This is a genomic window from Azospirillum palustre (genome assembly GCF_002573965.1).
GTDB classification, from domain to species: Bacteria; Pseudomonadota; Alphaproteobacteria; order Azospirillales; family Azospirillaceae; genus Azospirillum; species Azospirillum palustre.
In genome coordinates this window covers 540,424-635,976 of sequence record NZ_PDKW01000041.1, presented here as the reverse complement: position 1 = coordinate 635,976, position 95,553 = coordinate 540,424, and the positions used below count along the sequence as shown (strand labels likewise).

Annotated in this window: 99 protein-coding genes, 1 tRNA gene, 1 riboswitch and 1 other annotated feature (1 of these 102 only partly in view); of the genes, 31 read left to right on the top strand and 69 right to left on the bottom strand. The window is 66.9% G+C overall.

The genetic code is table 11. The features are described 5' to 3' along the window. Positions 1–16: 16 nt before the first annotated feature. Positions 17–194 (bottom strand) — a sequence feature (23S ribosomal RNA rRNA prediction is too short). A 347-nt stretch (positions 195–541) separates the two neighbouring features. Further along, a complete protein-coding gene (locus CRT60_RS16600) occupies positions 542–1,786 on the top strand; it encodes an exonuclease SbcCD subunit D C-terminal domain-containing protein (RefSeq protein ID WP_098737627.1) in 1,245 nt (414 codons plus the stop codon). After that, the gene (locus CRT60_RS16595; protein WP_098737626.1) at positions 1,786–5,571 is read left to right on the top strand and encodes an AAA family ATPase; all 3,786 of its coding nucleotides are present in this window, start codon (positions 1,786–1,788) and stop codon (positions 5,569–5,571) included. Before CRT60_RS16600 ends, CRT60_RS16595 begins: the two co-directional genes overlap by 1 nt. An 18-nt stretch (positions 5,572–5,589) precedes the next feature. Here CRT60_RS16595 and CRT60_RS16590 read toward each other — a convergent pair whose 3' ends face one another. From CRT60_RS16590 to CRT60_RS16530, 13 genes are all read right to left on the bottom strand, one after another. Then, complete coding sequence (locus tag CRT60_RS16590; RefSeq protein ID WP_098737625.1) at positions 5,590–6,432, bottom strand: AAA family ATPase; 843 nt, start codon at positions 6,430–6,432, stop codon at positions 5,590–5,592. 27 nt (positions 6,433–6,459) lie between these two features. Beyond that, entirely contained in the window at positions 6,460–6,792 is a 333-nt protein-coding gene (locus CRT60_RS16585; RefSeq protein WP_098737624.1) for a DHCW motif cupin fold protein, read from the bottom strand. Positions 6,793–6,866: 74 nt separating this feature from the next. After that, on the bottom strand, positions 6,867–9,536 hold the full coding sequence (gene alaS / locus CRT60_RS16580; RefSeq protein WP_098737623.1) for an alanine--tRNA ligase: 2,670 nt from the start codon (positions 9,534–9,536) through the stop codon (positions 6,867–6,869). Between the two features lie 170 nt (positions 9,537–9,706). Next, on the bottom strand, positions 9,707–10,495 hold the full coding sequence (tatC, locus tag CRT60_RS16575) for a twin-arginine translocase subunit TatC (RefSeq protein ID WP_098737622.1): 789 nt from the start codon (positions 10,493–10,495) through the stop codon (positions 9,707–9,709). A gap of 15 nt (positions 10,496–10,510) precedes the next feature. Then, the gene (gene tatB, locus CRT60_RS37540) at positions 10,511–11,059 is read right to left on the bottom strand and encodes a Sec-independent protein translocase protein TatB (RefSeq protein WP_098737621.1); all 549 of its coding nucleotides are present in this window, start codon (positions 11,057–11,059) and stop codon (positions 10,511–10,513) included. A gap of 73 nt (positions 11,060–11,132) precedes the next feature. Beyond that, the gene (locus CRT60_RS16565) at positions 11,133–11,369 is read right to left on the bottom strand and encodes a twin-arginine translocase TatA/TatE family subunit (RefSeq protein ID WP_098737620.1); all 237 of its coding nucleotides are present in this window, start codon (positions 11,367–11,369) and stop codon (positions 11,133–11,135) included. A 161-nt stretch (positions 11,370–11,530) separates the two neighbouring features. Next, positions 11,531–12,148, bottom strand: a complete 618-nt coding sequence (gene scpB / locus CRT60_RS16560; protein WP_098737619.1) for an SMC-Scp complex subunit ScpB — start codon at positions 12,146–12,148, stop codon at positions 11,531–11,533. Continuing rightward, positions 12,141–12,983, bottom strand: coding sequence for a segregation and condensation protein A (locus tag CRT60_RS16555; protein WP_098737618.1), 843 nt, complete (start codon positions 12,981–12,983; stop codon positions 12,141–12,143). Before CRT60_RS16555 ends, scpB begins: the two co-directional genes overlap by 8 nt. Before the next feature lie 11 nt (positions 12,984–12,994). Beyond that, positions 12,995–13,672, bottom strand: coding sequence for a site-2 protease family protein (locus tag CRT60_RS16550; RefSeq protein WP_098737617.1), 678 nt, complete (start codon positions 13,670–13,672; stop codon positions 12,995–12,997). Between the two features lie 16 nt (positions 13,673–13,688). Then, positions 13,689–14,819, bottom strand: coding sequence for a beta-N-acetylhexosaminidase (nagZ, locus tag CRT60_RS16545; RefSeq protein WP_098737616.1), 1,131 nt, complete (start codon positions 14,817–14,819; stop codon positions 13,689–13,691). Next, positions 14,791–15,870 carry an SPOR domain-containing protein gene (locus CRT60_RS16540; protein ID WP_098737615.1) on the bottom strand — a complete coding sequence of 360 codons (1,080 nt, stop codon included), beginning with the start codon at positions 15,868–15,870 and terminating at the stop codon, positions 14,791–14,793. Before CRT60_RS16540 ends, nagZ begins: the two co-directional genes overlap by 29 nt. Next, on the bottom strand, positions 15,867–17,627 hold the full coding sequence (argS, locus tag CRT60_RS16535) for an arginine--tRNA ligase (protein WP_098737614.1): 1,761 nt from the start codon (positions 17,625–17,627) through the stop codon (positions 15,867–15,869). The genes CRT60_RS16540 and argS overlap by 4 nt, the downstream gene beginning before the upstream one ends. Positions 17,628–17,670: 43 nt before the next feature. After that, complete coding sequence (locus CRT60_RS16530; RefSeq protein WP_098737613.1) at positions 17,671–18,870, bottom strand: deoxyguanosinetriphosphate triphosphohydrolase; 1,200 nt, start codon at positions 18,868–18,870, stop codon at positions 17,671–17,673. A gap of 192 nt (positions 18,871–19,062) precedes the next feature. On the opposite strand from CRT60_RS16530, the gene erpA reads away from it, so the two are divergent. The 4 genes from erpA to CRT60_RS16510 all read left to right on the top strand — a co-directional run bounded on the left by erpA (position 19,063) and on the right by CRT60_RS16510 (position 21,120). Further along, positions 19,063–19,419, top strand: a complete 357-nt coding sequence (gene erpA, locus CRT60_RS16525) for an iron-sulfur cluster insertion protein ErpA (RefSeq protein ID WP_098737612.1) — start codon at positions 19,063–19,065, stop codon at positions 19,417–19,419. 49 nt (positions 19,420–19,468) lie between these two features. Continuing rightward, complete coding sequence (gene xth / locus CRT60_RS16520) at positions 19,469–20,242, top strand: exodeoxyribonuclease III (RefSeq protein ID WP_098737611.1); 774 nt, start codon at positions 19,469–19,471, stop codon at positions 20,240–20,242. 130 nt (positions 20,243–20,372) lie between these two features. Next, positions 20,373–20,945: a hypothetical protein gene (locus tag CRT60_RS16515; protein WP_098737610.1), complete on the top strand. Its 573-nt coding sequence runs from the start codon at positions 20,373–20,375 to the stop codon at positions 20,943–20,945. An 85-nt stretch (positions 20,946–21,030) separates the two neighbouring features. Continuing rightward, positions 21,031–21,120: transfer RNA gene (locus tag CRT60_RS16510), tRNA-Ser, on the top strand. A gap of 193 nt (positions 21,121–21,313) precedes the next feature. Here the strand turns inward: CRT60_RS16510 and CRT60_RS16505 are convergent. From CRT60_RS16505 to CRT60_RS16470, 9 genes are all read right to left on the bottom strand, one after another. Next, a complete protein-coding gene (locus CRT60_RS16505) occupies positions 21,314–22,480 on the bottom strand; it encodes a phage major capsid protein (protein ID WP_161958068.1) in 1,167 nt (388 codons plus the stop codon). 76 nt (positions 22,481–22,556) lie between these two features. Then, positions 22,557–22,850 carry a hypothetical protein gene (locus CRT60_RS16500; RefSeq protein WP_098737608.1) on the bottom strand — a complete coding sequence of 98 codons (294 nt, stop codon included), beginning with the start codon at positions 22,848–22,850 and terminating at the stop codon, positions 22,557–22,559. Positions 22,851–22,852: 2 nt separating this feature from the next. After that, entirely contained in the window at positions 22,853–23,479 is a 627-nt protein-coding gene (locus CRT60_RS16495; RefSeq protein ID WP_098737607.1) for a hypothetical protein, read from the bottom strand. A gap of 359 nt (positions 23,480–23,838) precedes the next feature. Then, positions 23,839–24,135 (bottom strand): hypothetical protein, encoded by a 297-nt coding sequence (locus CRT60_RS36475; RefSeq protein WP_143273291.1) that lies wholly within the window; start codon positions 24,133–24,135, stop codon positions 23,839–23,841. Beyond that, entirely contained in the window at positions 24,128–26,584 is a 2,457-nt protein-coding gene (locus tag CRT60_RS16490) for a DUF927 domain-containing protein (protein WP_098737606.1), read from the bottom strand. Before CRT60_RS16490 ends, CRT60_RS36475 begins: the two co-directional genes overlap by 8 nt. Next, complete coding sequence (locus tag CRT60_RS16485; protein ID WP_098737605.1) at positions 26,581–26,877, bottom strand: hypothetical protein; 297 nt, start codon at positions 26,875–26,877, stop codon at positions 26,581–26,583. Before CRT60_RS16485 ends, CRT60_RS16490 begins: the two co-directional genes overlap by 4 nt. A 2-nt stretch (positions 26,878–26,879) precedes the next feature. Beyond that, entirely contained in the window at positions 26,880–27,173 is a 294-nt protein-coding gene (locus tag CRT60_RS16480) for a hypothetical protein (protein WP_098737604.1), read from the bottom strand. 3 nt (positions 27,174–27,176) lie between these two features. Next, entirely contained in the window at positions 27,177–27,401 is a 225-nt protein-coding gene (locus tag CRT60_RS16475) for a hypothetical protein (RefSeq protein WP_098737603.1), read from the bottom strand. 20 nt (positions 27,402–27,421) lie between these two features. After that, a complete protein-coding gene (locus CRT60_RS16470; RefSeq protein WP_161958067.1) occupies positions 27,422–27,607 on the bottom strand; it encodes a helix-turn-helix domain-containing protein in 186 nt (61 codons plus the stop codon). Between the two features lie 121 nt (positions 27,608–27,728). On the opposite strand from CRT60_RS16470, the gene CRT60_RS35720 reads away from it, so the two are divergent. Next, on the top strand, positions 27,729–28,292 hold the full coding sequence (locus CRT60_RS35720) for a hypothetical protein (RefSeq protein ID WP_161958066.1): 564 nt from the start codon (positions 27,729–27,731) through the stop codon (positions 28,290–28,292). Between the two features lie 27 nt (positions 28,293–28,319). On the opposite strand, the gene CRT60_RS16465 is transcribed toward CRT60_RS35720, so the two are convergent. Then, positions 28,320–29,096: a hypothetical protein gene (locus CRT60_RS16465; protein WP_098737601.1), complete on the bottom strand. Its 777-nt coding sequence runs from the start codon at positions 29,094–29,096 to the stop codon at positions 28,320–28,322. 168 nt (positions 29,097–29,264) lie between these two features. On the opposite strand from CRT60_RS16465, the gene CRT60_RS16460 reads away from it, so the two are divergent. Then, complete coding sequence (locus CRT60_RS16460; protein WP_098737600.1) at positions 29,265–29,501, top strand: transcriptional regulator; 237 nt, start codon at positions 29,265–29,267, stop codon at positions 29,499–29,501. Between the two features lie 8 nt (positions 29,502–29,509). After that, the gene (locus CRT60_RS35715; protein ID WP_143273287.1) at positions 29,510–29,827 is read left to right on the top strand and encodes a hypothetical protein; all 318 of its coding nucleotides are present in this window, start codon (positions 29,510–29,512) and stop codon (positions 29,825–29,827) included. Positions 29,828–29,991: 164 nt separating this feature from the next. On the opposite strand, the gene CRT60_RS16455 is transcribed toward CRT60_RS35715, so the two are convergent. Then, entirely contained in the window at positions 29,992–31,239 is a 1,248-nt protein-coding gene (locus tag CRT60_RS16455; RefSeq protein ID WP_098737599.1) for a tyrosine-type recombinase/integrase, read from the bottom strand. Positions 31,240–31,649: 410 nt separating this feature from the next. Here CRT60_RS16455 and CRT60_RS16450 point away from each other — a divergent pair, with 410 nt between their 5' ends. Then, positions 31,650–32,837: a tyrosine-type recombinase/integrase gene (locus tag CRT60_RS16450; protein ID WP_098737598.1), complete on the top strand. Its 1,188-nt coding sequence runs from the start codon at positions 31,650–31,652 to the stop codon at positions 32,835–32,837. A gap of 57 nt (positions 32,838–32,894) precedes the next feature. On the opposite strand, the gene CRT60_RS16445 is transcribed toward CRT60_RS16450, so the two are convergent. Next, positions 32,895–33,176: a hypothetical protein gene (locus CRT60_RS16445; protein WP_098737597.1), complete on the bottom strand. Its 282-nt coding sequence runs from the start codon at positions 33,174–33,176 to the stop codon at positions 32,895–32,897. Then, the gene (locus CRT60_RS35710; protein WP_143273285.1) at positions 33,173–33,493 is read right to left on the bottom strand and encodes a hypothetical protein; all 321 of its coding nucleotides are present in this window, start codon (positions 33,491–33,493) and stop codon (positions 33,173–33,175) included. Before CRT60_RS35710 ends, CRT60_RS16445 begins: the two co-directional genes overlap by 4 nt. 167 nt (positions 33,494–33,660) lie before the next feature. On the opposite strand from CRT60_RS35710, the gene CRT60_RS16440 reads away from it, so the two are divergent. Continuing rightward, positions 33,661–33,903 carry a helix-turn-helix domain-containing protein gene (locus tag CRT60_RS16440; protein WP_098737596.1) on the top strand — a complete coding sequence of 81 codons (243 nt, stop codon included), beginning with the start codon at positions 33,661–33,663 and terminating at the stop codon, positions 33,901–33,903. Positions 33,904–34,647: 744 nt separating this feature from the next. Next, positions 34,648–34,932: a hypothetical protein gene (locus CRT60_RS35705; RefSeq protein WP_143273283.1), complete on the top strand. Its 285-nt coding sequence runs from the start codon at positions 34,648–34,650 to the stop codon at positions 34,930–34,932. Positions 34,933–35,154: 222 nt separating this feature from the next. Here CRT60_RS35705 and CRT60_RS16435 read toward each other — a convergent pair whose 3' ends face one another. From CRT60_RS16435 to CRT60_RS16340, 20 genes are all read right to left on the bottom strand, one after another. Then, positions 35,155–35,403, bottom strand: a complete 249-nt coding sequence (locus CRT60_RS16435; RefSeq protein WP_098737595.1) for a hypothetical protein — start codon at positions 35,401–35,403, stop codon at positions 35,155–35,157. Continuing rightward, entirely contained in the window at positions 35,393–35,839 is a 447-nt protein-coding gene (locus tag CRT60_RS16430) for a hypothetical protein (protein WP_098737594.1), read from the bottom strand. The genes CRT60_RS16435 and CRT60_RS16430 overlap by 11 nt, the downstream gene beginning before the upstream one ends. A gap of 2 nt (positions 35,840–35,841) precedes the next feature. Further along, the gene (locus tag CRT60_RS16425; protein WP_098737593.1) at positions 35,842–36,387 is read right to left on the bottom strand and encodes a head-tail joining protein; all 546 of its coding nucleotides are present in this window, start codon (positions 36,385–36,387) and stop codon (positions 35,842–35,844) included. Then, the gene (locus CRT60_RS16420) at positions 36,384–36,758 is read right to left on the bottom strand and encodes a hypothetical protein (RefSeq protein WP_098737592.1); all 375 of its coding nucleotides are present in this window, start codon (positions 36,756–36,758) and stop codon (positions 36,384–36,386) included. Before CRT60_RS16420 ends, CRT60_RS16425 begins: the two co-directional genes overlap by 4 nt. Continuing rightward, complete coding sequence (locus CRT60_RS16415) at positions 36,755–37,423, bottom strand: hypothetical protein (protein WP_098737591.1); 669 nt, start codon at positions 37,421–37,423, stop codon at positions 36,755–36,757. Before CRT60_RS16415 ends, CRT60_RS16420 begins: the two co-directional genes overlap by 4 nt. Next, positions 37,420–39,789: a phage tail length tape measure family protein gene (locus CRT60_RS16410; RefSeq protein WP_098737590.1), complete on the bottom strand. Its 2,370-nt coding sequence runs from the start codon at positions 39,787–39,789 to the stop codon at positions 37,420–37,422. Before CRT60_RS16410 ends, CRT60_RS16415 begins: the two co-directional genes overlap by 4 nt. Positions 39,790–39,792: 3 nt before the next feature. Further along, entirely contained in the window at positions 39,793–40,374 is a 582-nt protein-coding gene (locus CRT60_RS16405; RefSeq protein ID WP_098737589.1) for a hypothetical protein, read from the bottom strand. A 157-nt stretch (positions 40,375–40,531) separates the two neighbouring features. Further along, positions 40,532–40,876 carry a DUF2190 family protein gene (locus CRT60_RS16400; RefSeq protein WP_098737588.1) on the bottom strand — a complete coding sequence of 115 codons (345 nt, stop codon included), beginning with the start codon at positions 40,874–40,876 and terminating at the stop codon, positions 40,532–40,534. A gap of 1 nt (position 40,877) precedes the next feature. Continuing rightward, on the bottom strand, positions 40,878–41,093 hold the full coding sequence (locus CRT60_RS16395; protein WP_098737587.1) for a phage head-tail joining protein: 216 nt from the start codon (positions 41,091–41,093) through the stop codon (positions 40,878–40,880). A 2-nt stretch (positions 41,094–41,095) separates the two neighbouring features. Then, complete coding sequence (locus tag CRT60_RS16390; RefSeq protein WP_098737586.1) at positions 41,096–42,985, bottom strand: prohead protease/major capsid protein fusion protein; 1,890 nt, start codon at positions 42,983–42,985, stop codon at positions 41,096–41,098. Continuing rightward, a complete protein-coding gene (locus CRT60_RS16385) occupies positions 42,978–44,417 on the bottom strand; it encodes a phage portal protein (RefSeq protein WP_098737585.1) in 1,440 nt (479 codons plus the stop codon). Before CRT60_RS16385 ends, CRT60_RS16390 begins: the two co-directional genes overlap by 8 nt. 131 nt (positions 44,418–44,548) lie before the next feature. Next, positions 44,549–46,432, bottom strand: a complete 1,884-nt coding sequence (locus tag CRT60_RS16380; RefSeq protein WP_244592535.1) for a phage terminase large subunit family protein — start codon at positions 46,430–46,432, stop codon at positions 44,549–44,551. Continuing rightward, positions 46,422–46,907 (bottom strand): hypothetical protein, encoded by a 486-nt coding sequence (locus CRT60_RS16375; RefSeq protein WP_098737584.1) that lies wholly within the window; start codon positions 46,905–46,907, stop codon positions 46,422–46,424. Before CRT60_RS16375 ends, CRT60_RS16380 begins: the two co-directional genes overlap by 11 nt. A gap of 254 nt (positions 46,908–47,161) precedes the next feature. After that, on the bottom strand, positions 47,162–47,494 hold the full coding sequence (locus CRT60_RS16370; RefSeq protein ID WP_161958065.1) for a hypothetical protein: 333 nt from the start codon (positions 47,492–47,494) through the stop codon (positions 47,162–47,164). Between the two features lie 21 nt (positions 47,495–47,515). Beyond that, positions 47,516–47,725 carry a hypothetical protein gene (locus CRT60_RS16365; protein WP_098737582.1) on the bottom strand — a complete coding sequence of 70 codons (210 nt, stop codon included), beginning with the start codon at positions 47,723–47,725 and terminating at the stop codon, positions 47,516–47,518. Continuing rightward, complete coding sequence (locus tag CRT60_RS16360; protein ID WP_098737581.1) at positions 47,722–47,928, bottom strand: hypothetical protein; 207 nt, start codon at positions 47,926–47,928, stop codon at positions 47,722–47,724. Before CRT60_RS16360 ends, CRT60_RS16365 begins: the two co-directional genes overlap by 4 nt. Continuing rightward, the gene (locus CRT60_RS16355) at positions 47,925–48,608 is read right to left on the bottom strand and encodes a helix-turn-helix domain-containing protein (RefSeq protein ID WP_098737580.1); all 684 of its coding nucleotides are present in this window, start codon (positions 48,606–48,608) and stop codon (positions 47,925–47,927) included. The genes CRT60_RS16360 and CRT60_RS16355 overlap by 4 nt, the downstream gene beginning before the upstream one ends. A gap of 2 nt (positions 48,609–48,610) precedes the next feature. Next, the gene (locus CRT60_RS16350; protein WP_098737579.1) at positions 48,611–48,808 is read right to left on the bottom strand and encodes a helix-turn-helix domain-containing protein; all 198 of its coding nucleotides are present in this window, start codon (positions 48,806–48,808) and stop codon (positions 48,611–48,613) included. A gap of 562 nt (positions 48,809–49,370) precedes the next feature. Then, positions 49,371–49,991: a YajG family lipoprotein gene (locus CRT60_RS16345; protein WP_244592534.1), complete on the bottom strand. Its 621-nt coding sequence runs from the start codon at positions 49,989–49,991 to the stop codon at positions 49,371–49,373. 23 nt (positions 49,992–50,014) lie between these two features. After that, on the bottom strand, positions 50,015–50,539 hold the full coding sequence (locus CRT60_RS16340; RefSeq protein WP_244592533.1) for an outer membrane lipoprotein: 525 nt from the start codon (positions 50,537–50,539) through the stop codon (positions 50,015–50,017). A gap of 282 nt (positions 50,540–50,821) precedes the next feature. Here CRT60_RS16340 and pepN point away from each other — a divergent pair, with 282 nt between their 5' ends. After that, entirely contained in the window at positions 50,822–53,479 is a 2,658-nt protein-coding gene (gene pepN, locus CRT60_RS16335; RefSeq protein WP_098737578.1) for an aminopeptidase N, read from the top strand. Positions 53,480–53,601: 122 nt separating this feature from the next. Here the strand turns inward: pepN and CRT60_RS16330 are convergent, their stop codons facing one another. From CRT60_RS16330 to CRT60_RS16320, 3 genes are all read right to left on the bottom strand, one after another. Beyond that, positions 53,602–53,982, bottom strand: coding sequence for a c-type cytochrome (locus CRT60_RS16330; protein ID WP_098737577.1), 381 nt, complete (start codon positions 53,980–53,982; stop codon positions 53,602–53,604). A gap of 129 nt (positions 53,983–54,111) precedes the next feature. Continuing rightward, positions 54,112–54,789 (bottom strand): SRPBCC family protein, encoded by a 678-nt coding sequence (locus CRT60_RS16325; protein ID WP_098737576.1) that lies wholly within the window; start codon positions 54,787–54,789, stop codon positions 54,112–54,114. A 162-nt stretch (positions 54,790–54,951) separates the two neighbouring features. Continuing rightward, positions 54,952–55,407 carry a hypothetical protein gene (locus tag CRT60_RS16320; RefSeq protein WP_098737575.1) on the bottom strand — a complete coding sequence of 152 codons (456 nt, stop codon included), beginning with the start codon at positions 55,405–55,407 and terminating at the stop codon, positions 54,952–54,954. A 218-nt stretch (positions 55,408–55,625) separates the two neighbouring features. Here CRT60_RS16320 and folK point away from each other — a divergent pair, with 218 nt between their 5' ends. From folK to CRT60_RS36470, 3 genes are all read left to right on the top strand, one after another. Continuing rightward, entirely contained in the window at positions 55,626–56,159 is a 534-nt protein-coding gene (folK, locus tag CRT60_RS16315) for a 2-amino-4-hydroxy-6-hydroxymethyldihydropteridine diphosphokinase (protein WP_098737574.1), read from the top strand. A gap of 98 nt (positions 56,160–56,257) precedes the next feature. Continuing rightward, positions 56,258–56,665, top strand: a complete 408-nt coding sequence (locus tag CRT60_RS16310) for a hypothetical protein (RefSeq protein WP_425290408.1) — start codon at positions 56,258–56,260, stop codon at positions 56,663–56,665. 293 nt (positions 56,666–56,958) lie between these two features. Beyond that, a complete protein-coding gene (locus tag CRT60_RS36470; RefSeq protein ID WP_167421726.1) occupies positions 56,959–57,117 on the top strand; it encodes a hypothetical protein in 159 nt (52 codons plus the stop codon). A gap of 189 nt (positions 57,118–57,306) precedes the next feature. Here the strand turns inward: CRT60_RS36470 and CRT60_RS16305 are convergent, their stop codons facing one another. From CRT60_RS16305 to CRT60_RS16290, 4 genes are all read right to left on the bottom strand, one after another. Next, positions 57,307–57,687, bottom strand: coding sequence for a response regulator (locus CRT60_RS16305; RefSeq protein ID WP_098737572.1), 381 nt, complete (start codon positions 57,685–57,687; stop codon positions 57,307–57,309). A gap of 14 nt (positions 57,688–57,701) precedes the next feature. After that, the gene (locus CRT60_RS16300; RefSeq protein ID WP_098737571.1) at positions 57,702–60,842 is read right to left on the bottom strand and encodes an efflux RND transporter permease subunit; all 3,141 of its coding nucleotides are present in this window, start codon (positions 60,840–60,842) and stop codon (positions 57,702–57,704) included. A 4-nt stretch (positions 60,843–60,846) separates the two neighbouring features. After that, positions 60,847–62,013 carry an efflux RND transporter periplasmic adaptor subunit gene (locus tag CRT60_RS16295; RefSeq protein ID WP_098737570.1) on the bottom strand — a complete coding sequence of 389 codons (1,167 nt, stop codon included), beginning with the start codon at positions 62,011–62,013 and terminating at the stop codon, positions 60,847–60,849. A gap of 154 nt (positions 62,014–62,167) precedes the next feature. Then, positions 62,168–62,470 (bottom strand): hypothetical protein, encoded by a 303-nt coding sequence (locus CRT60_RS16290; protein WP_098737569.1) that lies wholly within the window; start codon positions 62,468–62,470, stop codon positions 62,168–62,170. 396 nt (positions 62,471–62,866) lie between these two features. Between CRT60_RS16290 and CRT60_RS35700 the strand changes: the two genes are divergently transcribed. Further along, complete coding sequence (locus tag CRT60_RS35700) at positions 62,867–63,424, top strand: hypothetical protein (protein WP_143273281.1); 558 nt, start codon at positions 62,867–62,869, stop codon at positions 63,422–63,424. 137 nt (positions 63,425–63,561) lie between these two features. Here the strand turns inward: CRT60_RS35700 and CRT60_RS16285 are convergent, their stop codons facing one another. Continuing rightward, entirely contained in the window at positions 63,562–64,419 is an 858-nt protein-coding gene (locus CRT60_RS16285; RefSeq protein WP_098737568.1) for a glycosyltransferase family 2 protein, read from the bottom strand. Positions 64,420–64,816: 397 nt separating this feature from the next. Between CRT60_RS16285 and CRT60_RS16280 the strand changes: the two genes are divergently transcribed. After that, complete coding sequence (locus CRT60_RS16280; RefSeq protein ID WP_098737567.1) at positions 64,817–65,443, top strand: ATP-dependent Clp protease proteolytic subunit; 627 nt, start codon at positions 64,817–64,819, stop codon at positions 65,441–65,443. A 138-nt stretch (positions 65,444–65,581) separates the two neighbouring features. Continuing rightward, a complete protein-coding gene (locus CRT60_RS16275; RefSeq protein WP_098737566.1) occupies positions 65,582–66,019 on the top strand; it encodes a PRC-barrel domain-containing protein in 438 nt (145 codons plus the stop codon). 90 nt (positions 66,020–66,109) lie between these two features. Here CRT60_RS16275 and CRT60_RS16270 read toward each other — a convergent pair whose 3' ends face one another. After that, positions 66,110–66,406, bottom strand: a complete 297-nt coding sequence (locus CRT60_RS16270) for a hypothetical protein (protein ID WP_098737565.1) — start codon at positions 66,404–66,406, stop codon at positions 66,110–66,112. A gap of 65 nt (positions 66,407–66,471) precedes the next feature. Next, on the bottom strand, positions 66,472–67,659 hold the full coding sequence (locus tag CRT60_RS16265; protein WP_098737564.1) for an OpgC family protein: 1,188 nt from the start codon (positions 67,657–67,659) through the stop codon (positions 66,472–66,474). A 579-nt stretch (positions 67,660–68,238) separates the two neighbouring features. Here CRT60_RS16265 and CRT60_RS16260 point away from each other — a divergent pair. After that, positions 68,239–68,874 (top strand): peptidoglycan-binding domain-containing protein, encoded by a 636-nt coding sequence (locus CRT60_RS16260; RefSeq protein WP_098737563.1) that lies wholly within the window; start codon positions 68,239–68,241, stop codon positions 68,872–68,874. A 114-nt stretch (positions 68,875–68,988) separates the two neighbouring features. Here CRT60_RS16260 and CRT60_RS16255 read toward each other — a convergent pair whose 3' ends face one another. The 8 genes from CRT60_RS16255 to CRT60_RS16220 form a co-directional block, all read right to left on the bottom strand. Beyond that, on the bottom strand, positions 68,989–70,830 hold the full coding sequence (locus CRT60_RS16255) for a chloride channel protein (RefSeq protein ID WP_098737562.1): 1,842 nt from the start codon (positions 70,828–70,830) through the stop codon (positions 68,989–68,991). A 61-nt stretch (positions 70,831–70,891) separates the two neighbouring features. After that, the gene (locus CRT60_RS36605) at positions 70,892–72,289 is read right to left on the bottom strand and encodes a hypothetical protein (protein WP_193548436.1); all 1,398 of its coding nucleotides are present in this window, start codon (positions 72,287–72,289) and stop codon (positions 70,892–70,894) included. Positions 72,290–72,415: 126 nt separating this feature from the next. Beyond that, the gene (locus CRT60_RS16245; RefSeq protein WP_098737560.1) at positions 72,416–73,117 is read right to left on the bottom strand and encodes an ABC transporter ATP-binding protein; all 702 of its coding nucleotides are present in this window, start codon (positions 73,115–73,117) and stop codon (positions 72,416–72,418) included. After that, the gene (locus tag CRT60_RS16240) at positions 73,114–74,838 is read right to left on the bottom strand and encodes a branched-chain amino acid ABC transporter ATP-binding protein/permease (RefSeq protein ID WP_098737559.1); all 1,725 of its coding nucleotides are present in this window, start codon (positions 74,836–74,838) and stop codon (positions 73,114–73,116) included. The genes CRT60_RS16245 and CRT60_RS16240 overlap by 4 nt, the downstream gene beginning before the upstream one ends. Beyond that, positions 74,831–75,703 carry a branched-chain amino acid ABC transporter permease gene (locus CRT60_RS16235; RefSeq protein ID WP_098737558.1) on the bottom strand — a complete coding sequence of 291 codons (873 nt, stop codon included), beginning with the start codon at positions 75,701–75,703 and terminating at the stop codon, positions 74,831–74,833. The genes CRT60_RS16240 and CRT60_RS16235 overlap by 8 nt, the downstream gene beginning before the upstream one ends. Positions 75,704–75,707: 4 nt before the next feature. Continuing rightward, positions 75,708–76,859: an ABC transporter substrate-binding protein gene (locus CRT60_RS16230; RefSeq protein WP_098737557.1), complete on the bottom strand. Its 1,152-nt coding sequence runs from the start codon at positions 76,857–76,859 to the stop codon at positions 75,708–75,710. A gap of 82 nt (positions 76,860–76,941) precedes the next feature. Then, positions 76,942–77,056, bottom strand: a riboswitch (TPP riboswitch). A gap of 33 nt (positions 77,057–77,089) precedes the next feature. Then, a complete protein-coding gene (locus tag CRT60_RS16225) occupies positions 77,090–78,004 on the bottom strand; it encodes a DMT family transporter (RefSeq protein ID WP_098737556.1) in 915 nt (304 codons plus the stop codon). A 133-nt stretch (positions 78,005–78,137) separates the two neighbouring features. Further along, entirely contained in the window at positions 78,138–78,470 is a 333-nt protein-coding gene (locus CRT60_RS16220) for a (2Fe-2S) ferredoxin domain-containing protein (protein WP_098737555.1), read from the bottom strand. Between the two features lie 180 nt (positions 78,471–78,650). Between CRT60_RS16220 and CRT60_RS16215 the strand changes: the two genes are divergently transcribed. Genes CRT60_RS16215 through deoA form a run of 6 tightly spaced genes read left to right on the top strand, consistent with a single transcriptional unit; the run spans position 78,651 to position 84,206 of the window. Further along, positions 78,651–79,808, top strand: a complete 1,158-nt coding sequence (locus CRT60_RS16215; protein WP_161958064.1) for an ABC transporter permease — start codon at positions 78,651–78,653, stop codon at positions 79,806–79,808. Between the two features lie 3 nt (positions 79,809–79,811). Continuing rightward, positions 79,812–80,786, top strand: a complete 975-nt coding sequence (locus CRT60_RS16210; protein WP_098737554.1) for an ABC transporter permease — start codon at positions 79,812–79,814, stop codon at positions 80,784–80,786. Positions 80,787–80,790: 4 nt separating this feature from the next. Beyond that, positions 80,791–81,210, top strand: coding sequence for a cytidine deaminase (gene cdd / locus CRT60_RS16205; RefSeq protein WP_098737553.1), 420 nt, complete (start codon positions 80,791–80,793; stop codon positions 81,208–81,210). Between the two features lie 15 nt (positions 81,211–81,225). Further along, a complete protein-coding gene (locus tag CRT60_RS16200; protein WP_098737552.1) occupies positions 81,226–82,059 on the top strand; it encodes a purine-nucleoside phosphorylase in 834 nt (277 codons plus the stop codon). Next, positions 82,056–82,883 carry a deoxyribose-phosphate aldolase gene (gene deoC, locus CRT60_RS16195; RefSeq protein ID WP_098737551.1) on the top strand — a complete coding sequence of 276 codons (828 nt, stop codon included), beginning with the start codon at positions 82,056–82,058 and terminating at the stop codon, positions 82,881–82,883. The genes CRT60_RS16200 and deoC overlap by 4 nt, the downstream gene beginning before the upstream one ends. A gap of 3 nt (positions 82,884–82,886) precedes the next feature. After that, positions 82,887–84,206, top strand: coding sequence for a thymidine phosphorylase (deoA, locus tag CRT60_RS16190; protein WP_098737550.1), 1,320 nt, complete (start codon positions 82,887–82,889; stop codon positions 84,204–84,206). 173 nt (positions 84,207–84,379) lie between these two features. Here the strand turns inward: deoA and CRT60_RS16185 are convergent, their stop codons facing one another. Beyond that, a complete protein-coding gene (locus tag CRT60_RS16185; RefSeq protein ID WP_244592531.1) occupies positions 84,380–85,573 on the bottom strand; it encodes a nicotinate phosphoribosyltransferase in 1,194 nt (397 codons plus the stop codon). 432 nt (positions 85,574–86,005) lie between these two features. Here CRT60_RS16185 and CRT60_RS16180 point away from each other — a divergent pair, with 432 nt between their 5' ends. From CRT60_RS16180 to CRT60_RS16165, 4 genes are all read left to right on the top strand, one after another. Further along, complete coding sequence (locus CRT60_RS16180) at positions 86,006–86,500, top strand: flagellar basal body-associated FliL family protein (RefSeq protein ID WP_244592530.1); 495 nt, start codon at positions 86,006–86,008, stop codon at positions 86,498–86,500. Between the two features lie 131 nt (positions 86,501–86,631). Then, a complete protein-coding gene (gene gor / locus CRT60_RS16175) occupies positions 86,632–87,999 on the top strand; it encodes a glutathione-disulfide reductase (RefSeq protein WP_098737894.1) in 1,368 nt (455 codons plus the stop codon). A 172-nt stretch (positions 88,000–88,171) separates the two neighbouring features. Next, entirely contained in the window at positions 88,172–88,654 is a 483-nt protein-coding gene (locus CRT60_RS16170) for a hypothetical protein (protein WP_098737548.1), read from the top strand. 294 nt (positions 88,655–88,948) lie between these two features. Next, complete coding sequence (locus CRT60_RS16165) at positions 88,949–89,845, top strand: manganese catalase family protein (RefSeq protein WP_098737547.1); 897 nt, start codon at positions 88,949–88,951, stop codon at positions 89,843–89,845. A gap of 49 nt (positions 89,846–89,894) precedes the next feature. Here CRT60_RS16165 and CRT60_RS16160 read toward each other — a convergent pair whose 3' ends face one another. Further along, on the bottom strand, positions 89,895–91,259 hold the full coding sequence (locus CRT60_RS16160; RefSeq protein ID WP_098737546.1) for an AmpG family muropeptide MFS transporter: 1,365 nt from the start codon (positions 91,257–91,259) through the stop codon (positions 89,895–89,897). Positions 91,260–91,579: 320 nt separating this feature from the next. Between CRT60_RS16160 and CRT60_RS16155 the strand changes: the two genes are divergently transcribed. Beyond that, positions 91,580–92,971, top strand: coding sequence for a class II 3-deoxy-7-phosphoheptulonate synthase (locus tag CRT60_RS16155; protein ID WP_098737545.1), 1,392 nt, complete (start codon positions 91,580–91,582; stop codon positions 92,969–92,971). 76 nt (positions 92,972–93,047) lie between these two features. On the opposite strand, the gene CRT60_RS16150 is transcribed toward CRT60_RS16155, so the two are convergent. The 3 genes in view from CRT60_RS16150 to CRT60_RS16140 are tightly spaced (at most 32 nt apart) and all read right to left on the bottom strand, a layout consistent with a single transcriptional unit that may run on beyond the window. Continuing rightward, entirely contained in the window at positions 93,048–94,109 is a 1,062-nt protein-coding gene (locus tag CRT60_RS16150) for an ABC transporter substrate-binding protein (RefSeq protein WP_098737544.1), read from the bottom strand. A gap of 32 nt (positions 94,110–94,141) precedes the next feature. After that, complete coding sequence (locus CRT60_RS16145) at positions 94,142–95,260, bottom strand: NAD(P)/FAD-dependent oxidoreductase (RefSeq protein WP_098737543.1); 1,119 nt, start codon at positions 95,258–95,260, stop codon at positions 94,142–94,144. Continuing rightward, positions 95,260–95,553: the end of an FAD/NAD(P)-dependent oxidoreductase gene (locus tag CRT60_RS16140; RefSeq protein WP_098737893.1), read on the bottom strand. Its footprint extends 1,095 nt past the window's final position; only the last 294 of its 1,389 coding nucleotides appear in the window; its start codon lies off the right edge, out of view; its stop codon occupies positions 95,260–95,262. The genes CRT60_RS16145 and CRT60_RS16140 overlap by 1 nt, the downstream gene beginning before the upstream one ends.

Here is a 95,553-nt window from a genome sequence, read left to right as displayed (position 1 = left end):
CACTACTAGCGGAGTCTCGGTTGATGTCCTTTCCTCCGGCTACTTAGATGTTTCAGTTCGCCGGGTTCGCTTCCCATACCTATTTATTCAGCATGGGATACCGCTTGCGCGGTGGGTTTCCCCATTCGGAAATTCACGGATCAAAGCCTGCTCGCACGGCTACCAACTGCCGCCGCCTGCGCATCCCTTCTCACAACACGGTATTAACTTGTCAATGAACCCGCAACGCTGAGACGCGTCGCACCGGCCGCTCTTCCGCATCCTCTTCTTGAGAGGATCGGATTGGAGTGACCGGAGAATTTCGGTCGAAGCCGGAAGATCGAAACCGCTAAGTCGCTGTTTTCTCTTCCGTTTCTGCCGCCGCCGCCGCGCCTCAATCAGCGCCCCGCCGTCGGTGGAGCGGTTTATAGGCGCCCTCCCCCAAACCGCGCAAGCGCTTTTTTCATCGCTCCGTCATTTTTTCGTCAGCGTCATTTTTCGCAGGCGCGGCCGGTGGCGCGGTCCTTAGAGTGGCTCATCGTTTCGTTGCGAGCGCAGGACCATGCGGAGCTTCCGTCTTCTCCACACCGCCGACTGGCATCTGGGCCAGACTCTGCACGGGATTCCCCGCGATACTGAGCATGCCTGCTTCCTCGATTGGCTGATCGACCGCATCGGCGAGCATCGGGTGGATGCGCTGGTGATCGCCGGCGATGTGTTCGACGGGCAGAATCCGCCGATCCCGGCCCTTGCGCTCTTCTACAGGTTCGTCGCGCGGGCGAAGGCGTTGCACCCGCGGCTCGACATCGTGGTGGTCGCCGGCAACCATGACAGCGCCAGCCGTCTGGAGGCCCCCTCGCCGCTGATGACCGAAATGGGGGTGCGGGTGATCGGCGCCCTGCCCGCTTCCGCCGCCGGGATGTTCGACCCCTCGCCGCTGATCGTGCCGCTGCACGACGCCGATGGCGCCGTTGCGGCCCGCTGTGTCGCCATGCCCTATCTGCGGCCGTCCGACCTGCCGGCGGTCGAGGAGGCCGAGGACATCGATCCGCTGATCGAAGGGGTGCGGCGGCTCTATAGCCTGGCCTGGACCGGTGGGCGGGAGCATTGCGGCCGGGGCGAGGCGCTGATCCTGACCGGACACTGCTATATGCGGGGCGGCGCCCTGTCCGAGTTGAGCGAGCGGAAGATCCTGGGCGGCAACCTGCATGCCCTGCCGGTCGACATCTTCCCGGACGATGCCGCTTATGTGGCGCTCGGCCACCTGCACCGGGCGCAGGCGGTCGGCGGGCGCGAGGCGGTGCGCTACAGCGGGTCGCCGATCCCGCTGGCGCTGGACGAGCAGCCCTATCCTCATCAGGTGGTGCTGACCGAGTTCGCGGGCGGGCAGCTGGTCGGGCATGAGGCGTTGCGGGTGCCGCGCCATGTCGCGATCCACCGGGTCAGCGAAGCCAGTCCGGAGGCGGCGCTCGACAGGTTGAAGCGGCTGGAGTTGGACAGCGGCCTGCCGCGCGATGCCTGGCCCTTCCTGGAGGTGACGGTCACGCTGCCGGAACCGCGCCCAGCATTGCGCGACGAGGTTGAGGCCGTGCTGGCCGGCCGGCCGGTGCGGCTGTTGAAGCTGGGGGTGCGGCTGACCGGCAGCGGCCAGACCCTGGCCGACAGCGCGCCGCTGGTCGATCTGGCCTCGCTGGAGCCGGAGGAGGTCTTCCGCCGTCTTTATCGCCGCAGCCACGACGGCGATCCAGAACCGGACCTGATGGCGGCCTTCCATGAGCTGCTGACCGGCGTGCAGGAGACGATGTGATGCGAATTCTCGCGGTTCGCGGCGCCAACCTGACCAGCCTGGACGGCCCCTTCGCCATCGATTTCGACCGGGAGCCATTGCGGCGGGCCGGGCTGTTCGCCATCACCGGACCGACCGGCGCCGGCAAGAGCACCATCCTGGACGCCCTGTGCCTCGCTTTGTTCGACAGCATGCCGCGGCTGCCCGAGGGGCGCGGCGAGATGCTGGGGCCGGAGGGCGATCCCAACAGCATCCGCACCACCGACGTGCGGACGATCCTGCGGCGGGGCGCCGGTTTCGGCTGGGCCGAGGTGGATTTCATCGGCATCGACGGCGACGCCTATCGCGCCCGTTGGGAGGTGCGGCGGGCCCGGCAAAAGGCTCAGGGCGCTTTGCAGCAGCAGAGCATGTCGCTGAGCAGCCTGGACGGCGAACGCCGCTTCGGTGACGGCAAGAAGAGCGTGCTTGAGGAGATCGAGCGGCGGCTCGGCCTTACATTCGAACAGTTCCGGCGGGCGGTCCTGCTGGCCCAGGGCGATTTCGCCACCTTCCTGAAGGCACCGCCGCGCGAGCGCTCCGCCCTGCTGGAATTGCTGACGGGGACGGAGATTTACTCGCGCCTGTCGATTGCGGCACATGAGCGGTCGACTGCGGAGAAGCAGGCGCTCGACAGGCTGATGGCGCAGGGCGGCGGCATCGGGGTGCTGAGCGACGACGACCGGACTGCCCTGCAAGCCGAGGCCGGCGACGCGGCGGAGGCGGTGCGGAGCGGCGAACAGGCGTTGGCGCTCGCCCAGGCGGCGCTGGCCTGGCATGAGCGCGACAGCCAGCTCGCGGCGGCGGAGAGCAAGGCGGTCGAAGCCGCCGAAACGGCCGAGAATGCCTGGAGCGGCGCGGAGGAGCGGCGCAATGCGGCTCTCGCCCTGCGCGGGTTGCAGCCGCTGCGGTCGGTGTTGGTGGACGCCGACCGCGCGGGCGACGAAGCGGCGGAGGCCGCGGCGGCGGTCGAGCGGGCGGAGACCGCCCTGGTCGCGGCACGGTTGGCGGTGGATGAGGCGACCGGCCGCCATGGCGAGGCCAGGCGGCGCTTCGAGGCGGCATGTGCCGGGCAGGCCAAGGCCGAGCCCGATCTCGACCGCGCGGCCGACCTGGATGGACGGATCGCAACCCTGACCGGCGAGCAGGCGACCGCCGACGCGGCGGCGAAGGCCGCGGTCCAGCGCAGCATCGCGCTGCGGAAGGCGATGCAGGACATCGACGCCACGCTGTCCTCGGCCCGCAGCGATGCCGCGAGGCTGGAGGTCTGGCTGCGCGAGCAGGCCAGCTTCTCGGGGGTGGCCGGACAGTGGGAGCGCTGGGACCGGCTGCTGGCGCGCCTCATCGCCGATGGACGGAGCGGAAGGGCTTCCGCGCAGGAGCGCCAACGGCTGGAGCGTGAGCTTGCGGCGACCGAAGCCGCGGCACGCACCGTGGAAGGCCGGCTGGCCGAGGCGCGGGAGCGCTGCCGCTCGGCCGAACAGGCGCTGGACAGCTTGCGCGGCATGGCGGTGCCGTCATTGGAGGAGGCGCGGCAAACGCGGTCGGAGGCCGGACGACGGCGCGACGGGCTGCTGGCGCTGCTGGCCACCGGAGAGGCGCGGCAGCGGCTGGAGGCCGAGCGTACCGCCGCGGACGGGGAGCGGCTGCGGCTGCTGGGCGAGGCGGACCGCGACGGAACGGCGGCGCGGGAGCTTGCCGAAGGCCGGGCCGCTCAGCAGGCCGCGGTCGACGAGGCGGATCGCACCCTGCAACGGCTGTTGCTGGCCCAGAGCGAGGATGTCGAAAGCCTGCGCGGCCGGCTGGCCGAAGGCGAGCCTTGCCCGGTCTGCGGATCGGCGGCTCATCCCTGGGCGGGCGCCGATGCGACGCCGCTCGGCCGGGTGACGCGGGATCAGGAAACGCACCTCGCCGGATTGCGCGAAGCCCTGGCCGCGACGGTGGCCCGGCATGCGGCACTGGAAGCGGCGGAGCTGGCGGCGCGCAAGGGGGCCGAGGCGCTGACCGCGCGGCTGGCGGCGATGGCGCGGGAGGCCGACGGGCTTGATGCGCGCTGGGCCGCGCAGGCGGCGGCCATCGATTGGGATAGCGGGGGCGGAACGCTCACCGACATCCATACCGACATCCTCATGGCCATCCGCGGGCAAGTGGATGCGGTGGACCGCCGGATGGCCGCCATCGCGCAGGATGAGGAGCGGGCGCTCGACCATCGCCGGCGGCTGGATGCGGCGCAGCTGGAGCATCGGCGGCTGGAAACCGCGGCGGCTGGCTTGGCAAGCGAGTGCGAGGCGACCCGGCAGCGGCTGGCCGACGGACGGCAGGCCCTGGCTTTGGCAGCTGCGGCGCTGGAACGGGCGGAGGCCGACCGGTACTCCGCGCTGGCCGAGCTGTCCGACGGCCTGGCGGGAGAGGACGGGTGGCAGGCTCTGCTGGAGCGGGACCCGGAGGGCTACCGGGCCACTTTGGCAAGGCGGGTGACCGAGTACCGGGAGAAGAGCGACGGGCTGGCCCGTGCCGCCCGCGAGGTCGAGCGCGCCAGCGGCGAGCGGGCGGTGCAGAGCGCCGAACGTGAGGCCGCGCAGCGGGCGGAGGACGAGGCGCGCAATCGGGCGGCCGATCTCGCCGGACGGCTGGCGGAGGCCCGGACGGCGCGCGCCGCGGTGCTGGGTGGACGGCCGGTGTCGGAGGTGCGGGCGGCCCTGGCTGCGCAGAAGCACGAAGCCGAAGCCCTGGTCGAGAGGGCCACCTTCGCCCGGCAGGACACCATCGCCCGACTGTCGGCCGCGGAGCAGGAGCGGGAAACCCGCGGCGAGGCGGCGAGACGCTGCACCGACAAGGCCGTGACCGCCGGTGAGCGGCTGGAGCGGGAGATCGCCGGGCGCGGGGTCGGGCTGGAAGAGGTCCGCCGGCTGCTGGTCGCGCCCGAAAGCGAGCTGGAAGCGGAAGAGCTGGCGCTGGCGGTGCTGGAACGGGCGCGCGGCGATGCCGCTCTGGTGGTCGCCGAACGGCGGCGCCAGCGCGGCGACCATCATGCCGCGGGTCGCCCGGCGCAGAGCGTCGAGGACGCAGGGGCGGCGGCGGAGAACATCCGCGCGGTGCTGGAGCGCGACCGCGACCGGCTCGGTTCGGCGCGCGGACGGCTCGAGGCGGACGATGCCAACCGGCGGCGGCTGGCCGGGCTGATGGCGGACATCGAGGCGCAGCAGGCCCGTTGCGCGCTGTGGGGCAAGATGGCGCAGCTGATCGGGTCGTCGACCGGGCAGAAGATGCGCAACTTCGCCCAAAGCCTGAGCCTGGACCTGCTGCTGACCCATGCCAACCGGCATCTGGAGGATCTCGCCCGCCGCTATCGGCTGGAGCGGGTGGCCGGGGCAGATCTGGAGATCCAGGTGGTCGACCGCGAAATGGGCGACGAGCGGCGCGGCGTGCACAGCCTGTCGGGCGGCGAGCTGTTCCTGGTCTCGCTGGCCCTGGCGCTCGGGCTGTCGGCGATGGCGGCGGGCACCTCCGGCGGGATCGGCACGCTGTTCATCGACGAGGGGTTCGGCACGCTCGATCCCGACAGCCTGGACGTGGCGCTGTCCTGCCTGGAAGCATTGCAGGCCGGCGGGCGTCAGGTCGGCGTCATCAGCCACGTGCCGGCGATGGTCGAGCGCATCGGCACGCAGATCCGCGTGTTGCCGCTGGGCGGCGGGCGCAGCCGGGTGACGGTGCAGTCGGTGGCGGGGGCTGCGCTCGGGCTGGCGATTGAAGAGGTGGAAGGCGTTTGAAGGGCAAGCGACAGCCCCTCACCGCCCCCGCTTGGCCAGGAACGCCAGCCGCTCCAGCGTATGGACGTCCTGCTCGTTCTTCAGCAGCGCGCCGCACAGCGGTGGGATCAGCGTGCGGGCGTCCTTGGCGCGCAGGGTCTCCGGATCGACATCCTCGACCATCAGCAGCTTGATCCAGTCCAGCAGCTCCGAGGTGGAGGGCTTCTTCTTCAGGCCCGGAACCTCGCGCAGATCGTAGAACAGGTTCAGCGCCTCGCGCAGCAGGGCCGATTTCAGGCCGGGATAATGAACCTCAACGATGCGCTCCATCGTCTCGCGCTCGGGAAAGCGGATGTAGTGGAAGAAGCAGCGGCGCAGGAAGGCGTCCGGCAGCTCCTTCTCGTTGTTGGAGGTGACGATGACGATGGGGCGTTTGGCCGCCTTGATCGTCTGGCGGGTTTCATAGACGTGGAACTCCATGCGGTCGAGTTCCAGCAGCAGGTCGTTTGGAAACTCGATGTCGGCCTTGTCGATCTCGTCGATCAGCAGGACCGGAGAGTCCGGCGCGTCGAAGGCTTCCCACAGCTTGCCGCGGACGATGTAGTTGGCGATGTCATGGACTTTCGCCTCGCCCAGCTGGCTGTCGCGCAACCGGCTGACCGCGTCGTACTCATAGAGGCCCTGCTGCGCCTTGGTGGTCGATTTGACGTGCCAGGACAGCAGCGGCTTGTTCAGCGCCCGGGCGATCTCCACGGCCAGCACCGTCTTGCCGGTGCCCGGCTCGCCCTTCACCAGAAGCGGCCGCTCCAGCGTTATGGCGGCGTTGACCGCCACCATCAGATCGTCGGTGGCAACGTAGCGGTCGGTACCGGTGAAGCGCATGGACAGGCTCCCTCAAGCGAAGACGTTTCAGTCGACAATGAACAGGGTGGCGCCGATTTCGGTCGAGGAGCGGTGCGGATGGTCGCCGAAATCGGACACCTGATAGCTCATGCCCGCGGTCAGGACGAAGCGGCGGCCATCCTTCAGCTCGGTGATCAGCTCGCCGCTGACCACGAACAGCACATGGCCGCGGTCGCACCAATGGTCGGCCAGATAGCCCGGCGTGTAGTCGACCAACCGCACCCGCAACTCCCCGGCGTGGAAGCTGCGCCAACGGGCAAGCCCGGTCTCGCCCGGATGTTCGGTGACGGGAACGGCGGACCAGTCGGTCACGGTGAAGGGAAGAGTCGGGAGTTCCATCGCCGGACCTTATGAAGACGGCACCAACAGAAAAACGGCCCCCGGAGCGATCCGGGGGCCGGTGTTCATCGCGATCAGGAGGCCTTCCTGGCCGCAATCGCCTTTTCGATGGCCTCGATTGCCGCAGGGGCCAGCGAGGCGTCGGGGCCGCCGGCCTGCGCCATGTCGGGCCGTCCGCCGCCGCCCTTGCCGCCCAGCGCCTCGGCGCCGACACGGACCAGATCGACGGCGCTGAAGGTCGCGGTCAAATCGTCGGTCACGCCGATGACGATGGAAGCCTTGCCCTCGTTCGACGCGATCAGCACGACGACGCCCGAGCCGACCTGCTTCTTCAGCTCGTCGGCCATCGGCTTGAGGTCCTTGGCCGGCAGGCCTTCGACCACGCGGGCGGCCAGCTTGACGCCGGCGACATCCTTGGCCTCGTTGCCGCCGTCGGCCTTCGCACCGCCACCCATGGCGACCTGACGGCGCAGGTCGGCCAGTTCGCGCTCCATCTTGCGGCGTTCCTCGACCAGGACCGCCACGCGGGCCGGAACCTCGTCGGGCTTGACCTTGAGGACGCTCGCCGCCTCGGTCAGCAGATGGTCGCGCTCGGACAGCCACGCCTTGGCGCCGGTACCGGTCAGCGCCTCGATGCGGCGGACGCCGGCGGCGACGGCACCTTCGGAGACGATCTTGAACACGCCGATGTCGCCGGTGCGGCGGACATGGGTGCCGCCGCACAGTTCGATGGAGTAATCGCGGTCCTGCTCGCCATGCGGGCCGCCCATCGAGACGACGCGGACCTCATCGCCGTACTTCTCGCCGAACAGCGCCATGGCGCCCTGGGCGCGAGCCTCGTCCGGCGACATCAGGCGGGTGATGACCTCGCTGTTGGCGAGCACGCGGCGGTTCACCTCGTCCTCGATGGCGGCGATGTCGGCACCGCTCAGGCCGGTCGGCTGGCTGATGTCGAAACGCAGACGCTCGGGCGCCACCAGCGAGCCCTTCTGGGTGACATGGTCGCCCAGGCGATGGCGCAGCGCCTCGTGCAGCAGGTGGGTGGCGGAGTGGTTGGCGCGGATGGCGGAGCGGCGCTCGGTGTCCACCCGCAGTTCGACCACGTCGCCGACCTTGAGCGTGCCCTTGGTGACCGTGCCGACATGGGCCCAGACGGCGCCCAGCTTCTTCAGCGTGTCGGACACCGCGACCTCGGCCCCGCCGGCGGAGAAGATCACGCCGGCATCGCCGACCTGACCGCCCGATTCACCGTAGAAGGGCGTCTGGTTGACGACGACCAGCACCTGATCGCCGATGCCGGCGGCCTCGACGCGGGCGTCGCCCTTGACAAGGGCAGTCACCTTGCCTTCGGCAACTTCGGTGTCGTAGCCGAAGAACTCGGTGGCGCCCAGCTCGTCCTTGATCTCGTACCACAGCTTCTCGGTGCCGACCTCGCCCGAGCCGGCCCAGGATTCGCGGGCCTTGCGGCGCTGCTCGTCCATCGCCGCCTTGAAGCCGGCCTCGTCGACGCCACGGCCCTGGCCGCGCAGAACGTCCTGCGTCAGGTCGAGCGGGAAGCCGTAGGTGTCGTACAGCTTGAAGGCGACGTCGCCGGCCAGCGGCTGGCCTTCGCCCAGATGGCCGACCTCATCCTCCAGCAGGCGCAGGCCGCGCTCCAGCGTCTGCTTGAAGCGGGTTTCCTCCAGCTTCAGCGTCTCGACGATCAGGGCGCGGGCGCGGTTCAGCTCCGGATAGGCGTCGCCCATCTGCTGGATCAGCGCCGGGACCAGACGGTGCATCAGCGGCTCGCGCGCGCCGATCATGTGGGCGTGGCGCATGGCGCGGCGCATGATGCGGCGCAGCACATAGCCGCGGCCCTCGTTCGACGGCAGCACGCCGTCAGCGATCAGGAAGGAGGTCGAACGCAGATGGTCGGCGATGACGCGGTGCGACACGGCATGCGCGCCGTCCGGCGAGGTCTTGGTCGCCTCGGCCGACGCCATGATCAGCGCCCGCATCAGGTCGATGTCGTAATTGTCGTGCTTGCCCTGCAGCACGGCAGCCAGACGCTCCAGCCCCATGCCGGTGTCGATGGACGGCTTGGGCAGCGCCACCAGATTGTCCGGACCCAGCTGTTCATACTGCATGAACACGAGGTTCCAGATCTCGATGAAACGGTCGCCGTCCTGGTCCGGGCTGCCCGGCGGGCCGCCGGCAATCGACGGGCCGTGGTCGAAGAAGATCTCCGAGCACGGGCCGCAGGGGCCGGTGTCGCCCATGCGCCAGAAATTGTCGTCGGTCGGGATGCGGATGATGCGGTCGTCCGACAGGCCGGCGACCTTGCGCCAGATGCCCGCCGCGTCCTCGTCGGAGGTGTGGACCGTCACCAGCAGCTTGTCGGCCGGCAGCCCGTATTCCTTGGTGATCAGGTTCCAGGCGAACGCGATGGCGTCGTCCTTGAAATAATCGCCGAAGGAGAAGTTCCCCAGCATCTCGAAGAAGGTGTGGTGCCGCGCGGTATAGCCGACATTGTCGAGGTCGTTGTGCTTGCCGCCGGCGCGCACGCATTTCTGCGAGGTGGCCGCGCGCTTGTAGGGCCGCGTCTCGGCACCGGTGAAGACGTTCTTGAACTGGACCATGCCGGCGTTGGTGAACATCAGCGTCGGGTCGTTGCGCGGCACGAGCGGCGACGACTCGACCTTCTGATGGCCCTGCTTGGCGAAGAAATCCAGGAACGTGCGACGGATGTCGTTGGCGGTCTGCATACGGTCAAGGCTCCGGGTGCGCGGCTGAGGCCTTTTGGTGGCCGAACCGTGCTTTTAGCGCGAGAATGGCGGCATGTCCACGACGGACGGATTATTACCCTAGGTCAAGGCAGGCAAATTGCCAGTGGCGAATTGCCCCTGGCAAGATGCTGCGGGCGCGTTGCCGCCGATCACTCGGCTTCCGCGGCGGCCCGTGCCTTTTCGATCCGGCGCCCGATGACGATCGCGATCTCGTAGAGCGCGATCAGCGGCAGCGCCAGACTGACCTGGCTGATCACGTCGGGCGGGGTCAGCACCGCGGCGGCGATGAAGGCGCCGACGATGGCGTAGCGCCGCTTCGACGCCAGGGCGTCGGTGCTGACGATGCCGACGCGGACCAGCAGGGTCAGCAGCACCGGCAGTTGGAAGGCGATGCCGAAGGCGAAGATCAGCGACATCACCAGATGCAGGTATTCGCCGACGCGCGCCTCGAACTCGATGGGCAGGGCGTTGCTGCCGTCCGGGTGGAACTCGAAGCCCAGGAAGAAGCGCCAGGCCATCGGGAAGATGAAGTAATAGACGATGCCGGCCCCGGTCAGGAACATCACCGGGGTGGCGATCAGGAAGGGCAGGAACGCCTTGCGCTCGTGCTTGTAGAGGCCGGGCGCCACGAACATCCAGATTTGGCTGGCGATCACCGGGAAGGAGATGAAGCAGCCGGCCCAGAAGGCCACCTTCACATAGGTGAAGAAGGCTTCGGTCAGGCCGGTGTAGATCATCCGGCGCCCCTGCCCCGCCAGGATGTCGGCCAGCGGCTGGACCAGGAAATTGTAGATCTTGTCCGAAACCGCATAGCACAGCAGGAAGGCGATCAGGATTGCGCCGATTGCCCACATCAGCCGGTTCCGCAGCTCGATCAGATGATCGATCAGCGGCATCTTGCTGTCTTCGAGTTCGTCCTGCTGCGTATCGCCGGTCATGGGCCGTCTTTGTCTTCAGGTCTGCTTGTCGGTCGGCTGGGCGGCGGCCACGACGTCCGGCCGCGGGGCCGGAGCGGGCTGCGGCACCGGGGCCGGCGGAGCGGGGTCGGTGGCGATGGGCGAGATCGGAGCGGTCGTGATCGGCGACGGCGCGCCGGCCGGTCCCACGCTGTCCATCACCGCCGGAGCAGCCGGGGCCGGCGGCTGCGGGGTCGGCGCCTGGGGCAGGTCCGGTTCGGGCGTGCTGCCGGCATGGCCGTTCAGGCCCACATCGAATTCCTTGGCGTCGAAGGCCTTGCCCACCTCCCCTTTCGGGTCGATGGTGTCCTCCATCATCTTCTTGATGTTCAGGTCGCGGGTCTTCAGCGCTTCCTTGCGAAGCTCGTCCAACTCGGTTTCCCGCATCATGTCGTCGATGTGGGTCTGGAATTCGCGGGCGACGACCCGCGTCTTGCGCACCCATTTGCCGAGCGTGAAGATCGCCTTGGGCAGATCCTTGGGTCCAATGACCACAAGGGCGATGACGGCGATCACCATCAGTTCGGACCAAGCGATGTCGAACATGTTCTTCCGGCTTCACGAATGCGGTGGGCAGGGTGGCGTGCGGCGCCCGGAGGGGCGGCCGCGCGCCTGCCGGTCAGCGGACCGCCTCGTCCTTCTTGGCCGCGGCTTCGGCCGTGTTGGCCGGCTGGTTCGGAATGGTCTTGGCGTTGGCGCCGGGAGCGGCATCGTCGCTGTCGTCCTGCAGCCCCGCCTTGAAGGACTTCACGCCCTTGGCAAGATCGCCCATCACCTTCGGCAGCTTACCGGCGCCGAACAGCAGAAGAACGATCAGAAGAACGATGATCCAGTGCCAGATGCTGAAAGAACCCATGGCGCGCCTATCACGTTTGAACGGCCTTTGCGGCGGGCCGGCACTATGGCAGAAAGGCCGGGGTGCCGCAACGTTCGCCCCACCATCCTTAACCGGTTGTCATTGAGGTTTCACGGGAATTCGCGCGAGCGCCGGAGAAAAACCGAGCTGCCGCCTGCGGCTTATGTCTCGTCACCCGTGCCGAGCGCGCTGTCGTCGGCCGTCGCCCCCAGCCCCAGCAGCACCGGGCGGCTGTCCAGGAGGCCGGCGGCGCGCAGGTCGTCGACGCTGGGCAGGTCGCGCAAGGTCTCCAGCCCGAAATGGTCGAGGAAATGGTCGGTGGTGATCCAGGTCAGCGGCCGGCCCGGCGTCTCCCGCCGCTTGCCCGGCCGGATCCAGCCATGCTCCATCAGCAGGTCCAGCGTGCCCTTGCTGGTCGCGACACCGCGGATGGATTCGATCTCGCCGCGGGTCACCGGCTGGTGGTAGGCGATGATCGCCAGCGTCTCGATGGCGGCGCGGGAGAGCTTGCGCGACACCTCCTCCTCGCGCCGCAGCTCCGGCGCCAGATCGACCGCGGTGCGGAAGGCCCAGCCGCCACCGGTGCGCACCAGGGTGACGCCGCGGGGGGCGTAATGGGCGCGCAGCTCCTCCAGCAGCAGGCCGACCTCCGGCCCGATGCGGCCGGCCAGCGTCTCCTCGTCCAGCGGCTCGCTTGAGGCGAACAGCAGGGCCTCCAGCAGGCGCAGCTTGCCGATGCGGGCCTCCGCCTCGTGGGCGTCGGTGACTTCCTTAATCATGCGATTGCGCTTCTTCCGAAATGTCGCCGTCCTGGGAACCGGCCGGCCGGCCGCGGACATAAAGCGGGGCGAAGGCACTCTCCTGGCGCAGTTCGACCCGGCCGGCCTTGGCCAGTTCCAGCGTCGCGGCGAAATGCGCGGCGAGCGCCGAGCGGGTCAGCAGACCGCCGCCGCCCTCGCCGCCCTCCCCGCCCGGCAGGAAGCTTGCCAGCGTCGCCCAGTCCGGCATGCGGCCCAGCAGCGAGGACAGGCGCCGCACCGCCTCCTCCATCGAATAGAGCCGGACCGGGGCGATGTGCAGGACGCCGGATTCCTTGCGGGCGCGCTGCTGGCCGTAGGCGCGCAGCAGGTCGAACAGCGTGACCTCGTAGACCGACTTGCGGCGCAGGTCCAAATCCTCCGGCGCGCCGCGCGGGTGGAGGTCAATGCCCAGCCGCGGGCGGGCGAACAGCGTTCCGGCGACGCCCTTCATCGCTTCCAGCCGCTGGAGCTGGAAGGCGAGTGCGGCGGCCATGTCCTCGCCGGACGGCTCCTCCCCCTCCGGCTCGGGCAGCAGCAGGCGCGATTTCAGGTAGGCCAGCCATGCCGCCATCACCAGATAGTCGGCGGCCAGTTCCAGCCGCAATTTCCGCGCTTCCGCCACGAAGCGGAGATACTGGTCGGCCAGTTCCAGGATGGAGATGCGCGTCAGGTCGACCTTCTGGTCGCGCCCCAGCGCGAGCAGCATGTCGAGCGGCCCCTCGAAGCCGTCCAGAACCAGCAACAGCTGTTCGGACGCCGACTCCTCCGCAACCGCAGGGGAGCCGGCTTCGCGCTCGGCCAGCAGATCGGCCATTCGATACCCTATCAGTCGTTGCCGGTCAGGACGCGGATGAAGTCGATCACCGCATCGACGGGCGGACCCAGCACCCAATGCATGACGCTGAGGTCCATGCCGATCTGGCGCCCCAGCATCGGCAGCAGGAAGAAGGCCGCCATCAGGATCAGCAGCCCGAAGCGCTCCAGCTTCGCCAGCGGCACCGCCAGGACATCGGGCAGGATGCCGACCGCGACGCGACCGCCATCCAGCGGCGGCAGCGGGATCAGGTTGAACACCATCAGGATGACGTTGACCAGGACCGAGACCTCGGCGGCGGAGCGGATCCACAGCTCGATATAGCTGTTCTCGGGATTGACCAGCCGCCAGATCACCGCCGAGGCCACCGCCAGCAGGAAGTTGGTCCCCGGACCGGCCAGCGCCACCCACACCATGTCGCGGCGCGGGTGATCCAGCCGGGCGAAATTGACCGGCACCGGCTTGGCCCAGCCGAAGACGAAACCAGTGGTGAAATACATCAGCGCCGGCAGCAGCACCGTGCCGAACGGGTCGATGTGGCGGATTGGGTTGAAGGTGACGCGCCCAAGCCGATAGGCGGTGTCGTCGCCCAGCCGCCAGGCGACGAAGCCGTGCGCCGCCTCATGCAGGGTGATGGCGAGGATGGCCGGCAGGGCCACGGCCGTCACCTGGAAGATCCATTCCTCCATCGTCCGCTCCCGTCCGTCAGGTCTCAGCCGTGCCGAGAAGCTCGGCCAGCCGGTTCGTCAATGCCGCGATGTCCGCCGGTTCCGGCGCGTGGCGCATCGCTTCCGCCCGCGCCCAGCGCTCCGCCGCCACCCCGCTCAACAACGGAACGGCGCCGAGGATCGACCGCATCTCGGCCAGATCGCCGTTGCAGTGGAGCACGACATCCATGCCGGCCGCCAGCACCGCTTCGGCCCGCGTCCTTGGGTCGCCCCGCAGCGCGTTCATCGACAAATCGTCGCTGAACAGCAGGCCGCCGAAACCGATGGACGGCCCGCGCACCACCTCGCGCACCACAATCGCCGAGGTGCTGGCGGGGGCGGTCGGGTCGATGGCCTTCAGCACCACATGGGCGACCATCGCCAGCGGCAGGTCGGCCAGGGCGCGGAAGGGGGCGAAATCGGTGGCCTCCAGCGCGGCGCGGCCGGCCTCGACCACCGGCAGCTCGGCATGGCTGTCGGTGAAGGCACGGCCATGGCCGGGAATGTGCTTGATCACCGGCAGCACCCCGCCGGCCAGCAGCCCGTCGGCGGTGGCGCGGGCGAGGTCGATCACCAATGCCGGGTCGCGCGAGAAGGCGCGGTCGCCGATGATGTCGTGCGCGCCCTCGACCGGAACGTCGCAGACCGGCGCGCAATCCACCGTGATGCCGACCTCCGTCAGCATGTGGGCGAGCAGCCGGCCGTTGATCCAAGCGGCCTCCTGGGCGGCCTCACGTCCGGCGGCGGCATCGCGTTCGCCCAGCGCGCCGATCACGCCCATCGGCGGATGGGCCGGCCAGTGCGGCGGTCGCATGCGCGCGACCCGGCCGCCTTCCTGGTCGATCAGGACAGGGGCGTCGGCCCGGCCGACGCTGGCGCGCAGATCGTCGACCAGCCGGCGCATCTGGTCGCGGCTGTCGCAGTTGCGGCGGAACAGGATGAAGCCGAGCGGATCGGCGTCACGGAAGAAGGCGGCCTCGTCGGCCGTCACCGCCAGCCCGGCGCAGCCGAAGACGACCGCGCGCGGGTGGGAGGCCTGGGTGGAACTCACAGACTCAAGTCCAACGGAATCGGGGCCGGAAGCATCAGGGCCAGAACAATTAGGGACGGACAACCACACACCCCACATTTTGCGCACGCAGCTGGGCGCAGGCCGACTTGGCCCGCGTCTCGTCGGCGCCGGCACCCTGCACCCGATAGAAGATGCCCTTCTCGCCCAGGTCGACCTTGGCGACCTGCATCGACAGCCCGCCGAGCGCGTCGGGGTGGCGGCCGGCGAGACGGCGCCATTCGGCCGCAGCCTCGCCCTCGCTGCGCACCGACGCCAGCTGGACACGCCAGCCGCCGCTGCCGCCGGCCGCCGGGGCGGGAGCGGACACCACTGCGGGCTTGGCCGGCTGGGGAGCGGCCTTGGCCGGAGCGGCCGGGGCCGGCATCGAGGCCGCTTCCAGCTTGGCGATCAACTGCCCCATCGACGGGGCGGCGTTCTGCTGCGCCGGCGGAGCGGGAGGCTTGGCGACCGAAGCGACCTGCTGCTGCGGAGCCGGCTTGACGGGAGCGGCCGGGGGCTGCTGCGGCTTGGCGGCGACGCTGGGCGGAGTCTGCATGGCGGTAGCCTGCGCCGCCGGGGCCGCCGGGGCCGGAGCGACCGCCGTCGAGGTGGCGGCGGGCAGGCCCGGCACCGGTTCCGGCGCTGCCAGCGGAGCCGCCGCCGCAACCGCCGCGGCGACGCTGTCGCGCGGGACGGTGGCGGTGGCGCCCGGCGGCAGCTGGGCCACCGACGCCACGGAGGGCAGCGGCACCACGGCCGGCATCTGCGGCGTCACCACCGGGCGCGGCAGCGGCACCTCCGGCGGCGGCAGCAGCCGTTCCACCTGATTGCCGCGGCCGCCGTCATGGTCGCGCAGCCGCTCATAGGCCAGGATGTCCTGGTGCGGCACCTCCATCCCGCCCGGCTGGTCGGGACGGGCCTTGGACGGGCCGGCTTCCGCGGTCAGCAGCGGCGGCCCGTCGCCGGACAGCCGCGACGGGCCGCGCAGCCCGATCACCGCCGCACCGGCGAACGTCACGACGCCGACCACGGCGAAGCCGAGCGCCAGCAGCCCGCGTTTGTTCGCGGACTGTCGGGGCGGCATCCCATAGGGATTGGCCGCGTAGTTGACGTCGCCGTCGTACCTCATGAACGCAATTCCTCCACCGGTTCCACACCCATCACCGACAGGCCAGAGGCGATGACCGTCGCCACCGCGGCGATCAGCGCCAGACGGGCCGTCGTCAGCTCCGCATCGCCTTCGATCAGGAAGCGCAGCGAGGCATCGTCCCGGCCCCGGTTCCACAGCGCGTGGAAGTCGCTGGCGAGGTCGTACAGGAAGAAGGCGATGCGGTGCGGCTCATGCGCCTCGGCCGCCGCCTCGACCACGCGCGGCCAGGTGGCCATCCGCTTGGCCAGCGCCATCTCCTCTTCGCTGTCCAGCCGGGCGAGGTTCGCCGCGGCGGCGAGCGAGGCCGGCGTCTGGTCCAGCTGCGGCAGGGCGGTCGCGGCATGGCGCAGCACCGAGCGGCAGCGGGCGTGGGCGTACTGCACGTAGAAGACCGGATTGTCCTTCGACTGCTCCGTCACCTTGGCGAAGTCGAAGTCCAGCGTCTGGTCGTTGCGGCGGGTCAGCATGATGAAGCGGACCACGTCCCGGCCGACCTGATCGATGACGTCGCGCAGCGTCACGAAGGTGCCGGCGCGCTTGGACATCTTCACCGGTTGGCCGTTCTGCATCAGATGCACCAGCTGGCACAGCTTCACGTCCAGTTCGGCCTCGCCGCCGGAAATCGCCCGCGTCGCCGCCTGCATGCGCTTGACGTAGCCGCCATGGTCGGCACCGAGCACGTCGATCAGCGACGCCGCACCGCGCCGGTACTTGTCGTAGTGATAGGCGATGTCGTTGGCGAAATAGGTGAAGGAGCCGTCGGACTTCTTCAGCGGCCGGTCGACGTCGTCGCCGAAATCGCTGGACTTGAACAGGGTCTGCGGGCGCGGCTCCCAATCGTCGGGCTTCTTGCCCTTCGGCGGCTCCAGCACGCCGGTGTAGATCAGGCCGCGCTCCTCCAGCGCCGCCAGCGCCGTCTGGACGGCCCCCGCCGTCACCAGCGCGCGCTCGCTGCTGTAGACATCCATCGTGACGCCGAGAGCGCCCAGATCCTCGCGGATCCAGCCCATGATCATGCCGATGGCGAAGTCGCGGCAGGCCGGCAGCCATTCGGACTCGTCGGTGCCGACCCAGCGGTTGCCGTCGCGCGTCGCCAGGGCCTGGCCGACCTCCTTCAGGTACTCGCCGGGATAGAGGCCGGCCGGGATCTCGCCCACCTGCTCGCCCAGCGCCTCGCGGTAGCGGATAAAGGTGGAGCGGCCCAGCACGTCGACCTGCGCGCCGGCATCGTTGATGTAGTATTCGCGGGTGACGGCATAGCCGGCCTTCTGCAGCAGTGCTGCCAGCGCGTCGCCGAACACGGCGCCTCGGCCATGGGCGGCATGCAGCGGGCCGGTCGGGTTGGCCGACACATACTCCACATTGACCGGAGTCCCGGCCCCCAGCTCGCTGTCGCCATAGGCGGTGCCGGCGGTCAGCACGTCGCGGATGCGGTCGCGCCAGACGTCCGGCGTCAGGCGCAGATTGACGAAGCCCGGACCGGCGATCTCGACCGACGCCACGTCGGCGCGGCCCTTCAGTTTGGCGACCAGCAGCTCCGCCAGCGCGCGCGGCGCCATCTTCGCCGGCTTCGCCAGGATCATCGCGGCGTTGGTGGACAGGTCGCCATGCGAGGCCTCGCGCGGCGGCTCGACCGTCAGACGGCTGCTGTCCAGCCCAGCGGGGATGGCACCCTCGGCGGCCAGCTCTTCCAGCAGCTTGCGAATATCGGTCTCGAAGGCCTTGAAAATATTCATCGTCTCAGGTCGTCTTTTCAGGAGGTCGCAGGAGCCTCGCGGCTCAGGTCTTCACATGCAGGTCGAAGAGCCGGTCATGTTCGGCCAGCGCGTAGCGGTCGGTCATGCCGGCGATATAGTCGGCCACATGGCGGGCGCGCACCGCAAGATCGGCGTCACCCCCATTCTTGGCGATATCGCGCTGCCATTCGGTCGGCAGGGTGTTGGGTTCGTCCATGAACAGCTGGAACAGGGCACGCACCACGCGCTTGCACTTGCTCATCTCGCGGTTCACGCGATAGTGCCGGTACATGCGCTGGCGCAGGAAGGCGCGCAAGGGCCGCTGCGCCTCCAGCATCCCATCGGAGAAGCTGACCATCGCCAGCGGCAGGGCGCGCAGCTCGGCCGCGCTGCCCGGCCTGTGCTCCGCCAGCCGCCGCCGCGTTTCCGTCACCAGATCGACGACCATGGCGTTGATCATCCGCCGGATCGTCTCGTGGATCAGGCGCGAGCGCTCCAGCCCCGGATAGAGGTCGCAGACCTCGCGCACCAGCGGGCCGACCAGCGGCAGCTCCGCCACCTCGTCCACCGTGAACAGGCCGGCGCGCAGCCCGTCGTCGATGTCGTGGTTGTTGTAGGCGATGTCGTCGGCCAGCGCCGCCACCTGCGCCTCTGCCCCCGGATTGGTCTGCAGCTCCAGATCCCAGTCGCCCTGGAAGGCGGCGATGGTGGTCGGCAGGCGATGGCCGGGCAGCAGCGGCAGCAGCGGGCCGTTGTGCTTGACCACACCCTCCAGCGCTTCCCAGGTCAGGTTCAGCCCGTCGAACTCGGCGTAGCGCCGCTCCAGCCGCGTCAGGATGCGCAGGGTCTGGTCGTTGTGGGCGAAGCCGCCGAACGGCTCCATGCAGGCGTTCAGCGCCTCTTCCCCGGCATGGCCGAACGGCGTGTGGCCAAGGTCGTGGGCCAGCGCCACCGCCTCCGCCAGATCCTCGTTCAGGCCCAGCGTGCGGCTGATCGAGCGGGCGATCTGCGCCACCTCCAGGCTGTGGGTCAGCCGGGTGCGATAATAGTCGCCCTCGTGATAGACGAAGACCTGCGTCTTGTGCTTCAGCCGGCGGAAGGCCCCGGAATGCACGATGCGGTCGCGGTCGCGCTGGAAGCACGAGCGCGTCGGGCTTTCCGGCTCCGCCACCAGCCGCCCGCGCGTGTCCGCCGGGTTGCAGCCATAGGGAGCCAGCCGATCATGGGAACAGTCCGCCGTCATGGGGCGGACACTACCGGCGGGGAAACGCAGGTGCAACGGCGAAGGCGTGCTATGCCCAGGCGTTGGGCCAGCCGGCGGCGGAGCGTGCCAGATGCGCAACGCTTTCCCGCAACGGTGCCCATACTTTGACGAAGCCGTCGATCCCCCTTACATTTGTGCCCAACTCCCGCACCGCACCAGAGGGGCCACCCCATGCCCGACACCGCACTCCCCACCGAACCCCGCATCCTCGGCGTCAGCGAAAGTGCCGCCAGGCGCGTCGCCTTCCTGATCGAGCAGGAGGGCAATCCCAACCTGATGCTGCGCCTGACCGTGTCCGGCGGCGGCTGCTCCGGCTTCCAGTACGGCTTCACCTTCGACGAGACCGCGACCGACGAGGATCATGTCTTCGAGAAGGACGGCACGAAGGTGGTCACCGACGACGCCTCGCTCGACCTGCTGGCCGGCGCGACGCTGGATTATGTCGAGGACCTGATGGGCGCCGCCTTCCAGATCAAGAACCCCAACGCCACCGCATCCTGCGGCTGCGGCAATTCCTTCGCGGTCTGAGGCCGCGGTCTGAGACCGGAAGACCAAGAAAAGAAGGCAGGCCTTTTTCGTGAAGATCGCCACCTGGAACGTCAACTCGGCGAAGGCCCGCCTTCCGCTGATCACCGACTGGCTGCGCACGGCGTCCCCGGACGTCGTGCTCTTCCAGGAAATCAAATGCGAGACCGCCGCCTTCCCCGCCGCGGCCTTCGAGGACCTCGGCTACCACGTCAATGCCGTCGGGCAGAAGGCCTACAACGGCGTCGCCCTGCTGTCGAAGGCGCCGGCGGAAGACGTGCTGACCCGCCTGCCCGGCGAACCGGAGGACGAGCAGGCCCGCTATGTCGAGGCCACGGTGTCTGGCGTGCGCATCGCCTCGCTCTACCTGCCCAACGGCAACCCGGTGCCGGGCGAGAAGTTCGCCTACAAGCTGCGCTGGATGGACCGGCTGTACGACCACGCCAGCAAGCTGCTGGCGCAGGAAATCCCGGTGGTGCTGGGCGGCGACTACAACATCATCCCGGAGCCGCGCGACGTCTACTCGCCGCAGGCCTTCGCCGGCGACGCGCTGTTCCGCCCGGAATCGAAGGCCAGGTTCCGCGCCCTGCTGAATCTCGGCCTGACCGAGGCCTACCGCGCGCTGCATGACGACGACCGCGCCTATACCTTCTGGGATTATCAGGCCGGCAGCTGGCCGCGCGACAACGGCCTGCGCATCGACCATTTCCTGCTGTCGCCGCAGGCCACCGACCGTCTGGCCGACTGCACCATCGACCGCGGCCCGCGCGGGCTGGAGAAGGCGTCCGACCACACTCCCGTCATCCTGGAGCTGCGCGACGCCTGACCGGCATAGGGTCACCGGGTGTGGAAACTCCGTGATAAAAGCATTTTGTTAAAAGTTTCGCTTCTACGATGACAGCGCCGCCCGACCGATGACCGGGCGGTGACGGTCAACGGCGGAGCGTAGGGCGGGCATGGCGTGGGGGCGCGACATCGGTCGGGAGCGGGTGAAGTCTCTGCTGGCGGCATTGGAGCGTCAGGCGACCGAAGCCTCCCAGCTTGCCGACCGGGCCCAGCGCGACATGGGCGACGACCGCTTCGCCTCCTTCCTCGACTTCCGCCGCAAGGTGGAGGAGATCCGCGCCCTGTTCACCCTGACCGAGGAGCATCTCCAGGGCGTGGACGAGTCGCGCCTGACCGACCTGCGCGCCGAGTTCGAGCGGATGGACCTTCTGCTGACCCGCATGCTGGCCCGCACGATGCGCAATTACTTCTCCAGCATGCGCGAGGACCAGGTCCTGCCCATCGGCGCCCGCGAGCTGTTCGAGCCCGAACTGCGCAGCATCGACCAGACCCGCGCCCGCCTGCTGAGCCCCCGCTACGCCGACCGCGTGGCGCCGGAGATTCTCGACGATCTGGACGCCACGGCCGAGCTGATCCGCAAGACGATAGCCCGCGCCCCCAGCCTGCCCGACTTCTCCGACAGCCCCAGCCCGCCGAAACCGACCCGCCGTCTGCGCACGCTGGGCCGCCCGATCCGCAAGTGAGGGGCAGCCACTGAGGGGCAATTCGCAGCAGCTTGCGCGCGACACTTGACCCACCGCGACGCATTCGCTACTCCCGTGGGCCGAGGGAAGAGTGGCCGAGTGGTTTAAGGCAACGGTCTTGAAAACCGTCGTGGGTTCACGCCCACCGTGGGTTCGAATCCCACCTCTTCCGCCACGAATTCAGCCCAAGCAATTGATTTGCTTGGGCTTTTTCATTTCCGGAAAATGCGTCCCCCACAGTTTGCCCCACATTTTTCGGTGGATTGACGCCGCTGTCAGCGGACGTTCGCGGACGGGACGGACCAACAAAAAAGCCCCCGGTGAAGACCAGGGGCTTCTGTGTCTGCCGTGCGGTCGCAGCCGGCGGATCAGGTCGCGGAGAACCTCAGCAGCTTGAGCGCTTCACCGTTCTGCAGCCCTCCACCGACGCGGCGATAAGCGTACATCAGGACGTGCGGCTTCGCGGTGAAGGGGTCGCGGAGGTAACGCACCCCGGCCTTCTCTACCACGATGTAGGCTTGCTGGAAGTCGCCAAAGGCGATGGAGAAGCTGTCCGGGGCAATGTCCGGCATCTCCTCGTCCAGCTCGACCGGGAAGCCCAGCAGCATGGCCGGCATGCCCTGGGTGGCATCGGTCCACACATACCGGCCCTCGGTGTCCTTCAGCTTCCGCACCACCCCGGCGGTCTTCTGGTTCATCAGCCAACGGGCGTTGCGCCGGTAGGGCGCCCGCAGCTTGAAGGTCAGGTCCACCAGCGGATCGACAGGGTTCACGGTTGTCGACGCGGCCGGGAAGGCGCCGGCGGCGCCGGTCGGCACATACTGGACGGTGAACCAGTCGCGGGCACCGTCGTCGATGATGGAGGTCTGATAGGTCAGGATGCCCCGCGGCTTCTTGATGCCATCGCCGTTGACGAAGGCCGCCCCTTCGGCACGCGCGAACTTGTCGGCATGCTTGTTGTCCAGCCAGGCGCCGACGTCGAAGCGCGCATCGTCCATCAGGCGCTGCGTCACCTTCTGCAGCGCATAGATCTCGTGGACCGGGACGTCCAGACCCTTGAGCTTCGGATCGTCCGTTGCCGGCCGCTCTTCGCTCTCGCCAACCCACGTCGCCCCAACGTCGCTCGGGTCGATTGGCTCCTGGAAGGAATCGCCCGTCGTGATCGTCTCCCGGCGCGCCAGCCGGCCGAGCGGCGACACGTCGAAGATCTTCTGGGTGATACGGTCGGACAGAACCGGCGCCACCAGATACCCGCCTTCAGGATCGGAGCCGACGCGCAGGGTGGCCTTCACGCGGGTATCGCTGCCGGTGCGGACCATCTCGGCAAGACCGGCGTGGACTTCGGCGACGTGCGCTGCGCTCGGCCCGTCCAGGCCGGGGCCGAACCCGTTGAGTTTCAGGGCGGCGTTGGCGCCCGCCACTGAGTCCAGATCGGAGCGCAGTTCATCCATCTCGCGCTTGTGCTTGGCCTTCATTTCCGCCACAGCCGCAGTGACCTGCGCCACGAGGTCGTTTGGAGACAGGTCGTTGCTCATCGCGAACGGGACCAAGGCGGGACGGTGGAGCCGCGTCGCACCGGGGATCGAAGAAGGGTGGTGCATGGTGTTCCTCTCAGGTGGGGGATTCGGTATGCCCGGCAAGCAGGCGATAGGCGTTCATGGCCGCATTGAGGAGGCTGGCGTGGAGGTCGGGATCCTCGATCTGGACACGACGGCGGTGCGGCTGCACGCCATCGAACCACGCGGGGGAAAGGAGCCATTGACCGGCGGCGTCCTCCACCAAGGCGCATCCGTGAAAGCAGATGCCGCGGGCGGCCATGGTGAGCACGGCGTGGACTACCGGCGCGCCAGCGCCACGTCCGACTTGCCGTTGTGTGAGGCGGATGGATCGGATCGCGACGGACATGTTCAGCCCTCCAGATCCGAGTTGGCAGCTTCTGCTGCTCGCCTGGATGCGCGGAAGCGCGAGACGGGATCGGTCTCCCCATTCACCCAACCACCGCGCCGGCTGTTGCCGCCGGCTAGTTCGAAAGCGATCTGACTCAGCACCCCAGCGCCGTAGCGAAACTCCTCCCGCGCACCCCATGTCTGAAATCCGGCCTCGCGGGCAGTCTCATTGGTGGCGTAGCCGTAGGAGTACTCACCTTGCTTGGTTTCGATAATGGCCAGCGGCCACGAACGGCAAATCCGGACGGAGAGAACCTCCGGCCCTGCGGCGGAGGGATTTAGAATTTCAAGCAGAGCTTCTCCGAACGTATCGGCGACGGCGTCAATATCTGCGGCCGCATCGCACTCCGCCACCGGCATGGCCGCATAGCCAATCACGGCGTTCGGCGCGTCTCCCGGCTTCTCGGCGACGGCCAGAGCAATGAGCATGTTCGCCACATGCTGAGGAGTGATTTCCGGAGCGGCCAAGCCCCGGCCGCCCAGCGGGAGGAGGCCGGCAGCCCGAAGCGCGCGGCCGAAATGATCGAGCTGGGTGTGGGTGCGAGGGACGAGCACCGACAGCTTGCGCTCGAGATCCTTTCCGTTCATTGGCTTTGTCCAGTTCAATGGCAAATTTCGCCATTGACCGTGGGCGCAACACCCGTGCGTGTCAATGGCGAATTTTGCCATTGCGATGCGTAGTGCGCATCAGTGCGCATCAGTGCGCAGTGCGCACTTGCTGGAGGGTTAGCAGAGGTTAGCAAATGAACTGCAAACAACCCGTTGGAAAACCGCGCGAAACCGCCGTTTTACAGCCTGCAAATCCCGGCATTTGTTAGCAGCCGGAGTGCGCAACGCAGGGACAAAGTGCGCACCTCAAATTCATTCGGAGGGGAAAAAACTCTGAATGGGGGAAGGCGCGGTCCCCCGGTCGGCCGCCTCCCAGACTTTCGACCGCCCCCCTCGGGTCAGCCGGCGGCAGCCTGCCCAGACACTTCGAGCCTTGCCCGGCGCTCGGCTTCGGAGCGCGACAGCCCGCCATCGAATTCGAGGATGGCGGCCCGTTCCTCGAAGGCGTCGAGCAGGTCTTGAGACCGTTCAGCGTGTCGGAGTGCCCAGTTTTCAGAGGTTACCGGGGTTACTGGGGTTACCGTGTTGATTTCATAAGGGAGATTTCGGTAACCCCGCTCGAAATGCTCGGGGTTACCGGGGTTACTGGCCGGGGTTACTGGCACCGCAGCCCACCGTGCGAACAGGTCACGCATCGTCGTCACCACCCGCCAGGGCGGCAGGCGTGAAGTGGTAGAGCTTCAACGGCCCGACGTTCGGCACCTTGACCGGTTTGGACGATTTCCCGTTGCCGGCCGGCGCCAGCATCCCCGCCTTGACCAACTCGGCCGCCAGTTCCTTGGAGTTGAAGCCCTTGGCCATCTCCTTGAAGCCTTCAGCCATGGCGTAAAATTCCCATTGGCCCAGCGCGTCTTTGCGGCGGAATCCCACGCGATTGATGGTGCGGGACTCCACTGGCTGACCGGTGGCGTCGGTCTCCCAGGCCGGTTCAAAGCGGCTCATGCCGTGGGCTTCGAGGAAGCCGCGAACCTGCGCAATTCCTGCGGTCACTTCGGCCGGGCCCTTGCCGCCCCGCGCGTTGATCCAGGCGGTGAAGCATGCCGCAGCGGCGCGGCTGGCCTCACCGTCCGGCCAAGGCAGCACGCCCATGGTGGCGGCCAACTCACCCGCGGCGGCGATCAGGGCGAAGCGGCCGGCGGCCCGCTGGACCTGACCATCGGCACCGGCTGGCAGATGCTCGGCCTTCCATCGGTCGCCACCGGCCCGGACGGCGGTGGACAACTCGTCGAGGTCGCTGGCGGTGATCCGCTCGAGGAAGGCATGGGCGGCGTGCCCGCGGTGCGTCTCGGTGGCCAGCCGCAGCCGGCGGGAAAAGGCGTCGCCGTCGATGGATCCATGCAAGGCCTCGAACGCCCCCAGCCCAGCGCCGGCATCGGCCGGAATGTCGAGGATGCGGATTTCCTGCCCGGCCCGCGTCCTGCGGCCAGCTTCCGCCACCTTCTCCGCCAAGCCGATCTCGCCGGTGGACACGAACACCATCCGCCACGTCATGACCGGCCGGGCGCTGGTGTCCTTCGCCATGCGGGCTTTGCCGGCGCCGTTGGAGAGCATGTATCCCATGGCATCGGCTGCCCGGCCGTCCGCCTGTCCCAGCTCATCCAGGCACAGCAGCGCATCGTTCGCCGCGCGGGCCAGCGCCTCGGCAGCGTTGTCGGTGGCCCGCCAATTGTAGACCGGGCAGCCCCAGGCGGACGCGGCGACATTGAGCATGCTCGACTTGCCGATGGACGACGCACCGCGGAAGTGCAGCCCGCCGGACTCGGCATTCAGCAGGTAGAGCAGCGGGCCGGCAAAGGCGGCAGACAAGGCGAAGGCAAGCCGGCTGTTTCCGATGGCCAGCGCCGCAACCTCGTCCTGCCAGCCTTCCAGGGTACCGCGCGGCTTGGTGTCTGCCGCTGCTGTGACACCCTGCAGAATTACAGGGTCGCTCTGGGTGTCCCCATAGGTCCGGGTCGCCGACACATAGACCCGGCCATGCCAGCCGGTGCGATCGACACAGGTTGCATAGGTTTCTGCCCGCACATTGGCGAGGTAGACCATGAGCATGTCGCGCGCCTTCCGGCCCGGCGCGACGAACAGTCCCCCATCGAGGAAGACACGGCGGAACTCGGTCCCGTCGCCGGCCAGGATGGACCGGGGCATTGCCCATTCGTGGCGCCTCCCGTCCGGATCCTTCCACGCCAGCAGCACGCCCCAGCTTCCGCCGGTGGAGTCGCGCGTCTCGGCCACCACCTCGAACGGCCCGGACAGTAGCGTATCGCCCGTGTCGGGGTCGCGGTGATACAGGCCATAGTCGCGCATGACGAAGGCGAGCATTTCCGGCGGCATTCCGCGGCGCTGGCCGGCGGGGGCCTTGGGCGGTGGCTCCCACGGCCCGGCAGCCTCGATCATGGCGCGCAACGTCTCCACCGTGACACCAGCCGGCGGTTCGTCGGCAAGGTCCCATCCGGGCGGCCAGTCTGCGGGCACCTTCACTACCCGGACGCTGGCGGCTCCTGCCTTCGTCGCCAGCTCGGCGACGGCTTGGGCGAAAGAGGCGCCCGGTTCGTCATGGTCAGGCCAGATCACCACCTCACGCCCCTTCACCGGGGACCAGTCGGTTTTATGCGGGGACTTGGCGCCGTGCATCGGCGTGGTGGTAATGCGCTCGGGGAGCAGCTCGGCGGCGGCATCGGCAGCCTTCTCGCCCTCGGTGACGATCACCAGGGCGTCGGGGCGGGCGATCAGCTCGGGCAGCTTGTAGAGCGGTCGCGGATCGGGAATTCCCTTCGAGCGCCAACCGCGCTTGCCGTTGCCCAGGTCGCAGAAGGTCAGCGGCAACACGTCCTTGGCCGCAGTGCCGTCGCTGGCGGTGAAGTCGAAGCGCGCCGCATAGCCCAGCAGTCGGCCGGCGGCATCACGGTATGGCCATGTCCGGGACGGTTCACCATACTTGGGATGCTTGAACCGTAGCTGTGGGGCGTTGTCTGGCACCGGCAGGATCGGCACCTTGTCGGCGCCCTTCGCCAAGCCGGTCGCTCGGCTGGCCTTCACCTCGTCGGGCGTCAACGGCGTGAACATGCTGGTATTGTCATCTGGCATCATCTCATTCCCAGCATGTCGGCAAGATTTCGGGCGGCCTCGGCTTGGGTGGAGCCGGTCAGGAAGGCAGCCAGGGACACGACGTCGCCGCCGCGGTCGCCGGTGGCGAAGTCGCTCCACTTGCCCGTGGTCAGGTTCACCTTGAAGGAGCCGGGCTTATCGTCCGCACGGCGCGGGTTGAGCGCTACCCACTCCACACCGGCCCGGCAGCCGTCCGGGAGCCAGCGCGCCACCAGCACCGGCAACACGGCCAGCGCGGCGGCGTTGATCCTCTCGAAGTCGAGACGGGCGCGCATGGTCAGCCACCCCACGGATCATGCGGCTTGGTGACCGGTGCCCAGCTGTAGCGAAGAAAGCCGTGCAGCCGGTCGGCTTGGTCGCCCTCCGGCAGGAAGCCGACCAGCCTCATCACCGGCCGGCCGTCGCTTCCCGCCTCGGTCAACAATGCCCAGGCGGCCAACCGCTGGCGGATCGGGCGTCCACCGGCTACGCGCAGGGTGTCGACATACTCAGCGAACCAGCCGATAGCGGGGATGATCTGCGCCCCGGTAATCTGCGCCCCGGTAGGTAGGGAGGCGGAAGCGTTGGGCATGGCTCAGCCTCCCGTGTTGCTGGCCACCCGCGCCAGGAATTCGGCAGGTGAATCGGTGATGATTCTGCGGCGCCCGACGGTGACGAAGCGGATGAGACCGTCCCCCATCAGCTCGTATGCCTTGGACCGGCCAATGCCGGCGCCATAGCAGAACTCGGGCACCGAATAGCCCGCCTTCTCAATGCGGGGCGGCTCCGGGGCTGGTTGCTTGTGATCCACCTTGGCCATGGTGTGTCCCTCCCGGTCGATCAGGCCGACTCGATTCGTCCATCAGCCAGGGCGGCCAAGCGGTCCACCTCATCGGCCGGGATCAGCCACGCGCGACCGACCTTGGTCCCCCTCAGCTTGCTGTCTCGGACCAGATTGCGGACGGTAGGGCGCGGCAACCCGGTTTCGGTCGAGAACTCGGCAATGGTCATGAACCGCTTGGCCATAAGAGCCTCCATGGAAAAATAGCGTTCGTTACGTCTATATGCGTAACAACGCCCGAAGGGGCTTGCAACGAATAAAGCGCGAACGATACGATACCAACCGTAATGAACGAGGTGGGTCGTAATGGACGCTTTAAGCTGGAGGCGCCCGATCCTGGGGGCGGTGGTGGACCGTGATGGCAACGTGCAGGTGATCGACAATATCCAGGCCAGCTACACCCCGCAGGACATACCGGCGGTATGGCGTCGAGTTGCCGACACTCCGCTGGACGTTGCGGCCCTTGCCACACGTTGGGGGCCGACCGAGCAATGGGGCGAAGATCAAAGCTTCTGGCAGGCGCTGCATATAGAGCTTTCGGAGGTTGCTGCCCTATGGTCCCAAAAAGATCAGGCTGGCCGGGAAGTGTTGACGAATGGTCTTGAGGCCGATCCGATCAAACGCAGGGTGCATGACCATCTTTCCAAGATGCGGAACAACGGTTATTTCGAAGTCGGTCAAGCTGGTCTGCTTCTGAATGTTCGTGCCACCCGTCTTGCAGCAGAGCTGATGTACAGTGCGGCGCAATCGCTGGCGGAAGGAACGAAGTACAAGCGTTGCAGCGAGTGCGGCCAATACTTCGAAGCCAATCGGGCCGATGCGGTCTTCTGTTCCCCCGCTTGCCGGATGGCAGCCCATCGGAAGGGATGACAATCCGGCGCGCGAGAAGGCTGCAACTCACTGCCCCGCGAGGGGCTTCATGAAATCGCGCAGAAGCGCCACGGCGGTTTCCTGCGCCTCCACATGATCGCCATGGCCCATGCCGGCAACGTCATGCGCCAGCAGCTCCAGCACGGCCATCGCATCGGCCGGCGTCTTGGGCGGTGTGGTGAACACGGCGCGTCGTATGTCGCACGCTTCCACTACCAGATGATCCGGCAGGTTGTCGGGGCCAGCCATGGTGGCGGCCGCATGCTCATCGAACAGGCTGAGCACCATGGCGCTGGCGGCGGTGAAGGTTTGGTCCAGCGATGGGATGATGGACGAGGCACCCGGCGCGCTGGTCGGTCTCGCCGCCATGCGGGCGATGCGTTCCGCCGGCCCGTCGATGGAGTCGATCATGTTCCACAGCATATTGGCGTGGGGATCTTCGTTTAGCACCATCTGCAGGTTCGGCGTCATGTCCTCTTCGAAGATGATGACGTCCCAGGCGTCGTCTATGTCGATGTGCTTGGTCAGCAGGTAGCGGAGCTGGCGGACAAGCCCCCTCATAGACTTCGGCCGAAGCTCCTCGAGGCGAAGCCCGATGTTGAAGGCGATTTCCTCGTACAGCCTTTCCTCGCCATCCGGGGCGCACTGGTAGGCCGTCACGGCGTTGACATAGGTGTCCCAGGCGAACAGCAACTCGGCGTCGGGATCGGAACCCGGCCCGGTGCCGCGCTTGGGAAGGTGATTGATGCAACCGGGCAAGGCATAGGCGTTCGCGCCCGCGGGCGCGTTGATCGGGGTCGTCATTGCGGTATTGCTCCAGTTAAGAGTGGCTGGCCGACGGCGGGCAAGGTTCGGGCGTGGCGAGAAATGCTCGCGTTGGGTAACCCTTGCATTGCGTCGGAAACGATTAAGTGATAGCTTTCCTATCACTGCCGTATGTCGGTGTCAACAAACAGATGACATGATCGAAATATGATCACCGGAGCACAGATCAGGGGCGCGCGCGGTATGCTGGGCATCAGCGCCGACGAGTTGGCGACTTCAGCCAAGCTGGGGGTTGCCACAGTGCGGCGTGCTGAGAAGCACAACGATGCACCCCCCATCACGGCAGCGAACCTTGCCGCGATCCAGACAGCCCTGGAAGCGGCCGGCGTCGAGTTCATCCCTGAAAATGGCGGTGGAGCTGGTGTGCGTTTAAGAAAGGAATGAAAATGCGGATGACAAAAAAGACTCTCCTAATACTCTTTCTGAACTCTGTTGTTGATGGAGGAAAATATCAACATATAACCACTGAGGAAATGAAGGACGCCATTATTAATTCTGGAGTTAAATATCTACTAAAGAGCAAGATTGGTGATGACATAGATCTGAGTATATATAGCGATGATGATTGGAGCGAATTCCACAAAGAATGGTTGCCGATCGTCGAGGTTGTTAGTGAAAGTAGAAAATTCGGCGTGCGGAATAGTGGGCTTTGCCTGTTGATTGCCTATGTTAACGAAACAATACAGCAGCATTTTTCACAACAGGGATAAGAGCGAAGCCCGCCCGGTTCGTACCGTGGCGGGCTTCGTCGTTCCGGAGCGCCGGTAACCCCCGACTGGTAACCCCGGTAACCCCGCTCGAAATGCTCGGGGTTACCGAAATCAATCCTTTGAAATCAATGCAGTAACCCCGGTAACCCCGGTAACCCTGGAAATCAGGCATCACCTGCACGTTTCCGCTTCTTCGCGGTCGACAACGGCACCACGTTGGCCTTGGCTCCCTGGCAGAAGTCGGCCCACAGTGTCATCAGCACGCGCCGCTTCTCCAGCAGGTCGCCGCGCCGATAGGCGGCCTCCACCTTGTTCTTGATGGTGTGGGCCAGCGCCATTTCCGCCACGTCGCTGGGGGTGTTCGTCGTCTCGGCCGTCCAGTCGCGAAAGGCGGAGCGGAAGCCATGGGCGGTGGCCTCCACCTTCATCCGGCGCAGCACCATGGTCAGGGTCATGTCCGACATGGGCTTGCCGGGCTTGCTGCCTTCGAACACCAGGGCGTCGAGGTCGTCGGGCTTGCGAGCCAGCTTGCGGGCTTCCTCCAGCAGCTCCAGGGCGCGCGGCGCCAGCGGCACCACATGCGGCTTGCCGGCCTTCATTCGCTCGGCCGGGATCGTCCATAGCTTGGCCGCAGTGTCGATCTCCCGCCATACGGCGCCGCGCATCTCCCCCGACCGCACCGCGGTCAGGATCAGGAACTCCATCGCCAGCTTGACCACAGGGCCGGTCTGGTCGGTCACCCGCAGCTTGGTCAGGAAGGCCGGCACGTCGTCATAGGGCAGAGCGGCGAAATGCTCGGCTGTGTCCTTCTGCTTCGGCAGCCCCTTGACCACGGACCGCACCGGGTTCTCGCCGTCCCGGAAGTTCTTGGTTGCAGCCCAGTCCAGCACCGTCCCGATCCGCTGGCGCACCCGGCGGGCCGTCTCGGGCTTCTCCAACCAGATCGGCAAGAGCACGTCCCGTACCTCGGGCATGCCGATCCTGTCCACTGTCATGGTGCCGATGACCGGGAAGGCATAGGTTTCCAGAGTGGTGAACCACTGATCAGCGTGCTTTCCGTTCTTCCACGCGTCCTTGTGCTCGGTGTGGCAGGTGCGAGCGGCGGTCTCGAAGGTCGGCACGACGCGCATAGCCTTCTGACGCTCGGCCAGGGGATCGCCGCCGGCCCGGGCCACCTTGCGCATGGCTGTCGCGGTATCCCGCGCCTCGGCCAGCGACACCAGGGACGTGGCCCCCAAGCCGATGTCCCGCCGTCTCCCCTGCACCATGATCCGGAGAAGCCAGCGCCGGGCGCCCGACTCGTCCACCTCCAGATACAGCCCGTTGCCGTCCGCATGCCGGCCGGGCTTGGCGTTGCGCACTGCAACCGCGGTCAGGGCCTTTTCGGGATGCCTCCCGGTTCGCTTGGTCATTTCGAATCCCTGCCAATCCTACCCCACACCTCACCCCACATTCTGTTTCGGGTGCAGGCGGATGGCAATGGACAAGCGTGGACGCTGGCGGAAAATATCTCCGGTCAAATCAATGGCTTACCGAATATTAGCGGACGCTGGCGGACACCAGCAAACGCCTTGTTCTGAAGACACCTCTTCCGCCACCTTGGCACCCGCGCCGCTTCGCCGCGCTTCGAAAATACCAACGAAATCAACGCTCCCGACTAAATGGGAAATCCGCTGCGGCTCGCCGTTGACCGCCGGAATCCGCGTTCCGATGATGGGTCCGTTAGTGGGTAGCGGTCCCGCCCATCATGCCGACAGGCTTTGGACACCCGCACCCATCATCCGGCACCCATCAACGGGGCCTGCTGATTCGGAGCGTAGGAATGCCACGAAAGGCCGCTGGGCTCACAGCTCGGAAGGTTGAGACTATCAAGACGCCTGGGCTGTTCGCCGACGGGAACGGCCTGTACCTGCAGGTGACCGCATCGGGCGCCCGGTCCTGGATCTACCGCTTTGCCATGAGTGGCCGGCGCCGCGACATGGGGCTCGGCAGCGCCATCGTGGTCAGCTTGGCTCAGGCCCGAGATAAGGCGATTGAGGCCAAGAAGCTGGTGGCGGCCGGCGTCGATCCATTGGAGGCCCGCAAGGCGCAAGCGGCCGCTCAGGTGCAGGAAACCGCGAAGGCCGCGACCTTCAAGGAATGCGCGGTCGACTACATCGCCTCCATGAAGGCTGGCTGGAAGAACGCCAAGCACGGCGCTCAATGGATTGCGACACTGGAGACCTATGCCTTCCCGACGCTGGGTGCCTTGCCTGTTGCGGCCATCGACACGCCCCTCGTCCTGCAGGTGCTGCAACCGATCTGGACCACGAAGACCGAGACGGCGAGCCGGCTCCGGGGGAGAATCGAATCAGTGCTCGATTTCGCGAAGGTGACCGGTCTGCGCAGCGGCGAGAACCCTGCCCGCTGGAAAGGGCACCTGGATCTGATCCTTCCCGCGAAGGCGGCGGTGGCCAAGGTCGAGCACCATGCGAGCGTGCCCTATTCGGACATGCCGGCCCTTTGGCCACGCCTCCAGGTCCAGGACGGCGCCAGCGCGCGGGCGCTGGAGTTCACGATCCTCACCGCGGCGCGGACGGGCGAGGCGCTGGGCGCCAAATGGTCGGAGATCGACCTTGGCGCCCGCACCTGGACCATTCCAGGGGAGCGAATGAAGGCGGGCGTCACCCACCGCGTTCCGCTGACGGATCCCGCACTGGCGCTGCTGAAGAAGATGGCGGCGATCCAGCGAGGGGAGTTCGTTTTCGAGGGGATGACGACCGGGAAGCCGTTGTCCAACATGTCGATGGCGATGGTTCTGCGCCGCATGAAGGTGGACGCGACGCCGCACGGGTTCCGCTCTACCTTTCGCACTTGGGCAGCTGAATGCACGTCGACGCCGCATGAAGTGGCCGAAGCGGCACTCGCGCACACCCAGGGCGACAAGGTGGTCGCCGCCTACCAGCGTGGCGATCTGTTCGAGAAGCGGCGGGCGTTGATGGAAGGGTGGGCCGCTTTTCTCTCCGGATGATGTGCCGGTTCTGAAGCGGTCAGGTGGGAGGGCGCGGCGGCCCTCCCGTGGCAAAGGTCAGGCGGGCCGGCTTCCTCTTCGCTCGATATACGCCTCTACCTCACTTCGATAATTCAGCTTGTCGGCAGCGGTGAGCATCATGGCAGGATCGCTGGTCACCATCCCCCGCATCAACTGCCGGATGGCGATGCGCACGGGTGGAGGCGCCGCTTGGAGGTCTGCAGCGAACTCGGCCATGTCGGCATCGATCATTCTCGACGTAATCGGTGCCGTGGTGGGCAAGGCGGCAACAGCTACACCCGCCGCAGTGCCGACCAGCATAGATCGACGGTCGATCATGCCGCACCTCCGCGATTGTATCTTTCAGGGTGTGCATGGATGGTAGCTTGCACCGGCTCCCGCAGTCCGAGTGAGTCAGCTTCATCCAGCATCCTGTCCACGTCTTTGTTCACCATTGCCCAGGCCAGCCGAGCGAAAGACGCCTGATCCTCTGAAGGAAGCTCGCCGAACATCTTCATGATTTCATCGCGCATGGGATGTAGAGGAAGCGATATATTGATCTCGCTTAAATTCAGCGGGCGCCGTGTTGGCGTCGACACGCCACCAGAAGCATGATGCGCAGCAGACAATATCGGGGTATGCTCGGAAACAGCCATTTCCGGGTTCTCCAGCTCGCGTTGTGGTCCGGCCGGGCGGGTGGGCCAACACCTGCCCGGCCTTTGCGCGCTCGTGGATAGTGACGAGCGTGATCCTTTTGGTATAATGCCATCGATTGCCCAATGCAATCGAGTTGGATAACAAATTATACGAAAGGTATCACGTCATGCTGACGGCGCCGCAGGTCCGGGCCGCTCGCGCGCTCCTAGGATGGAGCCAAACTGAACTTTCCACGGCGAGCGGCATATCGGTACCCACCATAAAACGGATGGAGGGGGCCATCGGTCCTGGTCGAAGCGCAGCCGACAATGTGCAGGCGATCCGTGCCGCTTTGGAAGCAGCAGGGGTCATTTTCATCGATGACGACGATGAAGGGCCGGGTGTGCGGCTGAAGAAGGTATCTCTCTGAAGCAATCCGACGACAGGGTGCTGCCTGCCTTTCGCCCGGCCAATTTCAGTCGGCGACTCTATTTTGGAACTTCCCTACGCCGCAGAGCGTCAGGAAAGGTCGCCCCTTTGGCAGCACAAGATCGGCGAATGAGCGGCGTCCGGACGATCCGTCGGGAAAGTTCGGGGGCAGGGCGCCGTAGGGAAGTTCCAATCCGCTTTCAGGCCGTTGCTTTTCTGGACGGCTTTAAACAAGCTGGGCTTGGTGGCGGCGTACTGTAAGAGATGCCGGGTAGCCTTCGGGTCCGTGGGGCGTGTCTCTCTCCCCGGCCGCCATCACCCGAACTTTCCTGCTGGAATACGCTGACGGTTTCTTGACTATGGCTTGACCTGTGCCGCTCCTCGCGCTTTCCTCGATGGCGCGCTGGCGCAAATTGCTGCGATGCCGGATAACCTTCGGGTCCGCTGGGGTGCTTCGCTCCCAGGCCAGTGCGTTTTCTCACCCGAACTTTCCCGACGCTCGGTTGACATCGTCTTCCTGCCGGCGTGATCCTGAAGCCGGATCGGAGCACAACCTGGTTGCCGAGTCACCTTCGGGTCTGTGAGGTGAAGACCAGTCCCTCCCGATCTGGCGATCTCCGCGTTCCAGTTAATGGGGGTTGATCTACCATGGGCACATATCTCCTATTCAGACTTGCTGATTTGATATAACGTCTTTAGCGTGCGGCACGTGCTGCAATTATTTTCTTTTCGGCCGGAGAAGATTATGGATAAGAGACTGGAATATCTTAATGCGTGGAGGCGCTATAAGGCTGCCATCTCGGCGCTTGAAGATATTAAAACGAAACTCAAGGGAGCTTCTGAGTATGTCGAACGGATCAGGCCGAATGTTTCTATAAGTTCTGGAGATACAGTATTTCGGCAGTGGCCTGATGAAAGTAAGCTCTCCAAAACCGTTAAGGATTATTACGACTCTGTGGCGGACTTGGTGCAGATTTGGAGTGAGTTGCCGCACGATTTGCAAGATGGACTCCAGAGTCCGCCACGGTAATGGGTGGTTTTACTGAGATTGCGCCCAGGTAACTAGGCAGCTGTTCGGGCCTATCCGCTCGAGATCAACGATTGTAGGCGAACTGCGGTCCATCTGCGGGCCGATTGGCCGGTTAAGAATCGTTACAGCGTAAGAGCTTGGCCCAAACCTCATCCTCCCGGGTAGGGGGCGCCAGCTGCCCCCGTAGGGGGCACGTCGTTCCCCCCGGAACGTGCTGCCCCCCTACCGTGCCTCCAGCTTGGCGCCGGCATCCGCGGCAGCCCGGCGCCAAGTTGCGGCGCGGTGGAAGCGCAATTCAGCGTGCTGATCGAGGAACCGGACAACGTAAACGGGGATGCGGCGCCTTCCGGAGAGCCAGAGGCTGACCGCCGCTGGCGAGCGTCCGACCATCCGGGCCAGATCGGCCGGCCGCAGATTCAACTCGGCGAGCCGGGCGCGGAGACCCGCCGGGGTGATGGGGTCAGCCTTCATTCGGGGTGCTCCACGAATCGATGTGTCCCTCCACCTTGGCCCGGGCGTTGAGATAGCCCGCCGTCCCGCGTGCCGGCCATGGGCCGCTGACAGATGCCGTGGCCAGCGTCAGGAATGGACCACCCGTCCCGGCCAGCCGCGACAGGCGGGCCAGCAACTCGCCAGCGGACTCGGCAAGCTCGACCGGCCGTGCCGGACCTTCAGCAACCGGAGCGAAGGCGTCGATCCGGATCGTGAGCGGTTGGCGCTGGTAGACGCGCCCGCTATCGCCCCACCCCTTCGCTTCCGACGTTCCGCCTTCCACCTTCACCATGACGAAGGGGCGCGGCGGGTTCGGTTCGGGGAAGGGGTCCCCGGAGAACACGAGGTCTGTTTCGGTCCAGCCCTGCCGGATCCGGTCGACAATCTGGCCCATGGCCCATGCATAGCCCGCCATGATCAGATCCCCGCCAGAATGCGCCAGACCGCGCCGGCGCCATCGAGTTGCGCGCTCTTCACGGTGAGGGTCCGCCCTCCGATCAGGATCGTCGCGCCGGGCCTGGGCTCGTCAGGCAGGGTCTGTGCCAGCACGTTCACGAAGACATCAGCGGAGCCGATCAGCGTACCGGTCAGCCGCGCAACCTCGACCGCCTCAATCCAGGCCAGGATCGGCGTATCGGTGGAGCGCGCCAGCGGTACCACCGCGCCGGCGGCGATAGGTGCGGTTAGCGGGGGCGCGAAGGTGACGGTAATCGTGCTGTCGACCACAGGCGCTGGCACGGTGACGGCCTTGATGGTCGGCCCGCCCACGGTGAAGGTGTCCCCCGCCATGACGCCGTCCATCCCGGAAGGAGGGGTGATCCGCAGCGAGGTGGCGCCGGCCGCTGCGGGTGCCGCGGCCTTTCCCTGGAACGTCGCCACGACGCGGTAGGTGGCGGGCGCGGCTAGCGGGCGCATGGTGGCGGCGATCCGTCCGGACAAGTCGGTGAGAAGCGGCGATGTCATGGCGTCGGCTCCAGGATGTCCGCCAATTCTCCGGCCACGAAGTCGTCGGCTGTTTCGGCGAATGCGAAGCTGTTCTTTTCCCAGTCGTCACGCTTTCGCAGCTTTGACCGCAGGCCGGCGATGCGGTTATCAGCCAATGTGCGAAGCCGTCGGCGGGCGTTGCGGGGCGCTCTCGATTCGGCGGAGGTGACGCGCTCCAGTGCCGCTTTGTGTGCCGCCAGCAGGGCGTCCGTCTTGGCTCTGATTTCGGCCCGTTCCGCCCGCGTGCTGTCCCGGCACCAGAAGCGCTCCTCCAATGGCCGCAATTCGGTCTCAAATCGCTCGATTTCGGCCGCATAGGCGTCCAGCATGGCGTCGATGGGCGTTGTCATGCCGCCACCTTCTGCGTTGAAATATCCGCGGCGAAAGCTTCGTTCGGATCGCCAAAGAGTTCCCGATGCCGCTCGTAATCCGGATAGAAACTGCCGATGCGTTGGGCGATGGTGGTGCTGGTGACCGACGTCAACGTCATGACGCCACCGATGCAGAAATTCCACCCGGCTGTCTGACTCAGCTTCCACTGCGCCAGGGTCAGACGTTGCGCCAGATCATCGGTGTAGCCTGTCGGGACACGCGCCATGATGCCCGTCCCAAGATCAGGGCTGAGGTGCCAACCTGCTTCAAGCTCGTTCACCGTAACCTGACGCGTTTCAGGAGCCACAACACCTTGGACCGCAAACAGCCTCTGGCGAGCGGCTGAGTACCCCGCGATGGTGATTTCGTGCCCATCTTCGTTAATGACGCCGCTGGCCTCATATTCGGCCAGGATCAGATGAAGGTTGCCAACATAATCGTCAAATCTGGCGATGTCAGAAAACAGTTCACGGTGCATTCGCGCGATCTTGACCTGCCCACGACAGGCAATGGCGGCGATGCTGTCGCCAATGACATCGCATTTTGTTTTGCACAATGCCACCGGCCTTTCGCCATTGTAGACCAGGGTGTCGGACAGTATGTTGATTGCCTGTTCGGACACGTGAACATTGACGACGGTCATTCCAACACCTCCAGAACGGTGGTCATTGCCTCATCAGATTTGAGGAACTCGGCAGGAAACTCTTGGACAGGGGTCACCGCGTCTGCGTGCTCCTTGGCCTGCGACGCGATGTTGTAGGCACTGGCAAGATCGTGGAGCCGTTGCGCCAGCTCGAAGTTGCCTTGCGCTTCGGCGGCCTGTGCGGCGGCAATTGCAGGCGCGGTAGCGCGGTAGACGTCGACTTGGCGTTGGGCTTCCTGCTGAGCTGCGCCGCTGATGCCGACCGCGTGGGCGACACGCAATTGCAATTCGGCCATTCGGGCAAGGTCGGTCGCCTGCTTCGCCAAATCAGCGGCTGCTGCTCCGGCAGCGGCCCGAACGTTGGCTTCGGTCAGTTCCTTGATGTTCACGGCCGCGTTGCTGGCGGCGGCTGCTATAGCGTCGTTGGCGGCCTTCTGGCGGATCGCAGCGGCTTCCGAGATGCCGTATGCTTTCGCGAGGTCGAGGTTTCCTTGGGCGGACAGCGCCAGATTGCGGAGTTCATCACCGTAGGAAGCCGCCATCTGCAGCATCACCTCGCGACGCCGCAGGATGCGGATCCTCTCGGCCTCCACTCCTTCAAGGTGGTGCTCTCGAATCTCGTCCTCGGCTCGCATCTGGGCTGCGGCGAATGCGCGTTCGACGGCATTCCCCTTCAGGGCTTCCGACAGACGGTCGACCGCATGGGACTGGGCATCTACATATTCTCTGGCCTTCTGCTGCTGCGCGATCCAGGCCGTCGTATCGCCTGAGATGTCATTTGCGGAACGGTGCGCCGGCACATTTGCGGGCGTATCGGTAGGTGCGGTTGGTGCCGTTGCTGCTTTTGCACCGGCCGTCCGCTTATTGATTTCGTCTAACCGCTTTTCCAATGCGGCGATGTCATTGCGTGCTCGTTCGATCTCCAGCGTCACGGTTGCCGGGTCGCCGGACTTATCAGCCATTATGCTGTCCAGGCGAGATTGCGCCTCCGTGATCCGGCGCTGAAGCGCCGTGGCATCCTCCTCACTGAACAGTCTGTCGGCGATGTATGAGCCGATGATCGTCCCGCCGGGCGACGCCACGTATGCACCCACCTTCGCAATCTTCCCGAACCCCTCCAGGGTCGGGTTCTGGAGGAAATCGGCCATCGCCTTGAAGCCATCAGACAGCGCGACCGTGACGCCGATCGTGATGGTCGAACCGGCCGCGGCGTCAACCAGTCGGTCGAACTGGACGCCCAACTCGTGCATTGCGGTCGCCGCAGGCGACATACTGTCCTTGCGAAGCCCGTCGAAGCGGCGGTGCAGGGCCTCGAGCGTGACTGCAAGGGCTTCCGCTTGCCGGCCGTGTTCGGACATTGCCCGGATCGCGGCCACCTCTGTTGGCGTGAGGAAGCCGATGGCCTCCTGCAACTTCATGATGGCTGGATAGCCCTCCGTCGCGATCTTCGCCAGATCCTTGACCGTTCCATCGACCGACTGGCCCAGGCCCGCCGCCATGTCGCTGCCCAGCTTGGCGAACTCACGCGCGAGCGCTGCCGTGATCCCGCGCGTCGAGGCCAGCACACCGGCCGTCGCAGATGCCTCGTCCTTGCCGGCTCCGCCAGCATAGAGATCCTTCGCGATCCCGCGCAGTTGTTCGGCGCTGGTCTGTGCCTCGGTGCCGAATGCCTTGGTTGTGACGCTCAGGCTACGGAGCTGCCCTTCTATGGACGCGGCCCGGATGCCAATGAGCGCGATACCACCAACCAGTGCGGCGGCACCGGTCACCGCGAGTCCCATGGGTGAGGTGATCAGCGCCAGGGCACGGCCGACACCACCAACGGCGCCGGTCGCCTGGGGGCCCTGCTGCATGAGCACCAGGAACGGAGATTGACCACCGGTCAACTGCACCGCCGCGTCCTGGAGCTGATAGCTCAGGTTGGTCACCTCGTGCGCTGCGAGCTTGGTGGATTTTGCAGCGTTCTCGTTTGCAGCAACGAGCTTGGGCGCGGATTCGGCGGCCCCAACATACCGCTCCTTGAGCTTCGCGACGGCTGCGGCGTGCTGTTCGGCGGTGATGCGGCCGGCTGCCAGGGCGGCGTCGGCTTGCCCGCTGACCCGGGTGAACCTTTCCATGGCCGCGGTAGTTCCGGGAATGGAGCGCTCCAAGCTTTTCCACTCACGATCGGTTTCCCGCAGTCGGGTCGTGGTCGTCGAGGCGCTGGCGGCGACCGCCTGTTGCTGGCGATCCAGCGCCTCGAACTGCTTGGCCGCAATCTCGGTTGCAGAACCGGCCCCCTGTATCAGGGTGTTGTACTTCTCGACCGCCGAAAGCCCGCTCATTCGGACTTCGAGTTCGGCCAGAGTGACTTTTGACCCGGCCATGATTTACCTCCTCTCGATTGTAAGAGCTGGAGTTCTGCCGGACTGGCCGTCGATTGTGACCCACGTCAAAGAAATGTCGGCGATCTGCCCGAACTCGCGCTTCAGAGTCTTGGCCGCCGCGGTGTAGACACCTTCGGCTGGAACCTGCGGCTGCTTCGACCACGGGACATGTTTGCCCATGCCGCGCTCGATGATCCTTGCGTACTTCATGGTGTTGGCGACGACGACGCGGCGGACAGTGCTCAGAGATTCGAGATCCGTTACCAGAGCACCGTCGACGAATACTTCATGATGATTGATGTAGTTTCCAGTATCAAGTGGGCTTGTGCTTTCCAAAACCTCGATCGCACGTTTGGCGATGCGGGTCGTATAATAGAATTCGAATAGCACACCGCCGTTCATCTTCACGTTTTCCAGAGGGGCGCCGCGCGCGCCGTCGACGTACTGGACCACTCCATCCGGCGGAGATTCCTCTTTCGCCGCGGCAAGCTGGCGCTGCGTTTCCGCGACGAACAGCTCCCGGACGGTGTCTTCGGCGCCCTGGATCAGCACGTCGACGTTTCGACTGGAATAGTTCAACTTCATGGGATTTCCCCGTGGATGGCCGCCTTGCAACCTTGAACCCCTACCCCTCCCACATGCCGGCGGGCAGGTTGCTTTCCGGTTCAGGACGGGCGGCGCGCCCTGCCTCATGCGCCGGCATGATCGCGTTGGGTCGGCGTGTCGGCGCCAGCCGAATTCGTTACGCGGCGGGTGCGGTCGGCACCTCCGCCAGCTTCACCCGCACCGTCGGTGCGCCGGCACCGGCGGGGGCCACCGCCACGCCGATCGGGTAGAGGCCGCTGCCCGGCGCATCGCACCGGTGATTCGTGTCGTCCCAAGAGACCCGGTCGCCCACGGCGAAGGCGGCGGCGCTCTTCTTCGGCAGGTCAAAAACGCCCTCGGTACAGCCGACAAGAGCGGCGCCGGTGGCGGTGGTGGTGCTGGCCACCGCGAAGATCGAGCCCACGACGAACCCCTCACCGGATGCGAGAGCTCGCGGCGCGGTGAGGTCCAAGTGGCAGCCCTCGGAAACGAAGTTGCGCATGTCAGAGTCCTTTCGAGGTCGTGAAGGTCACGAAGGGCGAGCCGGCCGAACCGCTGGCGGCGGCGATCTTCCGGTTCAGGTCCAGAAGCGCCGCCTTCATCTCGGCGTCGGACTTGAACTCGATTTCGGTTCCGCCCACACGCACCCGCCGGTTGCCGCTGTAGCGGGCCGCCTCAAGGGCGTCCCGCATCCCGATCAGTTCGGCCGGCGTCGCCATGGTCAGGCGCCCGGGTTGAAGTAGGCGCCGCGGTAATCTACCGCGCCGACCGCGAAATCGATCGTCAGCTTGACCTTCACGCCCGCGACATCGAAGCCGGGTTCCGGGGTGATGACCGGCCCGGACTGGCCCTGCAGGTAGCCGTAAATGAAGGTCTCTAGCGCCGCCGGTTCCGCCATGAGGTACCAGCCGGGGCCGGGAATGTTGGCGTCGCCCACCGGCTCCAGCTTGCCGGCCAGCGGGTTGACCGCGGCGGCGGTGGTCGGCGCGACGGCAGTGCTGGTGAACTGGCGGGCCGCGGTGAACTGGTCTGGGCCAGTCGCCAGCACGGCGGGATGCAGGTTCAGCTTCAGGCCGTCGAGGCTCGTCTGCTTCATCATGGCGGCCTCACCCGCCGATACGCTGGTGAGGTCGATCACCGCGCCGGCGGCGGCGAGGTTGCCGTGCGCGGTGTGGAACAGGGTCTTGCCGTCGGACAGGACAGGATTGCTCACCACCAGCGCCCAGGCGACGGAGTTCTCCCAATCGGCGCAGCGTAGCGCTGCCTTGGTGGGGAGGTCGGAGAAGGCGCCCAGGTCGTCGTTGATCAGCGCCTTGCGGCTGAACATCACCACCCGGCCGTATTCGCCGAGCGTGACGGTCTCGCCGCTCTCGGAGATCGCGCCGTGCTTATACTCGCCGTTCTCCCCTACCGCCATCGGCACGGGGAAGTCGCCGACGCGGGCGAAGGAGGCCGGCTTGAAATCACGGAAGTCGCGGCGGGCGAAGAACCGGCGGTAGGTCGGCGCCGCCGCCTGATAAGCCGGCAAAAGGGTCTTGTTGGCCGCGTTTGCCAGGAGAACCGGGAAATCGCCGGTGGTGAGCGCACGCTGGTACAGGTCGGCGGGCGACAGGTGCCGCGTGCTGATGGGGTTTCCGCGACGATCCGCCAGTTCGGCGGCGAGATCCAGCAGGGTGCGGCCGGCATAGGCGCGAGCTTGGTCCGGCATCTTGACCCGATGCGCCTCTGGCAGGTGCGCGGTGGCGCGAGCGGCGAACGCCGTCGCCATGCGGTCGATCACGTCATTCGGATCGTCGTGATCCTGCAGGACCTGGATCGCCGCCAGCGGACGAGTGCCAGAGCGTGCCAGCATGGCGTCGAACACGCTGGCGCGGGCGCGGTCGAGGTCGGCACCGGCGTCGATCAGCTGGTCGGCGGTCGTGGCATCCAGGCCGGCGGCCCGGACCATCGTCCGGATCTGGCCGTTGATCCCAGCACGGTTGGTGGTCGAGGTGGTGTCCGCCGCGCGGGTGCTGGTCTCCGTCGTATCGTTGGTGGTCGTCGTGCTCGTGTCGGTGGTCTGCGCCGTGGTGTCGGCCGGCGCCGCCGTCTGGTCTTCTTCCACTATGCCCTCTCTGGAACGGACGGTGGCGCCGGCGTCAACCGGCACCGGGGTAAAGCTAAGTTCGTGGGGCGCCCAGGCGACGGCGCGGAATACCGGCAAGCCGTTGCGCTTGCCCATGCGCTGCCAGCGCTGGACGCTGTAGCCCAAGCTGACGCCGCGCACGCTGCCCGCCTCGACCTTGGCGATCAGGTCTTCCGCCGTGGCGCTGGAGTCGAAGCGAACTGTTGCGGCGATGCGATCCCCGTCGATCTGCGCCATGGCGACGGTGCCAACGGCGGCGTCTGTGGTGTTCCGATGGTCCTTCAGCGCCGGGCCACCCCGGAAGCGCGACAGGTCGGCGCCGGCCGCGTCGAGTTCTTCGATCCAGGCAGTGCGGGTACCGTCCGGGGCCGGGGCGGGGCGAACCGCTGGGGCCGGGCCGGACAAGGCCACCACTTCGACGGTGCGAGCCTCGCGGTTGAGCGTGGTTGGCGTGGTGGCGCCCAAGGAGCGGCTGAGGTCAGCCATTCGTGGGGGCCTCCCCTGGGTTGGGGGCCTGCACCGGCACGGATGACTTTGCGTCGCCGAAGTTGAGGCCGAGACGCTTCTCCCGCTCCCGGTCGGCGGCGATCTCAGTATCCAGCCTCTCGACGTCGTATCCGGCGCCCGCGACCGACTGTGCGCGCGACTTGAGCCCGTTTTGGATGGCCTCGACCTCCGCACGGATATCCTTCTGGGGGTCCACCCAATCGAAAGCGGGCGGCAGCCAATCGGCGGCGAGGTAGGGCTCCGGGTCGCGGAAGAAGTCCGGCGCATCGATGGCGCCGCTCATCACGGCCAGCGTGACGAAACGTCGCCAAACCGGGTCGCAGAACTGCGGGATTATGACGAGGTGTTGGAGTTGTTCGACGCTCCGGCGGAACTCCACCAACCCGCCGCGAAGGCTCGAATAGTTGGCGTCCTTAAGGTCGCCGCTGGCCTGGAAGTAGGTGCATCCCAAGCCCACGGCGATGGCGCGCATGTGGTTCTTGGTGAACTCGGTGTAGTTCGCGTCATCGGGCGGGTCGGTGAACTCGACGGATTCGCCGGGGTTCAGCGGTAACAGTGCGCCAGGTTCAAGCGTCGGCGTGTCGGCGTTGGCTGAAGATTGCCATGCGGGGTTATCGGAATCCTTGTTTAGGATGAAGCCCGACAACAGGGCGGCTACCTTTGCGCGGACCAAGGCGGCGTCCTCATAGGCATCCAGTTCCTTCACCCGGAGAAGCACCGGTGCCAGAAAAGTCAGGCCGCGGAGTTGGTTCTCCACCACTTCACGGAACAGGTGGACCATGTCCTCCGACGGAACCCGCGTCGGCTGCCAGGTCGGCGCCAACAGTGGCATGGTCGGGTCGTTCGGGTTGAAGGGGAGCACCCAGTAGGCCACCCGCCGGCCCAGCGCGTTGAACTCGATCCCGGCCCGAATGGCGTTGCCCGGCCGCTGTTCCTGCCACTGGGTTGACGGAACTTGGTCGCGGGCGATCAACTCCACCTGGAGCGGGACCGGCAAGCCGTCTTCCGGCAGCCGAGTACAGAGCCGGGCGAAAGCCTCGCCTCCCTCGATCATCGCTCGGACGGCAAGGGCTTGCTGCGCGTAATGTCCGCCGGCCCGGCCGCTGGCATCGGCCACCCGCTCCCACCGCTCCCACAGGGCGTGCAGCGCTTCCCGCACGGCTGGATCGGGGTGCTTCGAGCGCGGCCGGATCCCGGTACCCACGGCGTTGCTGACCAAGGCGCTCACCCCGGCCGCCACGTTGGGGTTGTTTCGGGCGAAATAAGCCGCGCGCTGTGCCGCAATGGTGGCGCCGGAAAGCATGTCTGCGTTGAGGTTGATGACGCGCGGCGCTCGTCCCCACCGCTTTCCACCGGCCGCAGCATCAAGGCTCCGTGTGAAAACGTTCCGGATGGTGGATAGAAGAGACATACAGCTGCTCGCGTAAAGCCTGAATTAACTTGTCAAGGTCAATTTGCGCTTACAGGCGACAGTGTAAAGAGAATTGAGTAAGTGATTTATATTTTATAGTGGCGAAATTACGTGTCAGGAATTTCCGAATTTCACTCATACATCCAGCGGGAGCGGGTCGCCGTGCGCCGAGTCGTTGGGGGCGAAACCGGCGTAACAACTGGCACAACCGCGGCCTCCAGCTCCGCCCAAGCGGCTTCGGACAGGCGGTCGAGACCTTGGCGTGCCGCCGCGGCGCGGGCGTAGTTTCTACAATCGAGGGCTTCGTTTCGGTCGCGGAGGGGCTCCCAGCCGGTGGTCCGCTTCCGACCCTTGCCGCCACGCGTGACGCGGTGTTCGGCAACGAGCTGCTTGATCGTCTCTTCTCCGATATGCTCGGGGACGTGGACATAACCGGCCGGGAACGCTTCACCACTCTCCATTGTCGGGGGGTCGAGCCGGAGGAATCCGTAGAACTCCGACTTCGCCGCGCTGGAGCCCACCGGCCACAGCTTCACCCCGCCCGCGATCTTCTTGCCCCGGAACGAGACATCCGCGGCGGTCGGCTGCCCCAGGATCGGCGCCAGGGCGATGGATGAGCCCTTGATGGCCATGACGCGCGGGCCGGCGGTGCGGACCCACGCCTTGACCGCTTCGATCGTCACGCCGTCGCCGGCGTCGATGGCGGTCATCGTGAGCTGCAGGTCGGCACCGTGCTCATGGCGCCAGGTCTCCGCCAGCATCGTCGACAGGTCGCGCCACACCGCCGCCTGGAACGGGTCGCCCATCAGGAGGCGATGCTCGATCAGCCAGGATTCCTTCCCTCGACCCCATGCCCAAACGCTGACCTCAATACGATCCCGCTGGACGTCGGCACCGGCGGTCAGGAAAAGCCCGCCGGCCGGGACGGTACCTGACTCCCATGGCTCCCGCCTGTCATAAAGCCGCCGCCAGTCGGGCGCCTCGCCGCGGTCCACCCAGGTCTCACCCAGGACCGTGTTCGTCCAAACCTGCAGCTTCTCCCGGTCCTGCTTCGCCGCCAGGAATTCTTCAACCAGATTGGGCCAAGCAGCGCCCGGTAGGGGGCAGTATGCGGACCAAACATGAAACGAGCGGTGCCCCTTGAACGGCTGTTCGGCTACCCACCTGCCGGCATCGATCATGCACAGTTTGTGCGCTTCGTCGATGGGGCAGCCATTCACGCAAACGTAATGTGCCGTCGCCGGATCGTCGTCACGCCACCGCATCCCCGGCCCAGTCCCATCACCCCACCGCAGGAACTGGAACTCGCCGCACCGTGGGCAGGGCACATGGAAACGCTCCCCGGTTCCGGCCGCGAAGGCGTCGGCGATCTTGGACTCCCCGTCGATAAGCGGCGTGCTGCCCAGGACGGCGAGCGGATGCAGCGACTGGGTGAGCCGCTTCAACCCCAAGGCGATCTGGTCCCCCTCCTTGCCTGCCATCTGTGGATAGCCGTCCACCTCGTCGAACAAAATCACGTCCAAGTCGATGCGTCGGAAGGCGCGCGGGCTGTTCGCTCCTACGATGCGAAGCGAGCCACCGGGGAACGCCTTGCGCTTGATCGTGTTTCCCTTGACGCGCGCCTTCACCTCGGAAAGAAGTCCCGCCAGAGCTGGCCAATCGCCTAGAGGATCTATGGTGTCTTTACTGTAGTCTTCTGCATCCTCTGTGGTCGGCTGAACCACCATGATCTTGGATGGTCGTTGCGCGACGAAGTAACCGAGTGCCGCGGATAACATCTGTGTATAGCCAACGCGCGCCGACTTCATCAGCGTGATTTGCTTCACCGCAGGATCAACCATCGCGTCAAGGATGGCGCGCTGGTAGGGGTAGGGCCGAAACACGCTGCCGTCGTAGAGCCGCGCATGGAGCGGTGCCCACTCTGCCAGCGATAGCCGCGGCGGCGGGCGCAGCGCCGCGAACCATCCGGTCGCCACCTCCGCCACCAATTCGGAGACAGGCAGCTCAAGCCGCATCGGCGGGTTCCTCAACGGTGACGACGCGCGTCTCAGCCAATTCGGCCAGCACGTCGCCGATGGCAGTCTCAAGCCGGGCGCGCACGTCGGCGGGCTCGGTCGAGGCAGCCAGTGTGCCGGCCAGCCGCGCCGGTAATGCGGACAGCCGGTCCCGCACGATGTTGAAGGCGCCGACGACCGCCCTGGAGACGTCGACGCGGCGCAGCAGCTCCCGCCGTGACACGGCGTTGCGGATCGCGACCGCGTCCGCTTGCTCCCGCGCCAGCCGGGCGCGCTCCGTCGTCAGGTCGTCCCCGGCCGGTCCAAGGGTACGCCCAGCGGCGACAGCACGCATGTGGCGGAGGTATGCGATCCGGCAAGCATCGAGGTCATGTTCACCACGGCGAGCCGGCGGGAGGATCCCCCGCGTCAAGAGCTCCCGCACGCTACGGTCGCTAAGGTCCAAGTGCCGCCCGACCTCGATTTGGCTCGCCATTCCACACCTCGATAGGACTATTATCATACAGCATGCGGAACCGGAACCCCCTTTAGGGGGTGATGCCTAGGGACGTCACGGGGCTGGGGCAACCCCCGGGTCTCGACCCCCAGAGGGACCCGCAATAATCTTGCGCATTGTTACGACCTGCCACCCAGCCTAACCGCGCAACATTCTTGCGCAGGGGCGCCCCACCCGCCAGGGAGGGCGCACGCCCGGCCGCTGCTCTGCAGCAGGGCAAGGGGCGGGGCCGTTCATGCCAGCGGATCGGCGCCGGCGGCGATGCGGCGCTCGATGGCGCTGAGGGCTTCAAGGGCGGACTGGTCGACGATATCCGGCTTGGGCAAGGGCCGCCCGTCGCGCGCCGCCTGGGTGCATCCAACCAGAAAAACCGTGGCCGTGGTGAGCCGGCCGATCAGGTCTACGATCGGATCCATTTCCTCGTCCTCGACCCAGGGGAGCTGCTCAACCAAGACCGCAAGCTGATTCAGGCCAGCGGTCACCTTCGTCGACACATCAACGAGCTGTCGACCGGCTCGATCGTCGCGCTGCCCGGCCATCTGGCGCTGGAGCGCACGTCGGGCCATTTCATCCCTCTTGCCCATTGCTCACCCCCGCTCGCCGACGATGCGCTCACCCCAGACGGGCATCACCGAAGGCATCTCGAATAGCGCTTTCGGTTCCGGCGCCGGTGGCGCCGTGGCGATGGCGCGCTCGATCGCCAGCTTCAGATCCTCGTCAGTGGGATAGCCTGAAGCGGCCAGCGCTCTGAGGTGCTGGAGGGCTTGCAGATGCTCGGTGTTCGTGTTGTCGGTCATTGTTTTTCCTCGGTGAAATCGAAGCGCAGCTGCTTGAACCGCGGCCGGCGGCGTGGACGCTTCGGGTGTGGGGGGCGGTAGGCGTAACCCCAGCCGATGGGAAAATTCCCCAGGATGACTTCGCCCCGACGCTGATCGGGGCGCATCATCTGCCCCGCGTCGCTGTCGTCGGTCGGTCGCGTGTCGGCGCGTCCAATCGTCATCCTGTCGCCCTCCGTTTCGGGGTTTCTGCCGGTGTCGTGGTGCTGCTGGTGTGCTTGGCGGCGATGCGTGCGACCGGTGTCGAACTGGCGGGTTCGGCGATCAGAAATGGCGGATCGCTCACGTCGGTCGCTGACATCTCTCGTGTGCTCGATTTTTCGAGCGCAATATGTTGATGAGTTGCTGTCCTATGGTCTTGTTTACGTTCTATTGTTCTGGGTGACACGGCTGTCAGGGGTGGGGCGACACACGTGTCAGGGGCGGGTGACAATTCTGTCAGGGGTGGGGTGACATGATTGTCAGGGGTGCCGTGCCGCCGATCGGCACCCTTTCGGCCCGCTTCGCCAAAGACGCTGCCCCTCTTTGCGATGGCATTCTCGTTGCCGTCTTTGTTCTTTTCGATCTGGTCGCGGTGCCGGACGATCTGGAACTGCGACGACCGCCCTGGCACCGGGGTCACGACGAGGTATCCGGCCCGTTCCAGCTCAAGCCGCCAGCGCTCCACCGTCCGCGTTGAAACACCTTCGGCTTTCGCGACCCCTGCCAAGCTGCGCCGCAGCTTTCCTTCGCCGTCGGCATGCGAGGCCAAGAGCGAGAAGAGCCACCGGGCGTCCCGGCTGATGGTGGGATCGGTCAAAATCCAGAACGGGGTAATTGCGAAGCGATCGGCCCGATCAGCCATCGTCAGCCCTTGATCGGGCGGCGGGGAAGATTCTCGACGTATTTGTGCAGTGACGAGGTAAGAACCAACGTCTGTCGACCAGACTTGACGGCCTCGATCTCTCCAGAATTCAAAAGCTCGTGAAACTTCGTGTTTCCAACGCCGATCATTTTCACGGCATCTTTGATCGTGACGCAGATCGGATGACTTTGCGAATGCATTGTTATGCACTCCGAGTTCGGTGGTGTTCGGTAGGGTGGTGCGGCCATTCGTTAGGCTTCGCTGGAATTCAGCGTTACCCTTCAGGCGGAGGGTATCAAGTGAAAACACTACGAAGCGGCGTCTGAAATTACATTTTTCAGAAATCAGGACGAAATAAAATGTGATTTCCGCCGTCTATATAGCGATTCGTCTGTTGACGTTCCCAGTTGCGTCGCTCTGCGAATATGAATGTGTGCTTCGTCGGTTAGGTATTTGGAAGTCGAAATGCTGTGCGATACGCTGTATGAGTTGATCAGCGACAAGCTGCACGAGAGGATTTGCGAGAGGTTGGAGGACGCCCCGAGTCGGGCCGTTTTCTTCGTTAGCCGTCGCTGACGATCGGGAAGACGATGTTGGGTAGAATGATGGGTTTTAAGGTGGATGCTTGCCTAATGCATTGTTCCTAATAGGGGATTTTCGGACACCTCTTCCGCCATAGACACACCAGGATGACAAGCTACTCAAATCCACGAGCCCGCCACATCGGCAGCGGGCTCGTGTCTACTGTTGAGCGAGCGAGTATCAGGAAGTCGGCAAACTTGCCACTTTCGGCTTGGTGCCGGCCTGCAGCAAAGCTTGATGCAGGTTTGTGTCCTGAACGACCAGTTGAACGGCATCACGCAATGCGGCCGACAGGGCTGGCGCAGCCTGCTCTCCCATCATGAGCATAACGTCTTTGTTAACCCCGACCGCCCGATAGCTCCGGCTGTAAACCAGCGTGCCGTCCTGGCGTTTTGCCGTCAGATCGAACGCGACTTCCGCGACCGCCTCCGCCGTCCAGAAGCCGGGTTTGAAATCGTTATAGAAATTGGTGGTTTGCACGGAAATGGCGATTCCGCCGGGACCGACATTGAAACCAAGAGATGACAGCTCACTCTGCACCGCTTGACCGACTTCGGCCACCACGTCATTGGAGGCGACGATCTTCGCCATTTCCATGCCGTAGCCATTCTTCTTGGTGGACACTCGGTCGCGATTCGATACCCGACCGTCGGCGGCAGCAACGCTAACGGTTACATCCTTGGCCCCTGGCACCACCGAAATACTCGCCGGAGCAGAGTATTTGACAGGAATCGCATCCTCGGTCAAAGCACAGCCAGAAACCAACCCCGCGAACAGCGCACATGCAATAATTCTGATCATTTTATTCTTGCCTTGATGGATTTTTAGTCAACAACCTTGATGCCCTGCGGCCGCGCGATCTGATTTGGCAGATGATCGGCTGGCAGAACGCGCTGATAAGTGCCAGTTGCCTGCACCATCACTCGCTCGGACGGGTTGAATACACGGTCTCCGGTCGCCTGCTCCTGAACGATCGTTATGGTCTTTCCGTTCGCAAGTGTGATGGTGTACTCGATTCCGACACGATCACTGGCCGCCTGCTCCGCCATAGCGCCGATGGCAGCACCCACGAGGACACCCCCCAGGATCGCCGCGACATTCCCCGAACCCTGCCCGACATTCGACATCGCCAAGCCACCGGCTGTTCCTCCGACGACACCGCCGACACCCGTATTCTGTCCGCGAATGTCCACTTGGCGGGATGCCACCACCGTGCCGAACTCTACAACGGACGCACGGCCGACATCTTGGAAACTGTAGCGGCTTTGTCCCTGCGTAGCGCAACCGGAAAGACTGCCTGTCAGGCACATACCCGCAGCAGCCGTTATCAAAAGCTTCCGCATTGCCAAACAATGCCTCTTTTCTGAGATTAGTGCGAAAAAAACTCAACCTCAGAATGACATGCTTGGTTTTCGATGTCGATACCGGCACTACCGTAGATCAATCTTCGCAAAATCCGGAACCTTCCGCCTGCGTGGCATTGATGGCCTTACGCCGCGTCCCAACACCCCACTCTCCCACCCCCATTCCCACTGGCGACAGCCCGCCCCCGCCTTGCTACAGTCCCTGTTCCTCGGACCTGTCCCGAACGGCTTGATCCGCAAGACAGACACAGACCAGAGACAAGGCACATGGACAAAGGCACGCCGAAGGCCATCCGGCTTCAGGACTATCGCCCGCCGGCGCATCTGATCGACACGGTCGACCTGTTCGTCGATTTGGGCGAGGATGTCACCACCGTCCGCGCGGTGCTCGCGATCCGCCGCAATCCCGACCGGCCGGAGGCGGCGACGGAGCCGTTGTCGCTCGACGGGCAGAGGCTGGATCTGGTGTCGGTGGCGCTGGACGGCCGCACTCTGGGGCCGGACGAATACACCGTCACCCCCGATCACCTGATCGTGCTGGAGGTGCCGGCCAGCGCCACGCTGGAAACCATCGTCCGCATCAAGCCGCAGGAGAACACCGCGCTGGAAGGGCTCTACAAGTCCTCCGGCAACTTCTGTACCCAGTGCGAGGCGGAAGGCTTCCGCAAGATCACCTATTTCGCCGACCGGCCGGACGTGATGGCGCGCTACAGCACCACCATCACCGCCGACAAGGCGCGCTATCCGGTGCTGCTGTCCAACGGCAACCTCGCCGAGTCCGGCGATCTGGACGGCGGGCGCCACTGGGCGCGCTGGGAGGATCCCTTCCCCAAGCCCTGCTATCTGTTCGCGCTGGTCGCCGGCAGCCTCGTCCATGGCGAGGACCGCTTCCGCACCGCGTCGGGCCGCGACGTGACGCTCCGCATCTATGTCGAGCCGGGGAACGAGGACAAGATCGACCACGCCATGCGCTCGCTGATCAAATCGATGCGCTGGGATGAGGAGGTCTATGGGCTGGAATACGACCTCGACATCTTCAACATCGTCGCGGTCGGCGACTTCAACATGGGGGCGATGGAAAACAAGTCGCTCAACGTCTTCAACACCAAATACATCCTGGCCAAGCCGGAAACCGCGACCGACACCGATTTCCTCAACATCGAGGCGGTGGTCGCGCACGAGTATTTCCACAACTGGACCGGCAACCGCGTCACCTGCCGCGACTGGTTCCAGCTGTCGCTGAAGGAAGGGCTGACCGTCTTCCGCGACCAGGAATTCTCGGCCGACATGCATTCCCGCGCGGTGAAGCGCATCGCCGACGTCCAGGGGCTGCGCACCGTCCAGTTCCAGGAGGATGCCGGCGCCATGGCCCATCCGGTGCGCCCGGACAGCTATGTCGAGATCAACAACTTCTACACCCCGACCGTCTACAACAAGGGTGCGGAAGTCATCCGCATGATCCACACCCTGCTCGGGCCGGAAAACTACCGCAAGGGCACCGATCTCTACTTCCAGCGCCATGACGGGCAGGCGGTCACCTGCGACGATTTCGTCGCCGCCATGGCCGATGCCAGCGGCGTCGACCTGAGCCAGTTCCAGCTGTGGTACCGGCAGGCCGGCACGCCCGAACTCGACATCGCCGGCAGCCATGATGCGGCGGCCAGGACCTTCACCCTGACGGTCAGGCAGACGGTGCCGCCGACGCCGGGCCAGCCGACCAAGCAGCCGATGCACATCCCGCTGGTCGTCGGCCTGCTCGGGCCCGACGGGCAGGATCTGCCGCTGCGCCTGGAGGGTGAGGAAGAGGCCGCCGGCACCAGCCGCATCCTGCATGTGACGGCAGAAAGCCAAAGCTTCACCTTCCGCGACATCGCCGCCCGGCCGGTGCCGTCGCTGTTGCGCGGCTTCTCCGCCCCGGTGAAGCTGAAGACCGACCTGACCGACGCCGACCTCACCTTCCTGATGGCGCACGACAGCGACGCCTTCAACCGGTGGGAGGCCGGGCAGATTCTCGGCACCCGCATCCTGCTCGGCCTCGTCGCCGACAAGCAGGCCGGCCGCGAGCTGGTGCTGCCGGAGGGCTATGCCGACGCCTTCGCCAAGATCCTTGACGATGCGGAGCGCGATCCCGCCTTCGCCGCCCAGGCGCTGGTTCTGCCGACGGAGGCCTATCTCGGCACCCAGATGCCGGTGGTCGATCCCGACGCCATCCATGCGGTGCGGGAATTCGCACGCAAGACGATGGCCGGGCGCCTGCGGGCGCGCTTCCTCGACCTCTACCGCCGCAACAGCAGCCAGGAGCCCTTCTCCGTCGATGCCGACGCCATCGGCAAGCGGGCGCTGAAGAATCTCTGCCTCGCCTATCTGATGGCGCTGGAGGACGACGAGGCGCTCGACCTCTGCCTGACGCAGTACCGCACCGCCCAGGGCATGACCGACGAGATCGCCGCCCTGCAGTTCCTGTCGAATGCCGCCTCGCCGGAAGGGGAAAAGGCGCTGGCCGACTTCTATGCCCGCTGGAAGGGCGAGGCGCTGGTGGTCGACAAGTGGTTCGGCGTCCAGGCGATGTCCAACCGCGCCGACACGCTGGCCCGAGTCACCGCCCTGCTCGGCCATCCGGCCTTCGAGATCCGGAACCCGAACAAGGTCTATGCGCTGATCGGCGGCTTCGCCAACGGCAACCCTGTCCGCTTCCATGACGCGAGCGGTGCCGGCTACCGCTTCCTCGCCGATCAGGTGCTGCGCCTGGACCCGATGAACCCGCAGGTTGCGGCCCGTCTGATGGGTCCCTTCTCCCGTCTGCGGCGCTATGACGCGGCCCGCCAGGGGCTGATGAAGGCCGAACTGCAGCGGATCGTCGCCACGCCGGGCCTGTCGCCGGACGTTTACGAGGTCGCGAGCAAGAGCCTGGCCGCCGCCGGCTGAGACTCGGGACCAAAGGACTATTCCCAAGCGCAGGGGCTCAAAAGCAAAGGGCCGGTGGCATCGCCACCGGCCCTTTCGCCGTCCGCGGCGTCCCCCGGCCGCCGGACCGGGGGACAGCGGTCTTACTTCTGCTCGGCCAGGAAGGCGATCAGGTCGGCGCGCTTGGCGTCGTCCTTCAGACCGGCGAAGGCCATCGTGCCGCCCGGGACGATTTCCTTCGGCGCCTTGATGTAGGCGTCCAGGTTCTCCGCGGTCCAGACATGGCCGGCGGCGCCCTTTTCCTTCATCGGGGCCGAATACTTGAAGCCCTCGATCGAGGCGGCCGGACGGCCGACGATGCCGAACAGCGACGGGCCGACCTTGTTCTTGCCCTGCTCGGCGGTGTGGCAGGCCATGCAGACCTTGAAGACATCCTTGCCGGCGGCGGCATCGGCCGCCTGGGCGGCACCGGCACCCATCACGACCGCGGCGATGGCGGCAACGCCCATCAACAGCTTCTTCATTCTTCGGCTTCCCTTCCGATGGATCCACCGGCCGACGGCGCCGACCGGAATCGCGCGGCAGCATACACATTCCGAAAGGGTGTCAAACCCCTTTGATGCAGCCGTACGACCAATGAACAATCTGCCACGTCAACTCATCCAAGCAAGCGATGCGAGCAGAACCACAACCACAAGAAGCGCAGCCCACGGCACGTAGAAATTGCCGCCGCCGGCCCCCGTCCCACGCCCGACCGGCAGCGGCAGCGGGATTTCCGGCGGCACCTCCGCCATGCGGCTGGCAGGCTTCGCCGTGGCGGCAGCGGCGGCAGTCGCTTCGGGCGCGGCGGGCTCGACCGCCGGCTCGACAGCCGAGGGAACCTCGGCCGGGGCGGGACCGACGATCTGGGTGAAGCGGGCGAAGAACTCCTCCGCCATCTTGCGGGCGGTGGCATCGACCAGCCGGGAGCCGATCTGGGCCAGCTTGCCGCCGACCTGGGCCTTGGCGGTGTAGCTCAGCAGCGTGGCGCCACCATCCTCGGCCAGCGTCACCGTGGCGCCGCCCTTGCCGAAGCCGGCGGCACCGCCCGACCCTTCGCCGGTGATGGTGTAGCCGTTGGGCGGGTCGAGGTCCGACAAAGTGACCTTGCCGGCGAATTTGGCGCTGACCGGGCCGACCTTGGCGACGACCTTGGCCGTCATCTCGGTGTCGGACTGCCGGGCCACCTCTTCGCAGCCGGGAATGCACTGGCGCAGGATGTCCGGATCGTTCAGCGCCGCCCACACCGCGTCGCGGCTGGCCTCGATCCGGTGGCTTCCGCTCATGTCCATGGTTCGTGGTTCCTCCAACCCTGCTGGCAACCAGGATGCGCCCCGTTGCGGGCGTCGGTTCCCCGGATTGCGGCCGGGGTTACGGTCGAGGATATGGCATAACCGGGCGCCGCGACAGCCCCGGCCGCCTCATCTCAAAGTCTTAAGCCGCGGCGGGCATGGTCAGCCGGGTGGCGGCGCCATGCAGGTGCTGACGATCGGCGTGCAGGACGACAGCGAGGCGCCGGCCGGGTAGCTGACCTGCTCCACCGTGCCGCGCGGACCGATGACCACCGTCGCCTCGCATCCCGGAGCCGTACCGCCGCCGACCGGCACCCCGAAGCCGAGGCCGAGCCCGACTCCGCCGCTGCCGCCGAAGCTGCCGGCCCCGATGCCGATGCTGCTGCCGGGGCTGTAGGCCACCGCCGGATGGGCGACATAGGTGTAGTATTCGCGCCCCGACGCCGTCGCCTGCCGGTCCGGCACGCCGGCGCAGGCCAGCAGGTCGGCCTTGGGCATGCCGATCATGGCGGTCTGGGCACGGCGCGCGATCTCCGGGTCGGGACCGGTGGCGCAGCCGGCAAGGAGGACGGCCGTGCCGCCGAGAAGGATCATCGCAGCGCCCACGGTCCTTGCCATAGCCTTGTCTCGGCCCATCTCTCGTCCTCCACCAGAATATCGTGTCATCGCCGGGTTCTTCTCAACCGGTTGATACAGTGCTGAAACCCCGCCGCTGCCCGTCCGTTCCCGAAGGGCGCCGGGCAATGCGGACTTGCGGCCCGGAAGTGACGGGCGGGCCCGGATTTGCTAGGAGTCCCGCTTCCTGCCCATACCAGCATATCGGGACCGCCGACGCCATGGCCGAGCTTACGCCCCCCTCCCCCTCCTCATCGACCTCCGCCGCGACGGTGTATCTGGCACTCGGCGGCAATATGGGCGACCGCGCCGCCAACCTCGCCGAGGCGATCCGGCGGCTGGGCGGGGCGGTGCGGATCGACGCGCAGTCCGCCCTCTACGAGACGGCGCCGATGTATGTGACCGACCAGCCGGCCTTCCTGAACATGGCGGTGCGCGGCACCACCGAGTTGGAGCCGTCGGCCTTGCTGCGCGTCCTGAAGGAGATCGAGGCGTCGCTGGGCCGCGACCTGGGCGGCCTGCGCTTCGGCCCGCGGCCCATCGACGTCGATATCCTGCTCTACGCCGACCGGGTGGTGGCGGAGCCGGATCTGGAGATCCCTCATCCCCGCATGGCGGAGCGCGCCTTTGTTCTCTGCCCGCTGGCCGACATCGCCGCCGACATCGTCCACCCGCTGCTGAACCGGCGGATCGGCGAGCTGTGCGACGAGGTGCCCGGCCGGGAGACCGTCGTCCGCATCGCCGAAGCGCTATGATTCGGGCGGCCCAAGCGCGGTGGCAAGCGGCGGCCGCACCGCTTATAGTGCCGGCCTGATTGCATTGCCGGCGCCCGCCCGCCGGCCGGGAGAGTGTGTTGTCGGACGATAGCGTGAAACGGACCATGCTGGTCCAGCCGGGCGGCGCGCCGCTCACCTACACCATCCTGGTGCGCGGCTTCGCCGCCGCGGTGGCGCTCGCCGGCCGCACCGACCGGCCGGAGGTCGGTTTCGACCTGACGTTGACCGTCACCCATCCCGGCCCCGGCTTTCCCGACGACATCGCCGCAGTGATGTCTTACGAGGATATTGTCGAAGACTTGCGTCGTCTTTGTGGCGAATCCAATGTACCCGGTGCCGATTATTTGGCGGACCGCGCCGCGGATTTGTGCCTGTCCCATGCCAAGGTGCGGCGGGTACAGGTCGATGTCGCCATTCCTGCCGCCGACTCGGGCGGTCCGACCGCCGGCGCCAGCCTGACGCGGGCACGGCCGGCGCAGGGTTGAGCGGCCGATCCCCCGGCCGCGGGCCCTAATACTGGAATACACAAAGATATAGCGGCTGTTGACAAAAGGACGGGTGACAATACCACCCCGTCTGAGTTATGGTCGCCATATTGTATTTCAGACCCACAATCCGGACCGAAGGGGGTATATCCCCAGAGGCAATCCGGACACCGAAAGCCGAGACGAGCGCGCAGCAGGGATTAGGCCAATCGCCATTGCCGGCTTCGTCCGTCCGCCGATCCCCCTTCAGGGACGGCTGCGGCACCCGGAGGCCGGACACAAGGGAGGGACGCATGGACCGAAACACGACGCCGACCCTTTCCGAACTGCTCGAAGATCCGATCGTGATCGCCGTTATGGTGCGCGATGGGATCAGCCCCGACAGTGTCCAGCAGCTTTTCGAGCGCCTCCGCCGGAGCCGTCGAGTACAGGAAGAGCGGCTCGCCGCCTGACCTGCGGGACTCCTGACCCCTGCGGGAATTCTGGCACGGGCGTCGCAGACGCCCCTGGAAAATGCGTCACGGACGCCCCGACATAGGCGCCGGATAAGGCCCGGTCAGGCAAATCGGCTGGAACCCATGACAGCGAAACGCCGCCCTCCCCCGGGAGAGCGGCGTTTCGCATTTCCCGGGTCAGACGCTTCACCCCTCCAGAACCGCGCGCACGACCTCCATCACCTCGACCGGGGTGAAGGGCTTGCGCAGGGTGCGGTGCGCGCCCAGCGCCTCCGCCACCGGCAGCACGTCCAGCGACGCACGGGCGCCACCGCCGGAAATCGCGATGATCTTCAGCGACGGCGCCCCGCGCCGCAGCTCCATGATCGTCGCCAGCCCTTCCTGATTCGGCATGAAGATGTCGGTGATGACGAGGTCGAGCGGGCTGTCCGGGGGACGGTTGCGGAACCGCTCCATCCCCTCCAGCCCGTCGCGGGCGCCGACAGCCTCATGGCCGGCCATCGTCAGCGTGCGCAGCAGGACCGCACGCGCAACGTCGTCGTCATCGATGATCAGAACCTTCGCCACCACGCCGCTCCCTGTCATTCGGCCGGATGGGGCGCACCGTGGCCCTGCCCGCCACCATGTCCACTGCCATGTCCACTGGCCGCCTGCTCCGCCTCGCCGGTGTCATTCTGCATCGGCTTCTTGCGGGCAAGATAGCTGTATACCGTCGGCACGACGAACAGGGTCAGCAGCGTGCCGAGCGTCATGCCGCCGACGATGACGGCGCCGATGGCCTGCCGGCTTTCGGCACCGGCCCCCTTGGCATAGGCCAGCGGCACGGCGCCCAGCACCATGGCGCCGGTGGTCATCAGGATCGGGCGCAGGCGCAGCACGGCGGCCTCCTCCACCGCCTTGCGGATGTCGGTCCCGGCGCGCTGGAGCTGGTTGGCGAACTCCACGATCAGGATGCCATGCTTGGTGATCAGCCCGACCAGGGTGACGAGGCCGATCTGGCTGTAGACGTTCATCGTCCCGCCGCTCATCTGCAAGGCCGCCAGCGCGCCGGTCATCGACAGCGGCACCGTCAGCATGATGACGAAGGGATCGACGAAGCTCTCGAACTGCGCCGCCAGCACCAGATAGATGAAGGCCAGCGCCAGGATGAAGACGAAATAGAGCCCGGTCGCCGATTCGCGGAACTCGCGGCTCTGCCCGGCATAGTCGGTCTGGGCGGTTGCCGGCAGCACCTTGTTGGCCGCCGCCTGCATCACCGCCAGCGCCTCGCCCAGCGAGGTCCCCGGCGCCAGCGTCGCGGTGATGGTGGCGGAGCGCAGCTTGTTGAAGTGGTTCAGCTCCTTGGGTGCCACACGCTCCTCGACCTTCACCAGATTGGCGAGCGAGATCATCTGGCCCGCACCGCCTGTCGCGCTGGTTCCGCCGCGCACATAGATGCCGGCGATGTCGTCGGGGTTGCGGCGGTCGACGTTGGCGACCTGGACGATCACGTCATACTGCTTGCCGTCCTTCTTGAAGCGCGTCACCTGCCGGCCGCCCAGCAGGGTCTCCAGCGTGCGGCCGACGGTGTCGACATCCACCCCCAGGTCGGCCGCCTTGTCGCGGTCCAGCGACACCCGCAGCTCCGGCTTGTTCAGCTTCAGATCGGTGTCGAGGTTGGTCAGGCCGGGGAAGTTGCGCGCCTCCGCCATCATGGCGTTGACCATCGCCTGCAGTTCCTCGAAGGGCAGCGAGGTCTGGATGACGAAGTTGACCGGCTTGTCGATCGGGCTCTGGCCCAGCGACGGCGGGTTGGTGACGAATCCCAGGATGCCGGGGATGCCGAACATCTTGGGGAACAGCTGGGCGGTGATCGCCTGCTGCTTCACCTCGCGCTCGTCCCAGTCGATCAGGCGGACGAAGGCGATGCCCTGGTTCACCACTGGGAAGCCGACGACGACGAAGAACTTCTCAAGCACCGGGATCTGGCGGAACAGCGCTTCCATCCGCTGGGCATAGCCCATGGTGTAGTCGAGCGTGGAGCCTTCCGGCGCGATGGCGATGCCGACGATGGTGCCGCGGTCCTCGACCGGCGACAGCTCCGACTTCAGGCCGGTGAACAGAAAATAGCTGGCGGCGGCGACGCCCAGCCCGATCAGCAGCACCAGCGGCCGTGCCCGCAGCGACAGGCGCAGCAGCCGGCGGTAGCCATCGGTCATCCCCTCCAGGAAGCGTTCGATGGCGCGGTAGAGCAGCCCGTGCTTCGTCTCGTGCTTCAACAGCTTGGAGCACATCATCGGCGACAGGGTCAGCGCCACGAAGCCGGAGACGATCACCGCCCCGGCCAGCGTCAGGGCGAACTCGGTGAACAGCCGCCCAGTGCGCCCGGTCATGAAGCCGATGGGGGCGTACACCGCCGCCAGCGTGATGGTCATGGCGATGACGGCGAAGCCGATCTCGCGCGATCCCTTCAACGCCGCCTGGAAGGGGTTCATCCCCTCCTCCACATAGCGGAAGATGTTTTCCAGCATGACGATGGCGTCGTCGACGACGAGGCCGATGGCCAGCACCATCGACAGCAGGGTCAGCGTGTTGATCGAGAAGCCCAGCGCGTACATCAGGGCGAAGCCGCCGATCAGCGACACCGGGATGGTCACCAGCGGCACCAGCGTCGCCCGCAGCGAGCGCAGGAAGAAGAAGATGACCAGAACGACGAGGATGATCGCTTCGAAGATGGTGTGGAACACCGCGTCGATCGACTTGGCGATGAAGACGGAACTGTCGTACCCGACATCCACCCCCATGCCGTCCGGCACCGCCGCGCGGATCTTGGGCAGCGCGTCGTTGACCGCCTTCGACACGTCCAGCGGGTTGGCGGTGGATTGCTTCACCACGCCGATGGCGACGGCGCCGCGGCCGTTGAAGCGGGCGCTGACCCGCTCGTCGAGCGCCCCCAGCTCCGCCCGGCCGATGTCGCGCAAACGGACCAGATAGCCCGCATCGTCGCGCAGGATGATGGCCTCGAACTCCGCCGGGCTGCGCAGGTCGGTTTCCGACACCACTGTGAACTCGCGCGCCACGCTTTCGACGCGGCCGGCCGGGATTTCGACATTCTGCCGGCGCAGCGCGGTCTCGACATCCTGCGGCGTCACCCGGTAGGCGGCCATCCGCTGCGGGTCGAGCCACAGCCGCATGGCGAAGCGGCGTTCGCCGAAGATGCGCACCTGCGCCACGCCGGGCAGGTTCTGCAGCCGGTCCTTGACGTAGCGGTCGGCGAAATCGGTCACCTCCAGCGGCGAATGCCGGTCGGAGGAGAAGGCGAGATAGATGATCGGCTGGGCGTCGGCCTCGACCTTGGCGATCACCGGCTCGTCGATCTCGCTGGGCAGCTGGGCGCGGACGCGGCCCACCCGGTCGCGCACGTCGCTGGCGGCGACGTCGACGTTGCGGTCCAGCCGGAAGCGCAGGGTGATCTGCGACTTCTCCGCCCGGCTGATCGAGGACATCACGTCGATGCCCTCGATGCCGGCAAGGCTGTCCTCCAGCGTCTGGGTCACCTGGCTTTCGATGATCTGGGCCGAGGCGCCCTTGTAGGTCGTCTCCACCGTGACGACCGGCTCGTCGATCTTGGGATATTCGCGGACCGACAGGCGCTGGTACGACACGATGCCGATCAGCATCAGGGCGAGGCTCATCACCGTCGCCAGGACCGGACGGCGGATGGAAATGTCGGAGAGGACCATCGGTTCAGCTCCCGGCCGGCTTGGCCGGCAGCACCGTCACCGGCACGCCGTCGCGGATCTTCAGCTGGCCGGCGGTGACAACCATGTCGCCGGGGGCGAGGCCCTTGGCGATCTCCACCTCCGCGTTGCGGCGTTCGCCCAGCACGACGCGGGTCTGGACAACTTTGCCGTCCACCACCTTGAAGACGAACTGGTCCTTGCCGAAGGCGACGATGGCCTGTTCGGGGATCAGCACGGCGTCCGGCACCGTGGTCAGCGTCAGCGACACGCGGGCGAACAGGCCGGGGCGCAGCGAACCGTCGGGATTCGGCACGCGGGCGCGGATCGCCAGGGCGCGGCCGTTGACGTCGACCAGCGGATCGATGGCGTAGACGGTGCCGTCGAAGCTGCGCCCGCCGAAGGCGTCCACCACCACCCTCACCGTCTGGCCGACCTTCACCGCCGGCAGGAACATCTCCGGCACGCGGAAGTCCAGCTTGAGGGTGTCGATGTCCTCCAGATTGACGATGTCCTTGCCGGCCTGGACGAAATCGCCGACCGACGCCTTGCGCAGGCCGAGAACCCCGTCGAAGGGGGCGGCGATCACCTGCTTGTCGAGCTGCGCCCTGGCCAGCTGCACCGCCGCCTCGTCGGCCAGCAGCTTGGCCGAGGCCTGCTCGCGGTTGCGCAGGGGGCCGGTGTTCTGGCGCACCAGCTGGTCGGCACGCGACAGCTCGGCGCGGGAGAAGGCGATGCTCGCCTGGGCCTGGGCCAGGGTGGCGCGGGCGATGGCGTCGTCCAGCCGGACCAGCACCGTGCCCTTGGTGACGCGCTGCCCCTCCTTGAAGGCGATCTCGCTGATGCGGCCGGCGATCTCGGGCCGGACGACCACCGATTCGTTGGACAGCAGCGAGCCGACGGCGGTCACCGTCCGCTCGACCGTGCCGACGCGGACCTGGGCCGCCTCCACCGGCATCGGCGGGGCGCCCCCCGGCGGCTTGGCTGCCCCGGCGGCGCCACCGGAGGCGCCACCGGAGGCGCCGCCCGGGGCCGGTGCGCCGCCGGAAATGGCGCCGTTCACCATCGCGGTCAGACCGGCAACGGTCCCGCCCTGCTTCACGAAATACCAGTAGGCCCCGCCGGCGAGTGCCGCCAGGACGAGGAGTGCAGCGATGCGAAGCGTGTGGCGCATGGGGCCGGGATCCGGGCGGGTTTCGCTTTGCCGCAGCGCAACCGACGGGAGCACCGGGCAAACTGAACTATATCGGTCAGTTCACATCCGGAGTCGAGAAGGTTCAGCGATCCGAACCGTCCCTATGCACCGCATCTTTATGACCGCCTATCCCTTAGGTCTTTGCGGTTTCGAGCTTTCCCGCCAGCATCGGCACCGTCCGGCCGCCGCACAGCGTTACCCACAGGTCGGCCGGATCGCCGGCCATGACCGGAGCATCAGCGTCCATTCGCCGCACCCCACCACCGTCGAGGTCGAGCCCCGGCGCGCAGCAGGGCGACTCGCCGGCCGGCACCAGGGCGCGGACCCGGCCGTTCTCGATGCGGATATCGCGCAACCCGTCGTGAACGCGCGCGTTCTTCAGCCAGAATTTTCCATTGGCGGGGATGCGGGCGAGGCAGCAGGTCGGGGCATTCATGGGAGTTTACCCGTGTCCGGTCCGGCGATGTGCGACGCAACAAAGCTGACACAGAATGGTAAAGCAAAGCCAAGCCTTAAGCTATGCCTGTATAGTTACTTCACCATCACATTTTACAACCGCGCGATGAAATTCACTTTAAGTTCAGAAAGTTTCATTCTTTATTGACACGCCAAGCATTCGCTCAATACTATCAAAAATAGAAATAAATATTTTCGGTGGATCTATAATAATAGAAATTGTCTTTTTGATAAATTCACAATGCAATCAAACGTATCATTACAAATATCATATCATGGTATGATATAATCACTTAATTAAGTAAATTTTTTTATAGATTTTTATTCCTTGGTGTTACATTATTCAATAATGTTTATTGTAAAATTAGGTGAGAAAATGAAAGACGAAGCTCTTTTGGATGCGGGTTTGAAATTGGCCTCCGCTCTGAATAGCGTTGCTGATAGCAATCTCCCTCAAAGACTATCTGACATTGTTAAACTTCACGCGAAAATCGCGGTTGGCGCCGCCCTTGTGCCAATTCCAATTGCCGATATGGCCGCCGCCGGCGCCAACATATGGACGATGTATATAAGAATAAATAAAGAAATTGACCTTCCCTTCTCCGACAATATCATAAAAAGTATCGCTGCAGGAGTTTTAACAAATATTGGTGGAGCAGTTGCGGGAGCAATTGCTATTGGAACAGCCCTGAAAATTGTCCCAGGACTTGGTTCCATTGGAGGGGCTGCCGTAATGTCGGCAACCGTCTATGCGGTTACGATAGTCTCCGGTATTATTTATATGAAGGCGCTTGCGAAATTGATAGGCAAGAAAAATCTTGAGGATATCAGCGAATCCGACATCAAGAAAGCCGCGGAAGAAGAAATGTCAAACAAAAGCAATATAAAAGAAATGTTTAAAGAAGCAAAAAGCTCGTACAAATCCGAAAAATAAATGAAATAGTTTTTGAAATCTATAAAAATACGCTCAATCACGCCGCAAACCAAGTATAGTTCACAGAAAATTTATTACAATAAAGCAAAATCGCTCATGAAATATTTCGAAAACTATCTGCGTAAACGCTATTTTACTTATGCCAATGTCAGGAATTCCTGGAAATTGGCGCAGCGGCCGGCCTTGAACGCAGCCTCATAGGCGGCATTGCGGGCGCGCTTGGCGGCGATGGCCTGGGTGAAGCGCCGGCGAAGCCCGTCGTCCCGGATGCCCAGCCCGTCGCCGTCCAGCCGGTCCAGCACATGGCGGTAGCAGCGCTCCGCCCGCGCGCCGCTGTCGGCGGAAAAGGTGACGGAGCCGGCGCGCTGCCGGTATTCATAGAAGGGCGTCGCCACCAGCGGCACCGGCCCGGCGGCGTCGAGAAGCCGGACGTTGAAGACCACGTCGTCGCAGAAATCCACGTCGTCGTCCCAGCCCGGCACCAGATCGCGCCGCACCACCGGGAACATCGGTACGGAGGTCGCCAGGAAGCCGTCGCCATCCAGCAGGGCCGGCGCCTGCCCGTCCTCATACAGGTGCTGCAACGGCGAATCGTCCCCGTCGCGCACCACGGCGACATTGTCGAAGGCGGCGCCGTTGCCGAGCGCCAGCGGCACCAGCGCGGACAGCCGGCCGGGACGGAAGCGGTCGTCGGCGTCCAGCGGCGCCACCAGTTCCAGCCGCGCCGCCGCCAGCCCGGCGTTGCGCGCCGCGGGCGCCCCGGCGCCCACCCGGCCGGTGCCGGTGAAGACCAGCCGCGGATCGTCGATTCCGGCGGCCCGCAGGGTCGGGCGGTAATCGGTGCCGTCGTCGCTGACGATCACCGCCTCCCACACCGTCCAGTCCTGCTCCAGCAGGCTTCTCACCGCGCGGGCGATGGTGTCATGGGCGCGGTGGGCCGCGATGATGACGGAAACGCCGAAGGATGGGTCCTGCCCTGTTCCAGTCCCGCCCATAGCACTGCACTCCAGGCCCGTCCGCCGGCAAAGTTTGGCGTCGCTAATCAAAGGTCGTCAATGGCCTGAACCGGATTTCGACCCTCCCCTTACCCGTGCCGCCGCCGCATGGTAGAAAGGACGGCCCTTGCCTGTCAGGTCGGAGGACGGTGTCGTGTTGGACGGGTGGAACGGTGGAACACCGCCGGAAAACTGTTGCAAGGCGTTCCAAACGTGCCATCCGGACACGGCCCCGCCCATCGATTTTGCCCCGCCGGACGTTGAACATGAAGCCCGGACGGGCTATGTGGTGAAGCAGGCAAGGCGCATGCGGCAGCGGGACAGCGGTCGGGGCATTCCTCCGGCGGCGAATCCCGGTCCCGATACCCCGCTTCCGATACCAGGGAGAAGAACATCAATGGCGCAGGTCGGATACACCCGGTTCGACGATGAACCCGAAAAGGAACCGGACGAGAAGTCGAAGGAAAGCGCCCAGCCGCAGTTCGCCGCCGTGCAGCAGAGCCTGTTCAAGGCGCGCACGGTCCTGATCTTCGGTCAGATCGACATGAAGCTGGCGCAGGTCGTGTCGGCCCAGCTGCTGGCGCTCGCGCATGAGAGCGACGACGACATCACCGTCGTGGTCAACTCGCCGGGCGGCCATGTCGAGGCGGGCGACACCATCCACGACATGATCCGCTTCATCAAGCCGCGGGTGAAGATGCTGGGCACGGGCTGGGTCGCCAGCGCCGGCTGCCACATCTATCTGGCGGCGAAGAAGGAAGACCGCTTCTGCCTGCCCAACACCCGCTTCCTGATCCACCAGCCGCTGGGCGGAACGGGCGGCCGGGCGACGGACATCGCCATCGAGGCGAAGGAAATCATCCGCATGCGCGAGCGTCTGAACAAGATCATCGCGCGTGAGACCGGGCAGACGTTCGAAAAGGTCGCCAAGGATACGGATCGCAACTATTGGATGATGGCCGATGAGGCCAAGGACTATGGCATCGTCAGCCATGTCATCGACACGATGGACGAGCTGAAGTAAAAGTTCCCTTGTCAGCCGGAAGAAACCGGGCCTTTCTCCCAATGGGAGGGAGGCCCTTTTTCTTTTGGAAAATGGGAAACCTATCGGTCGGCAGCGGCGTTGATCCGCCACAACATCCACGAAAGATGGAGCCAACCGATGAAACGCTATCTCGCTCTCGGCTGCACCGCAGCACTGCTCGCCGCCACGCCCGCGCTCGCCGCCTCGGACCACAGCGTGACCAAGTCGAACAACCCGTCGGTTGCAGCCGTAGACGACAGCGTCGACCCGGCTCTGATGAAGCTGCATGTCGACCAGCTGAAGGGCAAGGACATCTACGGCGCCAAGGGCGAGAACATGGCGGAGATCGAAGACATCGTCCGCTACGACAACAAGCTCTATGCCGTGATCGACGTCGATCACACCATCGACGTCAGCGACAAGGACGTTGTCCTGCCGCTGAACAAGCTGCACATGAAGGGCGTCAAGCTCACCCTCGACATGACCGAGCAGCAGCTCCAGGGCCTGGAGAAGTGGCAGAAGGGCCGCTACGAGACCGTCAAGGGCAAGGGTCCGCTGAGCGAACTGTCGCGCTGAGTCTGCCCACGGAAAAGGCGGCGGAGGGAAAGCCCTCCGCCGCCTTTTCCTTATTGGAGCGATGCTTCCACTGGACCGGCAGGTTCAGCCCTAGACCGACAGGTTCAACAAAGATCCGCGCGGCTGGTAGCCCTGCGCATTCACCCGGGCGGCGAGCGTGCCGGCGGTGGTGTCGACCGCCTGATTGCCCTGGGTGGCGGTGCGGGCGTCACGGGTCTGGTCGGACTTGCCGGCCGCCTGGGGGGCCGCGACGGTCTGGGTCCGCACCGCAGGCGCGGTCTGCTGCGCCGCCTGGACCGCCGGGGACATGGCGACCTGCGCCGCGGGCGTCAGCTGCGGGGTTGGCTTCAGCGTCTGGTAGGACGGTATGGCCGGGTTGACTTGCATGGTCGAATTATGCGCTCACCCGGCGCAGGATTCAAGACGCCCAGCCGTAGCTTGCTTTCCCGTGTTCACGGCGTTTCGGGCACCGCGGACGGCGTCGAGGCCGTGGACGGCACCGCCGGCTTCGATTGCCTCGGCGGCTGCCGGCGGGTCCGCCGCCGCTCCAGCACCAGGGCCAGAGCCAGCAGCGCGGCAACCCCGACCAGATTGACCGCCACCACCATCAGGGCACCGTCCTCCGCCACCAAGAGGGCGGAGCCGGCGATGGACAGCACCACGCCGACGCAGAAGACCGGCAGCGAATGCCGGCCGCAGGCGACCAGCAGGCGGGCGGGGGCCGAGCGCAGCCATCCCGCATCCCGCGGCACCAGCAGGGCCGCGGCACAGGCCAGCGCCAGGAAATGCAGGAGCCGCATCGGCCCAAGCGTGTCCTTGTCGGCCCAGGGGATCGTCTCCTCCGGCAGCCAGCCCCGGAGCGCTGCCGGCGTCACGGCATGGCCGATGTCGGAGGCGGCGAACTTCCACACCGCCATGCCGCCGAGCAGCGCCAGCACGGCCGTCAGCAGCCAGCGCGACTGCGGCAGCCGGACCCGCCCGCTGCGCACCACCAGCGCCAGGGCGGTGCCGAGGAAGAACACGCATTGCCAGGCCAGCGGGCTGAAGTTCCAGTCCTCGTCCCACAGGTTGGGCGGCACCAGCCCGGGGGCCGCCTGCGCGACCAGATAGAGCAGGACCGACAGCGCGACCGCCGCATAGCCGAAGCGGGCATAGCTCCACAGGAACAGTGGCGCCACCGCCACCAGCAGGATGTAGAGCGCCAGGATGTCGAAGGCGAAGGGCAGATACATCAGCACCAGTGTCCATGCCATCGCCGTGACCGGGGTGTCGAACAGCGGCGCAAAGCTTTCCAGGCGGTTCGATGCCTCCATCGGCAGGTCGCCGATATACACCGCGAAGGCCACCACCAGCGCGCTGACCAGCATGGTCAGGATGTTGGCGACCCAAAGCTGACGGCAGCGGTCGAGCGCCTTGCGCTGGCAGGCCGCGAACCCGTGCTCCGCCAGCACCGGGCCATAGGCCAGCGCGATGGCATAGCCGGAGATGAAGACGAAGATCTCGGCCGAATCCGACGGTCCGAAGCGGGCGGGCATCACCTTCGCCAGCGGATTCCCGCCGACATGGTTGATGAAGATGATCAGAAGGGCCACGCCCTTGAAAAGATCGAGCCGGGCGTCGCGTGTCTGACGTTGCTGCATGCAGCCCTCGCCTCTCCTGCTGTCGCGGGCCTCTGCGCCCCTTGTGGAAGCGGCCCCGGTGGGGGTCAGCAGACGAATCGCTACGGTGCCTGACTACCTTTGGTCCGGCACCGCCACGACGGATGTAGCCCAACCATGGTCAATTTCGCCGGCCGGGTGTCCAACGCGATGGGGGAATCCTTCCAACGCGGCGCCGGAGGGGAAAAGCGTTAAACCCTTCTCGGGAGGGGTGTGGAAACCAACCCGTTATCGGGGGAGGCAGGAATCGCGGGCGGATGAGAAGGGCAAGGCGCATCGCCGCAGCTCCTTCATTTTCATCGCGCCGGACAAGCCGTTCCCCGGCGCATGCCGGGCGAGCAGAGCGAGGCCGTGGCGGAATATTACTCCGGCAGAGGCTCCGTTTGCGCGAGGGTGAAAGGCCTATGCGGAAAATCGTGACGCGACGTCAGGGAACAAGAAGGCCCGCTGTTGATTGTTCTTCACATGACCCAGCTGTCGCTTGCCGTGCGGCATGACAGTACAGGCCGCACCGGGCGGCGGGTCGCCAACATCGAAGCGTAATCGAGAAGGATGGCAACCATGCGTGGGATTTCGAAGATCGTCATGACCGCCACTGCGGCCGGCGCCCTGTTCGCGCTCAGCGCCTGCGGCAGCACCGAAACCTCGCGGACGGCCACCGGCGCCGGCTCGGGTGCTGTGGCCGGTGCCGTCGTCGGCGGTCCGGTCGGTGCGGTGGTCGGCGGCGTCGGCGGCGCGGTGGCCGGCAACACCATGGACGAGAGCCTGAGCAAGAAGACCGACCGCGTGACCGACCGCGCCACGGCCGAAGTGAAGGACGAGACCTCGGGCAGCTCCACGCGCCGGTCATCGGCCAACCATTCCGGCAGCATGGCCTCCAGCACCCGGCTGAGCCATGATCAGGTCCGCGAGCTCCAGCAGGCGCTGAACGACCGCAACGACGGCCGCGACATCGCCGTCGACGGCGTCTGGGGCGCCGGCACCCGCAGCGCCCTGATGAAGTTCCAGCGTGACAACGGCCTGCGCGTCACCGGCCGCGCCGACCAGCAGACGATGTCCGCCCTGAACATGGGCAGCACCGGTCAGGCCACCTCCGGCAGCACGACCGGCACCACCACGGGCAACACCACCGGGACGACCGGCACGACGAACAACACCATGCCGGGCGCCACCGGCACGACCGGCACCCAGCAGTAACCTCGTCTCCAGTACGGGACCCGCATCGCCGGTTCCGGGGCATCGCGACGGCAGCCAGCCGCCGCGGCGTCCCGGAACCGGCGATGTCGTTTTACCGGCTCTGTCGCTTTCCGCTCAGTCCCGGCCCCAGAGCCCCCGCTCGCCCAGATCCTCGCCGCGCTGGCGTTCCAGCGCCTGGGAGTAACGGCGCAGCGCGAAGGACTCCGTCACATAGCCGATGATCCGCCGGTCGGTGGGGGAGGACAGCACCGGCAGGGCCTCCACCTCCTCGCTGCCGAAGCGGCTCAGCACGGTGCGGGCGTCATCGCCGGGCATCAGGACGGCGTCGGCTTTGCCGGCGAGCGAGCCGACGCGGGTTTCGGTGGCGGCGGTGTCCTGGTCGGGGTCGTGGACGACCGACATGTCGACCATCCCGGCATAGCGCCCCATCTCGTCCACCGCGAAGACCGCCTTGGTCGAGCCGAGCGGGTAAAGGCGGCGCAGCGCCTCCACCGTCAGGGTGGCCGGCACCGTCTTGGCATCCCGGCGCATCAGCCGGAAGGCCGTCAGCTCCGACAGCCAGCCGACATCGTAGGCCCCGCGGATCGGCACGCCGCGCAGATGGAAACGCCAAGTGGCGAAGGAGTAGCCGAAGGCCTGCCGCACCACGGTGGTCGACAGCACCACCCCGATCAGCACGCCCGACGCTGCCCACAGATCCTGCGTCGTCTCCAGCACCAGCAGCACCATGGTGACCGGTGCGCCGACGACGCCGGCGGCGACCGACCCCATGCCGACCAGCAGCAGCAGGCCGCCATCGATTCCCAGCCCGGGCAGGAAGGTCGCTATGGCCTGCCCCAGCAGCCCGCCGAACAGCCCGCCGATGAACAGCGAGGCGCTGAACAGGCCGCCGCGGAAGCCCGAGCCCAGGGACACCGCCGAGGCCAGGATCTTCGCCACCAGCGTCAGGGCCAGCGCCAGCGCGCCGCCCGCCAGTTCCGGCGGCACCGCGCCGGGGCCGCTGCCCATCACCGCCGGAACCGCCAGCGCCAGTGCGCCCACCATCAGCCCGCCGATGGCCGGGCGCATCCAGCGCGGGACCGGCAGGCGGTTGAAGCCGCGTTCGGCCATCGTCACCGCCTGCATGGCGAGGATGCTGAGCCAGCCGGCCAGGAAGCCGACGACACCGCAGGCGGCATAGTCCCAGCCGGCGATCTCCACCGGCCGGCCGAGCGCCAGCGGCACCTCGCCGCCGGTCAGCAGGGCCGACGCCGCCACCCCCAGCGCCGCCGCCGCCCCGACCGGGGCCAGCACCGCCAGCGTGTAGCCGCCCAGCACCAGCTCGAAAGCGTAGAAGGCTCCCGCCAGCGGCGCATGGTAGGCCGCGGCGATGGCCGCCGCCGCCCCGCAGCCGACCATGGTGCGCAGGTCGGCCCGGCGCAGCCGCAGCCGCTGGCCCAGCGACGAGGCCAGCCCGGCGCCGGCCTGGGTATAGGCCGCCTCCATGCCGACCGACGCGCCCGATGCGTTGGACAGGGCGGTGGTCACCGTCAGGCGCAGGCTGTCGATCAGGGACATCTTGCCGCCGTAGAGCGCGTTCGCCTCCACCGCGTCGACGATGGCGTTGGGACGCCAGCGCCGCACCAGCAGCGACAGGATGCCCAGCAGCAGCCCGCCCACCGCCGGCACGCCGAGGGTTCGCATCAGGTCCGGCGCGCCCTGCCCCAGCCGCTCGCCGTCGGGCACGTCGAAGGCCAGCGTCTGCATCAGCAGCACCGCCTCATGCAGCAGCCCGACCGCCAGCCCGACCGCGCCGCCGACCAGTGCGGCCAGCACGACCACGGCGAGCGCGCTGTTGCGCACGCTCCAACGCTCGGACACGGTGGTGGCGGCTGAGGCATCGAGCGACGCATAGGGATCGCTTCCGGCGCGGGCATTGTCGCCCACGCCGTCGATGGACGCGGAGTTGTCAGGCATGGTCACGCTGATTGATGGCCCTTCCGTATAGGGTCAATGGGCCGGAAGGGCGTGAGTTCCGTCAGGGCTTCGACGGCTGCGGTTTCGATTGCGGCTTCACCGTCGGCGGAACGGGGGCCGCGGGGGTAGCCGCAGGAGCAGCGGGAGCCGGTGCGGCCTGCGTGGGGGCCGGCTGACCGGGTGCTGCCGGTGCCGGCGCAGGCTGGGCGGGTGCGGATTGAGCGGGCGCCGGCTGGGCAGGCGGCGCGTCGGTGGTCGGAACGGGCGCCGGGGCGACACCGGCACGGCGCAGCACCTGGGCCAAGTTGTCGCGCACCTTGTCGGCCAGCTGCACGTCGGGCTCGCCGGCCTCGTGGAAGATGACGGTGAACAGGCGGCGCTGCGACAGCAGGAAGTTCAGCGTGACGTGCAGCTTGCCCTGCGGCATCGCGCAGTCGACCGATCCGGTGCGCAGCCAGACCGCCCCCGCCTGCTCGGACTGGTTCAGGACGACGGTCGGCGTGCCCTCGCAACGCTGCTTCATCGCCTCGGCGAAGCTGTCGGACAGCTCGTCGATCCTGGCGCCTTCGCCCACCGCACGCTCGCGGATGCCGCCGACGATGGGGCCGAAGCGCCAGGCGACGTCGGCCGGGCGGCGGTCCTGCGGGATCTTGTCCATCGGCACCAGTTCGGCGTCATGGACCCCGGCGGCGGTCAGCAGGCTGTCCAGCCCTTCCGGCAGGCGGTTCTTCCGCTCCTTGTCCGCCGGGCGGCCGGCGGCGACCTTGATCGGCGGAACGTTGCCGCCCTTGTCGACGCAGGTCTTCAGGTCGCTTAGCACCTTCTTGGTGCCGGCCAGCTTGAAGACGATGCGGTCGCTGGCCGACGACACCACCAGCTCGTTGCCGCCCATCAGGGCGTTGATCAGCTCGTCGTCCTTGCCGTTGGAAACCACCAGCATGTCCGGCTGGGAGGCGACGGCGGTCCGCTCGCGCTTCAGCTTCTTGTCGACCTCGATGGTCACCGGCCACTCGCCGCCCTTGGGCAGGTCGGCGCCGGGGATGCCGATGCCGATGTTGGTCTCGCCCTTCGGGCTGCGCGCGAACATCAGCACATGGCCGGAGGTGAATTCGCCCTCCGCCACGCAATAGGCGAAGCTGCCGTCCTTCTTCTTGGCGGCCCCGCCGTCCCAGCTTTCGATCAGCTCGCCCGGCCCGTCGGGCTTGGCCGGGGCCGACGCGGACGGGCCGGCGGCCGGTTTGCCCGGCCCAGCATTCGGCCCACTGTTCGGCGCGTTGCCCGGTTTGGCGTCCTGCACCGGACCGCCGGGAACGACGATCTCGGCCTCCGGCTCGGGCAGTCCGTAATAGGCGGCGGGAGGAATCGTCGGCTGCACCGGCACCAGTTCGGCCATCGCCGGAGCCGACGCCACCCCCAGCAGGAGAAGCGCGGACAGCGATGCGGCGAAGCGGGCGGTCATGACGAGGTAATCCATAGATGGTTGTGGCGGCGAAGCTATCCGCGCCTGCCCCCGTCCGCAAGCCCAACCGCCCATCCTGTTGCACGGAGCAGACACCTGTTGCACAGGACACGCATAGGGAGGCACCTAACCGCCGAAGAAGGTCTCGCGCAGCCTCTCGTCCGACAGCGTCGCCGCCGGCCCGTCGCCGACGACCCTCCCCAGCCGCAGCAGCACGGCGCGCGGTGCGACCGCCAGGGCGCGGGCGGCGCTCTGCTCGGCCAGCAGCACGGCCGTGCCGGTGCCGGCAATGCGGCGGACGGCGGCGAACAGCTCGTCGGCCAGCTTGGGCGACAAGCCGAGCGACGGTTCGTCCAGCAGAAGCAGGCGCGGCCGGCCCATCAGCGCCCGCCCGAGGCTCAGCATCTGCTGCTGGCCGCCGGACAGGCGCCAGGCGCTCTCGCGGCTCTTCAGGGCAAGGTCGGGGAACAGGGCGAAGACGCGCTCGACATCCTGCGCGCGGTCGCGGGCGGCGGGCAGGCCGGCGACCTCCAGATTGTCGCGCACGCTCATGCCCGCGAAGACCCGCCGCCCTTCCGGCACATAGCCGATGCCGCGCCGAACCCGCGCCTCGGTGGCGAGCCCGCCGATGTCCGCCCCGTCGAAGTAAAGCGCGCCCCGCGCCGGCACAAGGCCGAGCAGGGCCTTCAGCAGCGTCGACTTGCCCGCCCCGTTGGCGCCGAGCAGCGCCACCGTCTCCCCCGCCGCAAGGCTCAGCGACACGTCGTCGAGCGCGCTCGACCCGCCATAGCCGGCGGTCAGGCCGCAGATGGACAGCAGCGCGCTCATGCCGGCACCGCCCGTCCCAGATAGGCGGCGGCCACCGCCGAATCCCGGCGCACGCCGCCGGCCGGCCCATCATAGATGACCCGGCCGCGGTCGAGGCACAGCACCCGGCCGGCAAGCGGCAGCAGGAAACCCATGTCATGCTCCACCAGCAGGATCGCCACGCCCTCCTGCGCCAGTTCGCGCAGCAGGGCCGCCAGTTCCGCCTTCTCGCCGTCGGTCAGACCGGCGGCGGGTTCGTCCAGCAGCAGCACCGCCGGCCGGCGGACCAGCGACCGGGCCAGCTCCACCCGCCGCCGCAGCGCCGCCGGCAGCCCGTCGCAGCCCTGGCCGGCGAGGTCGCCGACGCCCAGCCGGTCGAGCGCCCAGCGGGCATGCGCCTCCGCCGTCCGGGCGTCGGGATCGATGGCGAGGCGCGCGGCGGCGACCGCCTCCAGCACGCCGGCCCCATTCGGCAGAACCGCCGCCTGGAAGCTGCGGGCCAGCCCGGCGCGGGCCAGCCGGTCGGCGCGGAGGCCAGTGACCTCGCGTCCGCCCAGCCGCACCCGCCCGGCGTCCGGCCGCTCCAGCCCCGACAGCAGGTTGATCACCGTGGATTTGCCGGAGCCGTTCGGGCCGATCAGTCCGGTGATGCTTCCCGGCCGCAGTTCCAGCGACACGCCGTCCACCGCCCGCACACCGCCGAAGGACTTGCGCAGATCGTCAACCGCCAGCCCGTCCGGCGAGTTTTGCGGACGCGGCGGCTCCTTCGCCTCGACCGAAGCCCGCGGCCTGCGGCCGAACAGGCGGGCCGCGATGCGGTCCAGCAGGCCGGTCAGCCCGTCGGGCGCCAGCACCACGGTCGCCAGCAGGGCGACGCCATAGACGACCAGATAGCCGCGCTCCAAGAAGCGGAACCATTCCGGCAGATGCAACAGAAGCACGGCGCCCAGCACCGCCCCGGCCATCCGCCCCCGCCCGCCGACGATGGCGATGGTGAGGATGGAGACCATGACCGGAAACTCCAGCACCTCCGGGGAGACGACGCGCTGGGTATGGACGGCCAGCGCCCCGGCGGCCCCGGCGAAGAGCGCGCTGATGCCGAAGCCGACCAGCCGCAGCCGCCCGACGTCGAGCCCCAGCGTTGCCGCCGCCAGCGGATCGTCGCGCAGCATCGCCAGCGATCGGCCGAGCCGTCCCCGCGCCAGCCGCCAGCCGATCAGGCCGCCGAGAGCGACCAGCCCCCAGACCAGCCCGGCCATCGGCAGCCCGCGCGGCACCGCCCAGCCGAACAGCACCGCCGCCGGCACTCCGGCCAGCCCGTTGGAGCCGCCGGTCAGCTCCGGCAGGTTGACCGCCAGCAGATGGAGGACCTGGGCGATGCCGAGCGTCGCCAGGGCAAAGTAATGCGATTCCAGCCGCAGCACCGCCAGGCCGACCGGCAGGGCCAGCAGCAGCGGCACCAGCATCGACAGCGGGAAGGTCGCTTCGAAACCGAGCCCGTAGCGGCTGCCGAGGATACCCGTCACATAGGCGCCGACACCGAAGAAGGCGCCCTGCGCCAGCGACAGCGCACCGCCAAGCCCGAAGACGATCTGGAAACCGAAGGTCGCCAGCGCATAGACCCCGGCGACGGTCAGGACGCGCAGGCCGTAGGGGGACGCGAAGGCCAGCGCATAGGCCAGCAGGGCAAGCGCGCCGGCGATCAGCGCGACAGTCTCCGCCGGAGAGTGCCGTTCACCCACGGCGCCGCACCGCTTCGCCGAACAGCCCTTGCGGACGCAGCACCAGAATCGCCAGCAAGGTCAAATACAGCGCGCCCAGCGCCACCGGATATGAGAGCACCGACGACACTCCCACCTCGAACAGCGCGATCAGCAGGGCACCCACCACCGCCCCCGGCACGGAGCCCCAGCCCCCCACCGTCACCGCGATGTAAGCCTTCAGAATCAGGTCGCCGCCCGAGGTCGGCGTGACGAAATAGCGGTTGGCCAGCAGCAGCCCAGCCGCCCCGGCGCAGGCCGCCCCGATGGCGAAGGTAACCAGGATCATCGCGGTGACCGGCACGCCGCAGGCCCGCGCCATCTCCGGATCCTGCGCCGTGGCGCGCAGCCGGCGGCCGAGCTGCGTGCGGGCGAACACCCATTGCTGCGCGCCGATCAGCAGCCCGGCCACCGCGACGATGGCAAGCGACTGCTCGGGCACCGCCAGCCCGGCGATGTGCAGCGTGTCGTCGCCGAACAGCGGCGGCGCGGCGCGCGGCTCCGGCCCGAACAGGATGGCGGCCCCGTTCTGCAGGATGATGCCGACCGCGATGGTGCTGATGAAGACCGAGACCGGCGGTCGGCGTCGCAGCGGCAGATAGGCCGCCAGTGCCAGCAGCAGCCCCAGCGCCGCCATCAGCGCCAGAACCACCGGCAGCAGGACGATGCCCGGCAGCGGGATCAGCGGCGCCAGCGCAACCGCCAGCAGCCCGCCGGCCATCACGAGATCGCCCTGGGCGAAATTCACCGCCGAGGTGGCGTTCAGCACCAGCACGAAGCCCAGCGCCACCAAGGCATAGGCCGCCCCCAGCGCCACCCCGTTGACCAGCAGTTGAAGCGCCGCCATCCGCTCACTTCGCCGCAAGCGTCGGGTCGTCGTACCGCTTCACCAGCACCGGCACGCGGCTGGCCCCATCATAGCAGACGATGACGGCGGAATGGGCCATGTTGCCCTTGCCGTCGGACTTGTAAGTCATGGCGAGGCCCCGGAACGTCTCGGCGGACAGCGCCTTGCGGATGGCGTCCGGCGACCGGGCGCCGGCCTTCACCGCCTCCAGCACCATGGTCATGCCGTCATACTGGCCGAGCGCGAAGGCGTCCGGCTCCTTGCCGAAGGCGGCGCGGTAGGCGTCGGTGAAGGCCTTGACCTCCGGCGTGCCGCCCGAGATCGGCGAGGCCGCGGTCTCGGCACAGACGCCCTTCAGCTCCGCCGGTTCCAGCAGGGCGGCGGTGCTCGGCTGATGCATGGCGGAGCCGGCGACGATGGGCAGGGTCACGCCGCTGGACGCCGCCTGCCGCAGCAGCAGCGCGGTCGGGCCGGAATGCAGGTGCAGGACCAGCACGTCCGGCTTGGTGGCGAGCGCCTTGGTCAGCACCGGCAGCAGATCCTTGGCCGCCGGGTCCACCCCCTCCTCGAAGACGGGCGTGACGCCCAGCGCCTTGAAGGCGGCGTCCAGATGCGCCTTGCCGCTCTGGCCGTAGGCGGTGGTCTGGTAGATGACGGCCGGCTGCCGCTTGCCCAGCTCTTCCACCACATAGCGGGCATGGGCGGCCTTGGTCACGGCGTCGCCGGGGAAGAAGCGGAAGACCCAGGGATTGCCCTGCTCGGTGATCGAGGCGGTGCCCGACACGGTGACCAGCGGCAGCTTCAGCTCGCCCGCCAGCGGCAGCATCGCCAGCATCTGGGTGCCGAGCATGCTGGCGGCGACCGCGCCCACCGTGCCGCGGCCGGCCGCGCGCTCCAGCGCCGTCACCGCCGCCTCGGGCGAGGTGCCGGTGTCGACGACCTCCGAGGCGATGGCGACGCCGGCCGGCGTCTGCTTCAGCGCCAGGACGGCGCCGTTGCGCTGGCTGGTGCCTTCCAGCGACAGGAAGCCGGTCAGCGGCACCAGAACCGGGAAGGACAGCGTGTCGTCGGCACGGGCGGCGGACGACAGACAGACGGACGACAGGCAGGAGGATGCGGCCAGCAGGCCGATCAGAAGGGAAAGCGTGCGCCGCATGACCGAAAACTCCTCGACACGCGCCGGCGGTTGGGGCGACGCGGAGGGGACGGGGCGCTTTGCAGCAGCTTTCAGCGGGTCCGTCGGGTTCCGGTCGGCTCCCTTCGCCGGCATGACCCGGATCAGGTTCGATGGGTGTTGTCTCAGCCCATGCGGTTGCCGAACCGGCATCCGCACGGGCACCCCAGCCGTGAACAGGCGGCGAGAGTGTCGCCGCCGGCCCCGTCCTGTCAAGAACCCAACCGGCGGCGCGCCACCATGGTTTCACGATGCAGGATGTAGAGCCCGCTGCCGATGATCACCATCGCGCCGGCCAGGACCGGCACCGTCGGCAGGTCGCCGAACACCAGCCAGCCGAACAGGCTGGCCCAGACCATGCCGGTATATTCGAAGGGCGCCACCACCGCCGGCGGCGCGCGGCGGAAGGCTTGGGTCAGCAGCACCTGCGCCCCGGCGCCGATGGCCCCGACCAGCGCCATCAACCCCAGCGCGACGGCGGTCGGCGCCGTCCAGACCGGCAGCGCCAGCGCCCCGCTGACCAATGTCGTCGTCAGCAGCAGGTAGAGCACGATGGAGGCACTGGTTTCCGTCCGCGACAGGCCGCGCACTGCCAGTGCGGCCAGCGCATAGAACAGGGCGGCGCACAGCCCGACCAGCACCGGCACCAGCGGCGCCCCGGCCGACGGCTGCGCCATCACCACCACGCCGCCGAACCCGACCACCACGGCGGCCCAGCGGCGCCAACCGACCGGCTCGCCCAGCAGCGGCGCCGACAGCGCGGTGATGAACAGCGGACCGGCGAAGCTCAGCACATAGACGTCGGCCAGCGGCAGCTCGCGGAACGCATAGAAGAAGCATCCCATGGAGATCAGCCCGGCGAAGGCGCGCCAGACATGCCCCAAGGGCCGCCGCGTCCGCATCGCCGCAATCCCGCCGCCGCAGGCCAGGGTGTAGCCGCCCACCAGCAGGAAGGCGACCAGCGAGCGCACGAACATCAGCTGCGGCACCGGGTAATCGGCGGTCAGGAACTTGATGAGCGTGTCCATCGCCGCGAACAGCAGGATCGCGCCCAGGAAGCAGCCGACGGCATAGGGAACCGAATCGGCCTCGGCGGGCAACAGGTCGGCGGTTTCGGCGTCGGTCATGAAATCGGTTCGGAACGGCAATGGCGGAGGCTGCCCACATTATGGGCAAATGCACCCGCGTCCCAATGCCGCAACCGCAGGTCTGGTAGGCGCAGCCATACTCAAGGGTTGGCGTGAAGCGCGCCCCGTCGCCTCACCGCGTCAGCACCATCACCAGCCGCTCGACCGGCGCATCGTTGACCAGATGCGAGTCGACAATCTCGTCGATGTCCTCCGGGGTTTCCGGCCGGTACCAGATGCCTTCCGGATAGACCACCATCAGCGGCCCGGCGGAGCAGAAGCCGAGGCAGCCGGTCATCGCCATGCCGACATCGGTCAAACCCTTGCCCTGGATTTTCTGATCGAGCCGCTGCCACAGCGGATGCGCCCCCTTGGCGGCGCAGCTGCCGCGCGGATGGCCGGGCGGACGCTGCTGGGCGCAGCAGAAGACGTGGTGGCGGAAGGTCTGCGGGATGTCGAGCGGCATCGGTCATTCTCCATAGCCATAAAATTTCTATGGGTAAGAAGCATGCCAGAATGCTGCGTTGCGGCAAGACTTTTTGTAATCCTTCTAACTCCTGGCGCCGCTTGGATTCCCGGCACCATGAAATGCTTGGTCGGCAGAGCATTGGCGGTTAAGAATCCCCGGCAAGGGGCAATCCAGGAGATGCCGGTGCTGCTGAGCGGATCGGGGAAGGGCCAGCCGGGCGCGGTGCCGGGCTGGGTCGGGTATGCGCTGCTGCCGGTTCTCAACCTCGTCGCAGCCTTCGTGCTGTCGGGGCTGGTGATCCTGGTGATCGGCGAGAACCCGGTGGACGTGCTGTCGCTGCTGCTGTCGGAGGCCCTGGGATATCCCGAGGCCATCGGCTACACCCTTTATTACACCACCGACTACATCTTCACCGGGCTGGCGGTCGCCATCGCCTTCCATTGCGGGCTGTTCAACATCGGCGGTGAGGGGCAGGCCTATCTGGGCGGGCTCGGCGCCGGGCTGGTGGCGCTGGCGCTGACCGGCTGGCCCTGGCCGGTGGTGGCCGTGCTGGCGGTGCTGGCCTCGGCCCTGTTCGGTGCCGCCTGGGCCTTCATCCCGGCCTGGCTCCAGGCCAAGCGCGGCAGCCACATCGTCATCACGACGATCATGTTCAACTTCATCGCCGCGTCGATCATGACCTGGCTGCTGGTGGACGTGCTGATCCGCCCCGGCAGCCAGTCGCCGGAAACCCGCGAGTTCGATCCCGGCGTCTGGCTGCCGTCGATGGACCGGGCGCTCGGCTGGTTCGGCATCGCGATTCCCGCGTCCCCGCTGAACCTGTCCTTCCTGTGGGCGCTTGCCTGCTGCCTGCTGTTCCACATCTTCCTGCGCCGGACTCGCTGGGGTTACGAGCTGCGCACCGTCGGCCGCAATGAGCGGGCGGCGGTCTATGCCGGCATCTCGCCGGCGCGCAACATCGTCATCGCCATGCTGATCTCCGGCGCGCTGGCCGGCTTCGTGGGCGTGAACGAGATCCTGGGCGTGCAGCACCGGGTGATCCTGAACTTCACCGGCGGCGTCGGCTTCGTCGGCATCGCCGTGGCGCTGATGGGGCGCAACCACCCGGTCGGGATCATTCTGGCGGCACTGCTGTTCGGGGTTCTGGCGCAGGGCGGCGGCCAGCTGTCCTTCGAATACCCGACGATCAACCGCGAGCTGGTGATGGTCATCCAGGGTCTGGTCATCCTGTTCGCCGGTGCGATGGAGAATTTGTTCAAGCCGCAGGTGGAGGCGCTGTTCCGCCGCCGCGGCGCCGCCGCCACCGCGGATGCCGCAACCGGGGGGAGGGGCTGAGCGATGGAAGACGCGCTGCTTCTGGCGCTGCAGCTGCTGGGCGCCACCATCCGCGTGGCGACCCCGCTGGTGCTGGCCGCCTTCGCCGGCATGTATTGCGAGCGGGCCGGCGTGGTCGACATCGGGCTGGAAGGCAAGATGCTGGCCGGTGCCTTCTTCTCCGCCGCCGTCGCCTCGGCCACGCTGAACCCGTGGCTGGGGCTGCTGGCCGGCATCGCCGCCGGGGTGGCCCTGGCGATGGTCCACGGCTTCGCCTGCATCACCCACAACGGCAACCAGGTGGTGTCGGGCATGGCGATCAACATCCTGGTCGCCGGGCTGGCGCCGACGCTGGCCTATGCCTGGTTCCAGCAGGGCGGCCAGACCCCGCTGCTCCCCAACCAGGCGCGCATCCCCGCGGTGGAGCTGCCGGGGGCCGACGCCCTGTCCGGCATCCCGGTCCTGGGGCCGGTCTACCGCGAGCTGCTCAACGGCAACAATGTGCTGATCTGGGTGACGCTGGTCCTAGTGATCGCCACCCATTGGGTGCTCTACCGCTCCCGCTTCGGGCTGCGGCTGCGGGCGGTGGGCGAGAATCCGGCGGCGGTCGACACCGCCGGCCTGTCGGTGGCGACGCTGCGCTATCAGGCGCTGCTGGTCACCGGCGTGCTGACCGGCATGGCCGGCTCCTATCTCTCCACCGGCCATGGCGCCGGCTTCGTCCGCGACATGACCGCCGGCAAGGGCTATCTGGCGCTGGCGGCGCTGATCTTCGGCAAATGGCGGCCGGGGCCGACCCTGTTCGCCTGCCTGCTGTTCGCCTTCACCGACGCGGTGCAGGTCCGCCTCCAGGGCGTGGTTCTGCCGGGCATCGGCGTAATCCCGGTGCAGTTCATCCAGATGCTGCCCTATGTGCTGACCGTCCTGCTGCTTGCCGGTTTCGTCGGCAAGGCCATCGCCCCCAAGGCGAGCGGCATCCCCTATGTGAAGGAACGCTGAGCCGATGGCCGACACCGCAGAGCTGCCCCAGCTGATCGAAGCGGCCCGCGCCGCGCGCGGGAATGCCCACGCCCCCTATTCCAAATTCAAGGTGGGCGCGGCGATCCTCGGTGACTCCGGCCGCATCTTCGCCGGCTGCAATGTGGAAAATGCGGCCTACCCGCAGGGGCAGTGCGCGGAATCGAGCGCCATCGGCGCCATGGTCACCGCCGGCGACCGCCGCATCCGCGCCATCGTCGTGATGGGCGGCGAAGCGGGCGCGGAGGAGATCTGCACCCCCTGCGGCGGCTGCCGCCAGCGCATCCGCGAATTCGCGTCCCCGGACACGCCGATCCACATCTGCGACCCGGCCGGACTGCGGCGCACCTTCGCACTGGAAACCCTGTTGCCCGAATCGTTCGGCCCCACCAATTTAGCCTTCTGAGCGGAGTTTCCCGACATGACCGCAGCCCGCGCCGCCGCGGACATCCTTCACCGTGCCTCCGGCCATCGGCCGCGGGTCGGCATCGTGCTGGGCTCCGGCCTGGGCGGCATCGCCGACCGCATCGCCAACGCGGTCGCCATCCCCTACACCGACATCGCCGGTTTCCCGATCCCCAGCGTGTCCGGCCATGCCGGGCGGCTGGTGGTGGGGCAGCTCGGCGGCGTCGAGGTCGCCTGCATGCAGGGCCGCGTCCATGCCTATGAGGGCAACGGCTTCGATGCGCTGAAGACCGCGGTGCGGGCGCTGAAGCTGGCCGGCTGCGACACGCTGGTGCTGACCGCCGCCGTCGGCTCGCTCCGGCTGGAGGTCGGCCCCGGCCGGCTGATGGCGATCAGCGACCACCTGAACCTGCTGGGCAGCAACCCGCTGACCGGCCCGAACGACGAGGCCTTCGGCGAACGCTTCCCCAGCATGACCGACGCCTGGAATCCGGAGCTGCGCAGCCTGCTGAAGGAGGTGGCGTCCAGCCTGTCCATCGATCTGGCGGAGGGCGTCTATGCCGCCTATCCCGGCCCGTCCTTCGAGACGCCGGCCGAGGTGCGGATGATGAAGCTGCTGGGCGCCGACGCGGTCGGCATGTCCACCGTTCCCGAATGCATCGTCGCGCGCCATTGCGGCCTGCGGGTCGTCGGCTGCGCCGTCGTCACCAATCTGGGCGTCGGGCTCGGCGACGGGCCGGTCGACCATCACCAGACCCTGACCGCCGCCTCGGCGGCAGCCGCCGACCTGGAGCGCCTGCTGGTCGGCTTCCTCGAACGCCTGCATGAGAAGGACGGGTCCCGGTCATGAAACTGTCTGCCGACCTGCAAAGCGCGCTGGACGCCAGCGCCAACGCCCCGTCCGACGCCGATCTGGCGCGCCGTGCCGTGGGCATGCTCGACCTCACCAGCCTGAACGGCGACGACAGCGACCGGGTGGTGCAGGACCTCTGCGCCCGCGCAGTCACGCCCGTGGGGCCGGTCGCCGCGGTCTGCGTCTGGCCGCGCTTCGTCCCCACCGCGCGCAAGGCGCTGGACGGCACGGCGGTGAAGATCGCCACCGTGGTCAATTTCCCGACCGGCGAGGCCGACGCCGCCTCGGTGGCGGCGGAGACCCGGCGGGCCATCGCCGACGGGGCCGACGAGATCGACGTGGTTCTGCCCTACAAGGCCTTCATCGACGGGGCCCGCACCCAGCCGATGAATGTCGTGAAGGCCTGCCGCGAGGCCTGCGGCGACAAGGTGCTGCTGAAGGTGATCCTGGAATCGGGCGCCTTCCCCGACGCCGACCTGCTGGCCTGGGCGTCGCGCGACGCCATCGCCGCCGGCGCCGACTTCCTGAAGACCTCCACCGGCAAGACGCAGCCGGCCGCGACCCTGCCCGCTGCGGCGGTGATGCTCGACAGCATCTATGAATCGGGCAAGAAGGTCGGCTTCAAGGCGTCCGGCGGCATCCGCGACGCGGCGGAGGCTGCGCGCTATCTGGCGCTGGCCGACCGTATCCTGGGGGATGGCTGGGCCACGCCGCAGACCTTCCGCTTCGGCGCCTCCAGCCTGCTCGACGCGCTGCTGGCCGCCGCCGGCCATGGAGAGCGGGAGGGCGAGCGCGAACCGGCCCCGGCGGGAGGGTACTGAGGCATGCTTCCGCAGGAAATCGTCCGCGCCAAGCGCGACGGCCAGCCGCTCGACGCCGCCACCATCCAGGACTTCGTCCGCGGCATCACCGACGGCCGCGTGTCGGAAGCCCAGGCATCGGCCTTCGCCATGGCCGTCTTCTTCCGCGGCATGAGCCTGGACGAACGGGTGGCGCTGACCCGCGCCATGCGCGATTCGGGCACGGTGATGGAATGGAAATCGCTGGACCTGCCCGGCCCGGTGATCGACAAGCATTCCACCGGCGGCGTCGGCGACAAGGTCAGCCTGATCCTGGCGCCGATGTTGGCCGCCTGCGGCGGCTTCGTGCCGATGGTGTCGGGGCGCGGCCTCGGCCACACCGGTGGCACGCTCGACAAGTTCGAGAGCATCCCCGGCTACCGCGCCAAGCCCGACAACGAGCTGCTGCGCCGGGTGGTGAAGCAGGTCGGCTGCGCCGTGATCGGCGCCACCGACGACATCGCCCCGGCCGACAAGCGGCTCTACGCCATCCGCGACGTGACGGCGACGGTGGAATCGCTCGACCTCATCACCGCCTCGATCCTGTCGAAGAAGCTGGCGGCCGGGCTGGACGCCCTGGTGATGGACGTGAAGTTCGGCAGCGGCGCCTTCATGCAGCGCTTCGAAGATGCCGAGGCGCTGGCCGAGAGCATCGTCACCGTGTCGAAGGGCGCCGGCCTGCCGGCGGTGGCCCTGCTGACCGACATGAACGAGGTGCTGGGACGCAGCGCCGGCAACGCGCTGGAGATGCGCGAATGCCTCGCCATCCTGCGCGGCGAGCCGGCCGAACCGCGGCTCTACGAGGTGACAGCGGCGCTGGCCGCCGAATTGCTGGCGCTGGCCGGACTGGCGCCAGACGCTGCGGCGGGCCGCGTCCTGGCCGACCGCTCCATCGCCAGCGGTGAAGCGGCGGAACGCTTCGCCCGCATGGTGGCGGCGCTGGGCGGGCCGGCCGACCTGCTGGAGCAGCCCGACCGCCATCTTGAAAGCGCGCCCATCGTCCGCCCGATCTTCGCCGAGCGGGCCGGCTTCGTCGGCGCCATCGACACCCGTGGGGTCGGCATGGCGGTGGTGGCGCTGGGCGGCGGCCGGACCAGGACGACCGATGCCATCGACTTCGCGGTCGGCTTCGACGCGGTGGCCGGGCTGGGCGACGCAGTGGGACCGGGAGACCGTCCGCTGGCAATCCTGCACGCCCGCAGCGAGGCCCAGGCCGACGAGGCGGAACGCCGCCTGCGCGCCTCGGTCACGGTGACGGACACGGCATCGGTCCGCGGGCCGCTGATCGCAAAGCGTCTGGGGTAAGAGATACCGCCCTCTCCCGCCCCGGGAGAGGGAGGGGACCCGCCGAAGGTGGGGAGGGTGAGGGGTGATCCGAACATGGATCTGGATCCTTGCACTCCCCCTCACCCTTCCCAAGCTCCGCTTGGGCCCCTTCCCTCTCCCGGGACGGGAGAGGGACACGTAGCGGCCCCAGACTACCGCCGGAACAGGAACTCGCGGCCGACCTTCACCCGGCGCTCGCCGTCATATTCGATGATGTCGGCGGTCGCGTAGGTCTCGGTCCAGCGTTCGGGCAGGTAGCTGCCGGTGCCGATGATGTCCACCGGCGCGTTGGCTTCCGCCATCAGCCGGCATTTGGCCGGGCCGAAGCCGCTGCTGGCGACGATCTTCACCGCTGGGAAGCCGGCATCGTCCAGCCTTTCGCGAACATAATGGATCGCCGCCGCCGACACGCCGGTGCCGATCAGATAGCGAAGCTGCGTCTCGTCGCGATAGCCGCGGATGGCGTGAGGCGCATGACGCTCCAGCACGGCGTAGGAGCCGGGCGGGTCCAGCCCCTCGACGAACCGGCCGCCGGGGGTGTCGAGCCGCAGCGACAGCTTGCCCTGGGCGGCCAGTTGCGGGAAGCGGCGGCAGACCTCCAGCCCGTCGGTGATCTCGCGGCCGAAATAATCGACCAGCACGGTCAGGCCAAGGTCGGGGAAGGTGTCGTGGAACATCTCCGCCGCGCGCACGGTCGACCCGGCATAGCCGATCAGGGCGTGCGGCATGGTGCCCATGCCCTTCTCCTGACCGAAATAGGGGGCGGTGGCGTCGGTGGCATTGCCGATGAAGCCCTTGGCGCCGACCTTGCGCTTGGCGCGGTCGGACCCGACGGAGGCGGCATAGGCCATCATCTCCGCCATCTCCGTCCCCGCGCAGTGGCGGGCATCCATGGCGAGGAAGGCGACCTTCGGCAGGTCGGCGCACATGGTGAAGGCGTTGTAGGCGGCGACGCTGGCCGGACCCAGCTTCTGCAACAGGATCGTCTCGCAATCGACCAGATGGTAGAACGAGCCGGTGATGTACATGATCGGCTCGCCGGCGCCGACCCATTTGCCCTCGGGGTAGTTCAGCTCGATCTGGAAGCCGGTATTGCGTTCGCGTGCCACCGACTCCAGCCACTCCACCGCAAGGCGCGGGGCGCAGACCACGGGACGCCGCATGAAGATGGCGTAGGTGACGGTCTTGTCGCCGAACTTGCCCACCGCTTCCTTGGTGCGGCGGAAATAGGTGTCCGTCCAGTCGGGAACCGAGGCGGAGGACGGGAGAAGAGCCGTCGGCCCCTGTCCGGCCTTCCGGCTGCCGGCCGCCTGGTTGCCAGCTGAACGGTTGTCGGTGTCGCTCATACCCGTCACCCTCGCCTTTCGCCCCTGTCGGCACATGGCCCTGCACATGCGTCCACGCATCGGTCTGCGCATGGCGTTCAGTGCTTCGTCGTCGATGGCCCGGCCCCCGGACAGGGCAGCCGGCCGGTTGTGTTGGAATCCCAGCATTATACGTCCCGGCCGGACGGGGGAAGAGGCTTCCCGCCCGGCCGCCCCCCGGCGGATGGCTGAGTTGCATTTTTCGCGGGAAACCGGATTGCGGCCGTCACGGAATACACCGGCTGCCGCCGAAGGAAACGTCGCAAGTCCGCAGTCGAATTCCGGCCGCCAATCGACAATCAAAGAAAAAATCCAATAAAATACCTTTATTTGACCTACCACTTCCGCGCTTTTAAGGTTTCACGCACCGGTTCGTCAGCAACATCCAGGCAGAGCGGAATGAGCAAGGCAGCGATGTCCGCGGAATTGGAATTCGCCGAACCCGATGGGAACGGCCTGCCCTCCTTCGATGGCACCGGAAACCGGATCGTCCTGGCCTTGCTGGGGCTGATGCTTGCCTTCGCCGGCGCCGGGGTCGGCGGTGTGCTGCTGCTGCGCCCGGCCCCTGCCCAGGGCGCCCATCCCCCGGCACGGGTCGAGGTGTCGCCGGCCGTCTATGCCGCCCTGCCCACCCTGACGATCACGCTGAACGATGGCCGCCGCTTGCAGGAATTGCGGCTGCGCGCGGTGCTGGAGTTCGATCCGGCAACCCCGATGGAGGCGGTGACACCCCACCTGCCGCGCATCGCCGACGCCATGGGCCGGCGCCTGCTGGAGGTCGATCCGGCCGAACTGCGCGGCGCCGACGGGCAGGTCTACATCAAGGACGCGCTGCGCTACGTCGCCAACAAGACCATGCGCCCGCTGAAGCTTCGACAAGTCCTGATCCAGGACATGCTGCTGCGCTGAGGGCGCGCTTCCCAATGCCCTGCACCTCCCCATATGCTGCCGGTCCACAGTGAACAGGCCCCGACCGTTCGCAGGAGCCGTCCGGGGGAATTGTTTGCAGGATCAGGGTCCAGTTGCGGAAGGAGACGGCCGTGGCCGAGTTCGATTTCGACCTCTTCACCATCGGGGCAGGGTCCGGCGGCGTCGCCGCCAGCCGGCGCGCTGCGTCCTATGGCGCCAAGGTGGCGATCTGCGAGGGCAGCCGCGTCGGCGGCACCTGCGTGATCCGCGGCTGCGTGCCGAAGAAGCTGCTGGTCTACGCCGCCCAGTTCCGCGACGGTTTCGAGGACTCCGCCGGCTATGGCTGGAGCGCGCCGATGCCGTCCTTCGATTGGGAAACGCTGATCGCGCGCAAGGACAGCGAGATCGACCGGCTGAACGGCATCTACATCAACATGCTGAAGAACTCCGGCGTCACCCTGTATGAGGGGTTCGGCCGGATCGTCGACCGCCATACGGTGGAGGTCGACGGCAAGCGCTACACCGCCCGCAACATCCTGATCGCCACCGGCGGCTGGCCGACGCTGCCGCAGGTGGAGGGGATGGAGCATGCCGTGACCTCCAACGAGGCGCTGCATCTGGAAACGCTTCCCCACTCCGTCCTGATCGTCGGCGGCGGCTACATCGCGGTGGAGTTCGCCAGCATCTTCCGCGGGCTGGGCGCCGAAGTGACGCTGATGATCCGCGGCGACGATCTGCTGAACGGCTTCGACGACGACATCCGCGTCGCCCTGGCGCAGGAAATGCGCAAGCGCGGCATCACCATCATCTCGCGCTGCAAGCCGGCGAAGCTGGAAAAGGGACCCGGCGGCTATACCCTGACCGACCATATGGGCCGCGAACATTCCGCCGGTCTGGTGATGGCCGCCACCGGCCGCCGCCCGAACACCAGGAATCTGGGCCTGGAAGAGGTCGGCATCACCCTGGACGAGGCCGGCGCGATCCCGGTCGACGAGTGGTCGCGCACCTCTGTCGACAACATCTATGCCATCGGCGACGTCACCGACCGCATGGCGCTGACCCCCATAGCCATCGCCGAGGGCCGCGCGCTGGCCGAGACGCTGTTCAACGACAATCCGATGCACATCGGCTACGACAATGTGCCGACCGGCGTGTTCTCCCTGCCGCCGCTGGGCACCGTCGGCCTGACCGAAATGCAGGCGCGGGCGAAATACGCGAAGGTCGACATCTACAAGGCCGGCTTCCGCCCGATGAAGCACACCCTGTCCGGCCGGGACGAGCGGGTGCTGATGAAGCTGGTGGTGGATGGCGAAAGCCAGCGCGTGCTGGGCTGCCACATGATTGGCATGGATGCGCCCGAGATGATGCAGGCCCTGGCAATCGCGATGAACTGCGGTGCCACCAAGCGCGATTTCGACCGCACCATCGCGCTCCATCCCTCCACTGCGGAGGAATTCGTGCTGATGCGCGAGAAGGCTGAGCCGGAAAAGACGATCTGAACGGTCAGCCCTGCCGGGCGGCAGCGGCGGGCTATCCGCAACCGGGTCGTGACTGGAGACTCCCCTCACGGCCCGGTTTCATGCCAATAAGGACTGGAAATCCCTGGACCTTGGCCGATTGTGGTACCTACCATGGTCGCACGAACAATTTTCCCAGGGAATGGCTCCAAACATGCGTGGAATTTTTGCGGTGGCTGCCTGTGTTGCGGCGTTCGCTTCGGTCGGCTCGGCTCATGCTCAGACCAAGATCGGCGTGTGGGACGTCAAGATCGACAAGGACTGCGCCATCAGCCAGGAATGGAAGACCGAAACGAAGGACACCGCCACCATTGCCCTCGCCTACACCAACAAGGGCCAAGCGATGGTTCTGATCTTCGGCGATTCCGCCTGGAAGCTGAAGGAGAAGGAAGATCTCACCATCTCCCTGTCGGTCGACAAGAAGTGGAGCGACAAGGTTCAGGGCGCCGCCATCGACAAGACGATGGCCGTCGTCGGCATCCCGGCGACCTCCAAGGCGATCGACGCCCTGATGAATGGCCGTGAGCTTTACATGGAGATCGACGGCAAGAGCGACGATTACGCCTATACCTACTACCTCGACGACACCCGCAAGGCGATCTCGGCCCTGGAAGCCTGCCGCGCCCAGGCGCAGTAATCCTCCCCAGCACTTATCGGTACTTGTCGGCCAAAGACGCCCACCCGGATGTGATAAACCGGGTGGGCGTCTTTGTTCCGGAGCCACCTTCTATACGAGCATCTTCTGTACGGAAGGCAATCGTTTCCGCCGCCGTTGCGATCCATCCGGCATAGCACTCCGAAACAGGCATTCTTCCTGGAACGCTTCTAAAATTTCCCGGTTGAGGACATGAAGCGATCCGGTCCGGACCCGGTCGCACCGATCCGCAGGCCCCTGCAAGGCGGGCCATCTGACCCAGGAGGAATTCCTCGCATGTTCATGCACAACAAAAAGCTCATGTACACGGTCCGCGTGTCCGAGCCGAATCCGGTGCTCGCCAGCCTGATGCTTGAACAGTTCGGCGGTCCGCAAGGCGAGCTGGCCGCGGCCATGCGCTACTTCACCCAGGGTCTGGCCGATGAGGATCCGGGCCGCAAGGATCTGCTGATCGACATCGCGACCGAGGAGCTGAGCCACCTCGAAATCATCGGCTCCATCGTGGCGATGCTGACCAAGGGCGCCAAGGGCAAGCTGGCCGAGGGGGCGGAATCGACCGCCGACCTGTATGCCAACATCACCCAGGGCAGTGGCAGCCATACCCTGTCGCTGCTGTATGGCGGCGGTCCGGCCCTGGTGAATTCGGCCGGCCAGCTGTGGACCGGCGGCTACATCGACAGCATCGGCGAGCCGACGGCCGATCTGCGCTCCAACGTCGCGGCGGAAGCGCGCGCGAAGATCATCTACGAGCGCCTGATCAACGTCACCGACGATCCGGGCGTGAAGGATGCGCTGGGCTTCCTGATGACCCGCGAGATCGCCCACCAGAAGAGCTTCGAAAAGGCGCTGTACGCCATCGACAACAACTTCCCGCCGGGCAAGCTGCCGGGCAAGCCGGAATACACCGACAAGTATTACAACACCAGCCAGGGCGAGGGCGACATGCGCGGCCCCTGGAACCAGGGCGCCCAGTGGGAGTTTGTCGACGTCAAGATGGGCGACGCCCCGGTCAACGGCGGCGACGGCAACCCGACGGTCAAGCTCGCCGCGTCGGAACTGGCGGCGGTCAACGCCGTGGCCGCCCGCACCATGTCGAAGCCCGACTCCGATCCGCTGACCGGCGCCGACCTGGGCGCCGGACCGGGCGCCGGCAAGACCAAGAGCACCACCTGAGGCTGATGGCGGGGGCTGATAACAGCTCCCCCAGACAAAGCCGTCCCCGTCACTGGGCGGGGACGGCGGCCTCTTCCTCGCGCCTGTGCAGGCCCATCAGCCAGATCAGCAGGCACAGGGCCGGAATGGCGCCGGCCATCGACAGCAGGAAGAAGCTGACCCAGTCCAGCCGCTCCGCCAGCCAGCCCGACGAGGCGCCGAACAGGTCGCCGCCCAGCTTGTACAGGCTGGACAGCAGCGCATACTGGGTCGCTGTGTAGGCGACGTTGCACAGGCTGGACAGGTAGGCGACGAAGGCCGAGGTCGCGATGCCGCCGCAGACATTCTCCACCGCCACGGTGACCGCCAGCATCGACACGTCGTTGCCGCTCCAGGCCAGCACGACATAGCCGAAGTTCGACACCATCTGCAGGATGCCGCCGATCATCAGGCCGCGCAGAACGCCGACCTTCCCCACCAGCAGGCCGCCCAGCAGACCGCCGGCGATGGTCGCCCACAGGCCGAACAGCTTGCTGACGTTGGCGATCTCCACCTTGGTGAAGCCCAGGCTGATGTAGAAGGTCGAGGACATCTGGCCGGCCAGCACCTCCCCCAGCTTGTAGCTGGCGATGAAGGCCAGGATGACCACCCAGCCGCGCCGCTCCATGAACTGGGCGAAGGGCGCCACCACCGCACCGTAGATCCAGGCGAGAAGCACGGCGCTGCGGCCCGACAGATGCGGCCGGTGGCCAAGCCATTCGGCGATCAGTTTTTCGCGGGCGTTCGGCGGCGGCTCCTTCGGTTCGCGGCACAGCAGGACGGTCGCCATGCCGACCAGCACCAGCCCGGCCATCACCTCGTAGGCCGTGCGCCAGCCATGGAACTCGGCGATGTAGAGGGCCCCCGCCCCCGCCGCCATCATGCCGAAGCGATAGCCCAGCACCAGCACTGCCGCACCGGCGGCCTGCCGGTTTTCCTCCAGCACCTCGACGCGGTAGGCATCGACCACGATGTCCTGGCTGGCGGAGCAGAAGGCGACCAGCACCGCGCACAGGGCGGTCCACCACAGATCCTGCCCCGGATCGGTGCCTCCCAGCCCGAGCAAAGCTGCGATCAGCGCCGCCTGCGCCGTCAGCGCCCAGCCACGCCGCCGCCCGAACAGCCGCGTGATCACCGGCAGGCGCAGCCGGTCGATCAGCGGCGCCCACAGGAATTTCAGCGCATAGGGCATGGTGACCAGCGCGAACAGGCCGATGTTGGTCCGGCTGACGCCCTGTTCGGTCAGCCAGACATTCAGCGTGGCGCCGGTCAGCGCCAGCGGCAGCCCTTCGGAGAATCCCAGGAACAGGATCGCCAGCACGCGCGGGTCGCGGTAGACCGCCAGGGCCTGCCCCCAGGAGGACAGGCGCGTTGTCCGCCAGGATGTCGGTTTCACCGGGAAGGCTCCTCTAGGGGGTGATCCATCGCCCCCGATGTATAAAGGCCGCGGGCATCCGCCGCCAGCGGCCCCTGCCGATCCGATCCCTGCCCATCGGGCGGGAGCGCGGAGGTCAGACGCGAATTTCCTTTCATCTGAAATCACCCCCGGTGGCAGGCGGCCTATGCCCGCGGCACAGCATTGCCGGCAAGGGAGCCGAAACTATGGAAAAGTTTCCGCGAGTCGCGCTATAGAGTACCTTCCACGGGATTCGCCGCCGGTCGTTCGCCGCCCGCCCGGCCCCCGTTCCGCAATCGTCAAGGAAGAGCAGGCGCGTCATGGTCGAGCGTTGGACACCCGCCAGTTGGAGGACGAAACCGGCGAAGCAGTTGCCGACTTATCCCGACCTGTCCAAGGTCGAGGCGGTCGAACAGCGCCTGTCCTCCTATCCGCCGCTCGTCTTCGCCGGCGAGGCCCGCCGGCTGAAGGCCAAGCTGGCCGATGCCGCCGCCGGCCAGGCCTTCCTGCTGCAGGGCGGCGACTGCGCCGAGAGCTTCGCCGAGTTCCATCCCAACAACATCCGCGACACCTTCCGCGTCCTGCTGCAGATGGCCGTGGTGCTGACCTTCGGCGCCTCGATCCCGGTCATCAAGGTGGGCCGCATGGCCGGCCAGTTCGCCAAGCCGCGCTCGGCCGACATGGAGACGATCGACGGGGTGGATCTGCCGTCCTACCGCGGCGACATCGTCAACGGCTTCGACTTCACCAGCGACGCCCGCGTTCCCGATCCGGAGCGCATGATGCAGGCCTACACCCAGGCCGCCGCGACGCTGAACCTGCTGCGCGCCTTCGCCCAGGGCGGCTATGCCGACCTGCACAAGGTCCATCAGTGGACGCTGAGCTTCGTCGAGAAATCGCCGGCCGGCGAGCATTTCCAGGAGCTGGCCACCCGCCTGGACGAGACGCTTGCTTTCATGGCGGCCTGCGGCATCACTGCGGAGACCACCCCGCAGATCCGCGAAACCGACTTCTTCACCAGCCATGAGGCGCTGCTGCTGCCGTTCGAGCAGGCACTGACCCGCGTCGACAGCACCACCGGCGACTGGTACGACGTGTCGGCCCACATGCTGTGGATCGGCGACCGCACCCGCCAGCCCGACGGCGCCCATGTCGAGTTCCTGCGTGGGGTGAAGAACCCCATCGGCCTGAAGTGCGGCCCGACCACCGACCCGGACGAGCTGATCCGCCTGATCGACATCCTGAACCCGACCAACGAGGCCGGGCGCCTGACGCTGATCGTGCGCATGGGCTCCGACAAGGTGGCAGAGAAGTTCCCGCCGCTGCTGCGCAAGGTCCAGCGCGAAGGCCGCACGGTGGTGTGGTCCTGCGACCCGATGCACGGCAACACGATCAAGTCGACCACCGGCTACAAGACCCGCCCGGTCGAGAGGGTCCTGGCCGAGGCGCGCGGCTTCTTCGAAGTTCATCAGGCCGAAGGCACCCATGCCGGCGGCGTGCATTTCGAACTGACCGGCCAGGACGTGACGGAGTGCACGGGCGGCGCCCAGGCGATCACCGATCACAATCTGGCTCTGCGCTACCACACCGCCTGCGATCCGCGCCTGAACGCCAGCCAGTCGCTGGAACTGGCGTTCCTGCTGTCGGAAAAGCTGAAGGAAGGCCGTCAGTCCCGCGAGGCCCGGCGCCGCGCCGCGGTGGCGGCGGAGTAAGGCTTCCGCCGAAGAGGTCCGGTCAAAAAAAGGGGGCGTTTCCGCCCCCTTTTCCATGTCCCGGTTATTGCCTGCGTTACCGTTCGATTTCCTTGTTCCAGCGCTGGTTCCAGTCCGGGCGCTTCTCGTTGATGACGTCCCAGTCCACCGTGACGGCGTTCTTCATGTAGCCCTGGAACTTGTTCATCTCGTCGGCGACCTCGGCCGGCGGCGTGACCTTGGTGTTGGACGGGATCTGAGCGCCGTACTGCAAGGCGGCGAGCTGCGCCTCCGGCCCCAGCAGATAGGCGGCCAGTTTCTGCGCGGCCTCGTTGTCCGGGTTCTTGGCGACGACGCACTCGCCGACCATCAGGACGACCGAGCCTTCCTTGGGCTGGGCATATTCCACCGGGATGCCCTTGGCCTTCAGGCTGCCGACGCCGGTCGGGGTCAGCGGGAAGATGGCCGCCTCGTTGGTCTGCACCATCTCGGCGATCTTGGCCGAGCTGGGGATGTATTCCAGCACGTTCGGGCCGATGGTCTTGCGCCAGGTGGTGAAGCCCGGATCGACATTGCCCTCGGTGCCGCCCTTGATGCGGTTGTACATCAGGAAGGCGTGCAGGCCGAAGGAGCTGCTGGCGGCCGACTGGACGACGATCTTGCCCTTGTACTTGGGATCGGCCAGATCCATCCAGCTGGTCGGCGGCGCCCAGCCCTTCTCGTCGAACATCGCCTTGTTATAGGCGAGACCGGTCATGCCCATGTTGACGCCGACCGCCATGTCGCCCTTCAGGCGCGCGGACTGGTAGACGTCGTTCAGCACCGGCGAGCTGTCCATCTTCTGGCACAGGCCCATGCCGATGGCGCGGTACATCAGCCCGTCGTCGAGGAAGACGACGTGCATCTGCGGGTTGTCTTTCTGGGCCTGCAGCTTGGCCAGGATGTCGGACGAGGTGCCGGGAACCACCACCACCTTGATGCCGGTCGCCTTCTCGAAGGCGGGGAAGACGTTCTCGGTGTAGGTCTTCTCCATCGTGCCGCCGTTCATGCCGATGTAGACCGTCTTGGTCTGGGCGGCGGCGGGGGTGGAGAGTGCGGCGGCGGCCGTGATGGCAACCGTGGCGAGACCGGTGAGCGACAGGGAACGCAAGGTGGGCATGCACGTCCTCCAATGGGCCAAGGGATGGGAGCTTAAGCGGTCGGTGTGAAGCGGTCGATGCGGAAGGGCTCCAGCGGCATCGGCGTCTCGCCGCCGGTGACCAGCTCGGCCAGCGTCTGGCCGACGCCGGGGCCGATCTGGAACCCGGCACCGGAGAAGCCGAAGGCGTGGAACAGGCCGGGCGTGGTGCGGCTGGGGCCGACGATCGGGTTGCGGTCGGGCGTATAGCCCTCCACCCCGGTCCAGCAGCGGATGACGTGGGCGTGGCGCAGTTGCGGGAACAGCTCCGCCGCGTCGCGCATCAGGGTCAGCACGGCGTCGCGCTGCGGCCGGGCGCGGTCGGCGTCGAGCGCGAAGCCGCGTCCGCCGCCGACCACCATGTTGCCGCGCGGCACCTGCCGGCCATAGACGCCACCGCCCTCCACCCCGATGTTGACGTCGAGGAAGCGGGGCAGCGGCTCCGTCACCGCCATGTTGGGATGAAGCGATTCCAGCGGCACCGGCTCGCCGAAGGCTTCCGCCACCCGCCAGGACCAGGCACCGGCGGTGTTCAGCAGGACGCGGGCACGCACCTCCAGGGCATCGCCGCTCAGCAGGACGAAGCGGTCGCCGTCCTTCTCCACCCGGTCGACAGGCGTTTGTTCGCGCACCACCGCGCCCAGTCTGGCAGCCGCACGGGCGAAGGCGGGGGAGACGAGGCGCGGGTTGGCGTGGCCGTCCTCCGGGCAGAGCGATCCGCCGATGGCGCGGTCGCCCAGCGCCGGCCAACGGCGGCGGAACTCCTCGCCGGTGATGATCTCCAGCCCGAGGCCGAAACCCTGTGTGCGCTCGCGGTAGTCGATCAGGGAGGCAAGGTCGGGTTCGCTGCGTGCCAGCTTCAGATGGCCGGAGCGGATGTATTCGGCGTCGGTGCCCAGCAGCTCCGGCAGACGGCCCCAGATGGCATGGGCGCGCTGGGACAGCGGCAGCTGCTCCAGCGGGCGGCCCTGCCGGCGCACGCCGCCAAAATTGACGCCGCTCGCCTTGGCGCCGCACCAGTCGCGCTCCAGCAGCGTCACCGACAGGCCGGCCTGCCGCAGGAACAGCGCCGCCGACCCGCCGACGATCCCGCCGCCGACGATGGCGACATCGCAGTCGATCCGTTCCCGCATCACGCGACCTCCCGCCGCTCGGCACCGGCGGAGACCGGCAGCGGCTTGATCGGCGGCTGCGCCCGCAGGCGCCCCACCCCATCCGGGCCGGTGCCGAGCGTGCGGGACAGCAGTTCTGCCGTGGTGGCGCTGCACATGCGGCCCTGGCAGCGGCCCATGCCGGCGCGGGTCAGCGCCTTGGCTCGGTTCATCTCGCGGGCCTGCCCGCTGCGGGCCACTTCGCGCACGGCACCGGCGGTGATGCCTTCGCAGCGGCAGATCATGGTGTCGTCGGCAATCGCATCGGCCCAGTC

Coding starts and splice junctions, on each gene's coding strand:
- CRT60_RS16600 (WP_098737627.1), top strand. CDS start 542: ATGCGGAGCTTCCGTCTTCTCCACACCGCCGACTGGCATCTGGGCCAG.
- CRT60_RS16595 (WP_098737626.1), top strand. CDS start 1,786: ATGCGAATTCTCGCGGTTCGCGGCGCCAACCTGACCAGCCTGGACGGC.
- CRT60_RS16590 (WP_098737625.1), bottom strand. CDS start 6,432: ATGCGCTTCACCGGTACCGACCGCTACGTTGCCACCGACGATCTGATG.
- CRT60_RS16585 (WP_098737624.1), bottom strand. CDS start 6,792: ATGGAACTCCCGACTCTTCCCTTCACCGTGACCGACTGGTCCGCCGTT.
- alaS (WP_098737623.1), bottom strand. CDS start 9,536: ATGCAGACCGCCAACGACATCCGTCGCACGTTCCTGGATTTCTTCGCC.
- tatC (WP_098737622.1), bottom strand. CDS start 10,495: ATGACCGGCGATACGCAGCAGGACGAACTCGAAGACAGCAAGATGCCG.
- tatB (WP_098737621.1), bottom strand. CDS start 11,059: ATGTTCGACATCGCTTGGTCCGAACTGATGGTGATCGCCGTCATCGCC.
- CRT60_RS16565 (WP_098737620.1), bottom strand. CDS start 11,369: ATGGGTTCTTTCAGCATCTGGCACTGGATCATCGTTCTTCTGATCGTT.
- scpB (WP_098737619.1), bottom strand. CDS start 12,148: ATGATTAAGGAAGTCACCGACGCCCACGAGGCGGAGGCCCGCATCGGC.
- CRT60_RS16555 (WP_098737618.1), bottom strand. CDS start 12,983: ATGGCCGATCTGCTGGCCGAGCGCGAAGCCGGCTCCCCTGCGGTTGCG.
- CRT60_RS16550 (WP_098737617.1), bottom strand. CDS start 13,672: ATGGAGGAATGGATCTTCCAGGTGACGGCCGTGGCCCTGCCGGCCATC.
- nagZ (WP_098737616.1), bottom strand. CDS start 14,819: ATGTGGGGTGTGTGGTTGTCCGTCCCTAATTGTTCTGGCCCTGATGCT.
- CRT60_RS16540 (WP_098737615.1), bottom strand. CDS start 15,870: ATGAGGTACGACGGCGACGTCAACTACGCGGCCAATCCCTATGGGATG.
- argS (WP_098737614.1), bottom strand. CDS start 17,627: ATGAATATTTTCAAGGCCTTCGAGACCGATATTCGCAAGCTGCTGGAA.
- CRT60_RS16530 (WP_098737613.1), bottom strand. CDS start 18,870: ATGACGGCGGACTGTTCCCATGATCGGCTGGCTCCCTATGGCTGCAAC.
- erpA (WP_098737612.1), top strand. CDS start 19,063: ATGCCCGACACCGCACTCCCCACCGAACCCCGCATCCTCGGCGTCAGC.
- CRT60_RS16515 (WP_098737610.1), top strand. CDS start 20,373: ATGGCGTGGGGGCGCGACATCGGTCGGGAGCGGGTGAAGTCTCTGCTG.
- CRT60_RS16505 (WP_161958068.1), bottom strand. CDS start 22,480: ATGAGCAACGACCTGTCTCCAAACGACCTCGTGGCGCAGGTCACTGCG.
- CRT60_RS16500 (WP_098737608.1), bottom strand. CDS start 22,850: ATGTCCGTCGCGATCCGATCCATCCGCCTCACACAACGGCAAGTCGGA.
- CRT60_RS16495 (WP_098737607.1), bottom strand. CDS start 23,479: ATGAACGGAAAGGATCTCGAGCGCAAGCTGTCGGTGCTCGTCCCTCGC.
- CRT60_RS36475 (WP_143273291.1), bottom strand. CDS start 24,135: ATGCGTGACCTGTTCGCACGGTGGGCTGCGGTGCCAGTAACCCCGGCC.
- CRT60_RS16490 (WP_098737606.1), bottom strand. CDS start 26,584: ATGATGCCAGATGACAATACCAGCATGTTCACGCCGTTGACGCCCGAC.
- CRT60_RS16485 (WP_098737605.1), bottom strand. CDS start 26,877: ATGCGCGCCCGTCTCGACTTCGAGAGGATCAACGCCGCCGCGCTGGCC.
- CRT60_RS16480 (WP_098737604.1), bottom strand. CDS start 27,173: ATGCCCAACGCTTCCGCCTCCCTACCTACCGGGGCGCAGATTACCGGG.
- CRT60_RS16475 (WP_098737603.1), bottom strand. CDS start 27,401: ATGGCCAAGGTGGATCACAAGCAACCAGCCCCGGAGCCGCCCCGCATT.
- CRT60_RS16470 (WP_161958067.1), bottom strand. CDS start 27,607: ATGGCCAAGCGGTTCATGACCATTGCCGAGTTCTCGACCGAAACCGGG.
- CRT60_RS35720 (WP_161958066.1), top strand. CDS start 27,729: ATGGACGCTTTAAGCTGGAGGCGCCCGATCCTGGGGGCGGTGGTGGAC.
- CRT60_RS16465 (WP_098737601.1), bottom strand. CDS start 29,096: ATGACGACCCCGATCAACGCGCCCGCGGGCGCGAACGCCTATGCCTTG.
- CRT60_RS16460 (WP_098737600.1), top strand. CDS start 29,265: ATGATCACCGGAGCACAGATCAGGGGCGCGCGCGGTATGCTGGGCATC.
- CRT60_RS35715 (WP_143273287.1), top strand. CDS start 29,510: ATGACAAAAAAGACTCTCCTAATACTCTTTCTGAACTCTGTTGTTGAT.
- CRT60_RS16455 (WP_098737599.1), bottom strand. CDS start 31,239: ATGACCAAGCGAACCGGGAGGCATCCCGAAAAGGCCCTGACCGCGGTT.
- CRT60_RS16450 (WP_098737598.1), top strand. CDS start 31,650: ATGCCACGAAAGGCCGCTGGGCTCACAGCTCGGAAGGTTGAGACTATC.
- CRT60_RS16445 (WP_098737597.1), bottom strand. CDS start 33,176: ATGATCGACCGTCGATCTATGCTGGTCGGCACTGCGGCGGGTGTAGCT.
- CRT60_RS35710 (WP_143273285.1), bottom strand. CDS start 33,493: ATGGCTGTTTCCGAGCATACCCCGATATTGTCTGCTGCGCATCATGCT.
- CRT60_RS16440 (WP_098737596.1), top strand. CDS start 33,661: ATGCTGACGGCGCCGCAGGTCCGGGCCGCTCGCGCGCTCCTAGGATGG.
- CRT60_RS35705 (WP_143273283.1), top strand. CDS start 34,648: ATGGATAAGAGACTGGAATATCTTAATGCGTGGAGGCGCTATAAGGCT.
- CRT60_RS16435 (WP_098737595.1), bottom strand. CDS start 35,403: ATGAAGGCTGACCCCATCACCCCGGCGGGTCTCCGCGCCCGGCTCGCC.
- CRT60_RS16430 (WP_098737594.1), bottom strand. CDS start 35,839: ATGGCGGGCTATGCATGGGCCATGGGCCAGATTGTCGACCGGATCCGG.
- CRT60_RS16425 (WP_098737593.1), bottom strand. CDS start 36,387: ATGACATCGCCGCTTCTCACCGACTTGTCCGGACGGATCGCCGCCACC.
- CRT60_RS16420 (WP_098737592.1), bottom strand. CDS start 36,758: ATGACAACGCCCATCGACGCCATGCTGGACGCCTATGCGGCCGAAATC.
- CRT60_RS16415 (WP_098737591.1), bottom strand. CDS start 37,423: ATGACCGTCGTCAATGTTCACGTGTCCGAACAGGCAATCAACATACTG.
- CRT60_RS16410 (WP_098737590.1), bottom strand. CDS start 39,789: ATGGCCGGGTCAAAAGTCACTCTGGCCGAACTCGAAGTCCGAATGAGC.
- CRT60_RS16405 (WP_098737589.1), bottom strand. CDS start 40,374: ATGAAGTTGAACTATTCCAGTCGAAACGTCGACGTGCTGATCCAGGGC.
- CRT60_RS16400 (WP_098737588.1), bottom strand. CDS start 40,876: ATGCGCAACTTCGTTTCCGAGGGCTGCCACTTGGACCTCACCGCGCCG.
- CRT60_RS16395 (WP_098737587.1), bottom strand. CDS start 41,093: ATGGCGACGCCGGCCGAACTGATCGGGATGCGGGACGCCCTTGAGGCG.
- CRT60_RS16390 (WP_098737586.1), bottom strand. CDS start 42,985: ATGGCTGACCTCAGCCGCTCCTTGGGCGCCACCACGCCAACCACGCTC.
- CRT60_RS16385 (WP_098737585.1), bottom strand. CDS start 44,417: ATGTCTCTTCTATCCACCATCCGGAACGTTTTCACACGGAGCCTTGAT.
- CRT60_RS16380 (WP_244592535.1), bottom strand. CDS start 46,432: ATGCGGCTTGAGCTGCCTGTCTCCGAATTGGTGGCGGAGGTGGCGACC.
- CRT60_RS16375 (WP_098737584.1), bottom strand. CDS start 46,907: ATGGCGAGCCAAATCGAGGTCGGGCGGCACTTGGACCTTAGCGACCGT.
- CRT60_RS16370 (WP_161958065.1), bottom strand. CDS start 47,494: ATGGCCCGACGTGCGCTCCAGCGCCAGATGGCCGGGCAGCGCGACGAT.
- CRT60_RS16365 (WP_098737582.1), bottom strand. CDS start 47,725: ATGACCGACAACACGAACACCGAGCATCTGCAAGCCCTCCAGCACCTC.
- CRT60_RS16360 (WP_098737581.1), bottom strand. CDS start 47,928: ATGACGATTGGACGCGCCGACACGCGACCGACCGACGACAGCGACGCG.
- CRT60_RS16355 (WP_098737580.1), bottom strand. CDS start 48,608: ATGGCTGATCGGGCCGATCGCTTCGCAATTACCCCGTTCTGGATTTTG.
- CRT60_RS16350 (WP_098737579.1), bottom strand. CDS start 48,808: ATGCATTCGCAAAGTCATCCGATCTGCGTCACGATCAAAGATGCCGTG.
- CRT60_RS16345 (WP_244592534.1), bottom strand. CDS start 49,991: ATGATCAGAATTATTGCATGTGCGCTGTTCGCGGGGTTGGTTTCTGGC.
- pepN (WP_098737578.1), top strand. CDS start 50,822: ATGGACAAAGGCACGCCGAAGGCCATCCGGCTTCAGGACTATCGCCCG.
- CRT60_RS16330 (WP_098737577.1), bottom strand. CDS start 53,982: ATGAAGAAGCTGTTGATGGGCGTTGCCGCCATCGCCGCGGTCGTGATG.
- CRT60_RS16325 (WP_098737576.1), bottom strand. CDS start 54,789: ATGGACATGAGCGGAAGCCACCGGATCGAGGCCAGCCGCGACGCGGTG.
- CRT60_RS16320 (WP_098737575.1), bottom strand. CDS start 55,407: ATGGCAAGGACCGTGGGCGCTGCGATGATCCTTCTCGGCGGCACGGCC.
- folK (WP_098737574.1), top strand. CDS start 55,626: ATGGCCGAGCTTACGCCCCCCTCCCCCTCCTCATCGACCTCCGCCGCG.
- CRT60_RS36470 (WP_167421726.1), top strand. CDS start 56,959: ATGGACCGAAACACGACGCCGACCCTTTCCGAACTGCTCGAAGATCCG.
- CRT60_RS16300 (WP_098737571.1), bottom strand. CDS start 60,842: ATGGTCCTCTCCGACATTTCCATCCGCCGTCCGGTCCTGGCGACGGTG.
- CRT60_RS16295 (WP_098737570.1), bottom strand. CDS start 62,013: ATGCGCCACACGCTTCGCATCGCTGCACTCCTCGTCCTGGCGGCACTC.
- CRT60_RS16290 (WP_098737569.1), bottom strand. CDS start 62,470: ATGAATGCCCCGACCTGCTGCCTCGCCCGCATCCCCGCCAATGGAAAA.
- CRT60_RS35700 (WP_143273281.1), top strand. CDS start 62,867: ATGAAAGACGAAGCTCTTTTGGATGCGGGTTTGAAATTGGCCTCCGCT.
- CRT60_RS16285 (WP_098737568.1), bottom strand. CDS start 64,419: ATGGGCGGGACTGGAACAGGGCAGGACCCATCCTTCGGCGTTTCCGTC.
- CRT60_RS16280 (WP_098737567.1), top strand. CDS start 64,817: ATGGCGCAGGTCGGATACACCCGGTTCGACGATGAACCCGAAAAGGAA.
- CRT60_RS16275 (WP_098737566.1), top strand. CDS start 65,582: ATGAAACGCTATCTCGCTCTCGGCTGCACCGCAGCACTGCTCGCCGCC.
- CRT60_RS16270 (WP_098737565.1), bottom strand. CDS start 66,406: ATGCAAGTCAACCCGGCCATACCGTCCTACCAGACGCTGAAGCCAACC.
- CRT60_RS16265 (WP_098737564.1), bottom strand. CDS start 67,659: ATGCAGCAACGTCAGACACGCGACGCCCGGCTCGATCTTTTCAAGGGC.
- CRT60_RS16260 (WP_098737563.1), top strand. CDS start 68,239: ATGCGTGGGATTTCGAAGATCGTCATGACCGCCACTGCGGCCGGCGCC.
- CRT60_RS16255 (WP_098737562.1), bottom strand. CDS start 70,830: ATGCCTGACAACTCCGCGTCCATCGACGGCGTGGGCGACAATGCCCGC.
- CRT60_RS36605 (WP_193548436.1), bottom strand. CDS start 72,289: ATGACCGCCCGCTTCGCCGCATCGCTGTCCGCGCTTCTCCTGCTGGGG.
- CRT60_RS16245 (WP_098737560.1), bottom strand. CDS start 73,117: ATGAGCGCGCTGCTGTCCATCTGCGGCCTGACCGCCGGCTATGGCGGG.
- CRT60_RS16235 (WP_098737558.1), bottom strand. CDS start 75,703: ATGGCGGCGCTTCAACTGCTGGTCAACGGGGTGGCGCTGGGGGCGGCC.
- CRT60_RS16230 (WP_098737557.1), bottom strand. CDS start 76,859: ATGCGGCGCACGCTTTCCCTTCTGATCGGCCTGCTGGCCGCATCCTCC.
- CRT60_RS16225 (WP_098737556.1), bottom strand. CDS start 78,004: ATGACCGACGCCGAAACCGCCGACCTGTTGCCCGCCGAGGCCGATTCG.
- CRT60_RS16220 (WP_098737555.1), bottom strand. CDS start 78,470: ATGCCGCTCGACATCCCGCAGACCTTCCGCCACCACGTCTTCTGCTGC.
- CRT60_RS16215 (WP_161958064.1), top strand. CDS start 78,651: ATGCCGGTGCTGCTGAGCGGATCGGGGAAGGGCCAGCCGGGCGCGGTG.
- CRT60_RS16210 (WP_098737554.1), top strand. CDS start 79,812: ATGGAAGACGCGCTGCTTCTGGCGCTGCAGCTGCTGGGCGCCACCATC.
- cdd (WP_098737553.1), top strand. CDS start 80,791: ATGGCCGACACCGCAGAGCTGCCCCAGCTGATCGAAGCGGCCCGCGCC.
- CRT60_RS16200 (WP_098737552.1), top strand. CDS start 81,226: ATGACCGCAGCCCGCGCCGCCGCGGACATCCTTCACCGTGCCTCCGGC.
- deoC (WP_098737551.1), top strand. CDS start 82,056: ATGAAACTGTCTGCCGACCTGCAAAGCGCGCTGGACGCCAGCGCCAAC.
- deoA (WP_098737550.1), top strand. CDS start 82,887: ATGCTTCCGCAGGAAATCGTCCGCGCCAAGCGCGACGGCCAGCCGCTC.
- CRT60_RS16185 (WP_244592531.1), bottom strand. CDS start 85,573: ATGAGCGACACCGACAACCGTTCAGCTGGCAACCAGGCGGCCGGCAGC.
- CRT60_RS16180 (WP_244592530.1), top strand. CDS start 86,006: ATGTCCGCGGAATTGGAATTCGCCGAACCCGATGGGAACGGCCTGCCC.
- CRT60_RS16170 (WP_098737548.1), top strand. CDS start 88,172: ATGCGTGGAATTTTTGCGGTGGCTGCCTGTGTTGCGGCGTTCGCTTCG.
- CRT60_RS16165 (WP_098737547.1), top strand. CDS start 88,949: ATGTTCATGCACAACAAAAAGCTCATGTACACGGTCCGCGTGTCCGAG.
- CRT60_RS16155 (WP_098737545.1), top strand. CDS start 91,580: ATGGTCGAGCGTTGGACACCCGCCAGTTGGAGGACGAAACCGGCGAAG.
- CRT60_RS16150 (WP_098737544.1), bottom strand. CDS start 94,109: ATGCCCACCTTGCGTTCCCTGTCGCTCACCGGTCTCGCCACGGTTGCC.
- CRT60_RS16145 (WP_098737543.1), bottom strand. CDS start 95,260: ATGCGGGAACGGATCGACTGCGATGTCGCCATCGTCGGCGGCGGGATC.